The sequence below is a fragment of the Paenibacillus lignilyticus genome (genome assembly GCF_017942085.1).
Lineage (GTDB): Bacteria > Bacillota > Bacilli > Paenibacillales > Paenibacillaceae > Paenibacillus_Z > Paenibacillus_Z lignilyticus.
This window is the reverse complement of sequence record NZ_JAGKSP010000013.1, coordinates 1-115343: the sequence shown is the minus strand read 5'-3', so window position 1 is coordinate 115343 and position 115343 is coordinate 1. Positions and strand designations below refer to the sequence as shown.

Sequence of the window (115343 nt, the reverse complement as noted above, 5' to 3'; positions counted from 1 at the left end):
AGCGGCAAGACCGCTTAGCATGACGAACTTCTATTTGAAAGGCGAGCATTCGCCGGAGACTCTGTATCTGAACGATAAGAATGGGGACGTCATCGTCGGCATGTCCAATTGGGATATGAACAACAGCAAGCCGGCGGCTGTTTCATTCAAGGAGCTGCATCTCAGCGCGGACAAGGCGTACACGCTCTCCGAGCTGTACAGCCAGACGACGCTGGGTACGTATACCGGCAGTTATTCACGCACGTTAAGACCCGGCGAATCCGTTATGATTCGCATCTCGGGTAAAGGCTCGCGCAGCAACCCGGGAGCACCCGTCAACTTGGCGCTAGGTGCAGGGGTTACAGCTTCGGCATCCTCATCCTACGGGGCAGGCTACGAAGCCTCGAACGTCATTGACGGCAATCTTTCAACCCGTTGGAGCGCAGGCTGGCCAGCGAATAATGATTTTAGCAATCAGTGGCTCGAGATCAACTTCGGCGCTCCGACGAGCGTCAACCGCGTTGTTGTCAGCGAGTACGGTTACGGTAAGCAGGAATATGAAACATGGTCTTATGCGCTCCAGTATTGGGATGAGTCCACATCGCAGTACGTCGACTTGACCAAAGGGCTGACGCTCGGAGACCGGAGAGAACTGGATTTCAAGACGGTCACGACTTCGAAAATCAGGCTTGATATGAAGACCAGTCACTGGCTCGACTCCGTGAACGAAATCGAAGCGTACAACATTCCGGGGAATACCGGTTCCGTCATCGCGCAGGACAACAGCAACGGATCGTTCTGGAGCTATTCGGATATCCGCGGGCAAACGCAGAGAATGCAAACCTTCGCGCTAACGAGCGGATCTCTGCCGAAGATGGACGTGTATTACTACGAAAGCTACGTCAGCAAAGTGCCGGAAGACAATCTGTATATCGACATCGTGGAGCTCGATTCCGACATGAAGCCGGCGAAGAAGCTGTTTACCGCTGCCGTTCCGCCTTACAATCTCATGGGCTCCCCGCAGCCGTACTCGATTTACCCGAGACTGAGCGGACTCGATACGACGAAGAAGTTCGCATTTATCCTGCGGTCGCCGAATTCGCTGGATGACGGATCCACGGATAACAAATACGGCTTTGCCTATAGCGGCGACGTTTATGCCGGCGGGATCGCTCAGTATTCCGGCGACGGAGGGCAAACCTGGTCGCCTCAGACGGATACGGATCTGATTTTCACGATCTATCAATAAAATAAATTACACCTTAGAGGAGTGATCGCTGTGCCGATCGGCTATTTGGAAGAAGACCGTATTTTCGCCATCCGTACCGCACGGTCATCCTATCTGTTCGGCATCAACGACAGCGGAACCGTGCAGCATCTCTATTGGGGGTCTCCGGTGCATGCCGGGGATTGCGCCGACTTGCTTCGAACGAAGCATCACAGCTCCTTCGATGCGGCGGTAGACCGCGAATCGGAAGAGTACGGGGGATGGGGCGGCCTCTTGTACGCGGAGCCGGCATTGAAAGTTACGTTCGGCGACGGCGTGCGCGATCTGAAGCTTCGATATGAAGGCTACTCGATCGACAAGCCAGAGGAACTGATCGTTCATTTGGCAGACAACTACTACGACCTCCAAGTGAATCTGCATTACAACGTGTTTCCCGAATTCGATCTGGTCGAGCGACATATAACGGTAATAAACGGCGAGGCTTCGTCCGTTCGCATCGAGCAAGTGATGTCCGCCGTCTGGTCGCTGCTTGCCCTCCCCGCATGCCGTTTGACGCATGTCACGGGACGGTGGGCAGGCGAGTATCAATTGCGTACGAACGTGCTGTCCGAGGGAAAGAAAGTGCTGGAGTCCAGAAGAGGGTTTACGGGGCCTCACGCGAACCCTTGGTTTGCGATCGACGACGGGACAGCCGGCGAAACGAACGGCGATGTATGGTTCGGCGCGCTCGGCTGGAGCGGCAATTGGAAAATCGTCGCGGAAAAAACGACCTTCGGACACCTCAGGATAACCGGCGGAATCCATGATTTCGACGGCAGCTTCACGCTTGCGCCGGGCGAATCCTTTACGTCCCCCGTCTTTGCGGGCGGTTTCTCCGAGAATGGTTTCGGCGAGATGAGCCGCAAGCTTCACCGCTATCAGAAAGCAGCGATTCTACCTGGCTCGCGAGAACGCAAGGTGCTCTACAATTCGTGGGAAGCGACTGAATTCGCGGTCAACGTGCAGGATCAGAAAGCGTTGGCGCGCAAAGCGGCGACAGTCGGCGTCGAGCTGTTCGTCGTCGACGACGGCTGGTTCGGCGCACGGAGCAGCGACCGGGCAGGACTAGGCGATTGGCAGGTGAATCCGCAGAAGTTCCCGAACGGCTTGAATGAGTTGATCGACGAGGTCAAATCGCTCGGCATGGATTTCGGGATCTGGGTAGAGCCCGAATCGGTCAATCCGGACAGTGATTTGTACCGCGCTCATCCGGAATGGGTATACCAGTTCCCGACGCGTACCGGTTCTCAGCTTCGGAATCAATTGCTGCTGAACCTCGGGCTGCCGGAAGTCAAACAGTTCGTCCTCGATTTCATGACGGATTTACTCGATACCTACGATATCTCCTTCATTAAATGGGATATGAACCGAACGGTGACCGAGCCGGGAATCGCGCATGAGCGGCAGCAAAGGGAGCATTCGGACTGGATTCGCCATGTGAACAATCTGTATGATATATGGGGCGAGCTTCGCAGGCGGTTCCCGTACGTCGAGTTCGAGACATGCGCGGGCGGCGGCGCACGAATTGATCTTGGTATATTGCGTTATGCGGATCAAGCCTGGATCAGCGACAATACGGACGCGCTCGACCGGTTGCATATTCAGGAAGGCTTCACCTACGCGTACGACCCGTCCGTCATGATGTGCTGGGTAACGGAGTCTCCACACGGCATGAACGGAAGAAGGCTTCCGCTTTCCTTCCGGTTCCATAGCGCCATGATGGGCGGTCTCGGCATAGGCGCGAACATCGACCGCTGGTCGGAAGAAGAACTGGCCGAAGCGAAGGGCTATGTGGAGCAGTACAAACGCATCCGATCGATTACGATGCATGGCGAGTTATATCGCTTATCGTCATTGCGCCATTCGAACGTTGCGGCATGCCAGTACATAACCACAGACGGGCAAGAATCCGTGGTGTTTGCTTTCCAGAACGCGCAGCATTTTGGGGCATGGGAACGCCGGCTTGCTCTGCAGGGCCTTGATCCGGAAGCCATATATGAGGTCGATGCCGGAGACGACCGGACGGTTGCGCTTCATGGCAGCTTCCTGATGCGGATTGGCGTGGCATTAGGATTTAAGGGTGATTGCCAGAGCCAAATGATTCACTTAAAGCGAATTCAGCAGTGGAGATGATGACCGATGCCAATCCGTGGTGCGCAAATCTACGAAAGCAGCTATAGAGGATGCCTCTCGCTCGTAGCCGAAAATGAATCCGTTCGAGTTGAGACCATCCCTGAGCTCGGGGGGAAGATCGTCTCGCTCCTCTATAAACCAACGGGGAAGGAATGGCTGCTCGATGCGGGGGACCGACCTATGCAGAAGCTGGATTACGGATCGAATTTCTGCGATGGCGATATGAGCGGATGGGATGAATGTTTTCCGACCATAGATGCTTGCTCAGCGGGGGAGGACGGTAGTCTGAATCTTCCCGATCATGGCGAAGTATGGGCACTTCCATGGCAGGCGGAGGTGAGCGGGGATGCGCTGGGTTGCACTGTAGAGGGGAGACAGCTTCCTTACCGGCTGACGAGGACGCTGTCACTTCCCGGCGAGCGGCGACTAAGGCTGAATTATACCGTTCAGCATCTCGGCGGAGCGCCGTTTTCTTTTCTATGGGTTGCGCATCCCCAATTTGCCGTGGATGAACCGACGCGGATTCTTACGCCACCATCGGTGCGCGAGATGAATTGCATTTACGGCAAGGCGGACCGCGATTTTATGATCCCTGATGTCTGGGCTTATGGGCCGGAAACGACGGGCGAGGGCACCAAATTTTATTATAACGGGGCCGTTCCGGAGGGCTGGTCAGGACTGCTTGGCATGAATAGCCACGCCTATATGATCGTATCCGTTCCGAAGGATACCGTACCCCACTTCGGAGTCTGGATCGACCAAGGTAAATTCAACGATCGGACTACCATTGCATTGGAGCCCGGCATTGGCTATTACGACTCGTTGGAGCGGGCGGAGCGTAATGGCACGTCAGTCCGTTTGCGAGAAGGCGAAAGTTATAGCTGGTCCGTCGACATCCTCCTTGGACATGGGGATTGGCGGGAATGAGAAGATGAACGGCCCCGGATGATCATTCATCCGGGGCTTTCTTGCGCAGCTAGCCTTTAGGGATTTTTCGATATTCGGTAGGCGAGTAGCCCATGAGCTTCTTGAAGATGCGGGAGAAATAATAGGGGTCGGCAAGACCGACGGAGACGGCGATCTCCCGCACGGTTAAGTTGGTTAAATCGAGCATGCTCGCGGCATGCTGCATCTTCATGCGCAGGAAATAATCGATGGGCGAGAAACCGGTTTCCTTGTTGAAGAGGTGGATCAAATGCTGCGTCGAAATGCCGGCGGATCTGGCAAGCTCGGGGAGCCGCACGGTAGTCCCCACGTGTTCGTTCATATACCGCATCGCTTTCTCCAAATACTGGTCCCGCTTATGATCCTGGCTTGCATGCAGGAGTTCTTGGCCAACGCCGCTCAATATCCATCGCATGGTCTGCGAGACGTAAACGTGAGAGTGAATCGAATAGGGCCTGTCCGAGATGATCGCAAGCGACTGCTCGATGCTGGAGACGAAATCAGCAACAATCGAGTGAGGGAGTGAAATGGTCTTATGCTCGTCGAGCCCATACAGTCGGGTCAATTCTCGCGCGTGTTCTCCCTTCAAATGGAACCAATAAATACTCCAGGGTTCCTGTTCGGAAGCCCAGTAGCGGTGAGGCATGCCCGCCGGAATCGCGACAAGGCTGCCAGGCCCGATGCTGAGCGGCTCGCCGTCGTTTATTTCCACGATCCCATGACCGTCGATGCAATAGATGAAGATATGGGCGTCCGCGCCTTCCGTCCGCTCCCTGTAGTGGTGCTTGGCATGCGGAAAAAAACCGATATCGCTAACGAACAGTTGCCGGGTCAGCTCGGTTCCGGCAAGCTCGCGCTGCATATACTCCGGGAGGACGAAAAGACGCTGTTCTCGAAACCCTTCCATTTTTTTCATAGCGTGATAGGATCAAATCCCTTCGTTTCTCAAGGGTGTTATAACTGCTATTGTATACAGGGTCAATGTGGTATGCAATACCGATAAATCAGAATATAGTCCATCATAATCCGTTGATGTTCAATTGTTCTAATCAACGCCGTTCGTTAAAGTAGGTAGTAGATTTCAAACTTTAATAGGGAGTGACTGCAATTGACTCAGCAGATTGGACGTTCCCGCGTCTGGGAAGAGATCGTCGACATTCCTACGTATGCTGTAGGAAAACCCGACAAAAATCCAATGTTTCTGGAAAAGCGCGTGTATCAGGGCAGTTCCGGCAAAGTGTACCCCCATCCCGTTATCGATAAAATAGAGGACGAGAAAAAGCCGCATCCTTATCGCGTCGTCATCTTGGAAAACGATTATTTGCGCATCGAAATCATGCCGGAGCTCGGAGGCCGGATCTATCGCGCGGTCGATCGCACGAACAATTACGACTTCGTTTACTATAACCAGGTGATCAAGCCGGCGCTCGTCGGTTTGGCAGGACCGTGGATTTCGGGAGGCATCGAGTTCAATTGGCCGCAGCATCATCGTCCAAACACGTACGGCCCGGTTGAATGCCGTTTGGAGGAAAATGAAGACGGCAGCGCCACCGTATGGGTGAGCGAGATCGACCGCATGTACGGAACGAAAGTGACGGCGGGGTTCACGCTGTATCCGGACAAAGCGTATCTGGAAATCGCTGCACAGCTCTACAACCGTACGCCGGAACCGCAAACGTTCCTGTGGTGGGCAAACCCCGCGGTTGCGGTCAACGATCATACGCAATCGGTGTTTCCGCCGGACGTGAACGCCGTATACGACCATGGCAAACGCGACGTGTCCAAATTTCCAATCGCCACCGGCACGTATTACAAAATGGACTATTCCGAAGGCGTCGACATCTCCCGTTACAAGAACATTCCTGTCCCAACCTCTTACATGGCGTACAAATCCGACTACAACTTCGTTGGAGGCTACGATCACGCGCTGAAAGCGGGCTTGCTGCACGTCGCGAATCATCATATTTCGCCGGGCAAAAAACAATGGACATGGGGCAATGGGGAATTCGGGCAAGCGTGGGACCGCAATTTAACCGATGAAGACGGGCCGTACATCGAGCTGATGACCGGCGTTTACACGGACAACCAACCCGATTTTACGTGGCTGCAGCCATACGAAGAGAAGTCCTTTAAGCAATACTTCATGCCCTACAAAGATATCGGAGTCGTCAAAAACGCGACGACCGAAGCCGCGGTAAACTTGGAAGTCGACGAGAACCTTGCCTTGGCTGCTATCTACGTCTACACAACATCCCTAGTGGAAGGCGCAACTGTGGCGCTTTCGGGCAATGGCCAAACGTATTACTGCGAGAAATTGACACTCACTCCGCTGCAGGGCTTTCAAGCCGAAGTTCGTCTGGCTTCAGGCGTTAAGGCGCACGAGCTAACGTTGTCGGTGAAGGATGGGTCCGGTGTGCAGCTTGTGAGCTACACGCCTAAGAAACCGCAAATCGAAGAAATGCCCGAGGCGGCGAAGCCTTTGCCGGAGCCGCAGGAGCTGATGACTAACGAGCAGCTGTATTTGGCAGGGCTTCACCTGGAGCAATACCGGCATGCGACTTTCGAGCCGGAAGCCTATTACCTCGAAGGACTGAAGCGGGATCCTAGTGATATCCGAATCAACGTCGCATACGGAACGCTGCTGCTTCGCAAAGGACTGTTGGAAGAAAGCGAGCGTCACTTCCGCGTAGCGATTAAGAGTTTGACTTGGCGCAATCCGAATCCTTATGACGGCGAAGCTTACTATCAGTTGGGCGTTTCATTAAAGCTTCAAGGCAGGCAAGAAGAAGCGTTCGCGGCCTTTTACAAATCCGTATGGTCGGCAGCCTGGCAAGACAGCGGCTACTTTTCCTTAGCGCAAATCGCGACCGAGCAAGGACGGCTGTCCGAGGCATTGGAGCTGGTCGAACGTTCGCTCGTCCGTAACTCGCGTAATTACAAAGCAAGAAATGTGAAGGCTGCACTGCTTCGCAAGCTCGGTCGACAGGAGGAAGCGATTGCGTTCGGCAGCGAAACGCTCCGACTGGACATCGCTGACTTCGGTGCGTACAACGAACTGAGACTGGCCTTGGAAATGGCAGGGGATATCGAGAAAGCGGAATCGGTGTATGAGGAGTTCCTCTTCTTGTTGAGAGCGGACGCGCATAACCACTTGTCATTAGCTTCTGACTATGCCGACGCAGGGCTATATGCCGAGGCTATTGAAATATTGAATATGATAGCAGACAGCAGTTCGGACAGTACGTATCCCATGATCCATTACACGCTTGGCTATTTGTATGGCCGGATGGGTCAACCGGAGGTGTCGCTCAAGCATCTGCAAGCCGGAGGAGCGGCATCCCCGGACTATTGTTTCCCGAACACGTTGTTCGACCTAACGGTGTTAACATTCGCTGCGAGCAATGGGCAGCGAGATGCCAAAGCGCACTATTACTTGGGCAACTTGTACTACGACAAGAAAGTCGCGGACAAAGCGATTGCTCATTGGGAGACGTCTCTGTCGATCGACTCTTCCTTCCCGACCGTGAGCCGGAACTTGGCGCTTGCTTTCTACAATAAACTTGGCGACAAGGATAAGGCCCGCCAAGCATTGGAACGGGCTTTTGCTTGCAATCAAGATGATGCAAGGGTCTTCTATGAGCTGGATCAGTTGTATAGAAAAATCGGTATTTCTCCGGAAGACCGACTCGCTCGGTTATCCGCACACGTACATCTCGTGGAGCGCAGAGACGATCTCTACTTGGAGTATGTCACGCTTCACAATCGCCTTGGCCGCCACCGGCGCGCAGTTGAACTTCTCGCAGCGCGTCAGTTCCATCCGTGGGAAGGCGGGGAAGGGAAAGCGACAGGTCAATACGTGCTCGCTCACGTAGAAATGGCAAAAGCATGCTTGTCCGAAGAGAATTATGACGAAGCGATTGTTTGGCTGAAGAAAGCACTCTTCTATCCCGAAAATCTAGGCGAAGGCAAACTCACGGGAGCGCAAGAAAACAATGTTTACTATTATCTGGGCTGTGCTTATGCGGCATTAGGTCAAGCGGAAGAAGCCCGAGCTGCATTCCATGCCGCATCGGTCGGACTCGAGGAACCGGCAAGCGCGATGTTTTACAACGATCAGCCGCCGGATATGATCTATTATCAAGGCTTGGCTTGGCTGAAGCTCGGTAACGGCAAGGAAGCCAAAAGACGGTTCTACAAGCTGATCGATTATGCTGAGAAGCATGTGTTCGACGACGTCAAAATCGATTATTTCGCGATTTCGCTGCCGGATTTCCTCGTCTTCGAGGACGATTTGAACGTCAGGAACGAAATTCACTGCCGGTACATGCGAGGACTGGGCTTGACGGGACTCGGAAGCGCCAAAGAAGCAGCCGAAGAGCTTGCTGCAGTTCTGCGGCTTGACGTGAATCATCTCGGTGCCTACCTTCATTCCTTCCATGCTCAAACGATCGTATAAACCACATCACTACAAAAAGTCCTGATAATCAAGTAACCCTTGATTGATCAGGACTTTTTGTTGATTTCATCTCTTGCATGAATGATCTTATGATGTCTTTCAAGCTGCCGTCAAAATGTGAAATGCTCCCTTGCCATCAGCGCCGCGCCTGCTGCGACGGCATCTTCCTTCAACGCCCCCTTGGAGAAAACAGGCGTATATTCCGGATAATAGTACGTATTTGCGATCGCGGTTTCGATGGCGGTGGAGTAGAAGCTCTCATGCGAGCTGATCAAAACCCCGCCGAGAATAATGGTTTCGGGGTGAAACGAGTTAATGAGATTCGCTAATCCGATCCCGAGGTTTGTGGCTGCATCAAGAAATAGCTTCTGTACGACCGGATTATTTCGCGATAATTCCCTCAGCAGCGTATCATAGCTGGCTCCCCTTAGATTGTCGTGGGCCTGCGCTTGCTTCTCAAGCGCGAGGACGGAGACGAAAGCCTCTAAAGCGCCGTAGTTCCCTGTATCCTGCAAACGTGGGCCATCTTTCTGAATGATCATTTGACCGATGGACCCTTCCATGTCGACCGAACCGTGAATGATGCGTCCTTGGGACATCATGGCCGATCGCAGACTGACGCCCGCGTGCACGTAGAGCATATGCTGCGGCTGCTCTTGGCGCAGGGCCCAATGCTCCCCGATGAGCGCCGTATTGGCGCCGTTATCAAGGATAGCCGGAATTCCGCATGCCTCTTCGATCAGTTGGCAGATGGGGACATCAGACCAGCCTTGGGCACGAAAGTGAAGCGGCTTCAAGATCATGTTGCGTTCTCGGTCAAGCGGGCCGACCGCGCCGATGCCGATGCTGATGATCCGGTCTTGCGTGAGATCGTGGTCCTTCAACAGCGCCCGGATTTGTTGAGCGACATGCGAGACGAACCTGCCCGGAGTCATGTCTTCGTCCATGCGCCATCTTACCTGCGACTTGGCGTTCAGCTGCATATCGTATAGGCCGAGGGAGGAATAGAATCGCGATATTTCGAGTCCGATGATATAGCCATAATGAGGGTTGATTTCAAATAAGATCGGTTTCCTGCCACCCGTAGAAGAACCCCGTCCGGATTCTTGAATAAGCCCGTCCGCGAGAAGATCCTCCAGCAGTCGGTTCATCGTGCTGGTCGTGATCGTGAAAGAAGCAAGCAGATCGATCTTCGAGACGATGCCTTGATTGGCGATATGTTGATAAAGCTTTTTTTTGGTCTCCAGCTTGGCGTGCGGTGCTTCCATCTATTATCCCAACTTACCCTATTGAATTTAACCTTTATTAAAGCAATCTTAGCCCATGTGAATGAGAGATACAACTCACTTCCGGCAGAATGAGCGAGAATTGACGGGGCCATGGCATATAAGCAGAGCTGATGAATACGAATAGAATAACTTTATTCCAAAATGAAAAAAAGTGTGTATAATATAGAAAGTCGATACGGTTTCGGGAGGTTTCATGATGATAAAAGACAAATTGCTGCTCCTATTCCGGGTGTTCGGGGTGTTCTTCCAAATAGGTCCTTCCACGTTCGGCGGAGGATACGCCATGATACCGGTCATCGAGAAGGAAGTGATCACGAAGCGCGGCTGGCTGGCACAGTCCGAGATGGGGAGTGTCATTACGATTGCGGGATCAGCCCCGGGGGGCGTCGGTATCAATGCAGCGGCGTTTATCGGCTACCGCGTAGGAGGAATTCCCGGCGCTGTAGCGGCCGTTGCAGGCATTACGATGCCAACGTTCGTCATTGTCTGTGTGTTAAGCATGTGCTATTCGCTATTCGAGTATCAAGTGAAGGTGGCCGCGGCACTCAAGGGGATTCATGGGGCGGTCATCGCCTTAATTATGCTGGCAGCTTACAAGATGGCGAAGACCGCCTTGTTCGACCGCACGACGAAGCTGGTCTCAGCTGCGGCTCTGTTGCTGCTGTTGTTTACTTCGATCAACCAGATCGTTGTCATGCTGGGCGGAATCGTTGTCGGGATCGTCGTCGTGATGACCAAGCAGAAGCTGGGCTTTCAAGCAAACACGGAGAAGGATGAAGCGAAGACGACGCAAGGGCTTGCTTATCCGGAATACTATATTTAAGTGACGGAGGGGATTCGCAGATGGCATCCCTGCTGGAATTATTTTTCGTTTTTATGAAAATCGGGGTGGTTTCGTTCGGCGGCGGATATTCCGTCATCTCGTTTATGGAGAAAGAAACGAACGCACATGGCTGGCTCGCGGCGGGGCAGTTCCGGGAGCTTGTCTCCGTTGCAGGCACGGCGCCGGGACCGATCGCGACGAACGCGGCCACGCTGATCGGTTACGACGCGTTTGGCCTCCCCGGCGCGATCGCGGCTACCATCGGAATTGTGCTGCCATCACTGCTTATCATCGTGCTTATGGTCACGGTATGGTACCGGTTATTCGACAACAGTATTGTAAAATCGTCGCTCTATGGACTTCGCCCTGTCATTACGGGCATCATTGCGTATTCGGCTTTGCACTTCGGATTCATGTCGCACCAGACGTCCCTGCTGACTTGGCAGACGGCGGCTACGCTGATTATCTGCGCAGGCGCGCTGCTTGGCGTGATTCGTTACAAATGGCATCCCGTCACCGTGATATTGTCATCCGGGGTCGCGGGTATCATCTTGTTTTGACATCAAGGTCTTTGAAATAGTCGAGTACAAACTCACGAAACTTCTGAGCTGCAGAGGACAGATAATGCTTTCCGGACCAAGCAAGGCGCAGAGACAAGCTGCCACCGAGATCTGTTATTTTTATCCTGTTCGGTGTCAGGTCCATTCTTGTTCGCCAAGCCAGATCGGGAGCGAAAGCAATGCCATGTCCTTTTTTCAATAGCAGCAGCACCGCATCTACATCATCTACTTCAATCGTCGTCTTAGGCTTAAAGCCGGCAGCATTCATGCACAAGCGATCTGTTAGATTCCTGAACCAATATCCGGTATGTAATCCAATGAACGTTTCCTGTTTCAATTCATTTAACGAGACACTTTCACGTCCTATTAAAGGATGATGGTCCGGCACGAATAGATGGATTTCTTCCGTTCGGAGCAGTTCCTGCTCGATAGCAGCACCCTCAATCTGCGCAAACGTGAGACACATATCGATTGCTCCGTTTTCGAGCATTTGGTTCATGACGTCCGTTGGTTCTACAATTTGACGAAAACTCACATTCGGATGCAGCTGCAAAAATTCGCCAAGCATTTCCGGCAAGAGATTCGTAAGGGAAACTGCAAGCGTGATGATTCCCCGATCGACCCCGGACATGTCCCGGATTTCCCGCTCGGCTTCCTCCAGCTCCTGAAAGACATGTTCTACCCGCCTAAGCAGCACCTTTCCATAAGCATTTAATCGAATCGTGCGGCCTTGTCGGTCGAATAAAGGAACGCCGAAATGCTCCTCCAGCCTGGAAATGGTTCTGCTCAGTGAAGGCTGAGCAATTTGTAAAATCTCCGCCGCCTTGGTCATCTGTTCTAGTTTGGCTGTTGTCTTAAAGTATTGTAATTGTAGCAGCTCCAACTGTGATATCCTCCTACGATTGATCATCCTTCTGATACGTATCACATTGATTTGATAGCTTAAGATCTATGTCAGATAACAATTTAAGTATTATACATTATCTCTCATTATCGCTATATTTAGATCAAATTCGAGGCCAGATAGGAAGAAAAATAAATAACTATTTGGCTGCTACAGTAAAATCATTCATTTAGAAGGCACTGCCCCATTGTGGAAGTGCTTTTTTTGATATTTACGCAAGATTCGACATGTTCTGAATCAATTACTATGGATGAGGGAGGGAATTTCCATGAGATATAGAATGTTATTACCTTTGTCTAACTCCAGTACGTCCAACAATGCTACTACAATGAGTTCGGGGGATCAGCATGAGTATATTCAAAGCGCCGTTTAAAGCGGGTATTTTTACAAAGCTGCTGCTATCATTTCTAGTCGTAATCATTCCGATTTTTAGCATCAGCATCTTTATCATCCAATCCGCCGAGGAGAACATGCGAGAGGAATTGTCGCAATCCGTCCTAACGAATGTCCATTTCTATATGAGTTCGTTTGAAAGCGAAATGGCTCGTATTATCCAGATCAATAAAGAGCTTATTTTCAACGAGGATTTTCTCAAAATTCGAACGATCGCCGCGGATATGGACGATTACACAAGAGTTCAGACGATTCTTAAAGTGAAGGACAGGCTTAATTTACTGAAAACATCTAGTTTATACGTCGACAATGTCAAGGTGTACATTCCTTCCATGGAGAGAGGGATATTCTCTAACAGCTACGACAATCACATTCCGTCAGACGAGCTAAACGCTCTAAAAATGTCAGGGCGCACGGGATCGAAGATCACGTACTGGGAGAAGGGGCTTTTTCTGAGTGAAGTATATCCCGATCCGTTTCAAAAGCTGCCTTTGACGATTGCGCTTGGAGTCGATCTATCCACGAAGAAGATTCAGGAAACGCTTCGTCAAATCGTCGACATGGATGGGGCTGGCGCCTCCTTTATTAATGTTCAACAGAATTGGACATTTTCGGATGGGAAAAACGATCAAATCTCACCTGAGTTAAGGAAGTTCCTAAACAACCCGGCTATTAGCGGAAGACCGAGTGATCAAGGCAACATCAACATGAACGGCATGAATTACTTGATTACGTACGAATACTCGAAGCTTCTAGACACCTATTTAGTTGTATATATTCCTGCTGACGAAGTGTTGGGACCTCTGGATACTTACCGTAAGTTTTTATGGCTGTTGTCTATTCTATCCACCATTATTATCGTTGCCTTTTCTTACTGGATATTCCGCTTAATTCATCGGCCGCTCAAACGGCTCGTCACTTCTTTTCGCAGGGTGGAAAAGGGGGATTTACAGGTAGAGATCGACCATAACTACAGCGACGAATTCAAATACTTATACGGACAATTCAATGCCATGGTCAGCCAGTTGCATAAGCTGATCGGTGAGGTTTATGAGGAGCGGATTCGTTCCCAACAAGCGGAGCTTAAACAGCTGCAGTCTCAGATTAATCCGCATTTTCTATACAATAGCTTCTTTATGCTGCAGGGACTTGTTCGGATGCGCAATATTGAAACGGCGGAACAGCTTATTCAACACCTCGGAGACTATTTCAAATTCATTACTCGAACGGGAAATGAAACCGTCACGCTCGATCAAGAGGTGCACCACTCAAAGGCTTTTACCGAGATACAGACACTGCGTTTCTCCAGACAAATCAGAGTGGAATGGGAGGAGCTGCCGGAGGCGTTCCAGAAGGTGCCTGTTCCTAGACTTATTCTGCAGCCCGTTATTGAAAACGCCTATGTGCATGGTCTGGAAGACAAGGTTTCGAATGGCTTGCTTTCAATAAGGTTTGAAATAGAGGACGAGGACTTATTGATTAAAGTGGAGGACAATGGGGAGAACATTTCGGAAGCGGGTCTTGATGACTTGCGAAATCGGATACAATCACATGTTCTGGAGAAAGAATCCACCGGTATTCTGAACGTGCATCGGCGCCTAAAATTACGATATGGCGAGCAGTATGGACTTTCCGTGTCTCGAGGAGCAGAAGGTGGCGTTCGGGTGGAGATGAGATTATCTGCTAAGGGGGTTGAGAAGATTGTATAGATTACTCATTGTTGACAATGAACCATTTATCGTAGAAAGTGTTCTGGATTTGTTTGAAAGACAGGCCATTCCTGAATTGGAACTGCTTAGCGCCTACTCCTCTGCGGAAGCGCTCGGCTGTATGCGAACGGTTAAAATCGATATTGTCTTGTCGGATATTCGAATGCCGGGGATGAACGGCTTAGAGCTTCATCGCGAAATCATCAAATATTGGCCGCGATGTAAGGTGATTTTTCTAACGGGCTACAACGATTTTGATTATATCCATGAAGCGATGCGTAACGGAGGCGTCGATTACTTATTAAAGACTGAAGGAGAAGAGGCGATCGTCGCTTCCGTTCAGAAAGCACTGACGGCTCTATCAGAAGCGGTCGAGGCTGAAGCGTATATTGCCAAATCAAAGCAGCAGATGCAAGCGATGACACCATTACTGCAGAAAGAGCTGCTTATGGAGCTTGTACAAGGGGGTTCGCTTGCAAACGGCGCGCTCAGCCGAAGCTTTGAGGAAGCTGACATTGAACTTGATCCTACTAAACCTGTCGTTGCTATGATCGGCAGGATAGACAATTGGAAGGAAGACACGCGTCCTTTTGACAAATCGTTATATCTATTTGCCATTCAGAACATTGCGAAGGAATATCTGGCGGCGAAGGTGCAATTCATTTCGTTTGATTTTGAGAGAAAAACAAAGCTGTTATGGCTGATTCAGCCCGAAGAGCAGACGGGAACCCTGTCAGCCGCCGAGCTTGCCGAGCTGGAGCAGCGATGTCTTATTTTTCTTAAGGGAACGGCAGAGATGATGCAAGATTCTTGCAGTGTCTTGCTCAAGCTGAATCTATCCATTGCCATTGGCGCTTCGTTCAAAGCGTGGGAACGCATATCGGAGCAATTCGAGCATTTGCAGCAGCTCCTAAACCGGGGGCTTGGGCTAAGTCAGCAGCTGCTGCTTATAGAGCCAACGATAACCATTACCTCAGCCGATCAAATAGAGCATGATCAACGAAAGCAGCTCAAGAAGCTGAATTTATTGCATACCTTGCTGGAGAACGGGCAGAAGGAGCAATTTATGGCTGAATATGTTGGCATTATGACAGCGTTGACAGAGTGCGCGGCTGCTAAGAATGCAATAAAGACGGAAGTTTATTTTACGCTCGTCTCCATCTTCTTATCTTATATCAACCGCTGGGAAGTTCAGAGTGAGGTTGGAGGCCGAGTCAATTTGGGTAAAATGACCGCCCTTGATTGTCATGATAACTGGAAGGAAGTAGTGGATTATTTCTATAAGCTGGCGGAGGCGCTGTTTGAGCACAAACAGGCAGGCAAAGGAAATCAGGAGCACGATGTGATTCGGATGGTGCAGCGTTATGTTCAGCAGAACCTAGCAGGGGATTTGACGCTTAATCGCATTGGTGATGTGGTTGGACACAATCCTTCGTATCTATCCCGGTTGTACAAGCAAGTCACGAATGAAGGCTTATCCGACTATATTATGACGGCAAGGCTTGCGAAAACCAAAGAACTGCTGGAAGAAAATCGCTTGAAAATCCATGAAATTTCTACTTCTGTCGGTTTCTTATCGGAGCAATCGTTCTTTCGCTTCTTCCGGAAGGCCTTGCAGATGACGCCGCAGGAATATCGAGATAGTGTCGTGATGTCTAGAAATGCGAGTGCAAAGTAAAGAATGGCGAATAGCTGGCCGCCCCTTCGTCTACTTATAATCAACTTGTGAGCAAAACATTCAAACCTAGGGGGTTTACGAAATGGCAAGAAAGGAACGGATTACACTCTTCGCCGCTTGCTTACTAACAACTTCGCTAATGCTTTCGGCATGCGGGGGAAATAACAATGCGGGCAATGAAGCTTCGAAGCAGTCGACAGACAGCGAATCGACAACCGCAAATAACAGCGCAAATACAAACAAGACCTCGACCAACACGGACGCTGAAGGCACGGTTGACCCATTCGGTAAATACGATCCGCCTATTACCGTACATTCGGTTCGTATGGCCCTCCCGGCAGATCGCTTTGAGAATGGCGATACGAATGAGAATAATGTTTGGACTAGAGAATATGAAAGCGCTTTAGGCATTAAACTTGAGTACGACTGGCTGGGCGACCCGAGCGGCGATAGCAATAAATTGGATATTTCCATCGCTTCTAATGACATTCCGGATGTATTCGGCGTCACTACGAAGCAGATGAACCAGCTGGTAGAAGGCGAGCAAATTCAGGATTTAACAGAGGTATGGGAGAAGTACGCTTCGCCTGCGCTGAAGGAATTGGGAAATCAAGACGGAGGACTTGCGCTCAAAGCGGCTACCTTCGATGGAAAACTGATGGCGATTCCGAAATTCGGCGGAAACATCACAAGCGCAGATATTCTGTGGATTCGTACGGATTGGATGGAAAAATTGGGCATGCAGCCGCCTAAGACGATGGATGAGCTGCTCAAAATTTCCGAGGCGTTCATGACCAAGGATCCGGACGGCAATGGCAAGGATGACACATTCGGCTTGGCGATCAGCAAAGAGCTTAGTGGGTTAACAGGCTTCTACAACGGTTTCCACGCTTATCCCGGCATTTGGGTGAAAGACGCAACAGGTAAGCTGACGAACGGAAATATCGCTCCCGAAATGAAAACGGCTTTAGCGGAGCTTCAGAAGCTGTATAAAGCAGGCTTCTTGGATAAAGAGTTTGCCGTGAAAGATGGAGGTAAAGTGATTGAATCCATCTCTCAAAACAAAGTAGGGATCTATTTCGGTGCAAACTGGTATTCCTACTGGCCGTTTAACGATGCCAGAAAACAAAATCCAGGCATGGAATGGAAGCCGTTCCCGATCGTTTCCGCAGATGATAAGCCGGCAATTGCTGGCGTAGGCTTCCCGGTCTATGAATATTATGTGGCCAAAGATGGCTTCGAGCATCCTGAAGTGATCGTGAAGATGCTTAACCTATGGTTGGAACGCGCTTATGGCCAGACGGCGGATTGGACGAAGTACTCCGTATCCGCTAAAGGAACAGAGCTCTTCCAATACCCGGTATTCCAAGTATTCGCTCCTAATAAGGACGTTCCGGATAACTACCTTGCGGTTAAAGGGGCAGTGGAATCCAAAGATACGTCTGCGTTGAATCCGGAGCAGAAGTCGCTGTACGAGAAAATTACGGCGTTTATGAACGGCGACCAAGAACAGTGGGCTACTTATCGCCAAGCAGGTCCGACGGAATCTTCATTCGAGGTATTGGCTGGTTATAAAGATACCTTGCTTACGACGGGTTACCTAGGCGCCAATACGCCGACGATGGTTGAGAAACAAGGCGTGCTGGACAAATTGCAAAATGAAACCTTTACCAAAATCATTATGGGCGCTGCCCCTATCGAGGAATTCGATAAGTTCGTCGAGCAATGGAAGAAGCTGGGCGGCGATCAAATTACATCTGAAGTGAATGATTGGGCAGCGAAGCAGTAATAAGAAGTGAATAGAAAGAGAGAGGAGAGTCCCTCACTCCTCTCTCTTTACTTTTATAGGGAAACTGGGAGGTGCCTCTGTGTATAGAAGATTGAGAAAGGAACTTCCGCTGCATGCCATGATTTTTCCCAGCTTTATTTTTGCTCTAATTTTCAGTTACTTCCCTATGGTTGGGATCGTGCTCGCCTTTCAAAAGTTTATTCGCCTTAAAGGCAAGGGGTTAATGGGCTTTTTCCACTCCAAGTGGGTAGGGTTCGATAACTTTGAATATATTTTCATGATGCCGGATACGATGCTGGCGATCCGGAACACGCTCATCATTGCCTCTATTAAAATCGTTGTCGGTCTGATTGTTCCGATTACGATCGCGCTGCTGCTCAATGAAGTTCGTAACGCGTTGATTAAGCGCGGCATTCAGACGCTGATCTATTTGCCGCACTTTCTGTCCTGGATTATCTTGGGCGGGATATTAATTGACATTTTGTCTCCCGAGTCAGGTATTGTTAACCAAGTTATTAAGAGTCTGGGTTTTGAACCGATCTTCTTCTTGGGCAGCAATGATTGGTTCCGGCCTGTTCTGATTATTTCGGATGTGTGGAAGGAGTTCGGCTTCAGTACGATCGTCTATCTGGCGGCGATTACAAGCGTGAACCCGTCCTTATATGAAGCGGCTGTCATCGATGGCGCTACACGCTGGCAGCAAACCAGGCATATTACGGTTCCGTCCATTTTCCCAATTGTGATCCTGATGATGACGTTAAGCTTAGGCAATGTGCTTAATGCCGGATTCGATCAAATTTTCACCCTGTATAATGCGACCGTATACGAAACAGGCGATATATTGGATACGCTCGTCTATCGTACCGGTATCGTCAACGCGCAATACAGTGTTGCAACGGCGATGGGACTGTTCAAATCCATCGTGTCCTTACTGCTGATCAGCATTTCGTATTGGCTCGCGTACCGACTATCCAACTATCGCATATTTTAGGGGGACAAACCTATGTTTCATCGTCCGTCATTTAAATACCGTACGTTCAGCGTATTTAATCATGTTTTTCTTATTTTATTATCGCTCTTATGTCTGGCTCCTATGGTGCATGTACTTGCGATTTCTTTCAGCACCAGCACTGCCGCGTCCGCCGGGCTAGTCAAGCTATGGCCGGTAGATGCGACGGTGGCGTCATACTCGTTTATTTTTTCGAACTCTCAGTTTGTGAAGTCGTTCCTTATTTCGATAGAGCGCTGCGTTCTTGGCGTATCGATCAGTATGTTCTTTACGATTCTGCTGGCTTATCCTCTATCCAAGGAGATGAAGGATTTCAGGTTCCGGACCTTGTATGCGTGGTACTTCATGTTTACGGTTCTGTTCGGCGGAGGACTTATTCCTTGGTATATGACGATTAAGATGTTCTCGCTCGACAATTCGATATGGGGATTAGTGCTGCCCGGAGCGGTTCAAGTGTTTAATGCCGTTCTCATGCTGAATTTCTTCCGCGGCTTGCCGAAGGAACTGGAGGAGTCGGCATTCATTGACGGGGCTTCGCATTGGACGACTTTGTGGCGAATTCTTGTGCCGATTTCGATGCCATCGATTGCGACCATTCTGTTGTTTGCCTTTGTCGGTCAATGGAACTCCTGGTTTGACGGGCTGATTCTGATGAAGTCACCGGATAAATATCCGCTTGCTACCTATTTGCAGACGATCATTATCAAACCCGATTTCAACAAAATCAGCATGCTGCAGGCGAAGCACATGTCCGAAATTTCCGACCGTACGACGAAGGCCGCTCAAATTATCGTTGGCTCATTGCCGATCTTGCTTGTGTATCCGTTCCTGCAAAGGTTCTTCGTGAAAGGAATCGTTGTGGGAAGCGTTAAAGAGTAGCTAGTACAGAGAAAATCATTCATTAGTGGAGAGGACTGTATTTTAGGATGCAAATGGAAAAGTTGGGGCGCAAATGGCGTATATTCGTCATTCATCATTCTCATACCGATATCGGCTATACAAGAAGACAAGAAAGAATTGAGCAATTCCATGTCGATTTCATTCGGCAAGCCCTGCAAATTACGAAGCAAATCGAGCAAGGGCAGAAAGCGGAGTGGAAAGGGTTCAAGTGGACGTGTGAAACCTTCTGGGCTGTGGAGAAGTTTCTGGAGGAAGCGAGCGAAGAGGAGAAACGTGACTTCGCGGAAGCTGTTCGCAGCGGCGATATCGAGCTGTCCGGGACCTATCTCAATATGACAGAGCTCGCCGATTACGATTTACTGCAAGCGATTCATTCCAAGGCTGCGGAATACGGAAGAAGCGTTGGCCGGCACGTGGATTCGGCCATGACGGCTGACATTAACGGCTACAGCTGGGGCTATGGACAAAGCTTGTTGGATTCCGGTGTGCAGCATTTATTCTCCTGTATCCATACGCATCACGGCATGTTCGCTCTGGGAAAGAAACAGACGCCTTTCTGGTGGGAGACGCCAAAAGGAGAGAAATTGCTTGTCTGGAACGGGGATCATTATTTCTTAGGCAACGAGCTGGGCATGTGTCCGGATGCCGTAGGCAGCTACATCATTCGCGATGAGTTCCATACGCCGGCGATTGTCAGCAACCACGATGAAATTATGGATACACGGATTGACCGCTATTTAAGCTTGCTTGAACAAGAGAACTATCCGTATGATTTCGTGCCGGTAACGGTCTCGGGCCTTGCGACGGACAACGGGGCGCCGAACGGAGCGATAATGGACATCATCAACAGGTGGAATGCTCGTCATGGGGAACAGGTACAGATTCAAATGGCGACCTTAAGCGAGTTTTTCCGGCATGTGAAGAGTCAGCCGGTCGATATTCCTATCCATGCCGGGGATTGGCCGGATTGGTGGACGGATGGTGCGGGCTCGACTCCGATGCATACGCAAATCTTCAAGGATGGTCAACGCGTGCTTCGCAAGGTAAAGCGCCTTGATCCGGAGCAGCGTATTGTAAGCCGCCGGGAGCTTGACGAAATTGAGCGTCAGCTCGTCATGTACGCGGAGCATACATGGGGATTCCACACCTCCGTTCATCAGCCATGGCACTTTAATGTCCAAATGCTTGAGGTGCGTAAGCTTGCTTATGCCGCGAATGGAAGCCGTCTGGCTCATTCGGCGTTAGATAAAGTGCGAAATGCGAAAGGCGGCACACTGCTTCACACCGGCCGCGCATTCCGTTATCTTGTAGCGAATACGGAGCTGCAGCATTCCAGGCAGCTTGCGGAATTGGAATGGGACGGGTTCGAGAATGAAATCTTCAAGAACGGCATTGAAATCATCGATGAAAGCACGGGCCTTGTCGTTCCTCATCAGCCCGGTTATCAACGTGTAACGATCGAAGCTAGTCTGAAGCCGGGTGAGCAGAAGGCGTATAGGCTTCGTCAGGCCAATGTGTCGAAGGCGAAAACAACGAATAATTACCGGCTGCTTGCCACAGATGGCGTTGATGACGTCGATGACATGTTCCCAAGCGGTCGAACGGAGAGCACCGTTATCGCGAACCAGTTTTCGATTGAGTCTCCATTTGTTCGTATTTGCTGGACGGAAGAGGAAGGCATTATTTCCTGGATCAACAAAGAGACCGGGGAAGAACAGATTCGCGAAGACAGGAAGCACGGGGCGTTCACACCTGTTTATGAAGTGACACCGGGCGTTTCGGCTCGCGGTTCGATGGGACGCAATCGGAAAGGGATGAACGTTCGCCGTTCGGCCGGGCGCCTCGTAAAAGTGAAACTATTGGAAAACGGACCGATGTTCGGTTCCGTAGAGCTGCAGTTTGAGCTTCCGGGCGTAAGCTATTATTCATTGTTCTTAAAGGTGTTTGCGACAGTTAATCGTGTCGACGTTGCGGTTCGGCTTCATAAAGACTCCGTGTGGGAACCGGAAAATGTTTATTTCTCCTTGCCGTTTACATCCGGATCGGATAGCGAAGAGACGCTCTGGATCGAGAAAGCGGGCGCGCTGGTTCGTCCATGGGTAGACCAAATACCAGGCTCGCTCCTTGATTTTACTTGCATCCAAGAAGGGCTTGCTTATGTGAGTGATAAAGGCTCTCTTATTCTGGCAACGCCGGATACACCGCTTCTGCAGCTGGGCACGCTGGAGTATGGCAAACGTCTGCTGCATACGCAGCAAGCGAAAGATATGAAGCCTATGCTTTACATTTGGGCGATGACGAATTACTGGGAAACGAATTTCAAAGCGACACTAGGCGGCTTCTATGAGTTCCGCTACAGCTTGGCATGGAGTGAGAATGTCAAATCGGCTGCCGAAGCAATCGGGCATTGCCATACCATGGGCGCAGGACTGACCGTTTGGCGCATTGGAGAGGACGAGTAGGATGAACGCGATTAAGAGAGTCCACGTTATTTTCAAAACGCATTTGGATATCGGGTTTACCCATATGGCGCAAGATGTATTCGATCGTTATATGAACAGCTTTATCCCGCAAGCGTTGGAGCTATCCGAGAAGCTCGCGCAAGAGGATGGACCCGTGAAGTTCGTATGGACGACAGGCTCTTGGTTAATTAAGCAGTATTTGCAAAACGCGTCCGAGCCCATGCGCGCTCGAATGGAGGAAGGTATTCGAGAAGGCCGCATCGTGTGGCATGGCCTGCCGTTTACGACCCATACGGAGATCATGGATGAGCGTTTGTTTGACTATGGGCTTTCCATTGCGCAGGAGCTGGATGAGAAGTACGGACGTACAACCATTGCTTCCAAAATGACGGATGTTCCCGGCCATACGATCGCCATTGTCCCGATGATGGCGGATCGAGGCATACAATATCTACACCTTGGCGTGAACCCTGTAAGTAAAAATCCGTCGGTTCCCAAGCTGTTCGTATGGCGGGCAGCGGATGGATCCGAAATCATTGTGAATTATGCCGACGCTTACGGCAGGCCGTTCTATCTGGATGGGATGGAGGACGCGCTGTACTTCGCGCATACAGGTGATAACGATGGTCCACCTACAATAGAAGAAGTACGCGCGTTATATGAGAAGCTTCTGCACGAATATCCAGGCGCTGACATTGTAGCGTCGACAATGGATGCTTACGCCGAGAAGCTGCAGGCCGTCAAGCATCTCTTGCCGGTCGTTACGGAGGAGATCGGAGACTCCTGGATTCACGGCATTTCCTCTGATCCGTGGAAAATCGCCCGTTACCGTGAGTTGCTTCGTTTGCGTGATCAGTGGGTAAGTTCTGGCGCGCTGGATCCGCAAGGCGAAGTTTACGCTCGGTTTTGTGATGATTTAATGCTTATTCCCGAGCATACGTGGGGATTGAATGAGTCCGTGTATCTTGTAGACTTTAGCAGCTATTCGCCATCATCTCTGGCTGCCGCGAGAGAGCGGGATGTGATCGATGACACGAAGTGGAAGAAGTTCGACTATCTCCGTCAATTAGCGAATCCTACCCGCCGCTTCAGCGAAGTGGAACGTTCATGGCAAGAACAGCGCGACTACTTATCCCGGGCTATTGCCGCTCTGCCGGAAGCATTGGCGAGAGAAGCGGTGAGTGCGCTTGATCGGTTATATCCTACTTCGGAACGCCAACTATCCGATACTGCCGAGCCTATGCGAATCGGTGAATCCTATGAGCTGGGAACATTCCGCGTTGCTTTCTCTTCCGAGGGCTCCATCTGCTCTTTGATCGATGGAGCAGGGAAGGTATGGGCGGATGATGAACATCAGCTGGGCAGCTTCATTTATGAAACGTTCAGCAAGGAGAGCTATGACCAATATTTTAAAGAATATGTAACCAACTTGCCGCTCCATCACAGCTGGGCTGAAGCGGATTTAGGAAAGCCGGGCATTGAGTTTGTTGATCCTAAGCCGGAGCATAGACAGTTCAAGGCAAGAGTCGAGAAGATCGAGCTGCACAGAAAACCGGAATGCGAAGTTGTTAGCGTCGAACTAAAGCTGCCGGACTATGTGTGCGAGCATCACGGAGCTCCGCAACGGGTGAACGTTCTGTATACCTTCCAGTGCAACGCGCCTACTCTTGAGGCCCAGTTGGAATGGCAAGGGAAACAAGCAAGCCGTCTGCCGGAGGCGAGTTGGTTCTCATTCTCGCCGATTGTGGACAATCCGAATATTTGGGAAATGGATAAGCTGGGAACTCGCATTTCGCCGTTGTCCGTAGTCAAGAACGGCAATAGAAATATGCATGGGATTCAGTCCGGATTATTCTATGCAGGCGCGGACGGCACAGCGGTCATCGAAACGTTGGATACGCCTATTGTTTGTCCGGGAGAGAAGAGAATCCTTCAGTTTGACAACAACTTCGCCCCGCTTGACGGAGGGTTTCACTTTAATCTGCATAACAACGTATGGGGCACAAATTTCGTCATGTGGTTCGAGGAAGATATGAAGTACCGATTCCGTCTTACGCTGAAGTCAAACGAATAATACAAACAAGGGGCGAAAATTGGACAAACAATTTTCGCCCTTTTTGAGAGGAGTAGAATTCATGATGTGCGCTCAGTTTAATGCGGGTTCATTATCTTTTTGTATAGATAAAGCGGGTAATATCACGCGCCTTACGGATACGGCTCATGGCGGAACTTATGACGCGGCTGATCAAGGTTCGCCACTGCTTCGAATTGTAATTAACGAAGAGATCGAAAGGCCAAGCAGTGCTGTATACGACGATGAAGAGGGCAAGCTATCGCTTTTCTTTGAAAGCAGCGGTGTACAGGTGGATGTTAACGTTGTTTCGAAGGGGCTTTACACGTCATTTGAGGTTGCACGCATAATAGAAGCAATTGAGAAACATGCAATTGACGCGGTAATATGGGGGCCGTTCGAAACCACAGTTAGTGGTTCCATTGGAGAATCGGTTGGGATTGTTCATAATCCTATATTTGCGATAGGTCTCCTTTCATTAAATGCTAAAACGATAGGCGGATGGCCTTCAGAACTGAAGGCGCTGGCCTTTGCTGACGGACTCTATGAGGACGGGAAGTTCGAATATAGGCTGAGCACGGCGTGGCCAACGAAGGAAGGCAGTCTGCTGCAGGCGTATGCTAGAAACCGTACTAAGGGCGGGACAAGACCGGTATGGGGCATCAACGATATTGAAGTAGCTCCGTTAGAGAACGAAGACGCCGCAATCGTCGGCTCTAAAGTGGCGTTGTTCGGATGCGGTGTTGAGCATGTTCTGGAGACGATCGAGGAGATTGAGCTAAGCGAAAATTTGCCGCATCCAACGATTGAAGGCGTGTGGGGGAAAGTGTCGCCCGCTGCGACCCAGTCGTATTTAATCATAAATTTCACTGAGGAGACGACCGCAGAAGCAATTAGGTACACAAAGCAGGCGGGATTAAAGTACATGTACCATCCTGATCCGTTCGCTACATGGGGACATTTTGTTCTAAAGCCGGAGAGCTTTCCGAACGGAGATGAAGGACTTAGAGCGAGCGTGGCAGCGGCTGAATCTGCAGGCGTGCATGTCGGTGTACATACCCTTTCGAATTTCACGACACTTAATGATTCCTACGTAACACCGGAACCGGATAAGAGATTGCAAACCGTTGGCACGGCCCGTTTAATCGAAGCTGTGAGCGAAGCCGAAACCGCCGAACTAATCATAGACAACCCAAAGCCATTTTTGGTAAACCTTTATCGCACAACGGCAATCATCGGCAATGAGCTCATCGAATACGGCTCCATATCGGAAAGCGCTCCATGGAAGCTTCTCGACGTTAAGAGAGGCGTAAACGGGACAATCGTTGCCGAGCATGAAGCAGGTGCTGAAATTTGTCGCTTATGGGATCATCCGTATAATGTATTTTTCCCGAATGTTGAACTGCAGGACGAATACAGCGATCGAATTGGCGAGCTGTTCCGTAACTCAGGCTTGAAGCAAATTTCCTTTGATGGACTGGAAGGCTGTTACGCAACCGGTCAAGACGATTATGGCGTAAACCGTTTCGTTAAACGGTGCTATGACGGCTGGAACAAGGAGGTCATTAACGACGCGAGCATTGTCGTGTCCAATTACGCATGGCACATCTTTACCAGATTTAATTGGGGCGAACCATGGGGAGTGGCAACACGCGAAGGACAATTGGAATGGCGGCTTAGCAACCAGCGTTATTTCGAAAGAAACTTTATCCCTCCGATGCTGGGATGGTTTCTAATTCGCTCAGCATCCAATCGGTTTGAAGCTACAACATCGGACGAGATCGAATGGGTATTGTCGAAGGCGGCTGGTTTTAACGCGGGTTTCGCGTTGTCTGCTGAAATGGCGGTGCTGAGACGAAATGGTAATAGCGACAAACTGCTTGAGAACGTAAGCAGCTGGGAGAGAGCGCGGCAGATCGGTGCATTCTCTCCGGATCAGCGGGAAAGGATGAAGGATCCGACAAGCGACTGGCATCTTGAGAAGCTTGAAGAGGATCGCTGGAGCTTGTATTTGATCAGCCTATCTGCACCGCTCGTATGCAGTCCGGAAGAGCTGCAGCCAGGTCAGCCAGGCGGCGCTGATTGGCCGTTCTTCAACATGCATGAAGCGCAGCCGTTAAGGTTCAGCATGCGCGTGCTCTCAGCGTACGGTAATGAGGAAGGATACATTAAGCGTCCGACGATCTGCATGAATGGCCAATACATGACGTTTGAAACAGAAGTGCGCGCCGGTGAATATTTGGTGTGTGACGGAGACCGAGTTGGACAGATTATGGACAGGAACTGGAATGTACTGCGAACCGCACAGGCCTCGTCAGAGCCGCCGATCGTTCGCGCAGGCAGTCAAACCATTTCGTTCAGTTGTAAATTCGAAGGTGAGCCGAAGCCTTCCGTAAGTGTTAAGGTTTCCACCCGAAGTGCTCCTGAGTCGGTAAATACAGATTGGAAGCTTGATGATTTAGATAGATTGAGATCTATTTAATATGATGGTATAGGTATTTTACAGGAATAATTATCCTCACTATAATGAAGCAAGTAAACGGACTCCATGCGAGACCACCTCCTCGCGGAGGTGGTCTTTGCTTGTTTCATAGCACAATAACGACGACTGCCGCTTCCGTTTATGCATCGGCATCTAGCCGATCAACGATCGTTATTCACGTTTTTCAATCTGTATTCGGTAAGCGAGACGCCGAAATATTTTTTGAAGCTGGTGTAGAAGTAGTTCGATTTCTCTACGCCGCATCTCTCCAAAATTTCGTTGATCGGTACCTTCCTGCTTTCGAGGTACTCTTTGATTTTCTCCATTCGGACCATCGTAATGTATTCGGCCACGGATCTGCCGGTTGCGTTCTTGAACAGTTTCCCGAGATAGACGGACGATAAGGAAAGCGATTCGGCGCAGCTGTTCAAAGAGAGATTCTTGTCTGCAAAGGCGGCGTGTATGTGGTCGATGGCGGCATTCACGATGTCGTTTTTCTTCCTGTCCTTCGCGCCGTCCTTCAGCACGATAATCTCGTCGATTAATTCGAAGAACGTGCGCTCGATTTCTTCGAGTGTTTCGAACCCGGATACTTTGTTGAAGAAGCTGATCGAAATCGAGTTGAATTTGGATTCCGAGCCTTCGACGATCCGGTTAAGAGAGTTGTAAATCGAGAAAAACAAATAAATGACCGACGTTAAGATATTGTCGTAGGAAGAATGCTCAATCGCCTTAATGATTTCCCGATAGTTATCCTTGGCAGCTTCGCCGCTTCCCAGCTTCAGGGAATCGATAAGCTGCTTCTCTTTGGACACGGGGAAGATGAAGGAGCCCGTATCCGTTCCCTTCAGCGTCTCCTGTGAAATGATGCTGCCGTGACCCGTCTTGATGCGATACATAGACAGGTTGAACGCTTCGTCGTAGGCGCCTTTAATGCGATCCGGTGACTCGATGACGAAGCCGAGCGTTCCGGTCAGCGAGAGGTTTAGAAGCTCCATAACACTCGCTTGGATTTTGCCGACGAGGCCGCGAAATATTTCCGTTAGCTGTGACAGCTGCTCCGGGGCTCTGCCGATGTCCGCCAGAACGGCGAACTGATCGTGCGCCGTCTCGACGACTTCATTTCTGAAGCGCTCCCCCGTAATTTCCCGCGCAATATTCGTGATTGCGTATTGGTAGAGGGAACGGTCTTTATCGCTGTGCCGGTCTACGTAGTCTTTATAGAAGTCGATTTTCAGAATAAACAAGTAAAGGCGATTTTGAAAATCCAAATCGATCTGAAGCTCTTGCTGCTTGGCGATCAGTTTGTCGGACGGCAAGTAGGCGCGGCCGGTTACGACGTTTTTCAAAAATTCGTTTTTTATGACGGGCGTCGTGTTCCTCTTCATATTTTCCAGTACTTGCGTTTTATCGATCATTCCCGTGAACGCCGTGGATAAGTAGCCCATTTCGTCCATGTTTTTGGAGGGGGCGCTTTCCGGTCCCAGCTTCTGGATGATGCCCTTCGTTAGCGCTCCGATCGGCCTGTATAGCTTCTTGGAAGCGAGTACGGCGAACAATAAGCCAAGCAGCAAGACGATCAAGCAAAAGATAACGGTGATGATGCCGTTCTTCTTGGCGGCGGAGAATGCGGTGTTATATGGCGTCAGGCTAATGAATTTCCATTTCAGAACGTCGGAAGAAACATAGGAGATGACGTGTTTCTCCCGATTCATCCGATCGATGTACGTTCCCGTCTGCGCGGAGGCGGTAAGCACTTCTTGCAGGTAGCCCTCGTTCGAAACGTTTCTCATGAACATATCGGAAGAAGAGTGGCTGACGATATCTCCTTGATCATCCAAAACGATAATTTCATTGCCGAGCTTGTTCAGGGAGGAGATGGTCAGCCTGAGCCATTCGGCATCCACGTTTAACACGATGGCGCTGTCGAAATTCCCTTTGTAATCGTTGTTATCGAACAAAATATACGTGTACACGTTGGCGGTTCTCGTATCGGACCCGCGCGGCACCGGAATTATTCTCGGGATCGGATTCAGGCTAAGCGGCGCAACCGTCCCGGCGTCGTTAATGAGTCGAATGATTTCCTTGTCATAGAAATTCGAAGCGTTATAGAAGGAGCTTGAATCGATAACGGTATCGATTTGGCGGTTATACACGTAGGTCGAGTGGATGTAGGTGTTCGGGATCGTGAATTCCTTCAACGTGCGAATGGCACCCAAGATATTTAAGAAGTCTTCGTCTTGATTGTCGTTACTATAAGCGAAAGCCTTTATGGCATTGTTCAGCATCAGCGATTGGCAAAACTTCTTCGAAATCGTGTCCATGTAGACGGAGCTGTAGCTGATATTCGATAAGAGGTTTTCATTCATTCCTTTTACGGTGCTTACGATAGAAGAATTGTAGTTGTAATAGAGCAAGGAGGATAGCACCAAGATCAGCGACGTGATGCTGGCAACGAAGGTGAGAAGTAATTTTTTGTACATGCAGTCAGGGCCACCTTTGCCTAAAGTAAACGCTTTCTAAATTGTATCAAAATCGGATTGGCCGAAACAGGTTTACGCTTGGATTTCCCTCCGTTTCTTGTTTATTTAGAGAAAAACCCATTTTTCGTAGTTCGGACGGTCGGCATTTGACGGGGTGGACGAAGCGGTTTTCGTTGACCGCCCCTTTTTTCTGTGCGGCTCATATCGAAAAATCGTTGATTTGATCATTATTCATTGTTTTCAATAGCGGCCACGAGAATTATGATCGGGTTACGAAATGGAAACGGAGGAGAAATGGCGATGGAAAGAGTGGTGAAGGCCCTGCAGCCGCCAAAAACAAAAACCAATAGAATAAGTCTGAATCGATGGCCGGTCATTGGTGAACTCGTCAAAAACAAAACGATTTACGCCATGATGCTTCCGGGGTTACTGTTTATCCTTCTATTCTTCTACCTCCCGATGTTCGGAGCCGTGATCGCGTTTAAAGAATTCGATCCGATCAAAGGAATATGGGGCAGCAAGTGGGTCGGGCTAAGCAATTTCAAGTTCTTCTTTCAATCGGAGGCGTTCTTTCAAGTAACGTTTAACACGCTCTTCTATAATGGAATATTCCTCGTAACGGGGATCGGCCTCGGGTTGGTGGCCGCGATTCTGCTTAACGAAATCGGCAATCGGCATTTTGCCGGCGCGTACAAAAGCGCGATCTTGCTGCCCTTCTTCTTATCCTGGGTAGTCGGCAGCTATTTACTGTATGCGTTTCTGAGCACGGATAACGGAATCCTTAATAAAATGATCGTTTACTTTCATGGGGAACCGATCGATTGGTACTTTGAACCGTCATATTGGAGGTTTATCTTGCCGGCCGCTTATATTTGGAAAAACGTGGGGTATTTCGCGGTTTTCTTCGCAGCCGGCATTACGACGATCTCGCCGGAGTATTATGAGGCCGCGAAGATCGATGGCGCGAGCAGATTTCAGCAAGCCCTTAAGATTACGGTACCGATGCTGACTCCGATAACGATTATTTTGGTGCTCCTGCAGGCGGGAAAAATCTTCTATGCGGCTTTTGGGGATTGGGGAATGTTTTATACCCTTCCGAAGGACCAGGGGATCTTGTTCAGCGCGACCAATGTCATCGACACTTACGTCTATCGTGCTTTGCGAGGGATGAACGACTTCGGCATGTCCTCCGCGATCGGATTCTATCAGAATTGCGTCGGATTCGTGCTCATTATCGTGTCGAACTGGATCATTCGAAAATACGACCGCGACAGCGCTTTGTTCTAGGAGGCTAAAGATGAAACAGCCCATTCTATTTAAATTATCCGTGAACGCGATTTTTCTGATCTACTCCGCCTTGTGCGTCATTCCGCTGCTTGTCGTTCTTTCCATCTCGTTGTCTGATGAAGAGTCCATCTTTAGGACCGGCTATCACATTCTTCCGGTGGATTTCAGCTTCCAAGCTTATGAATATATCCTATTCGGATCGTCGCCCATCTTGCAGGCGTATGGGGTCACGACGATCGCCACTTTGGCGGGAACGATTCTGCATCTGATCCTCTCGTCCATGCTTGCTTACGGACTCTCGAGAAAAGAAGTCAAGTATCGGCATATCGTCGCTTTTCTTGTGGTGTTCTGCATGCTGTTTAGCGGCGGACTTGTGCCCTGGTACATCCTAATCACGAAATACCTTCATCTGAAAAACACGTTGTTCGTGCTATTCGTCCCGTATCTCGTCTCTTCGATAAACGTGCTCATCATGCGAAATTTCTTCATCGGTATTCCGGATTCCATCATAGAGTCAGCTAGGATTGACGGGTCGGGCGAGTTTAACACGTTTATCAAGATGGTTGTTCCCCTATCGACGCCTGTATTCGCTACGATTGGGCTAATGACTGCGGTGTTTTTCTGGAATGATTGGTTTACGAGCGCCCTCTTCATTGAGGATGGCAGGCTGTATTCGCTCCAGTACCTCCTTCAGTCCATCATGAATAATATCGCTTATTTGCAAGGAACCGCGTTCGGAGAGAAAATGGCAGTCACGATACCGAGCGAGACGGCCAGAATGGCCACCTGCATCATGGCAGTAGGACCTATCGTGGTGGCATACCCCTTATTGCAGAGATATTTCGTCAAAGGGTTGACGCTGGGCGCCGTTAAAGCCTAAAGCATGGCTATGCCGGGCAATGCGCCCGTTTAGCATACACATAAAAAAATGGAGGTCAGATCAGCAATGACGATTAAGAAGAAAGTGGCAGGAACAGTTCTAACATCGCTTCTATCACTCGCTATTGTACTTACCGGATGCGGCAGCAACGGCGGCAATTCGACGAACCAAGGCGCTAGCACGAACACAAGCGAAAATGCTGCGGCGCCGGCAGCTTCGGATTCCGCGTCGACTTCCGAGAACACAACGACTTCCGAGAACACAACGACGGAACCGGCGAAAGAGCTGGAGCCTGTTGAGCTGACTTATTATTTCCCTAATACACCTCAGAAGGATATCCAATTGGTAGAAGATGAACTGAATCGCCTCGTTAAGCCAAAGATTAACGCAACGATCCGTCTTAAACTTATCGATTGGGCGGCGTACGACGAGAAAATGAACGTCATGATGGCTTCCGGCGAACCGTACGACCTTGCCTTTACCGCCACATGGAGCAACAATTACTTCCAGAACGTCGCCAAAAACGCGTTCGTTCCGATGAACGATCTCATCGATCAATATGCGCCTGATCTTAGAACGATCGTCCCGGATATTTTCTGGAAAGCGGTCACCGTCAAAGGCGAAGTGTACGCTGTGCCGAACTTCCAACAAGCAACCGCCGGATACGGTTACCAAATTAAAAAATCGCTTGCGGACAAGTATAACCTCGATTGGAAGTCCGTTAAGAGCTTATCTGATCTGACTCCGTTTCTAGACACCATCAAGAAAAACGAACCCGATCAAATTCCGTGGAGCTGGCAAGACGCCTTCTTGATGGGACCGCCGATCTTCGGGATGGAAGCGCTCGGCGATGCGAAAACGCCAGGTTACATTTATTTGAACGATGGCAGCATGAAGGTTGTCAACCAGTACGATACGCCGGAGTTCAAAGCGTACGTCACGTTGATGCGCGATTGGTTTAAGAAGGGCTATATCATGAAAGACGCGGCGACAAGGGACGCGAACGCGGACCTTAAGGCCGGCAAAGTCGCCTTGCAGATCGGTCAGATCGATCTGGATTCAATCGATTTCCAAGACGCTTACGGATCCATGCCTGCGGGAAGGATGTCTATACAGAATCCGGCAGCCGAATCTTACGATTTCAAATTCGTGCAACCGTTGCTTACGACGGATAAAGCAGCTGCAACCAATACGGCCATTTCCGTGACGTCCAAAAACAAAGAAAGAGCGATGATGTTCATCAATCTTCTGAACACCGACAAAGAAATCTATAACGTCATGGACTGGGGCGTCGAAGGCAAGCACTACACGAAAATCGGCGACAACCAAATTGAATTGGCCAAAGACAGCGGCTACCTCCTGTGGGCCGGTTGGGAGTTCGGTTATATGGGCAACGCCTATTACCTGTCGACCGATAAGCCTGAAGCCGTTAAAGACGACAAAGGCAATCAATTATGGATTAATCTGAATAAAAACGCGACTCCTTCCAATGCTTTGGGCTTCGTGTTCGACTTTACCCCGGTCAAGTCTGAGAAAGCGAACGTCGACGCGGTCATCGAAGAAATGTACAAAGCCTTGTCTTCGGGCTCCGTCGATCCGGACAAATATTTGCCTAAATTCATCGACAAGCTTAAAGGCGCCGGGGCGGATAAAATCATTGCCGAGAAGCAGAAACAGTTGGATGAATGGAAAGCGGCTAATAAGTAAGTGAAATAAGACGGAGAAAGGGAACTTCTGCTCGGGAGGTTCCCTTTTTTACTACGAAAACGATGATGGCAATGTCAGCATGGAGGAGAGAACTTTTTAATGAAACCAATTACAGCGGCCTTGATCGGAGCCGGACAAAGAGGAGCGGGAGCATACGCTCCCTACGCACTGAGCCATTCAGAGGAAATTAATTTCGTTGCCGTCGCGGACGCGGATTCCGGACGCCGGGAGCGTTTCCGGCAGGAGCATAACCTTCCGGAACAAAGCTGTTATTCGAGCTGGGAAGAGCTGCTCGCGGGACCTCGACTCGCGGACGCCATTCTGATTTGCACGCAAGACAAAATGCACTTCGAGCCTACGCTTCAGGCTCTTGAGAAGGGATACCACGTCCTGCTGGAAAAGCCGATGTCGCCGGACCCGCTGGAGTGCTTCATCATGGGCGAATATGCCGAGCGGTTTAACCGGGTGCTTTCGATCTGCCATGTGCTCCGGTATACGGACTTTTTCGCAGAGATCAAGAAGCTCATTTCAGATGGCCGGATTGGCAAGCTCGTCTCGATTCAGCATACCGAAAACGTCGAGCACCGGCACCAAGCGCACAGCTTCGTTAGAGGTAATTGGAGAAACGCCGAAGAATCCAGCCCGATGATTCTCGCGAAAAGCTGCCACGATATGGACATCCTGCAATGGTTGGTCGACGAGGAATGCGCCAAAGTGTCTTCCTTCGGCTCGTTAACCTATTTCCGCGAAGAGAATGCGCCTGAAGGCGCGCCGCTGCGCTGCTTGGACGGTTGCCCCGTACAAGATTCCTGCCCCTATTACGCACCTAAAATGTACATTGAAAGGGATGACTGGGCCGCCGCAATTCTGCGATCTATCGTCAGCAACGATACGAGTGACGAAGGCGTACTAGAAGCTTTAAAGGATGGTCCTTACGGCCGCTGCGTCTTCCATTGCGATAATAATGTGGTCGACCATCAAGTCGTAAATCTGGAGTTTGCCGGCGGCGTAACCGTTGCATTTACCATGAGCGCGTTCACGTTCGAAGGAGGCCGTTCAGTGAAGTTGATGGGGACGCACGGCCAAATTCGGGCGGACATGGAGAAGAACGTCATCGAGGTGACGAGCTTTGTAACCCGGGAGACGGAAACCGTTCACCTCGACACCGAAATCACGGGGCATGGCGGGGGAGACACGAATATTATGCGCGATTTCGTCCGACTCGTTCAAAGCGATGGCAAGGAGAAAGGGCGAACAGGTGCGAAGGAATCCGTGCAAAGCCATCTGATCGCCTTCGCCGCGGAGAAATCGAGGGTGGAAGGCCGTACGATATCGATGCGCGATTATATCGCGGAGTTGAGAACGTTGGCATTAACAAAAGCATGACGCGTGCCGTGGATATGCCTTCGGAACTGCTATTGCGTCCAAGGGGAACAAGAGGGGGCAGCCAATGGAAAGAATGGCCATCGGTGTCGATATCGGCGGAACCAATTTGAAGATGGGGCTTGTAAGCAGCCGAGGACAAATCATTGCCGATTATTCGATTCCCTTGCCTCTAGGAGAGGATAATAAGGCAGATCTTGCTTTCATTAGCCAACAGGTCGCTAATTTTATCTTGACGCTGGGGACGGAAAAGGATCGATTGGCAGGTGTGGGAATCGCTTCTCCAGGAATCGTGGATTCGGGCCGAGGCATCGTGAATGATGCCGTGAATCTGGGCTGGCATCAGGTTCCGCTCGCGGCAATTATGCAGCTTTTCGGTGTAGGAAACGTCATCATCGGTGGAGGTTTCAGCCAAGCGGACCGGATACTGCTCGATCCGGTGCGAAAGACAGTCATGGAACGAATACCGTCCTCGAATATGCTGAATGTTCATATCGCGCAAGCTGCGTTTCCTACAACTGCCGGTATTATAGGCGCTGCTGCGCTGCTGCTGAGTTTTGAAAACGAGGTGAACTGAGATATTACTGGATCAATATATCCGAGTCGTACAAGAACAACTCGATTACATTCTCGAAACGCAACGAGGGAAGATAACGGAAATCGCAGGTAAAATCGCGGAATCGATCGCAGCGGGCGGAATCATGCACGTGTTTGGGAGCGGACACTCCCATATGATCGCGGAGGATGTCTTTCATCGTGCCGGGGGTCTCGCCTGTGTGAATGCGATGCTGGAGCCATCCCTAATGGAGCTGAATATCGGAAGAGCTACTTTATTGGAAAGGCTGCCGGGCTACGCCGAGGTGCTGCTGACCGGTTATGATCTACGCCCTGGTGAAGTCATCGTCGTCGTATCCAATTCCGGCATAAACGCTGTTCCGATTGAAGTGGCTCTTGCTTGCAAGCAGCGAGGCCTGTACGTCGTCGCGTTGACCAACATGGACCATTCGATGAAGACGACATCACGCCATGAGAGCGGCATGAAACTACATGAAGTCGCCGACATCGTGCTTGACAATTGCGGCGTATACGGGGATGCCGTATTGTCATACGATGACGGCGGGCAAAAGATGGGAGCGACATCGACGATCGGCGGCATAGCGCTCATCCAAGCGCTTACCGTGGCCATTGTTGAGGTGCTGCAAACGAGCGGATATAAGCCGCCGGTATTAATAAGTGCCAACCGGGATGGGGGAGATGGGCACAACCAGAAGCTCATTGATCGCTATCGGAGTCGGATACGTTATCTTTAATGTGCCGTGCTTATTGGAAATTACAAGCCTTTTCGGGAGCCACATTTTGAGGGCTCCTTGCTTTTAAATCAATCGACTTTGCTTCCGATAATCAGTTGGAGAAATGCCGACAGTTTGGCGGAACAGCTTGGTGAAGGCGTGAACGGAAGAAAAACCGTATCGTTCGGCGATCACAGTGACGGAATCGTTCGTACCGCTAAGATCGTTCCGGGCTTTATCGATGCGCCGCCGGTTCCAATACCGCTTCGGCGTAAAGCCGGTATGGGTGCTGAATAACGCATGGAAGTGGCCGCGGCTCAGACCGAGCGTCTCTGCCCACAGGTCGATATCGCCGTATTCTCCCCCGGCATTCATGTCCATGTATGCCTTAATCTTTGCGATACGCGGATCGGTTGCATCGTTCTTGCGCCGTGCGAGCTGATAGAGCTGATGAAGCAGCAATTGAAAATGGCCGTTAATGGCGAGACTCTCCGGGTAATTCTCGTGATGGAGTACGTTGTAATCGGTGGATACGGCTTCAAACAGTCCTTTCCAGTAGCCGTGCGCGTCCACTGTGAGACATTCGGGAATGCCCGTGTCCAACGGCTCATCAAGCATCTCGGGATCGTGTTTCTCAGCACTCAGGCACAGAAGGTCTCCGGTAACCTTCGCCATCGGCTTTGGCCGATACGACCATTCGAAGAACACGCACAGGAACGCAAAAGGAGGGCTGTCCGGATCGACTTCCCACGTATGCGAAATACCCGGCTTTAATGAGAACAGCGTGCCGGCCGGCAGCCGGATAAATGCGCCATCCTCGTACAGCACGCGGGCACTGCCGGATTCGATAAAATAAAGAGAAGGGACGTAACAGATCCGGTAAGCAAACCTAGTTTCCGGCCGTATCGGTACCCGAATGGAGAATCGTACAAAAGGATAAATAGATGCCATTTCATTCATCCTGTTCAACTTTTATTTGTTATAAATCGTACAAACGGATCAATATCATACTTCTAGCTAAAGACGGAAAGTCCTCTTTCAGACATAATGAATCCAAGGAAGCGATTTCAATTCTAGGAGGGCAAATAAGAATGCCGGATACGAATTTCATCCCATCGCAGAAAGATGTAGATTTCTTCAAGACAAATGGATATTGGATCTCGCCGAAGATCATCGATGATGAGCGATTGGAGAGGCTGCGCGACAGAATGGAGCGGGTGTATCAAGGGGAATTCGAAACCGGAACTGCGCCGGATGCCGTCTGGCGCCGCGAGACAAGTCGTCCCAACTCCCTTCGCAAGACCGACAATGCAAACTTGGCCGACTTGACGATCCGCGCGCTGGCCCATGACTCGCAAATCGGACAGATTGCCGCAGCTCTGAAAGAAACGAATACGATTCGTTTCTGGGAGGATCAGTTGCTGCTTAAACCGGCGCAATCCAGCGGAAATGCGGCGAATGTCGGCTGGCATCAGGATTATCATTATTGGGGCTGTTTTCAAAACCCGGAAACGATGATCACCGCATGGGTAGCTTACGATGATGTTGACGAGGAGAACGGCTGCATGCAAATGGTGCCGGGCAGCCACTATTGGGGGATTTTGAACGGAAACGATTTTTACGAGCAAAACATGCAAAAGCAGCTGCAGGATATGGCACCGGAAGGGCAAATCGCTCGAACCGTACCTATTATCATGAAAGCAGGTCAAATAAGCTTCCATCATAGTTTAACGATTCATGGAAGCGGGCCTAATGTATCCGACCGAGTACGCCGTTCGTCGGCACTTCATTATCTTACGGCAGAGACGCGCTATCGGGCGGGATTTGCCGATGAATACTCGGAAATCAAGAAATTCATCGCTGCCGGCGGAGTAGACGGAGACATCGTGCAAGGGGAGATGTTCCCGGTCGTATATAGGAAATAGGAAGCGGAAAAAAGGTCGTAGGGGAGAAAAAATTCTCCTCTTTTTGAATTGGATCGATAATTCTATATCCTATAGCCTTGAAATAATACGCTGATAGCTTTGAATCTATATCACATGACGGTTTATGTATTATACATTAATGCTCTTAATTACTATAATAATTTAAATCTGAGACTGTAATTTACTGTTGGAGTTTGTATTTGTGAGAGTGCTCACGATAACCAGGTGGAGGAGTAAGCAAAATTGAAAACGTTCTCATTATTTTCCGAGCGAATCTATCTCAGGCGTATCTTGCTTAGCGTTACGCTGCTATCGGTCCTTTTCGTCGTAGTATCCTCCGGTGCCGTTTATTATAACTCCCAGAAGACGATGCTGTCCGTTCAAAATGAAGCGAATTTAAAGGTTTTGAATCAAATCCAATATAACGTCGACTATATGAAGCTGGTTATGAAGCAAATCGCCAGTAACGCTTTTTTCGATTCCGAGACCGTCTATTTGGCCAATACGAACAGCATCAATTGGCTCGAACTGTCCGAGAAGTTGAGGAAACTAAATCAAATCTTGACTTCATCTCCGGTCTTGGAGTCGCTGACCGTCTACAATCCGAACCTTGACTGTTATTTTTCCACGAACTATACGAACAACTGTAAAAACGACGGATCGGGGGGAGTTATCTCCGCTTATTTGGCGGGGCATGCTTTCCTACCTCCGAAATCGAAGATGATCCCGATAAAGTCCGGAGATGAATCGAACGGCAGAATTGAACGCTTCTTGTATTTCTTGTATGAGACGCTGCCCGGTCACAATAAGCCGAGCATTCTAATCCTGAGCATCAAGCCGGAATGGCTGACGGATAACTTGAACAATATACACCAGGTCGATTCGAATTACACGAGCAATTTGATCGTTTTCGATGAAAAGGGGATTATCGAACAGAGCTCTAAAAGACTATCGGCGGACAGCTCCAAGCTGTTGAAAAATATTGAACGATTCGGCAAGGATAAGGAGCTTAAAAACGACTATTTTATTGAGAACATCGGAGATAAGAAGTCGATCGTCACCTTCGTCAATTCCCAATCCAACGATTGGTATATTGCTAGCGTACAGGACTACGATACAGTTTACCGAGGCACAACGAAGCTGAAATTTATATTTTTCGCTTTTTTGCTGTTTTTTATAGGTTTGTCGATCTTCGTGTCCGTCTGGGTTGCACGCCGATTGTACAAGCCCGTCGAATCCATGCTGAAGGACTTGTCCGGCAATGATCCGGCGCAGATCCAATCCAAAGACGAATTCGCAATCATTCGTCACCGTTATTCGGCGACTTTGCATAGTTTGAAGCAGCTGCGCAGCGCACAGGAAAGCCAGGAACACAACATGAAAGCCTTCTATCTGCGTAAATGGCTTTTGGACAGTGTCGGCATGAAGCACGAGGAGCTAGCCTGCCTGTTCAAGTCTTCCTCTCTTGAATCGGATGAACGTTATGCAGTTGCCGTGCTCAAAATTGACGATCTCCGAATATTTAAGTCGAACGCGGAGCAAAGCCTGCTGCTGTTCGCCGCCTGCAATATTGCCCAAGAAATCGCGGGAGACTTTTTCGCGACCGCCGTTGCCGAGATGCGCGGCGAACAGATCGTCATTGTCGTCCGCGTGAACGGGGACGATTGGTACGAGAACCTGCAGCAAAGGTTGCGCGAAATACAAGGCGTGATGATGCGGTATTATCGTCTCTCCTTGACGGCTGGTTTAGATCGAGAAGCCGTCATGCCGGACAAAGTGACGGCTTCCTATACGTTGGCGCAGGATTATGCGAATTATCGCTTCGTATACGGCAAAGGTACATTGATTACGCACGGGATGATTGCCGACCGCCTGGAAACTGTGCACCTCGAGCCTTTGACCGAACTGGAGAAGAAGCTGGCGGACAGCCTGAAAGTGAATGACACGAATGGTATTGAACACTATTTGACGGAAATCGAATGCGAAATTTTGAGAATGCCTTACCATCATATCGTCCATGCCATCCTCCATGTCGTATCCGTCGTCGTGAACACGATCCATGAGATCAACACAAACAGCGTCACGCAAATCTCACTTGATGCGAAACGGTTCTATGACGTTGTGCTTGAGCAAGAAACGCTTATGGAAACGATTCGCGTGCTCAGCAGCCTATTGAATGAGACGAGCGCAATGCGGCAGCAGGACAAGCAGTCCCAGACGAATGCCCTCTTGGCGGATACGATCATCGAAATCGTCTTCAACCAGCTCGCAGACCAGAACCTGAGCATCACTTACGTCGCGGATATCCTTCGCCTCTCGGTCGCACAGACAAACAAGATATTTAAGGAGAAAACCGGACTAGCCTTCCATGAATACGTACACGAAATGAGATTGGAGAAAGCTAAAAAGCTCCTTGAAATCGACGACCGTTCCGTTAACGAAATCATGCTGACAGTCGGCTTCGGGAATCAAAGCTACTTCTTCCGGTTATTTAAGAGGAAATATGGGGTAACGCCAAGGGAATACCGCATAAAGACGTTGCTCGGAGACAGACCAAATCAAGATCAGGACTCCTCGAGATGATGAGGGGTCTTCTTTTTTGGGGTAAAATCGCGAGAAACGAGCTGAAATTGGAGAGATTACAGTGTTTTCGATATTGTACAGTACCCGATTACAGTACTTTGCAGATCGTACAATCGTCAAAAACCAGAGGCGATGGTAAGTTGAATTCACGAAGGGAACAAAGCTTAGGACGGAAGGTGAACACATGGATGCAACGGTTACAACAGAAGAAAAAACATACGCAAGCACGGATCAAACTAAAAAAGATCAGCGAAAATGGAAGACCTTCAAGAAAAATTTGCCTTTGCTGAGCATGTCGCTGCCCGGCGTTTTGTTTAAACTCATCTTTTCTTATTTACCTCTGCTCGGTCTAATTGTCGCCTTTAAACAATTTCGAATTGACAAAGGGATATGGGGCAGCGATTGGTCAGGCTTCAAAAACTTTGAGTTTTTCTTCCGTTCAGATAATGCTTGGAGAATTACTCGCAATACCATCCTGTATAACGGAGCCTTCATTATTCTGACGATGGTCATTGCCATTCTTCTCGCCGTTCTATTGAACGAGCTGACGGGCCGCTGGGTGAAGGTGCATCAAACGATTCTCTTTCTTCCTTATTTTATATCCTGGGTCGTCATCGGCTATATTGTCCTAGGGTTACTCGACCATAAGAACGGATTTGTGAATCACGCGCTTATCTCCATAGGTAAAGAGCCGATCAAGTGGTATATGGAAGCCCAATATTGGCCTTTCATCTTGATCGCCGCGCAATTATGGAAAACGGTCGGGTTCTCTACCTTGGTGTATTACGCAGGGATTATCGGAATCGATCCTTCCTATTACGAAGCCGCCAGGATCGACGGTGCTTCCCGCCGACAGATGCTGACTCGCATTACGCTGCCCTTGCTTACTCCGCTTATTGTGATTTTGGTCATTGTCGGTATCGGGAATATTTTCAGGGCGGATTTCGGATTGTTCTATTTCGTGCCGAATGACTCCAGCTTTCTCTATCCGGTTACGGACGTTATCGACACTTACGTGTATAAGTCTTTAAGAGTTATGGGAGATATCGGTACATCGACCGCAATCGGCTTGTATCAATCGGTGGTTGGATTTGTCCTCGTTATTACAGCCAACTCCATCATACGCAAAATTAATCGCGACAATTCGCTTTGGTAGGAGGAAGTGGGATGAAGCAGCAAAATTCCCGCAAGAAAATCGGACTATTCGATACCATCGTTCACGGAGCATTTATCCTCATTTCATTAAGTATTGTGATCCCATTGTTACTTTTAGTATCCATATCGATCAGCAACGAGAAGTCGCTGCTTACGGATGGATATCGATTTATTCCCAAACAATTCAGCTTCCAGGCGTACAAACTCATCTTTCACGCTCCGAAGCAGCTAGTTAACGCTTACGGGGTAACGATTACCGTCACGGTTGTCGGGGCGGTAATCGCGTTACTGATGACGAGCCTGCTTGCCTATACGATGTCCCGACGAGATTATGCCTATCGTGGCTTCACCACGAGATACGTCGTAGTCACCATGTTGTTCAGCGGTGGACTCGTCCCCTTCTATATTCTGATGACGCAATATCTGCATCTGAAGGATATGATTTGGGCGCTCATTGTTCCTTATTTAGTCAGCCCGTTCTACACGCTCGTCATGAAAGGATTTCTGGATCAGATTCCAATGGAAATTATCGAATCCGCCAAAATCGACGGTTCCGGCGAATGGCGAACCTTCTTCGGAATCGTATTGCCTTTGGCGAAACCCGCACTGGCTACGGTAGGTTTGTTTATCTGTTTCGTGTACTGGAATGACTGGTGGCTGGGTCTCTTGTTCATCGATAATCCCAATTTAGTGCCGCTGCAGCTTCTGCTGTATCGGGTTCTAAATACAATCGAGTTTCTTACCAATGGCATGATGCAATCGAGCGTCAATATCGACTTGACGGAATTCCCGAGTCTTTCAACAAGGATGGCGCTGACGATTCTAGTCGCAGGACCAATGTTGATCGTCTTCCCCTTCTTCCAGAAATATTTCGTTAAAGGGCTCACGATTGGCTCTGTGAAAGGGTAACGGATAGACCGAACCGGTGGCAGCTCCGCGGTTCGATTATCATAAGCATTACCTACAAATATTGGGAGGTCATGTACAGATGAAAAAGCAAGTTGCAAAGCTTAGTGTGGTACTAATGACATCGGCTATCTTCTTGGCAGCATGTGGAAGTAACAACGGCAACGAGAACGCCAACTCGGGAACCACTAACGCTGCGGCGAACTCGTCAACCTCAACCACAGACACGAACGCAGATGCAAGCACGAACGCGAACACAACAGCAGCCGATCCGGCTCAAGATGAGCTGAAGCCGGTAGATTTGACTTGGTATTATCCGCTTCCGGCTATTCCTGCAGACCTGAAGACGATTGAAGAAGCCGTTAACAAAATCACACAAGAGAAGATCAACGCAACGATTCATATGAAGCCTCAAGCGTTCGGCGACTACGCCGCCAAAATGAACGTCGTCGTATCGTCCGGAGAAGAGTCCGATATTATCTGGACATCCAACTGGCTCTTCCCTTACGGGGACAACGTAGCGAAAGGCGCATTCATTCCGCTTGATGATCTGATTGCTAAATATCCCGACCTTCAACAGAGCATGCCTGGATTCGTATGGGACGCAACGAAAGTTGGAGGTAAAGTCTATGGTGTTCCGAACTACCAGACGGTCACGAACCGCGACGGCTTCAAGGTCGTGAAGTCCATTGCCGATAAATATAAGTTCGATCCAAACACGATCAAGAATTTTGAAGATATGGAACCGTTCCTGGAAACCGTTAAGAAAGGCGAGCCTGGTAAAATACCGTTTGCCATCGATCTGCGCGGTTTTGCATCCGGCTACCTGCATAACGCCGGTAATTATGAATTCTGGGGTGCACTCGGCGCGATCAAGCTGGATGGCACGAACAAAGTCGTCAATTTATATGATACGCCGGAATATAAAGCCTATCTGGACCTCGCACACAGATGGTATACGAAAGGCATCATCAGTGAAGACGCGGCTACGGTTAAGAACTCGGCCGACGTAGTCAAAACCGGCAATGCCGTATCGCAATTTCACAACGTACTGAGCGCGGATGTATATGCTGCCGAGAAAGCACCGGGAAGACTGGGCGATGTCGTCTTGGCTTATACGTCGAATACCTACGCATCGACGGGAACAATCATTACGACGATGCAAGCGATCAGCAAGACATCGAAAAATCCGGAACGCGCCATGATGTTCATCAACCTGATTAACACGGACAAAGATCTCTACAACCTTCTGGTCAATGGCATTAAAGACAAGAACTACACACTTGGCGCGGACAATGTCGCAACGCCAATCGCAGATTCCGGTTACAGTGCTCCTGGCTGGGTGCTGGGTAACACGTTCAACGCCTATCTGACGCCGGGTAAAACGACGGCAATTCTCGATCAAGTTAAGAAAGACAATGAAACGGCAACACCGTCGCCGCTAATGGGCTTTAACTTCGATCCGCAAGCTGTTTCTGCGGAAACCGCAGCCGTTACTGCAGTCGTCGGAGAATACGGTCCCGGCCTGAACACGGGCACGATTGATCCGAGCACGAAATTGGCGGAATTCCAAGCCAAGCTGAAAGAAGCAGGCGCTGATAAAATCGTTGCCGAAGTTCAAAAACAACTCGATGCTTGGTTAGCATCGAAATAACACGGTCTTTGCAAAACGGGGTCCGAGCAGGCATACTGCTCGGTCCTTCTGCATAAATGACGGCTAAAGGCCGAAGTCTTGGTCGACGGCAATTCAAACAAGGGAGCTGAGTCTATGCTAAGCACGTTAACGTTTCGCCAATTGAAGCTTGCATTGGAGCAATCTAGGGAGGAGAACAACTCGCTGTTCGAAGAAGCGGCTTCTCCTGATCGCTGGCTGCAAATTCGCGATGACAAGCATTACGCGACCTTCTGGGAAGGGCTGGAGGAGCAGGCTGCACAGCTGTTGGAAAACCCGGCTGCGTCGCCCCCGTTTTCCGATTTCATCTTATTCGGCGATACCGGAGACAGAAGCAAGTATCAAGATCAGCGGAGCAGAGTGTTCGCGGGACTTCATGTATTCGGGTTGCTTGCCATGACGGATGATCGGCCGGAATGGACCAAAGGGCTTGAGAACGCGATATGGTCCATCTGCAATGAATATACGTGGGTGCTGCCGGCGCATGTCGGGCTGTACGTCAATGAATATCCGCACGGTATCTGGGATCAACCGGCACCTCCGCGCGAAACCGTCGATCTGGATTCGGCGACGGCCGGGCTCGCACTGGCAGAAGTCATTCACCGTTTGGGCGACCGTTTGCATCCTTGGGTCGTCGTCCGCGCGAAGGCGGAAATCGAGCGCCGTATTTTTCAGGTTTATTTCAATGACCCGGTTCCGCAAAACTGGGAGCTGAAGACGAATAATTGGCCAGCCGTCTGCGCTTCCAGCATCGGTGCCGCGGCGATTTACATGATCGAGGACAGCGAAAAACTGGCCGGCATGCTGTGGCGGGTCATCGGCGTTTTGCGCCAATACCTCTCCGGATTCGATGAGCAGGGAGCGACACCGGAAGGTCCGGTTTATTGGCAGTTCGGCTTCTCTCATCTTGTCTATTTCGCTGAACTGCTCAGAGAACGTACCGCCGGACGAATTACACTGCTGGATGAACCGAAAATCGAGCGCGTTTCACAATTCCCGCAGTTTTGCCTATTCTCGAACGGCAAGGTTCTGAATTTCTCCGATGCCTTCGAAGACGTTCGCTTCCATACCGGACTGATTCATCGCTTGCGGCGGTATTTTCCATCCCTTAGTCTGCCTCCTGAGCAATATCGGATGAGCGATATTCAGGCGTTATGGACCGGTGCAGCGAGGCATATGCTTTGGTCCTTGGATCAGACCAACGGGGAAGACAGGATAGAACCCGATCTTCAAGATCGGGTTCAGGAGCGTATTTTCACCGGGAACCAATGGGTGATTTCGAAGGTTCGGCAGCCGGAAGGGCACTTTGCTGCGTTCGCCGCGAAGGGCGGCTATAACGAAGAACCGCACAACCATAACGACCTGGGACACTTTATCCTTCATGTCGATGGAACGACCGTACTGGCCGATATCGGGATCGGTGTATATACGAGGCAGTATTTTGAACCCGAACTTCGCTATCAAACCGTTCAAGCAGGCTCGCATGGACATTCCGTGCCAATCGTCGATGGTCGCACGCAAAGCTTCGGCAGAAAATACAAAGCGCAGTTGCTGAATAGCGAGGCGACGGAAGACGAAGTGTTGTTCGCGCTCGATCTTACGGAAGCGTACGAATGTCCTTCCTTGAAGCGTCTAACGCGCGAATTCGAGTGGCGCCGCCCGGCGAATCAAAGCCCTCAGCTCATCCTTACGGATAAAGCCGAGTTCCATGAAACGCCCGCGTCCTATCAAGAGATATTCATCTGCGGCGTGGAGCCGGAGCAGGCCGAATCCCGGATTACAATCGGCAGGGTGGAATTGGCTTACGATCCGAACGATTGGGATATGGAAGTGGAGGAGCAACTATCCGTTTCGCATTACGGAGACGTGAAGCGGTTTTATCGGTTGCTGCTGAACCGGAGAACATTAAGCGCAAGCTTCGAATGCAATTTCCGGTTCGAGATCAAATCCTAATGAGTAGGAAGTGTGAAGATTGTGGAGTATACGACATTTGGAAAAAGCAGCATTCGGGTCTCAAAGCTCGGTCTTGGAGGCGCTCCACTTGGAGGTGATTTTGGTCCAGTCACAGATAAGCAGGTGATCGAGCTGATCGACCGGGCACTGGAGCTCGGGATCAACTTTATAGATACTGCGCCGCTATATGGCAGGGGAGAGAGTGAACGGCGAATTGGCAAGGCGATGCAGGGGAGAAGGGAAAATGTTGTCCTCGCCACGAAAGCCGTCACGCGCGGAGTGCCGTATTCGTACGACAATGTGATTCGATCGGTTGAAGACAGTCTGAGACGGATCGGAACGGATTACGTCGATTTGATTCAGATGCATGAACTCGATCCTTCGAACATGGAAATCGGAATGACCGAAACGATTCCCGCTTTTCTCAAGTTGAAAGAGCAAGGCAAGGTTCGTGCGATCGGCGTCAACGCTCATAATCCTTCCTTACTGCTGCCTTTTATTCAGTCGGGTGCTATCGATTCCGTCCAAACATTTTCCCGTTACATGCTCATCGATTATACGGCCATGGATGAGCTACTGCCGGCTGCCCGCAAGCACGGGGTATCCGTTATCAACGGGAGCGTACTCGGTATGGGGCTTCTTGCAGATGCTCCCGCTCCATTTATGTTACACAGAGCGCAGCTCTTAGAAGCAGCTGAGCACAGGATTAGGGAGATTGCTTTTCTTCGGAAGACGGAGCACAAAGGGTTGATTGAGCCTGCCATGCGGTTTAGCCTGGCGAGTCCGGATATAGCGGTAACATTGACTGGGACCACCTCGCTTCGCTCGCTTGCCCTTAATGCAGGGTATTGCGATGGCGTTAATCTGCCTCCGGGGGATTTGGAGCGGCTGCTGGGATTGTTCCCGGGTCAACCACTAGCTTGGTAAAGGAGACAAACAAGAATGATAAATCAGTGGGCAGATGATGTATGGAATCAGATTGTTGACAAAGTCAGCCGTACAAGTAAGTCGATCGGAGCCGGATTTCCATATATCTCCTACAACGGCAAGTATAATCACGAGGAAGCGGACTGGTGGACGAACGGCTTCTGGCCGGGCCTGCTGTGGATGGTTTACCGCGAGACGAAGGATGAGTCATTGAAAGACATCGCCACCGAGATTGAAGCGAAATTGGATGCCGTTCTGCTGGACTTTTACCCGCTGCATCATGACGTGGGCTTTATGTGGAGTCTCTCGTCGGTTGCACAGTTCAAGCTTCTTGGCAGCGAGCTTTCCAAGAGGCGTGCCATGACTGCCGCAAGTCACCTGCTTGGACGGTATAACGCGAAAGGACAGTTTATCCGCGCATGGAACCAACCGGAGCGAGTTGGCTGGGCGATTATCGACTGTATGATGAACCTTCCGCTGCTGTATTGGGCAAGCGAAGAGTCGAACGATCCGCGTTTCCGGCATGCTGCCGCCCTACACGCGGATACAACACTGCGCGAGTTTCTTCGTCCTGACGGGTCGACGCATCATATCGTGTGTTTCGATAAGGAGACGGGAGAGCGGATTGAGGCGTTGGGCGGTCAAGGTCATTCGCCGGATTCGGCATGGTCGCGCGGTACAGCCTGGTCCTTATATGGGATGGCGCTGAGTGCTCGTTATACGGGTGATGAACGCTATATCGACGCGGCCAAACGCGCTGCGCATTTCTTTCTTGCGAATATGCCGGAAGACGGGTTGCCGCCATGGGATTTCCGGGCGCCTTGGGAAGCAGACATGGCGATGGATTCCAGCGCTGCGGCGTGTGCGGCCAGCGGTATGCTGGAGCTGAGCTTTCTTGTGCCGGAGACGGAGGCGAAACTGTACCGGAGCGCTGCCGAAAGGTTGATTCGCAAGTTGAATGACGGGTACACGGCATGGAACGACCCGAACGAAGAAGCGATTCTGAAGATGGGGACGGCCAATCGTCCGAAGAATACGCATGTGAACGTACCGATGATTTATGGAGACTATTTCTTCGCTGAAGCGGTCTGCAAGCTGCGAGGCGTACAAGGTACCTTCTGGTAAGAGGAGCGAGAACGATGACAGTCATGAAGGATTCGACAGCAATGACATGCGGCATTTATGCTCGCGATGCATGGACAGTGCCTGGTTGGGCATTGAAGGAACAACAATTGTTCCGTACTTTGAACGAGGCTGCAGTGGAATACGTGAAGCGTTATACAAGAGAGGATGGAACCTTGATTTGGCGCAGTGATTGGCCCGGGATGGACGGCTCCGACGATCCGTACGAAGCCTTTATGAATTTATCTCTTCTTTATGTGCTTGGCGGCAATGAAGAGATATTACGTTTGTCCCGCCTATTATTCGATGCGATCACATGGCAATGGACGGAATACGGTCAGATTCACGACGAATTTGATGCGTACTATGATTGGATGCATCATGGAGAAGGCTATCTGTATTTCTATTTCCTCGGGCTATCCGACCCGCATCTGCTGAAGAATCGCCAGCGTGCCGTAAAGTTCGCCGAGCTCTATATGGGCCGAAATTCGCGGACGCCGAATTACGATGCAGAGCGGAAGTTGATGCGCTCGCCGATCACCGGCAGCAAAGGGCCTCGCTTTGAAATGACGGAAGAGGACTGGGTTACGCATCGCGGCGTACTGGATGATTATTTGGCTCCATTCGAGGACATTCCGGGCGTCGACTTCGCGAGCGGGAAGTGCCGCTGGTCGGACGATGCGATATATCGCGAGATTATCAAACGAATGAATGAGCGCAAAGCCAAGGGCGACGTTCCGCTCAACTTGAATGCAACCGGTCTTATGACGAATGCTTATATGTACACAGGAGATTCGGATTATCGGGAATGGGTGCTCGATTACTTGGCGGCTTGGGAAGAGAGAGCACGCCGCAATGGTGGTTTGATTCCCGACAATGTCGGTCTGAGCGACATCATCGGGGAATATAACGATGGAAAATGGTGGGGCGGCTACTATGGCTACAGATGGCCGCACGGATTCATGTCCATCATTGAACCATTAACGAATGCGGGAATGAACGCCGTACTTCTAACTGGTGACATGAGCAAGCTGGACCTGGCTCGTTCGCAGCTTGATCGGAACTGGGAGCTCGGTAAAGAAGAGAATGGCAAATGGCTTGTGCCGCATAAGCATTTCGATGCAGGTTGGACGGATTACCGGATTCAAGTACCGACTTATCCGATCTACTTGTGGACGATTTCCATGGCGGAGGAAGATGCTGCGCGCGTCGACCGGGTTCCTTATGAGGACTATTTCCGCAACATCGATATGCCAACGATATCCGGGCGAAATCCGGTGACCCGCAAAGAAACCAAACATTATATCGCCAATACTGTACCTTGGTATTTATATATGCGCGGGCAGTTTGAGGACTATCCAGACCGCATCCTGGATCAGAATGTGGAGCTAATCGACACTCAATTAAAGAAGCTTCGATCGCCGAGCGGCGATCCGACGAGTTGGGATTGGGACCATCCATACAGCATTCATGAGTGGCAGGAGTTTTCTCCGGTTTACTTTGAAGGCCTGCTCCAAATGACGCTTGGTGCACCAATGCATATTTCCCATGGCGGGCTGCAGCATGCAAGAGTACGGTATTACGACGCGCAGCGGCAGCGCTGCGGACTTCCGGAAGATGTCGGCGCCTTGGTGGAAGCGCTGGGTGATGACTTTGTAACGCTGACGCTTGTTAATTTGTCAGCGTTCGAGGAGCGTGAGCTGATTGTTCAAGCAGGCAGTTTCGGCGAGCATCAGTTTACGAATACGGAAAGGTATAGCCAAAGCGGCGAGACGCTGGGCGAACAGCCATTCGATGGGAAGTGGCTGCCGGTGCGTTTGGCCCCGGGTGCCGGAATCAAGCTGAGGCTGTCCATGAAGAGATACGTTAATCAGCCAACTTACAAGACACCATGGAGCGATGAATGGGAATCTCTCTCTGCGGGTTTGATTCGTAGGCGAGTCCAGGACAAATAAAGGTTAAGGAGGGATCAACAGACGATGAATCAACGTCCGCAAGCAGGAAAACTGGCCAATTGGCTGCTGTCATGGGTTCAGCCCAGCGGTGCGATACATGGCTTTCATAATCATTCCGTATGGGGTTCTAATCCGTATCGTTGGGGAGATTTCACAAGCGGTCACAGTACGTGGAGCAGTCCGCTGTTGGCTGCTCTATCGATGCTGATCAAGGAGAAGCGTGACAGCGCCTTGGAAAATCAGCTGTTTCAGATGATTCGCTTCCAGACGTCTAGCTTCCAGGAAGATGGGCAGTATGCGCATATCGGCTTTCAAATTGGAGATACCGCTAAATTTGGATTAATCCATAACGGAATAACGAACGTTTCACTTGGTCTTACGCTGAAGTACGGGGAGAGCTATTTGAGCGAAGTGATAGTAGCTGAGATCCGCTCGGCCATGGAGCGCAATTTCGAAGCGATAGACAGCATCTATCCATTCGGAATCATGTATAAGCAGGGTAGAGCTATCAGTAATCAGGAATATGCTCGAATTTGGGGGAAGCTGCTGCATCTACAAGCATTCGGCGGAGATGAAGATAGGTGTGAAGCCCTTCGTAAGCAGCTGGACTACATGATTGGACAGTTTCACTTCCGCGGATTGCCGGATATGGAAAGCGAGGCATCCTACCGTTATGATAAAGACAAAACCAGCACGGAACCCGGCGAATATTACGGTTTATTAATCGGTCCGCTTGTATTGGCATACGAGTTGTTTGGGGACGAGCGATACTTAACGCATGCAGGTAATCTGTGCCGCCATGTTGCCAGAAGCGTTTGGTGTGACAACAAGGGACTACTGAGGATGCACCGGGTCTGGTACCATTCCGGCAGTCAGTGGATGAAGCTGAACGAGCCCATGCTGATTGCCGGAATGGGGATGACCTTATATGCTGTGGATCAATATATCCGCCATGTGCCGGATCCCGAGCTTAGTGAATACTTGGCAGGAAGCGACCGTACGTACGCCGCATACCAGAATCCTAGAGGCTTCTTCGCTTCCGCCACAGGGTGGAACAATGAAGCGGATGTTGCGCCATCGACGGCCTGGCATACGCATGATCTGTTATATCTTGTAGCGCGTAATGGAGCAGATGATCAATTCTGGAGCGAGTTCTCCAATAAAGATGCAGGCAGCCTTACATCCGTGCTGCTCGGTAATGGCTGTATGTGGATGGAGCGGGATCAGCAGTGGACCATTACCGATTATTTTGGGCGGGATGTCTATCAGCTTCTTGGGCGGAAGGATGAAGCTCGTTTCGGACGCGATATGAGCTGGGTTGGCGGGGAACGATCGCTGCGGGAGCATTTCGCATTTAGTCCGCGTCCCGCGTTCATGATTACAAATAAGGGCATATATTTGATGCCAGGCGGGTTTGAGGAAGATAATCTGCAGTTGTCCAGCGCAGCGGACATTCCCTATTTAGGGTTATGGAAGTAACGATGACTGGCGGTGGCGTATAAATGGTATTCCCCCGTCAATTCGGGGGTATTTTTAATAGCTTCGAATCTATATCATATGACGATTTATATATTATACAAGATCTCTCTTCATCCCTATAATTAGATCAATCTGAGAGTTGAACTAAGAGGGGATGAAACATGAGCAACACATTATCCCGAAATAGAGTATTTCATGTTCTAAAGCATGCTCGTATTTTATTCGTTGATGTTAACGAAATTAGTTATAAGAATGCTAGAACCATCCTAATGGAGATGGAAATGACGATTGATCTGGCGAAAAGTGGAGCTGAGGCCATGGAAATGGCTCTTCAGAAGCGCTATGATGCCATTCTGTTGAATACGGAAATGCCCGCCTTGGACGTGCAGTTGGCCGCACATCAACTACGAGAACTTGATAGTGGAAGACGAGTTCCTATTATCGCGATGACAACGAATCCAATAAGAGGAAAAGATAAACAGAAGGAGAATATGGAGATGGATGCTTATCTATCGAAACCGATCGAGCCCATTAGGCTATTATGTGTGCTGCGACGGGTGATCTTAAGCTCAAGTTATCATCAATCGTATCATTCGGACGGGATTTTTGATCTATAATTGCTCGAGCGATATGATTTGAATACTACTCATAAGGGCAGATGGTCAGGTTGCTTATTAACTGCTGTATCCATTTACAAACTGGGGATTTGTGCAAAGTGATTTCCGCCACTAACCACATTTACAACGGGGAGATCGCAGTATTTAAAGACGTGGAGTATTACTTTCAGTTGCCTTGCTATGTGTTTGAAAACGCTAAGTCGGACAAAATTATCGTTTCAAGTGAAGATGGTTTTGAAGTGTTGCCCTATAAAGGTAGTTTGCTGTTCTTGATTGACTTGGCATTGGATTTAAAAGATGAGAAATGGGTCGAGGAATTAGTTTATAAATTACACTACGAGTCACGGCTTTAGAGGCACTGTCCCATAGGGACGGTGCTTTTTTCAATGATGGACACCGATCGGTATAACGGACGAAAATACATACCTTCTAGGCTATATCATATAACGATTAAAGTATTATACAGGACTGAGCTTCATCACTATAATTAGGTAAAATCTTAAGACAGTCAGTCTCCATCACCTCAGAGAAGCACTAAACAGATAGAGGAGCGGATCACAATGCGCAGCTGGTTTAAGGCGGAAGATAAGGCATCCCGGTACAAGGTTGTATTTGACAAACCTCCACGGCAAGAACCGGATGACAATGTCGTTGACGGGCCGATCATCGGGAATGGAGATGTGCGCGTCGTTGTCAGCGGCGAGCCTGAGCGGCAGCGATATTGGATATCCCGAAACGATTTGTGGAAGCCCAAACGAATGCTCCCCGGCGGAAGTTCTTGTTTGTTTGGAGGTATGGATATCCTTATTCCTGCCCTGAAGGACAGCTCGTACTACTGCGAGCAGCAATTGTATGAAGGGGAAATGCTATCGATTTTCACTTCGAAATCGACCATTGTAACTATGCGTGCATGGGTGGCGGCTATGGACAACGTACTGATCGTAGAGCTCTCCTGCGAAGGTCAACCGGTTTCGGTTGGCACCGAGTTATGGGCGCAATCCTGTCATGGGTCGCACACGCAGCAAGGACTGGCAAACCGGGTCGACTGGATTTCCCGGCAATATTCGGGGTGGGATCCGGATTGTTCTACTCAAAGCAGTCTGGCGGTACATGCTTTGACGGATACAGGCAATGCATTCATGCTGCGGGAGAAGCGTCCTGCCATTATAGTCCTATCCGCGCTTACCAGTTCTGATACGGAGAATTGTCTGAACGGGGCGATTAGGAGTGTGGCAAGAGCAAGCCGTTCGTCTATCGCATCCCTTAGAGAAGTTCATAATCAATGGTGGAGCGCGTTTTGGGCACAATCCGCTATGGAAATCGAGGATATGCTGCTGGATCGGCTTTGGCATGGATCCCATTACACAACCGCTCAATTCGAGCATCTTCGTGCCGGCGGCGCGTTTCTTGTTTCCGGCGTGTAGGCCAATGGAGAAACGTTAGATTCTCGAAGAGCCGAAATCCTGCCCAATAAGGCCTCCACGATTCGTTAGAAACGAGAAGACCGACCCGAACGATCAGACCGACCCAAAATTCGGTCGACAATAGCTGCAATAGGACGTGGAGCGAGAAAGGGCAGCTTGAATAATGAAAATAAGTCTGCAGCTTTATCAGCCGCAGACTCGCTTGTGCTATCCCAGAACGCCGGTGTTCAGAATCTTAACCTTAATGTTCGGCTTAATGATGAGCTTCGGATACTGCGCTCGAAAATTCATCCCTTTATAAAGGATCGGATGATACGCTGCCAGCTCATGACTGATCTGTAAGTAATCGCAATTTGCCTTTTGCAACGTCGCGATAACGTTAGATGCCTTCGAATTGAGATCCGCTGCGATTGCCTTCTCCAAATCATTGAGCATCTTGTCCGTATGTTTCTTGTCGTTAAATCCATCCTCGACTAATTTGACATCGAGTTTGAGCGAGATATCAATTTCGCGAATGTTTGTCTCATCGTGAATCACATGCAGATCGTGCTTAACGCTCTGAACGAAAGCCGTATATACCTTACCTTCGATATGTCCGATGAGCGGTTGGTTTTTGCCTTTAGCTTCATGCATGAGGCAAGCCAATAGCGTATCCTCGTTATTGAGATTGACCCCGGTATACTTCCCTTCGCGAAACAGTGCGGTACCGGCAAGACGCGCCTCGTCCCCGCTGGGCTCAAACAGGTTCAGTGCGAAGTCGTTTAGGAACCCCTCTCCTCCCAGTATATAGTCAAGCAATTTGTTGGAAGGGATTCTGCCACGGTTCAGTTGACCGTCCAATAAACCAACCAAATATTCAGGTACGGTCTGCTGTTTGATTTTCTTCTTCGACAACAGCTTCGACAGGTCACCGTTATATACCGCCAGATAGGCATACAACGGATTCGTAATAAATTGGCCGGTGGCATTCAAATAGTTAAGCGGTTGATCTTTGGCGAATTTTGGCGTAATGAGATACAGCCTGGTCTCCTGTACGGTTAGGACACCTGGCATAGTGTGGTTGGTTTGAGTTACGGCATCGTAGAGGCTGTCGCCTGTTGCGCTGACATAGATTCCGGATGGTTTGCCCCCTCCAAGATTGGCCTCTTTTAGCGTGGCAATAATATAACTCACATTGAGTTTCTTACTATCCTGGGTGTAATCGACCCCGACAACATCGACGAAAAGCTGCCTCTTCAGCTGTACCTGATCCCAGCATCCCGTAAGCAGCAGGCAGATCATCAGCGCCGCAATCCCTTTCTTCATGTTTTGCTCCTCCCAACGCCCCGAAGCCCGGAAATAATGAGCAGAATGATCGGCAAAGCGACGATCATGAATACGGACAATAGGTCCTGTATCGTTGCGAGCCGGTTAATAGCGCTGCTTCTCTTCAAGAAGAAGCTGCCGATGAAACATGCGCCGGTTATAACCAAGACCCAGACCTTCTGCTTGCCGAGGCCGCGTCCCCGGAGATGCATAAACGCTTTCGCCGCCATGAAGAAATACACATAAACCGTATCCGAAACCATACACAAATAGAAGATCAGAAACAAGATATCTATGCTTTGCAGGATCTCAATGCGGTAGTTCTTCAGGATAAACACGATTGGCTCGGGAATAAGCGTGAGCTGCTTTAAGCTGAACATCGTGGAGCAGATGAGAGAGACGGCCACATAATAGATGATTGTGCAGGCGTTCGCGAGCGTCATCGCAAGCAGCAGCTTCTTCTTGCTCTTCGTCTTTACGTACGGGTAAGCGTAAAGCAGCAGATCGTAGCCGACATAGGCCGTGAATGCGGTGTACACGCCTTTCATAACCGGAGACCAGCCGTTCGGCAGGATGGGCAGCAAATTACGTGCGTCCATCCCGTAGAGCCCGCTAAAACCAATGAGCAGAAAACCAATGACAGGAAGAAGCATGAAAGATTGAGTGAGATTCGCGAGCTTCAGCAGTGAGGAAGTCGCCGCATATCCGGTGACGATCAGCAGCATCAAAATCAGCACCCATTTTGGTGTGAGTATAAACAGCCAGCGAGATAAAAGTTCGACATAAAGCATGATCAGCAAATACCCGGAAAGCGTGTAGTAGCATCCATATATCAAATTAATGCAAGCTCCAAGCGGTCTGCCGATTATGGAAGACGTATAGGCAAAGAAATTCCGCGCCGGATATCGGCTGCCAAGCCACCAAATCAGTATGATGCCGATCTGCGCAGTCAGTCCGGACAGCAATACGGCAATCCAAGAATCATGCCCTGCAATGCTTGCTTCCGCATGCGGCAAGGACAGTACTTCAAGCCCTATCTGGGCCATAAAGATGAGCGTGAACAACTGCCTTCCGCTGATGCCTTCTTCTTTGATCATCGTTTCCATCCCCTTGGATTTCGCAGCCTGATTCGGTTACCCGGCGCTGTATCTGCAGGCCTTCCACGTAAATTCCAAATCGGAGCTCGAATCAACGTGTCCTTCGCATCGCCGAATGAGAACGGAGGCGTATAGTAAGGATATCCCATCGTATCCAAATGGCAGAGGTGGATGCAAACCATGACGAAGAAGAAGGCGAGCCCAAATAAGCCGAACTGTGCGGATAACAGCAACGCCGGATAACTTAGCAGGCGCATCGCGCTGCTCATTTCGTAAGAAGGTACGATAAAGGAGGCCAAGCCCGTTAAAGCCGCGACGATGACCATCGTATTGGATACCAAATTGGATTGCACGACGACGGTCCCGATCACGATACCGCCAACGACGCCGATGGTTTGGCCGACGGGACTGGCCAGCCGGATCGTCGCCTCTCGTAATATTTCGAGCAAGAGCATCATGGCAAGCGCCTCGAATACCGGAGGGAATGCGACGTATTTCAGCGAGCTCTGCAGCGTGTTGACGAAATTAATGGGAAGCAGCTGCGAATTAAAGGCACTGACCGCGACATAAAGGCCGGGCAAACCAATGGTAATAAAGAAACAGCAAATGCGTAATAGTCGAAAGATGGAGCCCAATAACCAGCCAATTTGATAATCGTCCGCGCTTTGGAAGAACGACCAGAACGATACAGGTAAAATAAGGGTATCCGGCGACCCGGCTCCAGCGACGACGACCTTGCCTTCCATGAGATACGAACGCGCGCGGTCAGGCCGTTCCGTAATTAGCAGCTGAGGAAATAGGCTGTATTTCTTCTCCCGAATCAGCTCATCGAGAAAACCCGGTACCTCTACATAGTCAATATCAATGCTTTGAAGCCTTCTGTCCAGCTCTTCAACAATCGCCGGCGTTGCAATAGACTTGAGGTACATAACTGCCACTTTTGTCTGAGAGATCCGCCCGAGCGTATAGGTTTTGACGATAAAGTCCGTAGAGTTGATCAGCTTGCGCATCAGGTTCAGATTCGTATCTAAATTCTCAATAAACGCTTCGTTCGCGCCGCGAAGAACCCGCTCATTGGTCGGAATATTGATGGAGCGCTCCTTCTTGAGATCCGCGCCGAGCAGATAAAGCTTGTCCTCTCCATCGCGCTGCATCACGGTTTTGCCATATATGATCGCTTGAGCCGCATCCTCGAATTGATCGGTTTCGGCGTAGTCGAGAATGGAAACGACATCCTGAATCTTCGCCTCCGGACGTTGAAGAAGCGGTTTCAGAATGAATTCTTGAACGACGCCGGAATCAATCAGCGTATCGAAATAAAACAAACGAAACTCCGATTCCCCGATAAACAGCCGTTTCGATTGAAAGTCGCTTTGTTCGGCGAAGAGCTTCTTGAGATAGGACTCTGATTCTTCTACGGATGGGCTTAACTTCACAATTTCTCCCTCCTCACGCATCGTTTTTTCTATAATTTCACCTATAGATGGTAAAAGTATGCAATCGGGAGGCTCGAGACACGCCGTTTATTCACGTGAATTTTACTTACCTGCGAAAGGGTATTTCGCCTTGTTTATCGAATGAACAAGGGTAGGTAAATATTAACAATCGGCGCGAAGGTGAAATGGATATGGCAAACAGCATTCTGTTTAAAATATTGCTTCCGGTTCTGCTTGGGATTATTTCGTTGTCATCCATCTATTTAGAACGGACGGCTTATCCTATCTTCATGATTGCTGCGGGGATTGCCGTGTTTCTGTCCATTAACCTCATGCGGAATTCGACCAAGCAAATCTATATTCAAATTGCATGTTTAATTGTGTTTCATTGGCTGAGCGAACTGAATTGGTGCCTAACTCTCTATGTGATCGAACTCATCCGACTTCTGACGCGCAGTGAAACGATGAAACATAGTTACTACCACGCACTTCTGTTAATGGGGTTATACAGTCTGGTGCGGTATACGTATTCGGAAATAAATGATTACTCCGTATTAGTTACGTTATCTGACATTGCAAGCGGTTTAGTCCTTGTGGCCATGATTTGGATCATAAAGACCAAACAAAAGGAAAAAGAGGACCTGCAGAAAAAGAACGACGAGCTGTTGAAAAGGGATGTTCTTACCGGGCTGCTTAATTACCACGAATTCCGCAATGAATTAAACCGAATGCAAGAGCGCGGCGACTATTGCTTGATTATTATGAACTGCCAGGATTTGCGAGTCGTCAACATCCAGCATGGGTTTGAGAAAGCCAACAATGGGCTGAAGGAGATCGCCGGACAGTTAACCGTACATTTCGGCTCTTCGAGCGTATCCCGTTACGGCGGGAGCGAATTCGCAATTGCGATGGCGTTTACCGATCAACAAGCTGCAGAAGATTATGTGAAGCATGTCATCGAAACCATAATCGAACAGTCATCCCATTTAGATATCATCTATGATTATGCGTTTTCAAATGGACGCTCGACGAATGAAACGATAGAGGATGTTGAAGATCAGCTGTTTCTTCAAAAGAAAGAAGCTTGGTTGAAAAGAGACGAGCACTTCTTCCGTTCGGACAAGTTAAAGGTAATTGGCGAGCTGGCGGCGGGAATGGCCCACGAAATCCGCAACCCGTTGACAACGATAAAAGGGTTTCTGCAGCTGGCCTATCAGCACGGCTATAAGGATATCGACAAATACCACCCGATGATCATGGATGAAATTACGAGGGTTAGCGAGCTGACGTCCGAGTTTCTGCAATTCTCCAAACCCAATCTCACCCAAATGAAAACCGAATCGATCCGCTCCTGCATGGAAAGGGCGCTCTCCATCATGGGCACGGAAATCGAGAGAGAAGGGCATGACCTCAGTGTCGATTATCCCGAACCTCCCTTATATGTGTTGATAGACAAAGATAAAATCGTGCAGGTACTCGTTAATTTGTTCAAAAACGCAATTGACGCGATGGACGAGATCGGGAAGATCGGCGTTAAGATTTACGGAAGAGACAACGGCGTATTCATCGAGTTGTCCGACACGGGAAAAGGGATGTCCGCAGATACAAGAGCAAAGCTGTTTGAACCTTTCTATACGACAAAAGCCCACGGGACGGGGCTTGGTTTGTCCATATCGCATAAGATCGTCCAAGATCATGGCGGACGAATGGAAGTGGCGGAGACGAGCTCGGCGGGGACGGTATTTGCCATCCTGCTGCCTGCGGCAGCTTCAATAAAATCCGAATAATCGATCAAACCATTATGAAAGAGGAGATGTATCCTACTATGGCAATACCTGTTCCGTCAACGCGAGTGGCGAAGTTCGAGAACGGACCCCGTGTGTTTACGAACGTCACCGGCAGGGTTTCCGCGGTACGTTGGCTCGATAACGGTGAAGAGCTGGCTTTCACGCATGATGCGGCTTCCGGTTTGTTATGTTTCCATGCAACAGGGTATCCATATGGAGATAACTTTGTTGTGCGGGTAGCGGTTATTTCTGGATAAGCGTGAGCAGAACGCTCCATAACTTGTTCGTAACAATCCTTCCTAGGTTGCGACTAACTTCAATAAAATATGCACCGAATAAAGTTGGCCGCCTCCTGTAAAGGCGGCCTTTTTGCGTTCCGAAATCATGATTTGTTCGCGTTTAATTGTAACCACCAAAAATAATTTAAATAGTTACTTGCTATCCCTATTGGATCATGGTATAGTACGTCTTGTAACTTGTTAAACAAATTTAGGTGGTTACAAAAAACTCAATTAAAAGGAGATTATATAGATGACACAACAAGCTAAGAACGCCATTCGCCCGTTTCACGTGAACATCCCGGAAGAGGAACTTATCGATTTGCGCAATCGCATCAACGCGACAAGATGGCCTGAGAAGGAAACGGTCTCCGATCAATCGCAAGGCACGCCGCTCGCGACGATGCAAGAACTTGCTCGTTATTGGGCTAACGAATACGATTGGCGCAAAATCGAGTCGAAGTTAAACGCCGTCCCTAACTTCATTACCGAAATCGACGGTCTGGACATTCACTTCATTCATGTTCGTTCGAAGCATGAGAACGCGATGCCGATTATCATTGCGCACGGATGGCCGGGTTCGATCATCGAGCAAATGAAGCTTATCGAACCGCTTACTAACCCGACGGCGCATGGCGGTAACGCAGCAGATGCTTTCCATGTCGTGATACCATCGATGCCTGGCTATGGTTTCTCGGGCAAGCCGACCACGACCGGCTGGGATCCCAAACGTATCGCACGCGCTTACGGAGAGTTGATGACTCGCCTTGGATATGAGAAGTATGTCGCACAAGGCGGAGATTGGGGTGCGGTCGTCGTCGACATGATGGGCGTTCAGGAACCCAAAGGCTTAATGGCTCTGCACACCAACATGCCCGGCGTGATTCCTGCCGACGCGGACGCGGCCATCTGGACCGGTAATCCGCTGCCAGCCGGTCTCTCGGACGAAGAGAAGAGAACGATCGAGCAAGTTTGCGAAAATAAATTCTATTATGCCTTCATAATGGGAACCCGTCCGCAGACACTGACGGGACTTGCGGATTCGCCCGTCGGTTTGGCAGCCTTTATGCTTGATCACGACTGGAAGAGCCTTGCCTTAATCGCCAGATCGATCGACGGAATTCAAGAAGGCCTGACGCGTGACGACGTTCTCGACAACATCACGCTCTTCTGGCTGACGAACACCGCGATTTCTGCGGCTCGTCTCTATGCGGAGAACGGTAAAGCCGGTATCTCCTTCTTCGGTGTCAAAGGCGTCAACCTCCCGGTTGCCGTAAGCGTCTTTCCGGATGAGCTCTATGAAGCGCCGAAGAGTTGGACGGAGAAGGCATACCCGAATCTGATCCATTACAACAAAATGCCTAAAGGCGGGCACTTTGCGGCCTGGGAGCAGCCAGAGCTGTTCACTTCGGAGCTTCGCACGGCATTCAAGTCGCTGCGTTAATCGATCATTTGGAATTTCGAACAGACGAATACCGGAGGGATACGAATGAGTGATATGAGGATGGAAAATGATAATCGGAATAACCCTTTAGAAACCGAAATCGCAATTTTCGCAGGAGGTTGCTTCTGGCACATGGAGGAGGCTTTTCAGAAACTCGATGGTGTCTCTACGGTATACGCCGGATATACGGGTGGATTAATGAAAAATCCGACGTATCAACAAGTTGTTTCTCATGCAACGGATCATCTCGAAGCGATCGAGGTGCATTATGATCCAAATGAGATTACGTATAACGAGCTGCTGGAACATTTCTGGAAAAACGCCAACCCTGCGGAATCCGCCATTTTCTATACAAGCGATGAACAAAAGGAACTGGCTGAACGATCCCGAAAGTACATTGATAAACGCATTGGCAAAGTAACGAAAATTGCCGCTGCGACAACGTTCTACCAAGCGGAGGAAGAACATCAGGACTATTACCAAAAAAACGGTTTCGCTTGTTTAGTGAACAAAGTCTGGCGGTTGGGGAAATAACAAACAGCTCGGCCGCAATCGAGAAACAGCAGTCGTAAGTCGACTGCTGTTTTTTTTTGCGTCATGTCACACATGGAGGTCTTCAATCGTTATATCCGTGTAACACCGAGTAAGAAGGAGATCGAGCCTCATCTCGATCCCCTTTTCAATAGTAGAAGTTAACTAATAGGAGGAATTGGAATGAAAATTGTAGTTATTGGCGGAAGCGGACTTATTGGATCCAAAGTTGTGAAAAACCTTCGTGAGCTTGGTCATGATGTAGTGGCGGCATCGCCATCCTTAGGCGTCAACACGATTACAGGCGAAGGGCTGGCTGAGGCGTTGGTCGGCGCACAGGTTGTCGTCGACGTCTCGAACGCACCTTCATTTGACGACGAGCCCGTAATGGAATTCTTCCAAACGTCGAATAAGAATCTTCTTGCTGCTGAAGCAGCGGCAGGAGTAAGCCATCACGTGGCACTGTCGGTCGTAGGAACCGAGCGCCTTCTCCAAAGCGGGTATTTCCGCGCCAAAATGGCGCAAGAAGAGCTAATTAAAGCTTCTAACATTCCGTACACGATCGTCCGTGCGACGCAATTCTTCGAATTTATCGGCAGCATCGCCTATGTAGCTACCGAAGGAGATACCGTTCGTTTGCCTTCCGCCCTTACGCAGCCTATGATTTCGGATGATGTTGCAGCCGTAGTAACGGATTTCGCAGTGGGATCGCCTGTGAATGGCATTGTGGATACGGCCGGCCCGGATCAAATTCCGCTCGTCGAACTCGTTCGACAGTTCTTGAGCGCAACGGGAGACCCGCGTCAAGTGATCACAGATGAGAATGCGCGCTATTTCGGTACAATAGAGGTGAATGATCAATCTCTTGTTCCGATCGACGGCAACGCACGCATTACGGAGACTCGTTTCCGGGATTGGCTTAGCCGTACCACCTCTCAGGGCTAATTGAATCTGGTTTAATGTAAAGGAGCAGATGCCGCGGCAGCTGCTCCTTTATGTTTATTTGGAGAAATCAGGAAATAAAGGTTGACGGCGAAATGAACGCATGATAGTATAATCCACATAATAACAAAGTAATCTCATCGGAATAATTTAATATCAACCGGACAACCGGAGACCACGCTTTAACAAAGGCGCTGAGTCTCCTTTTTTGTTGGGAAAAACGACTGGATAACCAGAGGTTCAAGCCGCTAGCTTACTTGATTGATTGATGAGATGAATACGAGGTCGACCGTTCAACCGGAGACACAACATGTACCCTATGTTGTGTCTTTTATTTTACCGTAAGGGAGCATTCGTGGATGGAATACGTTGACAGCGAGGCCGCTCTGCAAGAGGCTAGAGTGCTGCCCCATAAGAAGCCCGTTAGGCGCAAATTAAAGCTAGTGAGGTATGTCTGGTTCAATCGTTACCTGTATTTGATGCTGGTGCCGGCACTCGTTTATTACTTGATCTTTCATTACATCCCGATGTACGGGGCAGTTGTTGCATTCAAGGATTTCAGCATTACGAAAGGAATACTGGGCAGCGATTGGGCCGGCATGAAGCATTTCGAGTACTTGTTCTCCCAGGATAAGTTCTGGCAGGTGATCAAAAACACGGTAATCATCTCGCTTTACCGGCTTACCTTCGGGTTTCCGGCACCTATTATCGCTGCCCTGCTATTGAACGAGGTCAGGGCGAAGGTGTTCAAGCAGACGATACAGACGATCATTTATCTGCCTCACTTTATTTCTTGGGTGATACTTGGCGGCATTCTCATTAATTTGCTTTCCACGGACAGCGGCATCGTTAACAACTTGATTAAGCTGTTCGGAGGTACGCCGATCGGATTTTTGAGCGATGAATCTTATTTCCGCAGCACGCTTGTGTTCTCGATGATTTGGAAAGAGTTCGGCTGGAACACGATCATCTACATGGCAGCCTTGGCCGGAATCAGCCCGCATCTATACGAAGCGGCGGTCATCGACGGGGCAAATCGATTCCAGCGGCTTGTGCATCTGACCATCCCGCTGATCCGGAGTACCATCGTGCTCATTCTCATTCTTCGGCTGGGCGGCATTATGGAAGCCGGCTTCGAGCAAATCTTCGTGCTCTACCATCCTGGTGTATACCGCGTATCGGATATTATCGACACGTATGTATACCGAATCGGCTTAACGGATGGCAGATTCAGCCTTGCGGCAGCGGTTGGTTTATTTAAATCCCTGATTAATTTCACTCTGCTCGTTCTGGCAAATTGGCTTTCCAGGAAGATGGGAGAACAGGGCGTTTACTGATACGGGAGGGAGAAATATGCAATACACCGGCAGGGCAGGGAAGCTTTTCAACTCGTTTAATGTGGTATTTCTGACTATCGTAGCCATCGTTACGGTGTATCCATTCTGGGATACGTTCGTTGTATCGATCATTCCGCTGGAGGAGTACCTCGGTTCCAGCATTCATCTTTTTCCCAAAGCCATCACATTCGAAGCGTATACCTACTTATTCTCAATGAATGAATTATGGAAGTCTTACGGGGTGACGCTGTTCATCACGGTTGTGGGAACGGCGCTTAATATGATCCTCACGGTGCTGGCGGCCTATGCCCTGTCGAGGCCCTCACTTAAGGGGCAGCGCGTTATCATGTTCCTGCTTGTATTTACGATGATGTTCAGCGGGGGTATTATTCCAACCTATCTGGTGGTCAAGGACCTAGGCATGATGAACTCGGTATGGGCGTTGATCATTCCGAGCGCTCTCAATACGTATAACCTGATTATTATGAAAAACTTCTTCTCTTCGATGCCGGATGGTTTGGTGGAAGCAGCCAAGATCGATGGCAGTAATGACCTGGGGATTCTGTTCAAGATTGTCATTCCTTTATCGATGCCGGCCATTTCCACGATTACGCTCTTCTATGCCGTAACGCGGTGGAATGATTTCTTCAACGCGATCTTCTTCATCAGCGACAAGGAGCTTTGGCCGTTGCAGCTGTTCTTGCGAAGCATGCTGTTCGAGAACGAATCGTCCTACTCGGGAGGCGGCGACAGCATGTTCCTCCTTGGGCCGTCCATCAAGATGGCGACGGTTATGGCGGCTTCCATTCCGGTCATGCTCATCTATCCTTTTTTCCAGAAGTATTTTATCAATGGCGTCTTGATTGGCGGGGTCAAGGAGTAATTCCTTCACTATAAAAAAATGATCAAACGGGAGGAAAGAGAAATGGTTGAGAGGAAAGGATTAACGATGAAAAAATGGGTGATCGGTCTGGCGGCGGCAGCGCTGATCGTAACGGCGGGCTGCTCCAATAAGCCGGACTCCAACGAAGCGAGTACGACCAACTCCGGTTCCGCTGCGGAAGAGCCGTATGAACTCGTGTATTTGACCACCGGGGATCAAGGAGCGAAGCCGTTGGTGCCGAACGATCGCATTATTGCGGAGATTAATAAGCGGCTGAACATCAAGCTGACGATCAAGATATCGCCGGAATTCTCGTACGACAAGATTAACGTGGCGATCGCGAGCGGGGATCTTCCTGACGTTGTGACCACGCAATATCCGTCCTCATCCGTTTCGCAATGGATCAAAGAAGGCATTGTGGTTCCGCTGAACGATTACTTTGACAAACTCCCCACAATCAAAGCCAAGCTCGACAATGGCTTACAATGGACGGCCGTCGACGGAAAATATTACGGATATCCCTTCGTAAGCGGCATGGAAAAGTCGAATTACACCGTTCAATTCCGCCAGGACTGGCTGGATAAGCTGAGCCTGCCGCATCCGAAAACGCTGGAGGAGTTTCACGATACGCTGAAAGCCATCGTGGAGAAGGACCCGGATGGCAATGGCAAAGCCGACACCTTCGGCTTTATCACGAACAAGCCGATTGCCGGGGACGCAATCACCGCATTCGATTTTGTTCTATATGCGTACGGACTGCCATACGCTGACTATGCCTTGAACGATAAAGGAGAAGTCATTCCGCGCTTCGAAGATCCTGCTTTCAAGAAAGGGATTGAGGAGCTGCGGAAATGGTACGGGGAGAAGCTGATCGACCCCGAATATATCATTTATGACCGGCCGACAAAGGAACAGAAGTTCTTCCAAAGCAAAGCCGGCGTAATGGATGGCCCATTATTCCGCCACGTGAGCCGCGTCGAAGGCAGCTTGCAGCAGGTCAATCCCGATGGGAAGCTCGGTTTCGCAGCGCCGCCGGCCGGACCGGACGGCAAACAAGGGATGGCTACGCGTCCGAAGACCGCTTTGTTCACAGCTGTTACCAATAAGGCCAAGAATCCCGAGAAGGCAGCGGAGTTCATCGAGTTCATGCTGTCCAAAGAAGGCCGCGAGCTGCTGCAGCTCGGCATTGAAGGGGTCCACTACACGAAACAAGGCGATCAAATTACTTATAACGAGGCGGAACGCGAGAAAGACGGGTTTGCTCCGAACGGCTGGAGTCATCCGCTTGCATGGGGGAACGTGACTTGGCCAATCGACGAGAATTACTTGCCGCAGACGGAGAAGAACATCGATCGCGCCATCGAATCGGTCAAAATCGCATCCCAATACTTTGTGCCCAATCTCATTACCCGCAGGACGGATTCTGAGATCGAGTATGGAAAAGCGGTTAATGAAGTGTACAACCAATATTTCGTAAACCTGTTAAACGGCAAGCTTGACGTGGATAAGGGGATCGAAGAGCTCGGCAAAGAATGGCGTCAGGCCGGCGGCGATGCCATCCTGACAGAGATTAACGAAGAATACAAGAATCAAGGCGCAGGTAAATAACCGCAAATAGCGAATAGTGAGGAGAATGTGCAATGGCTGAAACGATTACGACGAACGAACGCCCGCGTCAAATTCCGGACCGCGGTATTAAAGGAGGTCCCCGCATTATTAATCGGCTGCCGGTAGGAGCGGAAGAACAGCCGTACACGCTGTTTCGCGTAAAGCCTTACGGCCCGCTGATCGGAGCCGAAATCGAAGGCGTTGACCTGCGCAATCCCGTATCGCCGGAGCTGCAGAAGGAGCTGAACCGCGCCTTGCTGGAATGGAAAGTGATTTTCTTCCGGGATCAGGACATTACCAGCGAGCAGCAGCAAGCATTCGCCCGATTATGGGGAGAGCTGGAAACCCATCCGTTCCTGCCTCAAGGAAATTCGAATGAGGTCGTACGTTTCGCGAAGAACGATAAAAAGCCCGGGCATGAGAACAACTGGCATTCGGATGTGAGCTGGAGGCTGACGCCCGCGCTTGGGTCGGTGCTGCGTTTGACAGAGGTGCCGCCGCTGGGAGGAGACACGCTGTGGTCGGACCAAGCTGCCGCCTATGATAATTTACCGGAAGAAGTGAAACAGCGAATCGACGGACTCACGGCGATTCATGATTTCACCCACGTCTTCGGGGTAAATCTGGCTCCTGAAGAATTGCAGCGCCGGCAGGAGGAGTTCCCTGCGGCCGAGCATCCGGTCGTACGCACGCATCCGGAGACGGGAAGGAAAACGCTGTTCGTCAATCCGAACTTTACGGTGCGGATCGTCGGCCTGGAACAAGAGGAAAGCGAAGCGCTTCTCACCTATTTGTTCCGCCATTCCCAGCTGCCGGAGTTTCAAGTCCGCTTCCGCTGGGAAGCGAACTCCATCGCGTTCTGGGACAATCGCGCTACTCAGCATTACGCGAATTCGGATTATTTCCCGAACCGCCGCGTAGCGGAGAGGGTGGCGATAGTAGGCGATCGGCCTTATTAAAAATATAAGAAAGTATAAGTTTTACCTTATACCATGCTTATATTTCACCGGAATGAAACGCGCTTCTCCGCCGAAAGGACGGCGACAGCCGTTTCACCTTGGAAGAGAAGAGCCCGCGGGTGACGCGGGCTCTCTTCCATATCATCCGCTTAGGGGAGGAACAAAGGTGACTTATTCGAAGAAGAAACCAAATCTATTGTTTATCTTAATCGACGACATGGGCTGGATGGACCTCGGATGCTATGGCAGCATCTTCTATGAAACGCCGAACTTGGACCGGCTTGCCGCCGAGGGCGTTCGATTCACCGATGCTTATGCCGCAGCTCCGGTCTGTTCGCCCACTAGGGCCAGCTTGATGAGCGGCAAATATCCGGCGCATGTTGGCGTGACCAACTGGATCGGCGGCCATACGACCGGCAAACTGATCGATGCGCCGTACATCCGGCACCTTCCGCTGCAAGAGAAAAGCGTGGCGACCGCGTTGAAGGAACACGGCTATCGGACATGGCATGTGGGCAAATGGCATCTCGGCGGCCGTGAGCATTATCCGGACCGTCACGGCTTCGATGTCAATATCGGCGGCTGCAGCTGGGGGATGCCGATAAATGGCTACTTTAGCCCGTATGGCATTGAGACACTTGAAGATGGCCCAGAGGGAGAATATTTAACGGATCGGCTGACGGACGAAGCCGTAAAGCTGATTCGGCAAAATGACGGGGCGCCATTCTTTCTGAATTTGTGGCATTATGCCGTGCATATCCCGATAGAGGTCAGTGAGAAGCTCACCAAGCGTTTCGCGGAAAAGGCCAAAGCGCTTGGACTGGACCGGGTGGAAACGTTTGTCGAAGGAGAGTTCTTCCCGTGCGAACACAAGAAGCAGTTACGGGTACAGAGGCGCATCGTGCAGTCGGACCCTGCCTATGCGGCGATGATTAATAATCTCGATTGGAATATCGGTCGATTGATAGACGCCTTGGAAGAATCGGGTCAGCTCGATGATACGGTAATCGTGTTCACCTCCGACAACGGCGGTCTCGCAACGGCAGAAGGTTCGCCGACCTGCAACAGTCCGCTTCAGGAGGGGAAAGGCTGGATGTACGAGGGCGGCGTACGAGAGCCTCTCATCATCCGCTCCCCATTCGTTACGAAGCCGGGCAGCGTCTGCGAGGTTCCGGTGACAAGCCCCGATTTCTATCCTACCTTACTGGAGCTTGCAGGGCTTGAACTGCTGCCGGAGCAGCATACGGACGGCGTAAGTTTAGTTCCTTTACTTAAAGGGGAGGAGAGCCTGAGCCGGGAAGCCATCTTCTGGCATTACCCCCATTACGGCAATCAGGGGGGAACACCGGGATCGTCAGTGAGAGAGGGCGATTTCAAGCTCATCGAGTTTTTCGAAGATGGGCGTGTGGAGCTGTACAATCTAAGGACCGATCTATCGGAAGAGCATAATATTGCCGAGCAGCACCCTGAACGAACCGAACGGCTGCGCCGGAAGCTGCATCAATGGCGTGAGCAGGTTCAAGCCATCATCCCCGAAGGTAATCCTGAAGCAGGCGCCGCAGTATAGGGATAGTAGGCTACGCAGGACATATCAAAAACACGCCACCAATGATGGCGTGTTTTTGATGTGCGCTACTCCATGATCCCGTTTTTTTCGATGCTGACTTTAATGCGGGGTTCGATATCGATCTCGGGATAGATATCGTCCCACGTGATGGATTTCCAATAGCGGTAATGATGCGCCTTGATGTGAAGTCCGATGCCCAAGGCATCGCAATTGGCTCGCTGAAGCTGCTTGATGACTTCCTTCGCTTTATCGTTCAACAGTTTCTCCAGTTCTGATGCAACCTTCTTCAGCATCTCCTCATCCGTGTGAACCATTTTGGGGATTTCCACCAGATTGCACGTGAAATCGGCGTTGATGATAGCCTTGACGGTCCCTTTATCGGTCGTGACGGCAATATTGCGTTTATCTCGGGACATAAATAGGGATACATTGGCGCTTAACGCATCGATATATTCCGTGACGGTGAAGTAATCGGGATTGAATTTGGACAGCATGACGAAATTCGCGGATGCTTGGTCGTTCAACTCTCCTGTCATCCGCTTCCCATGCATGAGCGCGAGTCCCTCTAGTTTTACGCGGTCTTTTCCTAGTGGATTAATGATCGGAAGCACGGCGTCGGTACCGCTATTGGTGAACAAGGAAGAGATGAGATACGGCGAAACTTTTGGAATCAAGCCGTTCTCTTCGCTGCTCTGAAGCAAATCGTAGAGGTAATCGCTGATCATTAAGCGATCCGCGACTTTCATCTTCAAGACTTGCCCCGCGGAATCGTTCACGACAGCCATCTTGACATTGATCGGGCTGCGGGCTTCCCGGTAGTATGATTCCAGCGCAGGGTAGAAGCCTTTCTCGGCGAATCGCTTATTGATTAGAATCACGCGAGCTTTGCCAAAGTCTAACTCCTGCGAAACCGCCTTTTTCATTTCCAGGTAGGCTTCATTGACGGTTCTTCCATCCCCAGTAAAGCTTGGCGAGACGATGGAGGATTTGGATTGAACGGCGGACTTAATGGTTGGAATGGTGATCGTGAAGCGAATATTGCCGTTATCGAGTAAGTCGAAGGCTTCAGCCTGTTCGATTCGGATCTCCTTCAATTCGCGACTGTCCCAGCACCCGGTTAATAAGGGCAGGAGGAGGAGCAAGAGGCAGGTTCTTTCGGACTGCGGCTTCATGCTCGGGCCCCGTTCCTACCTGATAGCCATTTGTGTAGATAAACCATGATAAGCATCATCAATAACATCCCGATCGCCGCCGTCGGCACGTAAAGAGCAATGAAGTCTTGCAGTTTCGTTAACTGCGAGACATGCAGCTTCCACGCTCCAATGCTAATTAAGATAAGGGCAATCGCAAGCAGAGACGCAAGTCCGATTCCTTTCCGGGCATTGGCCAGCGCCGTCACCGCGGACTTGAATAGCAACAGATAGGTGGATAAGGAAGTCATGATAAACAGAATCCATATGGTCTGCACCATGAGATCCGTCCGTTCCATGATTTTGAACGAGACCGTTTTGAACTGAAATAGCAGCGGTTCGCGGATGAACCCGATCATCTCGGTACTGAATATGGCCGTGGTCGAAAATGCACTGAGCATATAGACGGCTGTGATCGCGATATTGGCCATTATGGCAATGCGAAGGACCGATTTGGACGGCATCTGAATATGAGGAGACAATACCATCAGGATACCGACGCCGGCATACGACATCATCCCATTCCAAGCTCCGAGGCTGATTTTTTCCAGTCCCGTCGAAAAAACCGGCAATATATAATCCAGATTTGCATCCTTGAGCGTGTAGCAGATTAGCGCGATGAACAGCGGGACGAACGCCATTGCGAATACGGCAAAGCGGGCGAAAACACGGACCGGATGCGCAACGAGAAAGGCGCATCCGCCAACCAGAAGCAGTGACAGCAACCAAGAGGGCGTATTTTCGTACGCCCAAAGATTCGAGATGAAGACCCAATTTGCAAGGGTTTCATAGCTCACGGTAATGGAATAGGCAGCAATCGCCAAGTTGAAAAATCCGCCTAACCAAGGGCCAAGCCGCCGTCGCAGCATCTGGAATACGGTTATGCTCCTGTTCTGTTCGCTGAGCTTCCAAATGACGAGCAATAGAACCAGATTGATTAAACCGCAGAATAGGCAGGCAATCCAACCGTCTTGTCCGGCATCGGCATCGACCGCATGCGGAAGAGATAAGACGCCTAGGCCGAACTGGGCTTGGAAGATCAGGCAGAACAGTTGAATGGGACCGATCGGGAGATTCGCGGTTTTCATCGCTCGAAGCTCCTAACCGGCAGACAATAAGGAACGCCGAAAGGTTCCAAGGCAAGGGCGTGGATCAGGATGCCGATAAACGCGAACGCGATGCCGTAAAAGCCCAGGACAGTTGCTCCGAAAATAAGGAAAAACTGCGCAATCGTCGTTGTCGATCGGAGGTCCATAGACGGAATGGTAAATTTACTAATGGTCGTCAGCGCAATCACCACGATTAGAATATTCGATACGAACCCGATTTGAACGAGCGACTCGCTGATGATGATACCGCCGACGATACCCGTCATTTGAGCGAGCGCTGAGGGTAGACGCAGCGTGGCTTCGGCAATGAGCTGGAAGATGAAAATCATTAGCATCGTTTCAAAGATCGGAGGGTAGGGAACGCTCTCCAGGGAACTTTTGATGCTGAACGCCATTTTGAACGGCAGGACTTCATAATTAAAGCCGACAATCGAGATGTACAGGCTGGGCAGAACGAGGCCGAACAACAAACCGACAACCCTGACCGTCCGCATGAGCATCGATGACCACGTGCCTTGGATCAGGTCGTCCACCGTCAGCATGAACGTATAGATAGAAACAGGAAGAATCAGGCAGGAACTGTTTTGATCGCAAAGCACGCCAATCCTTCCCCGCGCCAGCAGGGCTGAAGCAAAATCGACCCTTTCCGTATTGAAGATTTGCGGAAAGATGGAGAATTTGTTCTCTCGCAATTGCTTGCTAAGAAGTCCGGGATGCAAGTCGTGCGTGGATGTCAAGGCGGAAATACGTTTAGCGGCTTCATCGACCATGCTTTTGTCGGTGGTTCCATCAAGCCATACCAAAGCAACTTGCCGATTCGCATTCTTACCAAGCTTGAAATAACGCACGCTTAGCTCTCCGGTGGACAGATGCTTGCGAATCAAATTCAAATTGCTCTGCAGATGCTCCACGAAACCGTCCCGATTGCCGGTCAAGGATCGTTCATTCTCAGGCTCTGCGGGAGAGCGCCTGTAATGCTTGCTGACATCAAAACTGTAGCAGCGATTCGCTGCTTCCTCGCAGATCAGAGCACGGCCGTGAATAAGATCGTCAACAGCTTTCTGAATAGAGGGACAAAGATCTACTTTGGCTGAGGTAAGCAGTTCTTCTAGATCCGGAGAGGTGTTCCCATCTGCGGTTTCACGCCGCAGCTGTTTAAACAGGCTTAGTTCGATTTTGGCGGACTCGCACATCGTTTCCAGATAGATAAGCACGGCTTTGGCTTCGCCGATATTCAGCTCGCGCATCACTAAATCATCGGTATGGTTAAAAGCCTCTTGAATTGAAGCGATTGTAATGGTTGCCATTGGTCGCCACTCCTTCTCTAAGTTAGAGTGGCCAAATTTGGGAAATGAATGCGCCTGAAGGAGGCACCTGATTAAGCTATTGTTTAAGCAAAACATGGCATGCTATGATTGAAGATCATGCAGCAGATATTCCTTCATATAAAGGGTGATCCTCCAACATGCCATTCAAACGAATGATGAAGTCGAACAAATATTTAGTCCGGATTTCATTATGGGTAACATCAGTTATTGTGCTTTCCATATTAATCTTGTCGAGCATCGTCTATTACAATGTTCAACAGAAGGTGCTGCACAATGAATATAAGAACAGCCAGAAGCTTATCAACCAAACGAAATTCAATATGGAGTATTTGGATGAGATGTCGCGCAATCTCACGATGTCCATTTATTACAATAATGATGTTCGGGCACTTATGTATTTGAATGATGATGAGACGTATGATTACATGAACGCGGTCAACGAGCTGAACAGCTCCGTCATTCGCAATAATCCATTCGTTCATTCGGTATATATCTATAACAATAATAAGAACCGATACTACTCGACTTACGGCGAATTCTTTCACCATGATGCGGAATGGGATAAGCTCCTAGCCGCACAGAAGAAACTGCCGGTTTTAAAGCCGATTATCCGAGTTATGTCCCTTGATCCAACGGATCATAAAAAGGGCACCCAGTTGGTGATCAGTTATGTGATGTATGATATGCTCGATGATCAAGGCAATATGGACGGCGCTGTCGTAATCAACCTCAAGCTCGATTGGCTCATGAACAACATTCAGGCAATCAATACCGAGGATTCGAATCCGAACGATCAATTATATATTCTCGATGATAAGAATCATTTTATTCAAGCGGGCTCGACTGCAAGCGAAGAAGGACTAAATCTGCAAAATCAAATTAAAAGCACATACGCTGCGTTGAAGCCAGCGTCTGTTTCAATGCCGAAGAACAGTAACTTCTTTACAATCAAGCAGCAAGGAACGAAATACCTCGTCACTTATATTCCGGTGGAGAAGACGGGATGGGTGCTTTTCAAAACGGTTCCGTATGACGAGGCTTATGGATATGTCCACAATCTAGGGACAAGCATCATCGTCATTACAATTGTCGTACTGCTTGCGGCGCTGGTCGTCTCTTTGTCCATCTCCAGAGGGCTGTATAAACCAATCAAGAATCTCGTGGCGCAAACGAGATCCCATAATAACAGCGGCACTTCGGACGTGTCGGATGAATTTGCGTTCCTGCATGGCGTCTATCAGGATGCCGCAGCACAATTGAACAAGTTTAAAAGCGAAACCAATTCAAATATGCAGATTATGAAAGCCTATTTCCTGCGGAAGCTGCTGCTGGACAGCGATTCGGTTTCCTCCGGCGAGTTCAAACAGGCCATCGAGGAATACGCACTCGCATTCACCTTCGAACAGTCTTTTGCGGTAGCTGTCCTTAAGATAGACGACTACAAGTCATTTATTGAAAATCGGAGCATGGAAGAGAGGGAAGTGCTTCGTTTTGCGGTCTGCAACATCACCACTGAGCTGATCGGGCAGCGTTACAACGTGGAGTCCGTTGACATGAAGCGGGATCATGTTGTAATGATTGTCAGCGGAGATTTCACTACTGATGCTGCGATGGATGGCCTTCAGTACGTAATTAACGAGGCGCAGGTTTTCGTAAAATCCAGCTACAAGCTCTCGATCACAGCGGCAATTAGCGGACATGCAACTGATTATAGTAAAGTCGCAAAAGCCTACATGCAGGCGATTGATCTCTCTTCATATCGATACACGCATGGCCAAATGTCCATTCTCACGTCGGATGTCATTGTATCCGGTGTAAATTTGATTCCCATCGAAGATGTTATGCAGGCGGGAAATCAGTTCATCGAAACAATGAAGCGAGGTGACTTAGCGGGGACGGAAGAGAAGCTTGCCGTATTGTTCCAATTGGCTCGGAAGCTGGAGCACAGCGATATGATGCTTGCCCTGATGTATACCGTAAATCGCGTCAAGAATACGATCTTCGAGATCAACCATTCGCGTCTGAAGCCGGTCAATGTCAATGCTATGCTGCTCAACCGAGAGTTGTTCGAGCTGGAAACGATGGATGAGCTGTACCTGAAATTCATCGAGGTGATCCATGAAGCGATCGAAGGCATTAATGACGGCAGGGACAAACAGGAAAGCATGACGGCGGAAACCATCAAAGATATCATTGAGGCCAATTATGCGAATGTCGGTTTTGGCGGTGCGGAGATTGCAGCCATGCTTCGCATATCCCAGGTGAAAGCAGGCAAGCTGTTCAAAGAGCAAATGGGAATGTCCATCCTGGAATTCATCAATCATGTTCGACTTAGCAAATCGGTTGAATGGCTGGAAAACTCACGGCTTAGCATCAGCGAGATCATTCGAAAAGTGGGCATTGAGAATGAAAGCTACTTCTACAAGATCTTTAAACTGAAGTACGGCTCGACGCCGAGAGAATACATCGCCAAACGAGCCCAAAAGCAATTCTGAGGAAGAAGGCGTTGAATACAGGGGAAATCCCTTGTCATTCAACGTTTTTTTGTATGTTAACACCGGAAAAGTACAGTGAAACGAAAAAGTACAGTGCACAAAAACAGGTCTAACGTTTAGATGCAGCATCAAAAAGTACGCTCCTCGATGCGTCTCCGATCAAAATGAGCAGTATACAGTTTTTTCTCGAGGCAGGTATAGTGAGGTGGTCACATCAACCAAGACGTACTGTCATACTGTGAGGAGGATTGCGGTGGGTTTTATTAAACGGAGACTATGGCATTTTAAACGGAACCGGGCATTATTTTTCTTAAGTCTGCCCGCGCTATTATTTGTTTTCGCTTTCTCGTATTTACCGATGTTCGGACTGGTGATGGCCTTTCAGAATTATACGTATTCCGGTGGCATATTCGGCAGCGATTGGGCAGGCTTCAAGAACTTCGAGTTTTTCTTTAACTCCCAGGATGCGTTCCGAGTAACGCGCAACACGATATTGATGAATGCAGCCTGCATTATCTTAGGGCTGGCAGCATCTGTTGTATGCGGACTTTTATTAGCCGAGATGGGGAAACGTGCAGTTCGTTTCTTTCAAACCATTCTATTCTTCCCTTATTTCTTATCTTGGGTCGTTGTCGGTTATTTAACTTACATCTTATTGAATCCCTCATACGGCGTTATTAATCACGTCTTGGAGTCCTTTCATTTCACGGGGATCGACTGGTACTCCGATCCGAAGTATTGGCCGTACATTCTAATTCTGACGTATCTATGGAAAAATGTCGGGTACACGGCCATCATCTTCTTTACAGGGCTTATGTCTATCGATCCAAGTTATTATGAAGCGGCGCAAATTGACGGCGCATCTCGCTTCCAGCAAATCATGCGAATTTCCATCCCGCTGCTCATGCCGCTAATTCTGCTCTTGTTCATGTTAAACGTCGGCCGAATTTTCTTCTCGGATTTCGGAATGTTCTATTTCGTTCCGCAAAATGCCGGAGCGTTGTATTCCGTCACGGATGTCATCGATACCTATGTCTATCGATCGCTTCGTGTAGTCGGGGACATCGGGATGGCTACAGCGGTTGGCTTGTATCAATCGGTAGTAGGGTTCATTCTGGTGTTGTTCACGAATTACATCGTGAAGCGCGTGAATCCCGACAGCTCGATGTTCTAGTTGAATAGAAACGGATGCATGTTCTATCAAGGAGGTATACGGATGTCCGCAGTGTCATCAATCAAAACGAATCGTTTATTCCAAACCTTTAATATTACTTTCTTCTCCGTGATTTCTCTGGTGACGCTCGTCCCGCTGCTGTATGTTGTCGCGGTATCTTTCACAACGGATGCGGAGATTTCAGCTTCGGGCTATCAATTAATACCGAAACAATTCAGCGGACTCGCCTATTCGTATTTGCTCCAAACGCCAAAAGCCCTATTGAATGCTTATTTCATTACGATTTTGGTTACGATACTCGGGACATTGCTAAGCCTGCTCATGACCTCAACCGTTTCGTACGTCATGACGCGCCGGGATTATCGATACAGCAATGCAACTTCCTTCTATGTCTTCTTCACCATGTTGTTTAATGGCGGACTAGTCCCCACCTATCTGGTTGTAACGAAGGTGCTGCATATTCAAGATACGTTGTGGGTGCTGTTCTTACCTTACGCGGTCAGCCCGATGTTCGCCATGCTCATGAGGGGCTTCCTGAAAGAGATTCCATATGAGGTCATCGAATCGGGGAAGGTGGACGGTGCCGGTGAGTTCAGGATATTCGCTAGCATCGTGATGCCGCTTGCCAAACCGGCGCTTGCAACGGTTGGTTTGTTCTATGCCTTAGCCTATTGGAACGACTGGTGGCTCGCGATGCTCTATATTTCGAATGAAAAGTTGATTCCGCTCCAGTTCATGCTTCAACGGATCATGTCGAATTTGCAATATTTGACAAGCAATATGCAAGCCGGCTTGAATATCGACATGAGCCAAATTCCCGGCGAATCTTCACGGATGGCCATCGCATTGCTTGCCATTGGACCGATGATGTTCGCGTTCCCGCTGTTCCAAAGACATATTGTAAGAGGACTGACGCTGGGAGCCGTAAAAGGCTAAGTGAGAGGATGATTGTACCTACTTCGGTAGTGCAATAGCGTAACTACAAACTAAAGGGAGGCATTACGATGAAACAGAGAAAATGGAGAATGCTGACGCTCATGCTATCGACCCTGATTGTTCTTGGTTCGATTCTAAGCGCATGCGGTTCTTCCGAGAACAAGAATGACAACGCTTCGCAAACGAGCGACAAGGCAGCGTCAAACGGTGGTTCGACAGAAGCGAAATTGGATCCTTATGTGATCAAGTGGTATTTGCCGCAAGGCATATTCCCGGATGCTCCGCAAGTCATCGAAGAAATGAACAAAATTACGAAAGCCAAAATCAATGCGACCCTGGACGTGCAATTCGTAGACTGGGGCAACTATGACCAGAAGATGCAGACGGTGCTTGCGTCCGGCGAGCAGGTTGACTTGATGTTTACGTCGAACTGGACGAACGATTACGTGAGCAACGTGGCGAAAGGCGCTTATCTGGATATTTCGGATTTACTGCAGAAATACGGTCAGAATATTTTGAAACAAGTACCGGAGAAAGCATGGGACGCAGCAAAAATCAACGGTAAATTATACGCTATCATAAATACCCAAGTCGTTGCGCGCAAACCGGGCATGCTGGTGAATGGCGTGCTTCTGGACAAGTACGGCTTTAAAGAGGATCAATTCAAGAAATTGGAAGACTTTACGCCGTTTTTGGAAAAGGTCGTTCAAGGTGAACAGGGTAAATACGCGTTTCGCGTCAAAGGCAACGATGATCAACTTACTTATATCGGAACGGCGCTCGGCTTAGAGTATTTCGGTAACTCCAGTCCTGCGGCAATTCGTATAAACGATCCAGCTACGAAAGTGGTGAATTTGTACGAGACGCCGGAATATATCGGATTCTTGAAGCTCATGCGTGAATGGTACCAGAAAGGCATTATCCGTAAGGATGCTTCCACGATTACGGATACGACGGCGGACGAGCAAGCCGGTAAATACGTTTCGCGAATTGGCGTCATGAATCCGGATAACCCAGCGAATAATGCGAATGTATATGGCGAGGGCAAGGCAGAGAATGTCAAAATGGTGTCCTTCGGCCCGCCATACATGAGTACAGGTTCCATTATCGCAACGATGACCGCGATTCCCGCGACATCGAAGGATCCGGACAGAGCGATGATGCTCTACGACTTGATGTATGCCGATAAAGATCTTTTCAATTTGATGAACTTTGGTATCGAAGGCAAACATTATACGAAAGTAAAAGACGATCTCATTGCCTTGACTCCAAACAGCGGTTATGCCGTTAATTCCGGATGGGAGTTCGGTAACCTGTTCAACGCTTACCGCACGAATCCGGATCAACCGGCATGGATTCCGACAGGGCCTGATATGAACAATTCAGCCGTTTCATCGCCAATTCTCGGATTCAGCTTCGATCCGTCGAAGGTTAAGAGCGAGCTCTCTCAATGTGCTTCCGCAATCAGTGAGTTCTCCTCCGGTTTGGTGACCGGCGCAATCGATCCGGATGTTGCGCTGCCCAAGCTCAACGATAAGCTGAAAAAAGCCGGCATGGAAAAGCTGCTGGCTGAAATGCAATCGCAGATCGATGCGTGGAAAGCCGCAAACGGCAAATAAGTAGTCAAAGGAGCCGAATCTTAGCCGATGAAGGCTCCTGTTTTTGTGAATAAGTTAATTATTTTCCGGAAGGTGAAGACATCATGAATACAGTCAGAGCGGTATTATTCGGAGCGGGCCAGCGCGGCATGCATTCATACGCTACCTACGCGCTTGAGCATCCGGAGGAGCTCCAATTCGTCGGCATCTGCGAACCGAACGATAAGATCAGAGAGAATTTCCGTCTTCTTCACGGTATTGCTCCGGAGATGAGCTTCGAGACCTGGGAGCATTTCTTCGACAGAGGATATGACGCGGGCGTAGATGCCGTATTTATTTGCACGCAGGATGACATGCATTTCGAGCCGGCAGTGAAGGCATTGGAGTTAGGTTACCACGTGCAGCTGGAGAAGCCGATGTCGAATTCGCCGGACAAATGTTTTGTCCTAGGGGAAATCGCAAAGCAGCATAAAAAAGTATTTACCATTTGCCATGTTCTTCGGTATACCGATTTCTTCGGGACGATCAAAGGGTTGCTCGATGAGGGCAAAATCGGCCAATTGATCTCTATTCAGCACAATGAGAATGTCGCATATTGGCATCAGGCTCATAGTTATGTTCGAGGCAATTGGCGCAATTCCGAAATGTCCAGTCCGATGATTCTCGCGAAGAGCTCTCATGATCTCGACATTCTGTTGTGGCTTGCCGGCTCGGATTGCACGAAGCTATCCTCATTCGGCGGCTTGACCCATTTCAAGGCGGAGAATGCGCCTCCAGGTGCAACCAAGCGGTGCCTGGATGGGTGTGCAGTCGCGGATACCTGCCCCTATTTTGCACCTAAAATCTATATCGATTGGAAGGACAGCTGGCAAGGGTCCGTCTTACGGGCGGTTGTCTGCCGAGAAGACAGCGACGAAGCGGTTATGAAGGCACTGGAGACAGGACCGTACGGGCGCTGCGTCTACCATTGCGATAATAACGTCGTCGATCACCAGGTCGTAAATATGGAATTCGCCAATGAAGTAACGGCCAGCTTTACGATGTGCGCCTTTACAAAGAACGAGAGCCGCACGTTGAAGCTGATGGGAACCAAAGGCGAGCTACGTGCCAATATGGAGAAGAACGAGATCGAGCTGTCATGGTTCGGCGTAAACGAAACCGAGACGATTGTCATCGATGCGGCGGCTAAAGGGCATGGCGGTGGAGACCATGGTATCGTTCGCGACTTTGTCCGGCAGATCCGAGAAGGCTCGCAGCAACAAAGCCTAACCGCCGCGCATAACTCTGTGCAAAGTCATCTCATGGCATTCGCCGCCGAGCAATCGAGATTAACAAACAGCGTCGTAATCATGGAGGATTATCGGGAAAAATTGCGATCGGAGACAGTAAGGCAGCCGGTATAATAAATTAAAAAAATCCTGATCATCAATCTTCTTGATGGTCAGGATTTCTTATGTTGTTGAGGCGGGTTATTTGCCTGCAAGCTTGTTCTCTTTCGTTTCGAATATCTCCACTGCGCGGTCAGCGCCGTATAGTTCATTCAGATGCTGCACATGCGCCATTCCCCAATTGCCGATCGCTTGCAGCAAAGGCGTCATTTTAGCACCGTATTCGGTAATGGAATATTCGACTTTCGGCGGGATCTGGCGATAAACCTCGCGGTGAACGATATCATGATACTCCAGTTCCCGCAGCTGCGAGGTGAGCATTTTTTTGGAGATATCGGGCATGGCGCGCTGGAGCTCACTGAACCTCATCGTCCCGTTACCGAACAGATGGAAGAGAATAACGGGTTTCCATTTGCCAACTAAAATTTCTAACGCGGTTTCGATTTTACACCCACCGTCGTTCATCATCGTTCATTCCTCCAGTGTTTATCTATGGTTACTTTTTGGATACTAGGTTATTTGAATATGTCTACTTCCTAAAATCATGTCTAGATTATATTATAAGCCTATAACTATCTTCATTCAAGGTGACATTAGGAGGTTCATAATATGTTATCACCAGTATTTCTGGCGCATGGTTCGCCGTTTACGATTTTTGAGAAATCGGAATTTACGGCTTTCTTGAATCGCTTCGGCAAATCCGTCCGTCCCAAAGCGATCGTTATCTTCTCTGCGCATTTCGAGAGCCCCATCACAACAATCGCGGCCACGGATGACATTCATGAGATGGAATACGATTATTACGGTTTTCCGCCCGAATACTATCAGGTTCAATATCCGGCGAGAGGCTCGGCGATTGTCGCATCGATCGTGGAAGAGCGGCTGCGCAAGCATAACATTCCGGTTCAGCGTAAGTACCGGGGGCTGGATCACGGGGTATTTCCGATTATGCGGCATGCTTATCCGGAGGCCGATATCCCCATTGTCCCTGTTTCCGTGAATGCGTTCCTGCCGGCTAGGCAGCAGATCGCGATTGGGGAAGCGCTGCAGGGCCTTGAAAAGGACGGCATACTCGTGATCGGCAGCGGCTTCTTGACGCACAACTTCAATGAGTTCGATCGGAACATCGATGCACCGCCTCGTGCCTGGGCCGTGGAATTCACAGCTTGGATTACGGAGAAGGTTCTCGCCAGAGACATCGAGGCGCTTAGCAACTATGAAACGTTAGCGCCGCATGCGAAGAAGGCCGTACCTCGCGCCGAACATTTCGTCCCATTGCTCATCGCGCTGGGAAGCGGAACCCCGGGACATGAAGCTCGTGTTCTGTACGATGAGCCAATCAAGTACGGCTCCATGAGTAATCTCAGCTATCAGTTCTAGAGCCGTGCCCACTCGTTGATAAGACAGGCGGCACGGTTTGTTAGGAAACCCAACGTTATTTATTGCGTTGGGTTTCTTTTTCGTTGGACGCCTGTTGGTACCGAGTAAATAAACTTTAACGGTTGTCAGCGTGGCTATTTGGTGCAAAATGGTTGATTTCGATCGGAAAATGTCCGAATAAGCTCTATGGCAACCGTTAGAAAAATAAAACGAGCTTACATGGCCAAATAACCTCTGTCACAACTGTTACAGTCGGAAGATGGCTCATATGCCATTTTGAAACCGTGGGTTTCTTGACACTTTGGAATAGTGCCTACTCGTCAATAGGACAGGAGGGCACCCTTTAATAATTGATTGCCAGCTTAAACATTATAATGTTTGTTGACGCTAAATCGGTTTCCCTGTAGATTAAACATTATAACGTTATAATTTACATTTAATTGGCTAGTTGTTTAGCAATATAAAAGGTGGCTTATGATGACGGATCGTTTGGTTTTGAGCGGGGCAACACTCATAGACGGTCGGCAGGTTGATATTGTAGTCGATGCCGGCATCATAGCAGCAATAACTTCAGCGGGGGCAAACGGCGCCTCCGCTGTCGGCCGAGTGATCGATTGTTCCGGTTTGTATGTATCGAGCGGTTGGATCGACCTTCATGTTCATGCGTTTCCGGAGCTTGATCCCTATGGCGATGAAATGGACGAGATAGGCGTGAAGCAGGGCGTTGCGGTGATCGTGGACGCAGGCAGCTGCGGCGCGGATCGAATCGGCGAGTTGGCGGCAAGCCGCGAGAAAGCGATGACGACGATGTTCGCGCTGCTGAACGTATCGAAGATCGGTTTGCAGCGGATCGATGAATTGTCCGATCTGGCTTGGCTCGATAGAGATGCCGCATTGCAAGCGGTTCAAGCTTATCCGGACTTCATCGTCGGCTGGAAGGCCAGAATGAGCGGCAGCGTCGTTCGCGATAGCGGCATCCGACCTCTGCATATCGCGAAGGAGCTGTCTGAAGAAACCGGCTTGCCGTTGATGGTCCATATCGGGTCCGCTCCGCCGAGAATCGAAGACATACTTCCGCTGCTCGCGAGAAAGGATGTCGTCACGCACTATTTGAACGGGAAAAGCAATAATTTGTTCCGCGAGGAAGGCAGTCCGATTCCGGAGCTGGGTGAGGCTATCGCCAGAGGCGTTCATATGGATGTCGGACACGGTACGGCCAGCTTCTCCTTCAAGGTGGCAGAGGCGGCGAAGCGAAACGGCATTCGCTTCCATACAATCAGCTCGGACATTTATCGCGCGAATCGGCAGCACGGTCCCGTTTATAGCTTGGCGCATGTCATGTCAAAGTTTCTGTGTTTGGGTTATTCGCTAAGTGAAGTAATCGAAGCCGTGACGGCGAATGCGGCAGAATGGCTGGGAAAACCGGAGCTGGGCCGCATTCGAGCAGGCGACAGGGCGAATCTGACTTTGTTCTCGGTTAAAGAAGAGCGTGCCTTGTTCTTCGATTCCGAGGGAGAAACGCGCGAAGGCGAAAATCAAATTATAGCTAGGGGAGTTTGTGCGAATGGGCGATTCATTGAGTGCTAAATACGGGTTGAAACGCGTCATCAACGCCAGCGGACGAATGAGTATTCTCGGTGTGTCCGCGCCTTCCGACACGGTCATGGAAGCGATGAAGCTGGGCGGACAACGCTACGTGGAAATCGCCGATCTGGCGAATAAGGCAGGCGACCATATTGCCGATATGCTCGGCTCCGAAGCGGCGGTAGTCGTCAACTCGGCATCAAGCGGCATTGCATTGTCCGTTGCCGGTATCGTGACGCAAGGGAATCGGCGCCTGAGTGAACGGCTTCATCAAGAGCCGATCGCCAAGAACGAGATCATTATTCTCAAAGGACATAATGTCCAGTACGGTGCACCTGTCGAGACGATGGTATTTCTGGGCGGAGGCAAGCTCGTTGAAGTCGGTTATGCAAACGAAGGCAAAGCCGAGCATATCGAGGATGCCATCACCGAGCGCACAGCTGCGATCTTGTATGTGAAGTCCCATCATGCGGTTCAGAAGAACATGATTAGCGTGGAAGAAGCATGGGAAGTGGCGCAGCGCAATAGCGTTCCGCTAATTGTGGATGCGGCTGCGGAAGAGAATGTCCGCAAATTCGTGAAGTTCTCGGACCTCGCGATATATAGCGGCTCCAAGGCGATTGAAGGGCCGACCTCAGGTATCGTCGGAGGCAAACGGACTTACATTGAGATGGTTAAAGTACAGCTGCATGGGATTGGCCGCAGCATGAAGGTCGGCAAGGAAACGACATTCGGGCTGCTCCAAGCGCTTGAGGAATATATGGACAGGAAGGATAACAGTGAGCAGGAGAAGGAAGCGCTGCACAAGCTGATGCCGCTGAATGAACAGCCGGGTATTAAAGTGACGATCGTTCAAGATGAAGCGGGCCGCGCGATATTCCGGGCACGCATTCAGATTGATCCGGCGCTATCCGGCACGACGGCAAAAGCAGTCGTCGCGGGATTGCAAGGTGGCGACATCGCCGTCTATACACGTGATTATGGCGTGAAGCAAGGCTATTTCGATATCGATCCGCGTCCGCTGCTGGGGGACGACATGGATGTCATTGCGAGTAGAATACGTACGCTTACGGGAGGCAACTAACTTGTCCAACATGTCGAAACGATTGTATCAAGGACGCGCAGCCCTTAATGTGCTGGCGAACAGCGCAGAGAATGCGAAGGAAGTGTTCGATGCCGCGGAAGGCCATGTGCTTGTCGGTGTCCTCTCGAAGGACTACCCGACGGTTGAAGCAGCCGTTGCCGCGATGAAGCAATATGGGGAAGCGATCGATGACGCGGTCTCGATCGGACTCGGTGCCGGGGACAATCGGCAGGCAGCGGTTGTCGCGCAGATCGCAAAGCATTACCCGGGGACACATATTAATCAGGTTTTCCCGGCAGTTGGCGCTACAAGAGCGAATTTGGGAGAGCGAGACAGTTGGATCAACAGCCTTGTTTCGCCTACGGGCCAAGTCGGCTACGTGAATATTTCGACGGGTCCATTCAGCGCGTCAGAAGCTGAGCCGGCCATTGTACCCGTGAAGTCGGCGATCGCGCTCGTTCGTGATATGGGCGGCAATGCGCTTAAATATTTTCCGATGAATGGCTTGAAATGCGAGGATGAGCTGCGAGCTGTTGCCAAGGCTTGCGGAGATGAAGGGTTCGCTCTTGAACCGACCGGCGGCATCGATAAGGATAATTTCGAACCTATTCTGCGCATTGCATTAGAAGCAGGCGTACCGCAAGTCATTCCGCATGTCTATTCCTCGATCGTCGACAAAACAACCGGCAAGACTAATGCTGAGGACGTACGCAAGCTGCTCGAGATCATGAAGAGGTTGGTTGATCGCCATGGTTAATCGCTCGCGCGTCGCCGCTTTCGGAGAAGTCATGATGCGTCTGCAAGTGCCGGGGTATGAATTGTTAACCCAAGCGGACAGCCTGCGCTATTCATTCTCCGGTACAGGCGTGAACATTGCCTCGGCGCTCGCGCGTTTCGGGCATGAAGGCATCCTTATATCGCGGCTGCCGGACAACGCACTCGGAGAAGCGGCCGCGGCGAATCTGCGGAAGCTGGGCATCTCCATGGAATACGTTAGCCGCGGCGGTAATTACATAGGCATGTATTTCCTCGAGAACGGGTTCGGTGCGAGACCTGGCCGCGTCACGTATTCCAATCGGCAGGAGAGCAGCTTTAACACGGCCCCATCGGCTGCTTACGATTATGAAGCCATCGCCGCCGGAGTCGATCTCGTTCATTTCTGCGGGATTACGCTGGCTATGAGCGATGGCGTGAGGCAGCATATGTTTAAGCTTGCTGAAGCCATGAAGAGGAACGGCGGCATGGTCGTCTTCGACTGCAATTACAGACCGGCCCATTGGGGAGATGGCGGATACGCGAAAGCGAAACCCCATTACGAGCAGATGCTTCAGCTTTCGGACATCGTGATGATGAATGAGCGTGACATGATCCATATTCTCGGCATGTCGACGGATAAGACGGATCGACTGGAGCAGTTGACGGAGCTGCTGCCGCAGGTCGCTCAGCGATTCGCAGGCATATCCGTAATCGCGGGCACGCATCGTACCATTAATGGAGACAACACGCATTCTCTGCGCGGGTTTATGTATAAGAATGGTGCATTGTCGGTTGCTCCCGAGCCGCTCACTTTCGCAGTCTACGATCGGATTGGGGCGGGAGACGCATTCGCCGGCGGTATCATTCACGGCGAGCTCTCCGCCTTCGAACCGGAGCGAACGGTTCGCTTCGCGGCCGCTGCGGCGATGCTCGCTCACACGGTCGCTGGAGATACGCCGATGTCGACGGAGCGCGAGATTGAGCGTGCGATGGCGGAGCTTGCGAACGGAGACGTGATCCGCTAATGAAACTAACGCGAAGCAAGAAGCCGTTGTACGCACAAATTGCGAACATCGTAAAGGACCGGATAGTACACGGCGTCTATCCGGTTGGGACGAACATCCCATCGGAGCCTCAGCTTGAGCAAGAGTTCCAGGTCAGCAAAGTTACGGTTCGCAATGCGATTAAGGAGCTGGCGCAGGACGGTTACGTGGAGACGGGCAGCGGCAAAGGTACGAAAGTGATTCGCAATACGTCTGCTTCCAAGCTGTCCAAGTTGAAGCGGTTCACGGAGGTACTGGTCGAGGATGGACATCAGATTAGCAAACAGCTGCTCGGCGCTGAGCATGTCATCAACGACGAAGGGACGACCGCATACCAACTGTTCGGCGAGCGATGCTTGCGCGTTGAGCGCCTGTACCGGCTGGACGGGGAACCTTACATCCATTACACGCATTATCTGTCGTGCCGAGCCGCGAGCATGGAGCTGTCTGACCTCGGTGCACAGTCGCTATACGATTTGCTGGAAGAACAGAGCATTACAATCAGCAAGTACCGCGATGAATTTTCCGCAGCTGCGGCGGCACCTGCCTCCGTCTTGGCGGCGCTTCACATCGAGGCGGGAACGCCGTTGCTCAAACGGTCGCGTTATGCGTACGACGAGAGCGGACAATTGATCGAATACAGTGAAGGTTACTACCACACCGAACGACATCACTACGTCGTCAATTACGACGTGTAAACGTGAAAGTCCTGAACAATCCACTTGTTCAGGATTTTTTGCTATCTATTCGCAACGGGAACTTTTCGAAGTACTCGATAAACCGAGCAGCCGTTATGGATAGCGGCATGTTGCGCATAATCATGATCCCCACTTGGGATGGCGGCAGCTGCACGTCGAGCTTAATTTCGAAGAGGGAGCCTTCCTCGAGCTCCTTTTTCACAAATTCTCTTGTGACGTAAGAAATGCCAAGTCCGCGCTTCGCAAACTCGATCAGAAGATCCACGCTGCCAACTTCGATTTCAGGCTTAAGGGTGTAGCCGTAGTTTTGGAACAACTCCGTGATCGCCATTCGTGCCCGACTGTTGCGCGAGAACAGAATGAGATGATGCTGGAGCAGCATCTCCAATGAAAGAACGGTCTCCTTCAGTTCGGCATAACGAGCCCCCGCAACAAAACAATCCTGCAGCTGAATACTCTCCCGCACCTCAAGCTGAGGATCAACGATCGGCATCCGCACAACGCCCAAATCTATTTTGCCTTCTTTAAGAAAAGATATAACCTCAGGCGTCGTTCCATGGTTGAGATGAAGCCGGATACCGGAATGTTTGCGATTGAAGTCCTCCAAATACGGAAGCATATAGTGCTTAAACAGGGAATCACTGCCGCCAATGCGGAGTTCGCCGCTGTCAAGATTTTTAAGTGCGGCCATTTTCTCTTCAGCCAGTGAGATCAAGATATGGGACTGTTCGATATAGGAATAAAGCAAATTGCCTTCCTGCGTAAGCGCAACCCCTTTGGAATTTCTGTAAAACAGCGTGATCCCAAAGCTGTCTTCCAGCTGTTTGATGGCATGACTAACGCTAGGCTGGGTAATATAAAGTGCCTTAGCGGCCTGAGTTAAGCTGCCCGTCTTTGCTGCCCAATAGAAAACTTTATATAACTCATAATTGTTGGTCATAGACGTGGTCTATAGCTCCTCTGAAATATATGTATTACTTGTATAGATGCAATTCGTATTATAGTGGAAGTACAGAAGAGATACCAGCGTTTACTGGAAGGAGTATGGAAAAATGGAACCGACCACGTTTGTACTGTTTGGCGCAACAGGAGACCTAGCGAAACGAAAAATATATCCGGCTTTATATAACTTATTTATCGATGGGAAGCTGCCGGAGGCCTTCACATTAATTGGTCTTGGCCGAAGAGAGCTGACTAACGAAACTTTCCGTTCGAATGTCGAGCAGTCGCTTCGAACGTATTCAAGACGTGAAGTTCAAGATCCGGCTGGGCTGGAACGTTTTCTGCAGGCATTCCGCTACAATGTGCTGGATGTAGGCCGAATCGAGGATTACCTGAAGCTGCTGCAGGTGATTGAGCAGCGGGAACAGGAGCTTCGCATTACGAAACCGAATCGCATGTTTTATTTGTCGGTGGGACCTGAGCATTTCGAAACCATTGCCGCTAATATCCAGGCTAGCGGGCTTGGCTCTGCTCAGAAGCGTCTCGTGATCGAGAAGCCTTTCGGCTATGATTTGCAATCCGCACGGGATTTAAATCAGAAATTGAGCAAAGCTTTCTCCGAAGAAGAAATTTTCCGTATTGATCATTATCTCGGCAAGCCGATGGTGCAGAAGCTTGAAATTCTGCAGCAGTCGAACCCGGTTCTTCAGGCATTATGGACCAATCGCTACATTGCGAATGTGCAAATTACAGCCAATGAAACGGTCGGCGTGGAGGAAAGAGCAGGTTATTACGATCATGTAGGCGCTGTGCGCGACATGTTCCAGAACCATATGCTGCAGCTTCTGATGATGCTGGCAAGCCATCTTCCTAATCATAGCGACTCGGAAATGGTCCGTTTCAAGAAGAAGAAGGTCATGGAAGCACTCGAGCCGGTGCAGAAACAGGAAATCAGCGCGAGTATTATCCGCGGACAGTACAAAGCCGGAACGATTCAAGGGAAGCCTGTTGCCGGTTACCTAGATGAGCCTGGCATTGCCAGCACATCCATGAATGATACGTTCATTGCGGCTCGATTGCAGATCGATGATTACTTCTGGCGCGGCGTTCCTTTCTATATAAGAACAGGCAAACGAATGAAAGAGAAATCGACTCGGATTGTTATTGAGTTCAAGGAGCCGTTGAAGGAGACGTCCAAGGATGCCCAGGCGCAGGACCATACTCAAGCGCCGAATCTTCTGGTGTTTGAGATTAGTCCTGACGAAGGCATTATGCTGCAGCTAAACACAAGAGACCCGAAGCATAAAGGGGAGTTCAAGCCGATTCATATCGACTTTCATGAAAGCCATGAAGATACTCCGGAAGCCTATGAGAACTTGATCCATGATGCCTTGAACGGGGATCCTAAATTCTTCGCGCATTGGGACGAAGTAGAGCTGTCCTGGCAATGGGTGCAGCCGATCTTGGACGCGTTCCAAGCGAACACGGTTCCGCTTTATCCTTACGAAGCGGGCACTTACGGACCGGCCGCATCCGATGCGTTATTGGCAGAGGATGGGTACCACTGGTGGTTCGATGAACATGCAGAGAATGTGAAAGTGAATGAAACACAGGAAGAGGAAGGGGAACACTATGCTTACATCACAAACAATTGAACAACTCGCCATCGATACCATTCGTACCTTATCCATTGACGCGATCAACAGCGCCAATTCCGGTCATCCGGGATTGCCGATGGGCGCTGCTCCGATGGCCTATGCGCTATGGTCCAAATCGTTAAATCATAATCCAAGCCATGCCAAATGGTTTAACCGCGATCGTTTCGTATTATCTGCGGGCCACGGCTCCGCCTTGTTATATAGTCTGCTGCATCTGTCCGGCTATCAGGTTTCGATCGATGATCTCAAGCAGTTCCGCAAGCTGAACAGCAAGACGCCGGGGCATCCCGAATACGGCCATACAGATGGCGTTGATGCAACGACAGGACCGCTTGGACAAGGGATTTCGATGGCAGTCGGAATGGCGATGGCTGAAGCGCATCTGGCTTCCAAATATAATCAAGAGGGTTTCCCGGTTGTCGATCATCATACGTATGCACTGGTCGGCGACGGTGATTTAATGGAAGGAATTTCTTATGAGGCCATGTCGATGGCCGGACATATGAAACTGGGCAAGCTAGTCGTATTGTATGATTCCAACGACATTTCCTTGGATGGAGCGTTAAATCTTTCTTTTGGAGAGAATATTCAGAAGAGAGCAGAATCAGCTAATTGGCAGTATATCCGTGTCGAAGACGGCAATGATATTTCACGTATTACTGCGGCTATTGAAGCGGCGAAACAAAATGAAACACAGCCGACACTGATTGAGGTTCGGACCATAATTGGTTACGGCAGTAAAGCAGCGGGTACTAACAAAGTACATGGTAATCCGCTTGGTAAAGAAGAAGCGCAGGCTACGAAGAAAGTATATGGCTGGGAATATGAGGAAGAGTTTACGGTTCCCAAAGACGTTAAAGCTCATTTCGAGCAGCTGAAACGTAACGGTGAAGCCAAAGAAGAAGCATGGAACCAATTGCTTGCTACCTATAAAGCGAAGTTCCCGGCACAAGGACAAGAACTCGAGCAAGTGATTGACGGCTCGGTGCTGATCGATGCAGCAGATATCCTTACATTCGATTCCTCCAAAACGGTATCCACCCGTGTTGCGAGCGGAAACGCGATTAATCATTTTGTGAAAACCGTACCTGCGATCTTCGGCGGCAGTGCGGATCTATCGCATTCGACAATGACAGATATCAACGGAGAGCAAACCTTCGCAGTAGATTCGTACTCAGGACGCAATGTCTACTTTGGCGTACGTGAGCATGCGATGGGCGCAGCCGGCAACGGTATGGCCCTGCATGGCGGCGTGAAACCATTCGTCAGCACCTTCTTCGTCTTCAGCGATTATTTACGCCCGGCAATTCGTCTGGCAGCGCTGCAGAAGCTGCCGTTGACTTACGTATTTACGCATGATTCCATCGCGGTCGGCGAAGACGGCCCAACGCATGAGCCTGTTGAACATCTGGCCGCGCTGCGCACGATTCCGGGGCTGACCGTCATCAGACCGTCCGATGCCAATGAAACGGCAAGTGCATGGGCATACGCGCTTCAACAGCAGGAAGGTCCGGTTGCGCTCATCTTGAGCAGACAGAATCTTCCGATCTATGAAGCGACCAAAGGCAATGTCGATGCGGTTGCTAAAGGGGCTTATGTGCTGACGGAAACGAATGCTCAGCCGGATGTCATTCTGATTGCAACGGGGTCGGAGGTTTCGCTGGCCGTGAACGCCAAGGCGCGGCTTGAGCAAGATAACCTCTCCGTACGCGTAGTTGCCATGCCGAGCAGAGAGCTGTTCGATCGTCAGTCGGCAGACTATAAGGAAAGTATTCTTCCGGCTTCCGTAACGAAGCGGGTTTCCATCGAAGCCGGCATCTCGTTAGGCTGGGAGCGTTACACCGGACTTAGCGGCAAGAATATAGCGATTGATACCTTCGGTGCATCAGGTCCCGGAACGGAAGTGCTGGAGTACTTTGGTTTCTCGACGGATAACGTAGTACGCGTTACGAAAGAATTGCTGAAGTAAGCTGCCCAATTATCTATACAATAACGGAGGTCGTAAACCATGAAATTTTTTATCGATACTGCCAATGTAGAAGATATTAAGAAAGCCTATAAAATCGGCGTCTTGTCCGGTGTCACTACGAATCCTTCCCTGGTTGCCAAAGAAGGCGTGAAATTCGAGGATCGCATTGAAGAAATCCTGCGATTAGTGCCCGAGGTGGAATCCGTTTCGGCTGAAGTCACGCCCGACGCGCTTACGGCCGAGGAAATGATCGCCCAAGCGGACGAACTGATCAAGATCAACAATAACGACCCGAACATTACGATTAAGCTTCCGATGACGCTGGCCGGCTTAGAAGCTTGCCGTTACCTCTCGAAGAAAGGCGTCAAAACGAACGTCACGTTGATTTTCACGGTGAACCAAGCGCTTCTGGCCGCTCGTGCGGGCGCGACTTATGTGTCTCCGTTCCTTGGCCGCTTGGATGATATCTCGGAGGACGGCGTGCAATTGGTCGCGAAGGTCGCGGAGTTGTTCCGTATTCATAACCTGGATGCGCAAATTATCGCTGCATCCGTCCGCCATCCGGACCACGTTACTCGCGTAGCGATGGCAGGCGCTCACATTGCCACCATTCCATTCTCGGTCATCGAGCAAATTTCGAAGCATCCGCTGACGGATCAAGGCATGGAGAAATTCGCCGCCGATTGGAAGAAGACAGCACAGCTGTAATCGTTCGTGAGACCACTCCTCGGAGTGGTCTTTTTTTTCGAACTCATGGTATAGTTAATGCAAAATTAAGACAGGGGACATGGGGGTGACATGACGTGAAACGAAGCACAGCTTCCATAGCCAGGCTATGGCCCAAAACATTACGAAACCGGTTGTTCGTCATACTCGGCCTCAATGCGCTTATTCCGCTTCTGCTCGTCATTTTCATTTCCTATAAAAGCGTGTATCCGCTGCTGGACCAGCGAATCCGCACCGGCATACAGAGCAACCTCAACCTCTACCAGCTGTCGCTCGAGAACACGCTAGTCAGCTTGAATAATGTTTCGCAAATCCTTGCCTTCGATGGACGGATCGGAAAGAAGCTAAGTTTATTCCTCAGTGAGAAGGATCTCTATACGAAGACGCAAATAAACAACGATATTTTGCAGGATCTCAATATCATTTCGAGCACGAATCCAACGCTGGGCTTGTTTTTCTATTATTTTAAAGACAATCAGAACATCCTGTATCAGAACTTCTCCGTCAATAAGCAGTTCGCGCTGGAGAAGCTTCCGCGATTAGTTGAGTTAAACGGCATTACCTATTATGGGCCGCATCGAACCAATCGGGAGTTTAGTGATGTGCAAGTGCTGTCCGTGGCTCGCAAGATTGTCCTGCCCGATCGCGAGGATGTCTATGTTTATTTGGAAACAGGGTATAATATTTGGAACAAAATTTATCAAACCGGCCGCAAACAGAACATGAATGACTTTCATCTTATCGTCGACCAGCAAAACAGGATTACATACAGTGAAAATCCGGCGGATTTCCCGATTGGAACCGTTCTGAAGTACGACCCTACCGGCTCAAAAAAGGAATCGAACGGCTACTATGTGTTCGACACCCAAAGCAATCAAGGCTGGAAGGCGATTGATCTGATTTCCAAAGCCACCTACCATAAGGAAATTAAGAACTGGTTTGAGCAGCTCGTCGTTATTTTATTTTTATCTCTCCTGCTAGGGTCCTTGTTCGCTTGGCTGATCTGGCGAATGGTTTATGTACCGCTCAAGAAAGTAAACCGGGATATGCGGCTTATCGAGCACAGTGATTTCGACACGCCGCTATCGGAGTTTGCGATTGTAGAGTTTGACAGCATGATGAAGCACTTCGATGTGATGCGCCATAGGGTTAAGGAATTGCTGGAGGAAAATGCGGCGAAAGAAAAGCGCCGAGCCGATTTCGAGGTGGAGAAGCTGCTTTATCAAATTAACCCGCATTTCATTCACAATACGCTCGATACGATTCAGTGGCTGGCTCGGTTGAAAGGGCAAGAGGATATTGACACGGTCGCTACTTCGCTGAATAAATTGCTATATTACAACCTTGGCAAGAAAGGGCCTCATTCCACCATTGCCGAGGAATTGGAGGCGCTTCGCGATTACTTGGCGCTGCAGAAGATTCGATATGACTTTGACTTTAGCGTGAATATTCATGCCACCGAAGAGCTGCACTGCTGCCTTGTACCGCGCTTTATATTGCAGCCGCTCGTAGAGAACTCTTTATACCACGGTCATTTTGACGATAAGAATGGTTTAATTGACGTGACGGTGGAACCGGATGGTGCGGATTACATGATCATCCAAATTCGTGACAACGGCCGCGGCATGACGCCGGAGACCATTGCGCGGCTGCTGGAGAAGCAATCCGATGAACAGAACCGAATCGGATTGGGAATTGGCGTTTATTATGTGAAGCGGGTCTTCGACTCTCAGTACGATGGACATGCTGATTTCAGCATAACAAGCACGATCGGAGAGGGAACTTGCATTTCGCTTCGAATTCCCAGAACGTATGCGATGAAGGATGGTGACACACTGTGATGCGCGTACTTGTTGTCGACGACGATCGATTGGCGAGAACCGGATTAATAACCTTGTTACCATGGAGTCAGTTCGGATTAAAGGTTATCGGCGAGGCGAGCAATGGCGAGAAGGCGCTGGAGTTTCTTCAGGCCCATGAAGTCGATCTGCTTATCACCGATTTGGCGATGCCGGTTCTCTCGGGTATTGATCTCATGCGCAGCGTTCGTGAGCTCTATCCGAATATGTTCATCGTCGTCTTGTCCTACCATCAAGATTTCGAGCTGGTGCAGGAAGCGCTCCGCCTTGGCGCTATCGATTATATTGCCAAGATCCAATTGGAGAAGGTGAAGCTGGAGGAGGTATTGGAGCGCATTACGAAGCGGATTGCGTTCGAGCTGAAGCAAAGAATCACCCCTTCGACTTCGGCTGCCGGTTCGGAACAGTCAGCGGTGGAGCTCCCTATGGAGCAAGAGGAACAGGACAAGCTGACAAACGTCTTGCTTCATATCGAGTGGTTGAAGGAGGATGCCGCGTATCGAAAACTCTTGGAAGCGCTGAAGCCGAGCAGGGTAAAACTCGAACCTTTACTGGAGGCCAGAGCTAAACTGCAGGAGAAGCTGAAACCGATTCAGACGAACTCGGCAAATGGGTCAGCTTCCATTTCTACGCTTGACCAGCTGCTTCTGGAGATGGCCTCCTTACGCGAGTGGTTCCAAGGCGAACAGCGACTTGGGCAATATTCGATTGAGATGATTGAGGCCATACTGAAAGCCGCGCATTATATTCGGGAGCATTTAGGCGAGGATCTTCACTTGGACGAGGTGGCACGAGAGGTTGGCGTAAGCCGCAGTTATTTTAGCGAATGCTTCAAGGACATTACGACGACTTCCTTCCAATCGTACTTGCGGGATGTGCGAATGAGTTACGCCCTGAAGCTGCTTGAGGAGACGACACTGCCGATCTATGCGGTATCCCAAAAATCCGGTTATCCGAATGAGAAGTACTTCAGTAAGGTATTTCGGACTCTTTTTCACCTTCTTCCAAGTGAATATCGCGCAAAAGGTATAAAATCGTCCGATTTCGACAAAAAGGCATTGCAATCCTGAGGATAGAGCGCAAAAGTTCGAATCGAACTGCTACCTGGAAAGGACCGTTTTTGCTCTCGCAAAAGGTCCTTTTTGTTTTACGATGGGTTGTAAAAAGCCAACCGACAGTACAGGGGGATCAAGATGAAAGCACGATTGTATAAATCGGCTGTCGTGTTGACAGTATGTTTGGCAGTGACGGCAGGATGTTCATCGAATACTAACACCTCGAATGCACCCGGTAACACCGCGAATGAAACCAATAAAGCGGCTGCGCCGGCGGATCCGTTCGGTAAATATGCAGAGACGGTTACGATCAACATCGGCAAAGGGATCGATGCAGCTTCGGAGAAGACGCTGCCGGTCGGGGACACGGTGGAGAACAATCAATACACCCGATATACCAAGGACAAACTGAATATCAAGTTTAATCATGTGTGGCAATCCCGAAGCGACGCGAATCTCCAGAAGCTGAAGCTCGCGATCGCGAGCAACGACATTCCGGATGCGATGATCGTGCAATATCCGGATTTGGTGCAGCTGGTAGATGCGGGACTGATTGAGGATATGACGGATATCTATCGGCAATATGCTTCTCCGCAAATCAAGGACATGTATAAATCCGCGGATGAAATCGGGTTAAAGCAGGCAACCTTCGACGGCAAGCTCATGGCGCTTCCAAATTCGCAAACGTTGGCGGATTCGATCTATATGATGTGGATTCGTCAGGATTGGCTGGACAAGCTGGGCTTGCAGCCTCCGAAAACAGTGGATGAAATTGCCGCTGTCGCCAAAGCCTTCATCGATAAGGACGCAAGCGGCAAAGGTACAGTTGGCCTTACCGGAAGCAAGGCGCTATTCGAAATGGATAATGCAATAGGCGAGTTCGATCCCATCTTCGCGGCTTATCATTCTTACCCGCTAAACTGGGTGAAGGACGGCGCGGGCAACATTGTGTTTGGCGGTACTACGCCGGAGACGAAGGAAGCGCTTGGCAAGCTTCGCGAAATGTACGCAGCCGGCTTGATCGATCAAGAATTTGCGCTTCGCAGCGATAATTTGGAGCTGGTGAAGGGAGGCACTTCCGGGATCTTCTTCGCGCCTTGGTGGATGGGTTACGATCCGATCCCGGAATCGATGAGGAATGATCCGTCTGCGGTATGGAAGCCCTATATGGCGCCTCTGGATTCCGAGGGTCAATTCAATACGCATGTGCAATCGCCGACAAGCGCGTTCTTCGTCGTAAGGAAAGGCTTTAGCCACCCGGAAGCGTTGATGAAATATATTAACGTGCAGGTCGCGGCAGAAACCTATGCGGATCCGGATGCGCTGAAGCTCGATCCGGGCGTTGGCTTCCAGAACTGGCCGATGCGCAGTGCAACGACTTATGCGGATAATGTCGAACGGAATTCGAAGGCTCTGAGCGATGTGTTGAATGGAACAGCCGATGTTTCCACCTTGAACAGCAATCAGAAGCCGCTTTATGAGGATTGGCTCGCAACGAGAGACAACCCTGCGGCAGACTTCGGGAAATGGGGGCCGGCTTTCTCTTACGTCGTAGCCGGCCAGCAATTGTTGAAGCCGATGAACAAAGTTTTCAGCTTGTACTATGGACAAACGAAAACGATGGAAACCAAGTGGGACAGCTTGCTGAAGCTGGAAAATGAGGCGTTCACGAGGATTATCATGGGCAGCGCGGATTTGGATTCTTTTGACGAATTCGTAGATAACTTCAACGCCCAAGGCGGCGATGAAATTTCCAAGGAAGTTGCGGCGGCCATAAAAGAATAGCAATCAGGAGAGTAATTAGCGCTGGGGTTACCTGGCGCTATTGTTCTATCAATCGAGGATGGAGGAAGCTTTCATGGACAACTTGTTTGTGCTGCCGAATATGTACAGCGCGATTCGAATACCCGGTATGGAATACTCACGGAATCGGGCCGGGTGGTCCTATCCGAACCATCGCCATCCGTTCTTTGAATTTCTATGCTGCGTGAAGGGAGAAATTCGGCAGTGGGTGAATGGGCAGCAGTATCACCTGTATCCCGGGGATGCCATTCTCATCGGTTCGGACATGTACCATCGAACAGAGGCCGTGACGGATTGCATGTTTTTTGATTTCCACTTTGATGTTGAGCTGCCTGATGTGCATTCTATCTTTCAATCGTCTACCTATCAGTTGTTTCGTCATGCAGAGAATGAAGCTTTAATAAGCCGGATCCAGCTGTTTCTGAAGGAGTTTGGCGTGGATCTTCATCGCATGGGGCAAGAGAACGCGCGGGAGAAGGATGCGGTACAGCGGCCGGAGGCATTTAGGCTTCAGATGGAGAAATCGATTCGGACGCTGAGCATTCATGCCAGCTTGCTCGAGATTGTGGGCATGCTCGCGAATCGGCTTCTGCAGGAAAGCGATGGCGAATTCTCGGATACCGAGGTCACCCCGTCGCAAATCAGGCTTGCCCGCGAGGCAGCTTGCTATATCGAGGAGAATCTCCTTGAGGATATACGTGTGCACCATGTGGCCAAACAGCTGAATGTGCACCGTACGCATCTGCATACCTGCTTCAAGAACGTGTACGGCATTTCACCGAGCGTCTATATAATAAACGCTCGTATTCGGGAAGCGAAGAATCTGCTGATGACGATGAATTGGAGCATGGAAGAGATTGGACAGCATTTGAGGTTCTCCTCTTCGGCCCATTTCAGCCGGGCTTTCCGGGCGATTGTCGGCATGCCTCCGGTGCGGTTTCGGCAGCATGCCAGAGCGAAATAGAAAAAGATCAAAAATCCGGGAAAGGAAGCGCCCCCGGGCCTTTGATCTTTAACCTTTAGCCAAGCTCAGGGGATTCCTGCAGGGTTACCGTAGGTTCAACCATCCCGTGAAGCTCGAAGATGACCATTTCATTATCGCCTGCCCTAAGAAGAGGCGCGGGAACATAGAGCGTCATTTGCGGTCCAATGTCCCAGTAGCGTCCCAAATTAAAGCCATTGATGAACACGACGCCTTTGGTCCAGCCCTTCATGTTCAAGAAGGTATCGGCAAGCTCATCCACATGAAAGCTGCCTTTATAGAAGGTCGGTCCATTCTGCGGGGCTTCCTGCTCCAGCGGAGCATAAGTCAGCGCCGACAGATCATCGAGCGGCAGCGGATGGATCGTCCAATCATACAGAAATTGCCGCTCGAGGCGAACGCCTTCGGTAATGCCTTTCGGATCGTTCATTTTCCAGCCGTAATTGATCCGTCCCATATTCTCCACAAGCAGGCTCAATGACGCGCCTTCCTGCGGGATCTCTAGGGCAATATCGCCTTCCGCGATTTCAATCGTTAAGTCGTGCTTATTACGTTCAATAACGCCTTTGTATTCGTGGTCCAGGAAGACAAGTGCACGGTCGCGCACTTCTTGAACGACCACTTTGCTGAGCGGCCTTGGTCCGCTGACCCGAGTCGTGTAGAGAACAAACCCATAGTCTTGTCCGAGCTTCTCCATCGTTTCCGGATACACGCTCTTCACCGGATTCGATAAGACTTCAAGCACATCGAACAAGCGCGCTTGTTCCGTAAGCTGCACGGCGCCATAGCGTTTCGTAGGGATCGGCTCCGGAAGAAGCTCCGCCGGTATGTCGACGTACTTCGAGATGACATCCCGAATGGCCAGGTACTTATCGGTGATGGCACCGGATTCGCTAAGCATCGCGTTGTAGTCATAGCTGGTCACCGTAGGCTCGTAGGAGGTGAAGAAGTTCGCTCCGTTGTAGAAGCCGAAATTCGTACCGCCCTGGAACATATAGAAGTTTACGGAAGCGCCTGATTTCAGAATGCGGTCGAGCACGTCGGCGACATCATCATAGCCGCGGACATGATGCTCTTCGCCCCAGTGATCAAACCAGCCATTCCAGTATTCCATGCATACAAGCGGGTTGTCCGGCTCGTATTCGCTTAATTTATCGAAGGCTTCTTCCGGCCTTGAGCCAAAGTTTGCCGTCGCGAGCGTACCCGGCAGCGTACCGCCTTGAAGCATATGATCCTCAGGTCCATCGGAGGTAAAGAGCAGAACATCAATGCCGCGGCGAATCATACCTTCGCGCAGGTAGGCTAAATAAGTTTTATCGTTGCCATAGCTGCCGTATTCATTCTCAACCTGCATGGCGAGAATCGGGCCGCCATTGGTATGCAGCAGCGGAACTAAGAGAGGCATTAGCACATCGTAGTAGGCATCGACCCGGTCCAAGTACGGCTGATAGCGGCAGCGAAGCTTCATGCCGTCTTCTGCGAGCAGCCACGATGGCAGGCCGCCGAATTCCCACTCTGCGCAAATATAAGGGCTGGGGCGAACGATGACATAGAGGCCGATTTCGGCTGCGATCTCAATGAATCGAACGACATCCGCTATACCGGCGAAGCAGAATTGCCCTTGTTTGGGCTCGTGCATATTCCAAGCGATATAAGTTTCAACGGTGTTGAAGCCGCATGCTCTAAGCTTCAGCAAGCGGTCCTTCCAATACTCGGGAACGACGCGGAAATAGTGAATAGCGCCGGAGATCATTTGAAAATTCTTGTTATCCACTACAAATTGGCGTCCATCAATAGCAAATCGGCTCACTGTGCAATACCCCCTGTTAGTTAGCTAATACGGTCCTTAAACGATTTCCCATCCACAAGCAGGTGTCCCATAAGTCGGTTACCGGCTGATTCGTGAAAGGAAGCGTATGCATGTATCCCGGCGGACCGTATTCAGGCGTGACCGGCGTGATCTCATATCCGCCGGCTTTACGGATTTCGAAGATAAGCTTCCACCAGTCCTCATGCGTCTTGAGCTCCAGTGCATACTCAGGCGCTGCGGGATGGGGAACTTGCGGACCTTGCGCATACCCTACGCGGGCATGAATATGGATGGTTCGTTCGCTGGCCAGCCGGATCGCTTTCCCTTGATCAGGAAGCAGCGATTCACAGACGCAGCACCAATGGCTGAAATCCGCCGTGATCCGAAGATCCGGGAATAATTCCAGCAGTTTGGCCGTGTTCCATGGTGTGTACATCGCACGGTGTCGATGGGTCTCGTGTCCGACGGAAACGCCGGCGGCCTTCTGTTCGTGAATCGCGGCGCGGAAGAAGTCGGATTGCTCTTCATCTGACATACAGTCCCTTGCGCTGTGCGATATGACAAGAAGCGGGTTTAGCGCGGCTGCCCGGTTAACCCCGTTCGCAAATGTTTCCTTATGCTGCTGCAAGGATTGGCCAGTGGAAGCAATCAATGCAATGTAAGCCAGCTTATATTCTTGCAGCAGTTCTATAAATTCACCTGCTTGCTCCGGCGATGGGACAGGTGCTTCAACGCCGTCATAGCCGGCAGCGGCAATTTGTCGGATGCTTTCCCGGTAGGTGAGGTGCTCCATCCCCCATAACGACTTAAACAATCGAAGACTCATAAGCGCAGTGCCCCTTTCTATTAATCAAGTTCTATCATAGCAACGAATGAAAGGGCTTGCTATTTCAGATCGTCTTGCCTTTTTGCATAAATGTATGGCGAAATATGCTGTCGATGGGAGCGTAATTGCGACTACATTTGTATAAAAAACGCATACCATTCGAAATGGTTCGAGCCGTAAACGGCATGTTACGATTTGCCTGTCAGTTCATTCATTCAATCTGGGGGTAACGCAAATGAAGATTCATATCGGACAAGCAGAGCTGGAAATGGGCAGTAAATATATGACGGAGCTGCGCAGTGCCAATGATATTTTGGATAACGCGGAAGCGCTTCGCGAACGTCTGGAAGAGGATGGTTATCTGCTTATTCGCGGCTTTCATAAGCGTGAGGATGTCATGAAAGCACGGGGCGGAATCCTGAATAAGCTGAACGGCATGGGCCGGCTTGATCCGGAATTCCCGATCGAAGACGGTGTCATTGCAGCCGGTTCCAAGGGCGTTATGTTCGGCGGCGCGGCGAATGATGAAGATCCAGATATGCAAGGCTTCTATAACCTTGTGAACAGCAGCAACGTTATGGGCTTCTTCGACCGTCTTCTTGGCGGCGAATCCATGACGTACGATTACAAATGGCCGCGCGCTGTAGGAAACGGAGACTTTACCGGCGCGCATTACGATATCGTTTATATGGGACGCGGAACGAAGCAGGTGTATACGATGTGGACGCCGCTTGGCGACGTACCTTACGAGCAAGGACCGCTGGCCATTTGCCTGGGCTCGCAGCACTTTGACAAGATGAGATCGACCTACGGGCAAATGGACGTGGATCGTGACAATATCGAGCTGGGCTGGATCTCCAAGGATCCCGTGGAGTGCGTGGAGAAATTCGGCGGACAATGGGCAACTACGCCGTTTGAAGCAGGCGATATGATTATCTTCGGCATGTTCTTGCTGCACGGCTCGGTTAATAACATGACGAATCGATATCGCTTAAGCTCGGATACCCGCTATCAGCTGAAATCAGAGCCTGTGGACGAGCGCTGGGTCGGCGTGAAGCCGAAAGGTCATTACGCTTGGGGCAAGGAAAAGTCGAAGTCGATCGAGGAAGCAAGAAAAGAATGGAATATCTAGTCGTACTAGAGTGAACGCAAAGTGCTCCCTGCATGGGGAGCACTTTGTTCTCGATTCTATAGCAGGCTAGGTTCATTCCGGGTGATCATTGCGTGGCGGATACGGTTACAGAGAGAGGGGTCACACATGAAATCAGCACTGCTCGCCCGAACCAACGGCATGAAGTTATCTACGATTCTTAGCATATTTGTCGTCTTCATCGTCATCATTCCAATTACGCTCAGCAGTATCTTTGTGCTGCGTATGTACAAAACCGATGTCATTAATCAGGCTACCGAGCGAACGCTTCAGTCTTCGCAAACCGTTGCATATGCGACGAAACAGGAAATTAACAAAATGATCAGCATCTTCGCGGCGATCAGCATGGATCCGGATGTGCTGACGACCGCTTCGGATATTCAAACGACCACCTCGGTGGATAGACAAACGAATATCAGCAAGCTGCATAAAATTCTCAATAAGCATACGTCATCCGTCATGTCGGATGTTCTCTCCGTTAAATTTTTCTTCAAGGAAAAAGGCAGCTATACCTATCTAAGCAATATGGAAGGGAATGAAGTGACGACTCGCAAGACGGATTGGTATCAGTTGGCGCTCAAGAAGCCCGACAAAATTCATTTTCTTGGGGAGCAGCCCCTAGTGGTTCATAGCGAGAAGCTGCTTACCAGCATCATGACGGCTTCCTTCTCACCGAGCGTCTTTAATATTTTATCAAATGTGGAAGTGATCTATTTTGCATTTAGCGGAGGCGAATTCGAAAACATTCTGCTGCAGGATACGAATCGATCATCGAAAGTATTTCTGGTAGACGGTGACGGATCCGTTGTGACCTCGAACCAACAGCTTGCACGGCAAGGGGAATCAATAGGGCCGATTCTTCAGAAGCTTACCGGGAAATGGGGGCATTTTCTGAAGACGATCGATGGGAAGAAGATGCTGGTTACGTATGCCAATGTCGGCGAAGCCGATTGGAAAATCGTGAATATAACGCCTTACAGCGAGTTAATCGTGAATTATGAGAACGTGAACAAAATCATTCTGCTTGCCGCGATGCTGGTCATTGTGTCGCTGGGAGCCGTAGCCATCTATTTTGTGCGTAATGTCACGAAGCCGATCAACCGGCTCATGCGTCAAATGTCGCGCGTCATGGATGGCGATTTGACAACTCATGTACATGCCTCCGGAAGTCTGGAGCTGCTGACCCTTGGCAATACGTTCAATCATATGATCGTGAAGATTCAACAGCTGATGAAGCAGCATGAAGAACAAGAACGAGCAAAACGGATGGCTGAATTCTCGGTGCTGCAATCGCAAATTAATCCGCATTTCTTAATCAACACGCTCAATGCGATTAAGCTGATGGCGCTGATTAGTAAAGCGGACAATATTCAGAACATGACGAACTCGCTGATGCGGTTGTTATCGTCGTCGTTTAACCGCGGCGGGCGCCTTGCGAGGCTCTCGGATGAAGTAGAGAACTTGAAGCACTATTTATCCATTATGGAAATTCGTTATGGGAATAAGTTTGAAACGGTGTGGGAGATCGAAGAATCCGTGCGGACCTTGTTTGTGCTGAAGCTGCTCTTGCAGCCGATCATTGAGAATAGTCTGATCCATGGATTAAACGGGCGGGATCACGGCGGCATCATCTACATCTCGGCGTGCTTGAAGAATAATGCTCTTCTGGTTTGCATCGAGGACAACGGAGTTGGTGTGACGGATCAAGCCTTGGAGAGTTATCGGAAACAAGCGGAAGAGCCTGTCAAAGATCGCAGCTACAGCGGAATGGGCATATTGAACGTTCATCAGCGCATTCAGCTTCATTACGGAAAAACGTACGGCCTTCAGATTGAGGCGAGCGAACGAGGAGGCACGCGCGTTAAGCTGCTTTTACCCCTCATAAGCAGTTCTGATGATGAGGAAGTCATGTCGGCGTAGAATGGTTCAAAAAAGATCATGTTTACCTCAATAACAATCATTTGGATGCGGTTACATTGGCGTTATTATGAAGAAGGTTGAAGAACAGCAACCACAGATGGTCACTATAAACGGAGGGTTGAATCAATGCGTAACAAGAAGCTTTTTAATGTATTGCTGGTGGTATGTATGTTTGCGGTAGCGATGTTGACAGGCTGCGGAAGCAGCAAAGAGAACAACACGAACACAAGTAACAATACCACGGCTGCTGAGACAAACACAGAAGCAGACACAGCTGCGAATACGACGGAAGCTGACACGGCTAAGCCTGTTAAGCTGAAACTCGGCATGTGGGAAGCCAAAACAGATATCGAGTTCTGGACAGAGAAAGTGAAAGAGTACACAAAGCTGAAACCAAACGTTTCCATCGAAGTTGAAACGATTCCGGATAACAGCGGTCAATATTTGAAAGTACGCCTTGCAGCAAACGACCTGCCGGATCTGATGTACTTGAAACCGGCTCACTTCCAAATTTATAAAGATTCCTTGCTTCCGCTCGATGAGCTGCCGGCTTCGAAAACAAACAAATTCCCAGGTGTTATCGACGGCCAAACACTGGGCCTGCCGCTGGTATCCTTCTCGGAGTATGTTTACTATCACCCTAGTATCTTCGAAGAGCTGAATCTGCAAATTCCGCAGACGATGGATGAGTTCATTGATGTGCTTGAGAAAATCAAAGCCAGCAATAAATATATCCCGCTTGCATTGGGCGGTAAGGATGATTGGACGTTCTATCCGTTCGCCGAATTTGGTCCTCACATTCTTTCCAAGGATGAGCAATACCAAGCGAACTTGGCTACTAATGCAGAACCGTTCGGTAAGGGTTCTACGTTCGAGACGGTTGCAAACATGATTAAGAAGATCGCTACGGACAAATTGGCAGGACCGGATGCGCTGGGTATTGGTTATGATCAAGCGACTCAATTGTTCCAAGCTAAGCAAGCGGCAATCGTAGCGTTAGGACAATGGTATTATGCAGATCATCTGGCGAAGGTAGGCAATGACGATGACCTTGCGGCGTTCCCGATGCCTTGGAGAACTTCCGCGAGCGATCCGCTTCCGAACATGACGCTTGCCGATCAATACGTTTCCATTAACAAAAATTCCGCGAATGTGGAAGAAGCGAAAGCATTCATGGAATGGATGTTTAGTCCTGAAGTTTACCAACCGTATATCAACACGTTGAAAAACACTTCTACTGTTGAAGGCGTAACTTCCGATCTTCCATTCTTTAATAAATCGAACGAGGTAGCTCCATTCGTTCCGTTTATCTACGATGCTACTAACGAGAGATATGCGAAAGTAAAAGCAGCTGCACAATATGATGAGAAGAAAACGGCAGCAGACATCTTCGCGGGTAAAAACGTGGAAGATGTGGAGAAAACGTTGAATGGCAACTGGAAGAAAGCCGTAGAATCGATTAAGTAATAACGGAATAGCTGTGAAGGAGGGTGCTGTGGGTCAAACCATGTACCCTCTCTTATTCAGCAAAGCGGCAGGAAGAGCAGGATAGAGAGATTCGGTTACCTTGCAGGAGGGATGAAAATGAATTACCAGGCGCAGCAAAAATGGGTTATCTTCGGCTTTTTATTCATCCCTGTTTCATTGCTGTTATTGTTTTTAGTGTATCCGACCTTACAACTGTTTCACTATAGCATTACGAACTGGGATGGATATAGCTCCTCTAAGAGCTACATTGGCTTTGAGAATTACAAGCAGGTGCTTTTCTCGATGCCGGATGCATGGAAATCGATTAGTAACAATGGCATTTATTTTATTGTGCACACGTTGTTTATTCCCTTGGAATTAATGGTAGCCGTTCTATTAAATCGGGCCATTCGCGGAAGCTCGTTATTCCGCTTCACTATACTTATGCCTTATGTCGTCAACGGCGTAGCGGTAGCTTATATGTTTAGTTATATTTACTTTCCGATTAACGGACCGCTTAACAGCTTGTTGACTTCCGTCGGGCTGGAGAGCTGGATTCATGGCTGGTTGAGCGATTTGAAGCTGGTGAATTACTCTCTGGTTGCCGTATCGTTGTGGCGTTTCTGCGGGGTGCACGTGATATTGTTCCTGGCAGGTCTTCAATCGATTCCGCAGGATTTATACGAAGCAGCATCGATCGATGGGGCGAACTTCTGGCAGAAGCAGCGTTATATTACGCTCCCGGGTATTCGCCGAGTCGTAGAGATTATTCTCTTCATGAATGTCACGGGAGCATTGCTGCAATTCGATATTCCATTTGTCATGACAGGCGGGGGACCCGGCGTTGCCAGCAGCACCTTTGGCTTATTCTCCTTATTCACGGCCTTCAAATTTAATAATTTCGGTTTAGCCTCGGCTATGGCCGTAGTATTGCTGATCCTGATTATCGTGTTCTCCTCGATACAGAATTGGATCATCAAGGACAGGAGTGGGAACTGATATGTCCAGGTGGAGACGAAGCTTACCGGGAAATGCGATCTATTATACAATGTTTGCGCTCATCTTCGTAATTGTGTTCGTTCCGATTGTCCTCGTAGTATTCGGCGCCTTCAAGACGAGAACGGAGCTGTTTCAAACCACGCCGCTTGCCCTGCCCAGCAGCTTCTTGAACTTCAGTAATTTCAAGCTGGCTTACACACAAGGCGATATGCTGAGAGGGCTGTGGAATACAACGATCATTGCATTTATTACGCTCTGCGGTAACGCCATATTAGGCACGATGACCGCTTATATCTTGAATCGGTTCCAGTTTAAATTAAAGAAGGTTGTTTACGGCCTGTTTCTGGTCGCAATGATTATTCCTGCGTATACGACCGAGATCGCTCGGTTCCAGATCATTCATTCCATTGGGATGTACGATGCATTGAGTGCTCCGATTCTGATCTACATTGGAACGGACATTATGCAGATCTATATTTACATGCAATTTCTGGAGAAGATTTCTAGCCAGCTTGATGAAAGCGCAATGCTGGATGGGGCAACGTACGTAAGGATTTTCCGCTCGATTATATTTCCTTTATTGCTGCCTGCAACTGCAACGCTGGCGATTCTGAAGAGCGTAACCGTCATGAACGATGTCTATATTCCTTTCCTGTATATGCCTTCGAAGGAACTGGTCACGATGTCGACGGCGCTGATGAAGTTTGTCGGTGCGCGGGGTTCCGATTTATCCGCGCTTTGCGCCGGTATTGTACTCGTGCTGATCCCAAGTGCGGCGGTATACATCGCATTTCAACGTTTTATCTTTAAAGGCCTTATGGACGGTGCAGTGAAGGGTTAACAGGCAGTCTTAATCAGAGATAAGGGGGAAACGCTGAAGATGATCAATCTGATGATAGTGGATGATGAACCGTTAGTCAGACTCGTGTTGCGACATATGATCACCTCTCAACATTCGGATATTCATATTGTCGGAGAAGCATCGGATGGTCAAGAAGCGATCCATTTCATTACGCAGCATCAAGATATTGATATCGTCTGTGTGGATATTCAGATGCCCAAGATGAACGGCTTGCAATTTCTTCAGCAGCTGGGTCGGCTCGAGCTGGCGAAGCCGGTCTATCCGATCGTTCTAAGTGCATTCAACGATTACGATTACGTAAGGGAAGCGTTTATTAACGGAGCCAAGGATTACATGCTCAAAGCCAACATGGATGAAGCATATCTTGCGCCTATTCTGTCTAAAGCCGTGAATGAAGTAATGAAGCATAGAGATGCGACTCCGGTGCAAGCAGCCGTTGCTGAAGCGGATATGCCGGCGCTTCCTGACAAGAATCTGGAACCCTTGCTTATCTCTCTGTTAAACCATGAACCATTAGAGGCCTCCGCTCGGAATGAGGCCTCTGCCGAGCTGAAGGCCGTACTTGGTGAAGTGAATCTCGTTGCGGCTTCCGTTAAACTCTCTCGGATCAGCCTCAATGAAAGCTCGGCGGGATTTATTAAACAAACGATCCGGACGGTCATTGATTCTCAAGCGATCCGAGCCGTCATTCTGGATAGGCTGCCTAAGGAGTACACCTTGCTGATGGCGTTTCCCCATCAACGCAGCGAGACTGCCGCGCGTGAGAACATCCACGGTGTGCTGACGACAATCAGCGTGCGTCTAAAGCAGTTTATAAATGCCTCTGTCGCCATCGGCGTCAGCGGCTGGGGCAGAAATTCATGCGAGTGGCTTGATTTGGCGGAGCAGTCATCCAATGCCGCAGAGCTTAGCTATTATCGAGGGTTTGATAAAATTTTTTTTCCTGAGGCGGTACCGGTATCCAAACATTCGCCAGAGAAGCCAGCCGGATCACAATCCTTCCTGGACCAACTGCGGAGGACCAGAACTGAAGTGGTGAAGAGCCTGAAGGAGTCGGATACCGTGCAATGGAAGATGCAATATACGCAATTTCGTATGCTGCTCATGCAGGCCGACAGTATCAAACCCGAAGTCATCAAATCGGAGTTTACCGAGATGGTGTGGGAAATTGGCGCTATCCTGTATCCGAGCGGTTTGCGTTGGCAGCAGCTCCAAGAGGGGTTTAGTAATCCGCTGGACTTTATCGAGCAATTTAACACGATGAGGGACAGCTTGCAGTGGATGGAAGACATGCTGGGCAAGATCCATGGCTTAATTCACGAGCATGAATGTAAGCAGCTGGAGAAATACTCCCTTCCTGTCGCGAAAGCAAAAACATTCTTAGACAAGCACTATTGCGAGGATATTACCCTCCCTTCAATCAGTCAGATGGTAGGCGTCAGCGGGAGCTATCTAAGTAAACAGTTTTCCAAGGAAGTCGGCAGCAGCTTCATTCAATATTTGACGAGGCTGAGAATCGAGGAAGCCAAACGATTAATGGGAATCGGGATGAAAGTATCCGAGGTGTCCGATCGGGTCGGGTATATGAATCCGGAGCATTTCAGCCGTATTTTCAAAAAAATAACGGGTCACAGTCCGAAGACGCATCGCAGCGCATCTTCGGTCATGTAAGCGATTATCGAACTCTAATTATTAGTTATTTCCTTATATTACAAAGGAAAACTAATAATTAGAGTTTTTTTATTCCTATTCACATTGTAAAGGTGCAAAATGTACCGATGTACATCACTTTCTGTCCGATTCTTTCGCTTAAGTGATATTTTTCAGCAATAATATGCGAGAATAAACGAAAAATAAATCATTTCTTTATCAAATATCATCATTTGAATGCGTTTTCATTATCGGTAAGATACATAGTATCGTAGGAAACTTATGGAAGAGGAGGGTTGTATTCAAGGGATTACGCATGTAGAGCAAGGAGTAGACAGCTGTTCACGCGATTCTCAGTGGGCCGCGAGGTAACTGACAACGGAGGTAATGAATGTGAGGTTATTGAAGAAGACGTTAAGTATGATTACAACGGCGACACTTGTGTTCTCATCCGGCATGATACCCATGCAAAGTTTTTCGACTGTACTGGGCAGTTCGGTTGTTCAAGCCGCGCAAATCGAGCAAACCTATCATTCCAACTTGAATGATGCCGGTACCTGGATCCAATCCCAAGCACCTGCAACGGCTGCGATTACGGCTGAAGCAGGTAAACTAACGATCAACGAGCCGACGAATAACGGTTCGTACAAAAACTTCATTATCGATTCGAATTCGCCTGCGGTTGCGGACGGAGATTACACGGCGACGCTGACTACGAAATCAGGTGCAGCTAACCGCTATGGTATCGTAGTTCGCTATATTGACGCCAATAACTGGGTTTACCTGGGGAATGAACCCGGCGTAGGCTGGTTTATGAATTGGAAAAGCAACGGAACGGAAGATTGGTATGGTTACTTCGGGGCGGCCTACCCGATCGCGACAGGTTCGCCCGCAGTAGGCGTGCCTCTTAAATTGAATATCAACTATTCGGGCAAAGATTTTGTCGTCTCCATTAACGATACGCAGGTATTGGACAGCGAAGCTACGCCTGCATTCGTGGCGAAATCTTCCACTATTCCTACTGCTGCGGGTAAAGAAGGGGTTCTCTCCTTTAAATGGACGCATAACTTTGAGGTTTCTTCTTCCACGTTGAACTATATGGAGGAATCGGCGACGGAGCCGCAGCTGCTTACGTATACGAATGATTTCGAAAGCGGAACGGAAGCGAATCTGGCTGACAATGGAGCCGTAAAGACCGATACGGCGATCAGCGGCGCTGCTTCCTACTCCGGCATGGACGGTAAGTTTCTGGCAGCGCAGCAAACCGGCAATAATGTCTTCTATTTCAGCGACATGCCTGACATTGCCAATGGTACCGTCGAGATGAAGTTCGGCATCGACGGCGGAGCAGCGGAGCAATTCTGTCCTGCTGTACGCGTAAAGGATGCCACTCATTATTCCTTGGTCTGCCGCGACCCTAACGGATGGATCTGGGACGGATTCAATGGTTCCGGAGAGGTGTGGGGTACATCCCTGAATAAAGCGGAAACACTTGTCCCCGGCAAAATCTACACCTTGAAAGAAACGTTTAATGGGGATACGTACGAGATTTATTTGGACGGCAGAATGATCTACTCTTCTACGACAGGCAATAAGCTGCCGACTGCAGCAGGCAAAATCGGTTTCCGCTCCTACTACGGAGCGAAATCGCTCAATATCGATAGTGTGAAAGTAACGGATACCAACAATACCGTGGTGTATGACCGTAACTTTGACAATGAAACGGCGCCTGTTGCCAATATCGGAACGGTGACGACGAACTCCACCTATTCTTTGAAGACACCTCTTCCGGGCTTTACCGGCAGATTGGCTAAAGTAGTGACAACGAATGGGGCAAGTCAAGTTGTAGACAGCAAATCGCCGATGATTAGCGACGGCACATACAGTGCGAAGCTTCAGCTTGGCAGCACGTATACGAATGCCGGACTGCTGTTCCGCTACCAGGATGAAAGCAACTGGAGTGCGGTAAGAACCGACAGTGAAGGAAATTGGAAGCTGGTCGGCATGAATGACGGCACGGATGTAAGCTATGATTTAACAACCACACCGGAGCCTCTTGGCACGACGCCTCATCAAGTGCAAATCGATTATCATGGCGATCACTATGCGCTTAGCGTAGATGGAACTGAGCTTTACGCCGGTACACATCCCGGATTGTTCAGCTCTTATGGCCGTGTGGGAATTTCGACAAACGCCTTGGCGCTAACTACATTATTGGATGAAATGAAAGTCGATTATGATCAGACCGATGTATATACACCGCTTAAACCTACTACATACATCAGAGATTATACGGATGGCGTAACAGGAACTTGGAAAAACAACGGGGATGGATCTGCTTATACGCCGGCACCGTCCATTACGAATAATAAGCTCGTGTTTAATAACTTTTTCGGCGAAATTTATGACTATGATTCTCTTGAAGTGCAAGATGGCACTTATACCGTGAAATTGACAACGAGCTCCGCCACCGGTCGGATCGGTTTCTATTTCCGATATACGTCGCCAAACCAGCCATACGCGATGATTTACTATAACGGTAGTAAAGAGTGGGGCTGGCAAACGGACTCGGGACATTATGGCGTGCTCACGACCAACGGCCCGACCCTGCTTGCTGACACGGAATATACGGTAAAAATCAAGTATATCGGACAAAGCGTCAAAGTATTTGTCAACGATGTACTCGCTGTAAGCGGATCAGCTGACTTCCCTGTCGTGGAAGGCAAAGTGGGTCTCAGAAGCTGGTTCGATGCGAAGAAAATTACGGTCAGCAAATTGTCGCAAGAGAAATATGCGCCGCCGGTGCCTCCAACGCCGGGTGCACTGACGCCTATCACAATCGCATCGAGCAAATTAAGCGTCGAGCTCGATAATCGCTTCCCGGCTGTTCGCAGCTACACATGGGTAGGCGATGAAGTAACAGACACGCTCCAAGGTCAGAGCGACTTCCTGTATAAAGTGAAAATAAACGGTAACGAGAGCTTCGCGACTGTGGTAAGCGCAACGAAAACAGCCGGCGATACGGTAGTTTATAAGCTCAATGTACCTGTAATCGACGATAATACGGAAGCCGTAATCGGCAATGTGGATATGGACGTCACCTTCAAGGTTACGAACGGATCCGTTCTTATGAATACGCATATTAATGCGGAGCCGGAAGGTTATAAGGTAGTCACAATGGAGTTCCCGGATCAGAAATTGGTGACCGTCTCCAGCGCTAACCCGAATGCGCAAGGCGCATCCGTATGGATTACCGGGGAATGGAATCAATTCTATGAAGAGTATTATACGAATGATGCGGCATTCGGAGAGAAGCTTGCCGATCAAGAAGCAGACAGCAAGAGCAGAACCTATGGTTTCGTCAGCGATGGTAAACTCGCTGCGACAATCATCAATAATGTTATCAACCAACCTGGGAAAGTGATTATGAATATCGCGGCTCAAAATGGCACTTCGAACAAGCTGCTCTCAATGTGGAACGGGCAGTGGAATGTAAGAGGCGACGTCATTGACGACGCGAAATTCCCTCCTAACTATGATCTATCGTCCGAGATCATCATCACGCCGGACCGAAACAGCGATAGTACGGCGGATTGGAAAGACGCAGCGATCGAATACAGAGACAAATGGTCTCAGAACCTCCATCCCGGAGCAGACGAGATCAACAATTATGTATCCTATATCGCGATGAACTTCAACAGCTTAACGCAGGCTCCATTCTTAAGAACATTGGATAATGCGAAGAAGCTTTACAATCTCTACGACGGCTTTGGTCAGTTAATCCTTGAAAAAGGCTATCAGGCTGAAGGACATGATGACAGCCATCCGGACGTTGCGGGACACTTCGGTATCCGCCCGGGCGGACTCAAGGATTTCAACACGCTTGTCGATGAAGGGTTGAAATATAACGTTAAAGTCGGCGTTCATACCAACATTGACGGTCAAGACCCGGATGCTTATTATGCAGATAAAGACAAATGGACGAGCTCGGGTTCCGCCTATGATTGGGTCGATCCGACCTATGGGCCGGACCGTGCACAGGATCTCTCGACAGGAGAACTGGAGAGGAGATACGCGCAGCTTAAACAAGAAGTTCCTAATCTGGCAATGGTCTATGATGATGTTTACAGCGGAGCTGGCTGGCATGCGGATCAGTTCGCGAACATCATCCAGAACAAGCTGGGCTTCTGGTTCGCAACCGAGTTCTCCGGACCAATGGAACAGAACGTCATCTGGACGCACTGGGGAACGGACCCTTATTACCCTAGTAAAACAGACGGCAGTATGATCGTTCGTTTCATGAAGAACCAATATCAAGATACGTTCCAAGCGCCAAGTCCTGCAACGAGCGTGCTCCTGAGAGGGATGCTGCAAGCGGGTGTAGGTTCATGGCAGGGCAGAACAGATATGCAGAACGGGATCGATTTGTTCTACAACAACAATCTACTGACGAAATACATGCAGCACTTCCCGATTATGAACCTTACCTATGACAGCACGGGTATGGATCAAAGCGTCGTATTCAGCAATGGCGTAACGACTGCTTTGGATGAGTATCATGCAAGCCCATCCAACGCGAATCTGATTCTCGGTACGGCGTCCCTCAAGAAAGACGGCAAGAAAATTGCAATTTATGATGTCGTGCTGAACAAAGGAGCGGGCGACACGGGAATCGGACAATTGGATGTTCAGAATCAGAAATCCCAATTGTTCCTGCCGTGGGATCCGCAAAACGAATCGAAAATTTACTATTGGAATCCTAAAGGCGGTTCAACGACTTGGGATATGCCAAACAGCTGGAACGGCTTATCCTCGGTTGAGATGTACAAGCTGACGGATACCGGCCGCGTCTGGGAGCGTACGCTTTCTGTCGTGGACGGTAAAGTGACGATCGACAATACAACGGTTGGCGTTCCTTATGTCATTTATAAGTCCAAAGCGGATGAGCAAGGTTCCGCCATTCAGAAAGCTGCCGAGTGGGGCGTTGGCGGACCGGTCAAAGATCCGGGCTTCGACAGCGGCACCTTCACGTCCTGGCAGAAGGCTTCGACCACTAACGGGGCTGCAAGCCATGTTACCGTTGAGCACGATTACAACATGAACAATTATGTGAGAATTAGCGGTGCGGACGATGCGGCACTATCACAATCCGTAACCGGCCTAACCCCTGGTAAAACCTATACAGCGTCTGTATGGGCGGATATCAATAACGGCTCAGGCGGCAACAAAGACGATCAAACTGCAAGCACCTCTAATAGAAACGTGTCCTTACAAGTTTCCAATTACGGAGGCCCGGCAGTATCGAATGCCATCGATGCTTCAACGATTCAAAACTTGGAGGAGCCTAGTAAATTTAAAGGCACGTACTTCCAACGATTAGAAGTCGATTTCACGGCAGACCAATCCGGCCAAGCGACCCTTACCTTGAAAGCAGATGCTGCAACTGCGGCTACTTCCAATGTGTGGTTCGATGATGTGAGACTGTGGGAGAATCCGGGGAAAACGGATTTTGGCTCACACTACTTCTATGAGGATTTCGAGAATGTATCGGAAGGACTTGGACCATTTGCATTCCGGGCGAACAGCGGCAATCAGACTCATCTTGCGGAGAAAGCAAGCGATGAGCTGAAAGCAGCGGATCCGAATGTGAAGCAGCCGATGACGTATGTTATTGACGGCTTGTTCTCCTTAAAGTCGAACGAACAAGATCTCATTAACCGCACAACTTCCGTGCAAGAGATTGCGGCTACATTGCCATCTACGCTGAAGCTTAAAGCGAATACGACTTATAAAGTCGGACTGAAATACGAAGCGAACAAAGCCGGTTTGTATCAAATTTCGGCGAAGTCACGCTCTGGCGGACCGAAACAAAGCGTATTGTTATCTGAAGCAACGGGGACTGGAAAGAGCAATATCCCAGATTGGACATTCCCTATTATTAAATCAACCGGTACAGCCAATGCTGAGCTGACATTTAATACGGGCGATTACAGCGATTACTACATTGCATTTGAAGTTGTCAGAGCACCCGGCGCTCCAACGTTGTCGGCAATTGATGTAGTCGTGGTACTGGATGATTTCTTCGTGGATGATCTGGATGCTGCTTCGGCTAATCATGCACCGGTTATCGGTACGATTGCTCCGATCTCCGTACAGGCAGGAGAGACCGTAAGCTTTACTGTTCCGGCTACGGATGAGGATGGGGACGACCTTGCATTCAGTTCTTCGAATTTACCGGCAGGCGCAACGCTTGATGCCGAGACAGGCGAGTTCCAATGGGCGAACGCAACAACGGGCGATTACGTTGTGACGGTGCAAGCAACGGACGGCACGGCTACCGTTACCCGTGATGTTGCCATTCACGTAGGCGATGAAGTCGTGCCTCCGGTGAACCATGCGCCGGTCATTGCGAACATCGCAGCGATCCATGTGAACGCAGGCCAAGCGGTAAGCTTCACGGCGACGGCAACGGATGAGGACGAAGATGTATTGACGTACAGCGCGGCAGACTTGCCGGCGGGCAGTTCCATGGATGCAAGCACAGGCGCATTTGCGTGGAGCAGTGCCGCAGCAGGCAATTACGTCATCACGGTAACGGCTACGGACGGCGAATTGTCGAGCAGTACGGAAGTTACGATCGAAGTAACGACGGGGAATGTTGACCCAACACCGCCTACGCCGCCTACGCCGACACCTCCAACGACAATCGTGACGGAGGGACATGTAGAGCTGAAAGCAACGCCGGATGCATCCGGTCAAGCAGCGGTGAAAGTAACGGGAGCAGAACTCCTTCAAGCGGGCGAAGGGAAAACCAAATCCGTCACGCTAACGGCAGCGGTGGATGCTGCCAAACCGATTACCGGCATTGTGTTCCAGCTGCCGGCGCAGCAGGTGAACCAATTGGCAGACGATAAGAAATCGCTGGTGCTGGATGCAGGTCTGGCAAAGGTATCGTTCGATGCAGGCATGTGGAACGCGATCATCGGCGATAGCGGCAAAGAAGTACAGCTATCGGTGAAACAGGTCGACGGAGCGACGCTGAACGAGCAAACCAGAGCGCAGATCGGCGATCACATCGTGTACGACTTTACGCTAACTGTAGACGGCACTAAAGTAAGTCAGTTCAAGAAGA

General features: G+C 49.7%; 83 protein-coding genes (1 of these 83 running past the window's edge). 68 read left to right on the top strand and 15 right to left on the bottom strand.

The genetic code is table 11. The features are described from left to right. The 3 genes in view from I8J30_RS34085 to I8J30_RS24545 are tightly spaced (at most 30 nt apart) and all read left to right on the top strand, a layout consistent with a single transcriptional unit that may run on beyond the window. A protein-coding gene (locus tag I8J30_RS34085; RefSeq protein WP_210662660.1) for a discoidin domain-containing protein crosses the window boundary here: on the top strand, nt 1-1228 show its end. 1526 nt of this gene lie to the left of the window's left edge; 1228 of the gene's 2754 nt are visible here — the last part of the coding sequence; the start codon falls outside the window, past its left edge; it ends in the stop codon at nt 1226-1228. A gap of 30 nt (nt 1229-1258) precedes the next feature. After that, nucleotides 1259-3379 carry an alpha-galactosidase gene (locus I8J30_RS24550; RefSeq protein ID WP_210662658.1) on the top strand — a complete coding sequence of 707 codons (2121 nt, stop codon included), beginning with the start codon at nt 1259-1261 and terminating at the stop codon, nt 3377-3379. A gap of 6 nt (nt 3380-3385) precedes the next feature. After that, the gene (locus tag I8J30_RS24545; protein WP_210662655.1) at nt 3386-4306 is read left to right on the top strand and encodes an aldose epimerase family protein; all 921 of its coding nucleotides are present in this window, start codon (nt 3386-3388) and stop codon (nt 4304-4306) included. 49 nt (nt 4307-4355) lie between these two features. On the opposite strand, the gene I8J30_RS24540 is transcribed toward I8J30_RS24545, so the two are convergent. Next, nucleotides 4356-5240, bottom strand: a complete 885-nt coding sequence (locus I8J30_RS24540) for an AraC family transcriptional regulator (protein WP_210662654.1) — start codon at nt 5238-5240, stop codon at nt 4356-4358. Nucleotides 5241-5432: 192 nt separating this feature from the next. Between I8J30_RS24540 and I8J30_RS24535 the strand changes: the two genes are divergently transcribed. Next, complete coding sequence (locus I8J30_RS24535; protein ID WP_240548347.1) at nt 5433-8780, top strand: DUF5107 domain-containing protein; 3348 nt, start codon at nt 5433-5435, stop codon at nt 8778-8780. Nucleotides 8781-8890: 110 nt separating this feature from the next. Here I8J30_RS24535 and I8J30_RS24530 read toward each other — a convergent pair whose 3' ends face one another. Continuing rightward, nucleotides 8891-10048 carry an ROK family protein gene (locus I8J30_RS24530; protein ID WP_210662652.1) on the bottom strand — a complete coding sequence of 386 codons (1158 nt, stop codon included), beginning with the start codon at nt 10046-10048 and terminating at the stop codon, nt 8891-8893. 214 nt (nt 10049-10262) lie between these two features. Between I8J30_RS24530 and I8J30_RS24525 the strand changes: the two genes are divergently transcribed. Further along, nucleotides 10263-10892 carry a chromate transporter gene (locus I8J30_RS24525; protein WP_210662650.1) on the top strand — a complete coding sequence of 210 codons (630 nt, stop codon included), beginning with the start codon at nt 10263-10265 and terminating at the stop codon, nt 10890-10892. A gap of 20 nt (nt 10893-10912) precedes the next feature. After that, entirely contained in the window at nt 10913-11452 is a 540-nt protein-coding gene (locus tag I8J30_RS24520) for a chromate transporter (protein WP_210662648.1), read from the top strand. On the opposite strand, the gene I8J30_RS24515 is transcribed toward I8J30_RS24520, so the two are convergent. After that, nucleotides 11439-12335 (bottom strand): LysR family transcriptional regulator, encoded by an 897-nt coding sequence (locus tag I8J30_RS24515; protein ID WP_210662646.1) that lies wholly within the window; start codon nt 12333-12335, stop codon nt 11439-11441. The two genes, I8J30_RS24520 and I8J30_RS24515, sit on opposite strands and share 14 nt — an antisense overlap. A 368-nt stretch (nt 12336-12703) precedes the next feature. On the opposite strand from I8J30_RS24515, the gene I8J30_RS24510 reads away from it, so the two are divergent. From I8J30_RS24510 to I8J30_RS24475, 8 genes are all read left to right on the top strand, one after another. Continuing rightward, nucleotides 12704-14458: a sensor histidine kinase gene (locus I8J30_RS24510; protein ID WP_210662645.1), complete on the top strand. Its 1755-nt coding sequence runs from the start codon at nt 12704-12706 to the stop codon at nt 14456-14458. Beyond that, nucleotides 14451-16136, top strand: a complete 1686-nt coding sequence (locus I8J30_RS24505) for a response regulator (protein ID WP_210662643.1) — start codon at nt 14451-14453, stop codon at nt 16134-16136. The genes I8J30_RS24510 and I8J30_RS24505 overlap by 8 nt, the downstream gene beginning before the upstream one ends. An 82-nt stretch (nt 16137-16218) precedes the next feature. Then, nucleotides 16219-17925, top strand: a complete 1707-nt coding sequence (locus I8J30_RS24500) for an extracellular solute-binding protein (protein WP_210662641.1) — start codon at nt 16219-16221, stop codon at nt 17923-17925. Between the two features lie 118 nt (nt 17926-18043). After that, nucleotides 18044-18916 (top strand): ABC transporter permease, encoded by an 873-nt coding sequence (locus I8J30_RS24495; RefSeq protein ID WP_210662728.1) that lies wholly within the window; start codon nt 18044-18046, stop codon nt 18914-18916. 12 nt (nt 18917-18928) lie between these two features. Then, nucleotides 18929-19813: a carbohydrate ABC transporter permease gene (locus I8J30_RS24490; RefSeq protein WP_091221767.1), complete on the top strand. Its 885-nt coding sequence runs from the start codon at nt 18929-18931 to the stop codon at nt 19811-19813. 62 nt (nt 19814-19875) lie between these two features. Then, nucleotides 19876-22296, top strand: a complete 2421-nt coding sequence (locus I8J30_RS24485) for a glycoside hydrolase family 38 N-terminal domain-containing protein (protein WP_240548346.1) — start codon at nt 19876-19878, stop codon at nt 22294-22296. A 1-nt stretch (nt 22297) separates the two neighbouring features. Then, complete coding sequence (locus I8J30_RS24480) at nt 22298-24370, top strand: DUF5054 domain-containing protein (RefSeq protein ID WP_210662637.1); 2073 nt, start codon at nt 22298-22300, stop codon at nt 24368-24370. 61 nt (nt 24371-24431) lie between these two features. Then, the gene (locus tag I8J30_RS24475; RefSeq protein WP_210662636.1) at nt 24432-26849 is read left to right on the top strand and encodes a hypothetical protein; all 2418 of its coding nucleotides are present in this window, start codon (nt 24432-24434) and stop codon (nt 26847-26849) included. Nucleotides 26850-27010: 161 nt separating this feature from the next. Here I8J30_RS24475 and I8J30_RS24470 read toward each other — a convergent pair whose 3' ends face one another. Further along, nucleotides 27011-29332, bottom strand: coding sequence for a helix-turn-helix domain-containing protein (locus I8J30_RS24470; RefSeq protein WP_210662634.1), 2322 nt, complete (start codon nt 29330-29332; stop codon nt 27011-27013). 300 nt (nt 29333-29632) lie between these two features. On the opposite strand from I8J30_RS24470, the gene I8J30_RS24465 reads away from it, so the two are divergent. The 6 genes from I8J30_RS24465 to I8J30_RS24440 all read left to right on the top strand — a co-directional run bounded on the left by I8J30_RS24465 (nt 29633) and on the right by I8J30_RS24440 (nt 35899). Next, nucleotides 29633-30619, top strand: a complete 987-nt coding sequence (locus I8J30_RS24465; RefSeq protein ID WP_210662632.1) for an ABC transporter permease — start codon at nt 29633-29635, stop codon at nt 30617-30619. Between the two features lie 10 nt (nt 30620-30629). Next, a complete protein-coding gene (locus I8J30_RS24460) occupies nt 30630-31499 on the top strand; it encodes a carbohydrate ABC transporter permease (protein WP_210662630.1) in 870 nt (289 codons plus the stop codon). A 66-nt stretch (nt 31500-31565) separates the two neighbouring features. Continuing rightward, entirely contained in the window at nt 31566-33206 is a 1641-nt protein-coding gene (locus I8J30_RS24455; RefSeq protein ID WP_210662628.1) for an ABC transporter substrate-binding protein, read from the top strand. A gap of 99 nt (nt 33207-33305) precedes the next feature. Then, on the top strand, nt 33306-34592 hold the full coding sequence (locus tag I8J30_RS24450) for a Gfo/Idh/MocA family protein (RefSeq protein WP_210662626.1): 1287 nt from the start codon (nt 33306-33308) through the stop codon (nt 34590-34592). A 64-nt stretch (nt 34593-34656) separates the two neighbouring features. Next, on the top strand, nt 34657-35166 hold the full coding sequence (locus I8J30_RS24445; RefSeq protein WP_210662624.1) for an ROK family protein: 510 nt from the start codon (nt 34657-34659) through the stop codon (nt 35164-35166). Nucleotide 35167: 1 nt separating this feature from the next. Beyond that, entirely contained in the window at nt 35168-35899 is a 732-nt protein-coding gene (locus I8J30_RS24440) for a sugar isomerase domain-containing protein (RefSeq protein ID WP_210662726.1), read from the top strand. A gap of 63 nt (nt 35900-35962) precedes the next feature. On the opposite strand, the gene I8J30_RS24435 is transcribed toward I8J30_RS24440, so the two are convergent. Continuing rightward, nucleotides 35963-36829 (bottom strand): AraC family transcriptional regulator, encoded by an 867-nt coding sequence (locus tag I8J30_RS24435; protein ID WP_210662623.1) that lies wholly within the window; start codon nt 36827-36829, stop codon nt 35963-35965. A 140-nt stretch (nt 36830-36969) separates the two neighbouring features. On the opposite strand from I8J30_RS24435, the gene I8J30_RS24430 reads away from it, so the two are divergent. The 13 genes from I8J30_RS24430 to I8J30_RS24370 all read left to right on the top strand — a co-directional run bounded on the left by I8J30_RS24430 (nt 36970) and on the right by I8J30_RS24370 (nt 53596). Then, nucleotides 36970-37803: a phytanoyl-CoA dioxygenase family protein gene (locus I8J30_RS24430; protein WP_210662611.1), complete on the top strand. Its 834-nt coding sequence runs from the start codon at nt 36970-36972 to the stop codon at nt 37801-37803. Between the two features lie 243 nt (nt 37804-38046). Further along, the gene (locus tag I8J30_RS24425; protein ID WP_210662609.1) at nt 38047-40386 is read left to right on the top strand and encodes a helix-turn-helix domain-containing protein; all 2340 of its coding nucleotides are present in this window, start codon (nt 38047-38049) and stop codon (nt 40384-40386) included. A 184-nt stretch (nt 40387-40570) separates the two neighbouring features. Then, a complete protein-coding gene (locus I8J30_RS24420; RefSeq protein ID WP_210662607.1) occupies nt 40571-41542 on the top strand; it encodes an ABC transporter permease in 972 nt (323 codons plus the stop codon). A gap of 11 nt (nt 41543-41553) precedes the next feature. Continuing rightward, the gene (locus I8J30_RS24415) at nt 41554-42450 is read left to right on the top strand and encodes a carbohydrate ABC transporter permease (RefSeq protein WP_210662605.1); all 897 of its coding nucleotides are present in this window, start codon (nt 41554-41556) and stop codon (nt 42448-42450) included. Between the two features lie 79 nt (nt 42451-42529). Beyond that, nucleotides 42530-44101, top strand: a complete 1572-nt coding sequence (locus tag I8J30_RS24410; RefSeq protein WP_210662604.1) for an ABC transporter substrate-binding protein — start codon at nt 42530-42532, stop codon at nt 44099-44101. 114 nt (nt 44102-44215) lie between these two features. Continuing rightward, nucleotides 44216-46072: a heparinase II/III family protein gene (locus tag I8J30_RS24405; RefSeq protein ID WP_210662602.1), complete on the top strand. Its 1857-nt coding sequence runs from the start codon at nt 44216-44218 to the stop codon at nt 46070-46072. A gap of 21 nt (nt 46073-46093) precedes the next feature. After that, a complete protein-coding gene (locus tag I8J30_RS24400) occupies nt 46094-46999 on the top strand; it encodes an aldo/keto reductase (protein WP_210662600.1) in 906 nt (301 codons plus the stop codon). A gap of 15 nt (nt 47000-47014) precedes the next feature. After that, the gene (locus tag I8J30_RS24395; protein WP_210662598.1) at nt 47015-48124 is read left to right on the top strand and encodes a glycoside hydrolase family 88 protein; all 1110 of its coding nucleotides are present in this window, start codon (nt 47015-47017) and stop codon (nt 48122-48124) included. Between the two features lie 14 nt (nt 48125-48138). Next, nucleotides 48139-50076, top strand: a complete 1938-nt coding sequence (locus tag I8J30_RS24390) for a DUF8034 domain-containing protein (RefSeq protein ID WP_210662596.1) — start codon at nt 48139-48141, stop codon at nt 50074-50076. A gap of 24 nt (nt 50077-50100) precedes the next feature. Then, on the top strand, nt 50101-51555 hold the full coding sequence (locus I8J30_RS24385) for a glycoside hydrolase family protein (RefSeq protein ID WP_210662594.1): 1455 nt from the start codon (nt 50101-50103) through the stop codon (nt 51553-51555). Nucleotides 51556-51716: 161 nt separating this feature from the next. Next, entirely contained in the window at nt 51717-52172 is a 456-nt protein-coding gene (locus I8J30_RS24380; protein WP_210662593.1) for a response regulator, read from the top strand. Nucleotides 52173-52270: 98 nt separating this feature from the next. Then, on the top strand, nt 52271-52525 hold the full coding sequence (locus I8J30_RS24375) for a hypothetical protein (RefSeq protein ID WP_210662591.1): 255 nt from the start codon (nt 52271-52273) through the stop codon (nt 52523-52525). Nucleotides 52526-52732: 207 nt separating this feature from the next. Beyond that, entirely contained in the window at nt 52733-53596 is an 864-nt protein-coding gene (locus tag I8J30_RS24370; RefSeq protein WP_210662589.1) for a hypothetical protein, read from the top strand. A 207-nt stretch (nt 53597-53803) separates the two neighbouring features. Here the strand turns inward: I8J30_RS24370 and I8J30_RS24365 are convergent, their stop codons facing one another. The 3 genes from I8J30_RS24365 to I8J30_RS24355 are packed head-to-tail and all read right to left on the bottom strand — an operon-like array spanning nt 53804 to nt 57434. Then, on the bottom strand, nt 53804-54901 hold the full coding sequence (locus I8J30_RS24365; protein WP_210662587.1) for a Ger(x)C family spore germination protein: 1098 nt from the start codon (nt 54899-54901) through the stop codon (nt 53804-53806). Next, a complete protein-coding gene (locus tag I8J30_RS24360; RefSeq protein ID WP_210662586.1) occupies nt 54898-55998 on the bottom strand; it encodes a GerAB/ArcD/ProY family transporter in 1101 nt (366 codons plus the stop codon). The genes I8J30_RS24365 and I8J30_RS24360 overlap by 4 nt, the downstream gene beginning before the upstream one ends. After that, nucleotides 55995-57434, bottom strand: a complete 1440-nt coding sequence (locus I8J30_RS24355; RefSeq protein ID WP_210662584.1) for a spore germination protein — start codon at nt 57432-57434, stop codon at nt 55995-55997. Before I8J30_RS24355 ends, I8J30_RS24360 begins: the two co-directional genes overlap by 4 nt. A gap of 191 nt (nt 57435-57625) precedes the next feature. Here I8J30_RS24355 and I8J30_RS24350 point away from each other — a divergent pair, with 191 nt between their 5' ends. The 10 genes from I8J30_RS24350 (at nt 57626) to I8J30_RS24305 (ending at nt 68770) form a co-directional block, all read left to right on the top strand. After that, the gene (locus I8J30_RS24350; RefSeq protein ID WP_210662582.1) at nt 57626-59221 is read left to right on the top strand and encodes an ATP-binding protein; all 1596 of its coding nucleotides are present in this window, start codon (nt 57626-57628) and stop codon (nt 59219-59221) included. A 38-nt stretch (nt 59222-59259) separates the two neighbouring features. After that, nucleotides 59260-59478, top strand: a complete 219-nt coding sequence (locus I8J30_RS24345; RefSeq protein ID WP_210662580.1) for a hypothetical protein — start codon at nt 59260-59262, stop codon at nt 59476-59478. Nucleotides 59479-59752: 274 nt separating this feature from the next. Next, nucleotides 59753-60943 (top strand): epoxide hydrolase family protein, encoded by a 1191-nt coding sequence (locus I8J30_RS24340; RefSeq protein WP_210662578.1) that lies wholly within the window; start codon nt 59753-59755, stop codon nt 60941-60943. 45 nt (nt 60944-60988) lie between these two features. Beyond that, nucleotides 60989-61477, top strand: coding sequence for a peptide-methionine (S)-S-oxide reductase MsrA (msrA, locus tag I8J30_RS24335; protein WP_210662576.1), 489 nt, complete (start codon nt 60989-60991; stop codon nt 61475-61477). Nucleotides 61478-61657: 180 nt separating this feature from the next. After that, nucleotides 61658-62419: an SDR family oxidoreductase gene (locus I8J30_RS24330; protein ID WP_210662575.1), complete on the top strand. Its 762-nt coding sequence runs from the start codon at nt 61658-61660 to the stop codon at nt 62417-62419. Nucleotides 62420-62775: 356 nt separating this feature from the next. Further along, nucleotides 62776-63753, top strand: a complete 978-nt coding sequence (locus I8J30_RS24325; RefSeq protein WP_210662573.1) for an ABC transporter permease — start codon at nt 62776-62778, stop codon at nt 63751-63753. A 16-nt stretch (nt 63754-63769) separates the two neighbouring features. After that, a complete protein-coding gene (locus tag I8J30_RS24320) occupies nt 63770-64636 on the top strand; it encodes a carbohydrate ABC transporter permease (RefSeq protein WP_210662571.1) in 867 nt (288 codons plus the stop codon). A gap of 42 nt (nt 64637-64678) precedes the next feature. Next, complete coding sequence (locus I8J30_RS24315; RefSeq protein ID WP_210662569.1) at nt 64679-66244, top strand: extracellular solute-binding protein; 1566 nt, start codon at nt 64679-64681, stop codon at nt 66242-66244. A 32-nt stretch (nt 66245-66276) separates the two neighbouring features. Further along, nucleotides 66277-67203 carry a TauD/TfdA dioxygenase family protein gene (locus I8J30_RS24310; RefSeq protein ID WP_210662567.1) on the top strand — a complete coding sequence of 309 codons (927 nt, stop codon included), beginning with the start codon at nt 66277-66279 and terminating at the stop codon, nt 67201-67203. Nucleotides 67204-67369: 166 nt separating this feature from the next. Then, nucleotides 67370-68770: a sulfatase gene (locus I8J30_RS24305; RefSeq protein ID WP_210662565.1), complete on the top strand. Its 1401-nt coding sequence runs from the start codon at nt 67370-67372 to the stop codon at nt 68768-68770. Between the two features lie 65 nt (nt 68771-68835). Here I8J30_RS24305 and I8J30_RS24300 read toward each other — a convergent pair whose 3' ends face one another. From I8J30_RS24300 to I8J30_RS24290, 3 genes are read right to left on the bottom strand one after another with little or no spacing between them, the layout of a single operon-like run. After that, a complete protein-coding gene (locus I8J30_RS24300) occupies nt 68836-69942 on the bottom strand; it encodes a Ger(x)C family spore germination protein (protein WP_210662563.1) in 1107 nt (368 codons plus the stop codon). Further along, nucleotides 69939-71048, bottom strand: coding sequence for a GerAB/ArcD/ProY family transporter (locus I8J30_RS24295; RefSeq protein ID WP_210662561.1), 1110 nt, complete (start codon nt 71046-71048; stop codon nt 69939-69941). Before I8J30_RS24295 ends, I8J30_RS24300 begins: the two co-directional genes overlap by 4 nt. Beyond that, nucleotides 71045-72376 carry a spore germination protein gene (locus tag I8J30_RS24290; protein WP_210662559.1) on the bottom strand — a complete coding sequence of 444 codons (1332 nt, stop codon included), beginning with the start codon at nt 72374-72376 and terminating at the stop codon, nt 71045-71047. The genes I8J30_RS24295 and I8J30_RS24290 overlap by 4 nt, the downstream gene beginning before the upstream one ends. 158 nt (nt 72377-72534) lie before the next feature. Here I8J30_RS24290 and I8J30_RS24285 point away from each other — a divergent pair, with 158 nt between their 5' ends. From I8J30_RS24285 to I8J30_RS24265, 5 genes are all read left to right on the top strand, one after another. Then, nucleotides 72535-74892: an AraC family transcriptional regulator gene (locus I8J30_RS24285; RefSeq protein WP_210662557.1), complete on the top strand. Its 2358-nt coding sequence runs from the start codon at nt 72535-72537 to the stop codon at nt 74890-74892. Between the two features lie 253 nt (nt 74893-75145). Beyond that, nucleotides 75146-76066 (top strand): ABC transporter permease, encoded by a 921-nt coding sequence (locus I8J30_RS24280; protein WP_338044932.1) that lies wholly within the window; start codon nt 75146-75148, stop codon nt 76064-76066. A gap of 42 nt (nt 76067-76108) precedes the next feature. Next, nucleotides 76109-77002, top strand: coding sequence for a carbohydrate ABC transporter permease (locus tag I8J30_RS24275; RefSeq protein ID WP_210662555.1), 894 nt, complete (start codon nt 76109-76111; stop codon nt 77000-77002). A 68-nt stretch (nt 77003-77070) separates the two neighbouring features. After that, the gene (locus I8J30_RS24270) at nt 77071-78621 is read left to right on the top strand and encodes an ABC transporter substrate-binding protein (RefSeq protein ID WP_210662553.1); all 1551 of its coding nucleotides are present in this window, start codon (nt 77071-77073) and stop codon (nt 78619-78621) included. A gap of 83 nt (nt 78622-78704) precedes the next feature. Further along, nucleotides 78705-80003, top strand: a complete 1299-nt coding sequence (locus I8J30_RS24265) for a Gfo/Idh/MocA family protein (protein ID WP_210662551.1) — start codon at nt 78705-78707, stop codon at nt 80001-80003. A 66-nt stretch (nt 80004-80069) separates the two neighbouring features. Here the strand turns inward: I8J30_RS24265 and I8J30_RS24260 are convergent, their stop codons facing one another. Next, nucleotides 80070-80453 carry a winged helix-turn-helix transcriptional regulator gene (locus I8J30_RS24260; RefSeq protein WP_276316182.1) on the bottom strand — a complete coding sequence of 128 codons (384 nt, stop codon included), beginning with the start codon at nt 80451-80453 and terminating at the stop codon, nt 80070-80072. A gap of 144 nt (nt 80454-80597) precedes the next feature. On the opposite strand from I8J30_RS24260, the gene I8J30_RS24255 reads away from it, so the two are divergent. From I8J30_RS24255 to I8J30_RS24230, 6 genes are all read left to right on the top strand, one after another. After that, a complete protein-coding gene (locus I8J30_RS24255) occupies nt 80598-81368 on the top strand; it encodes a DODA-type extradiol aromatic ring-opening family dioxygenase (RefSeq protein WP_210662547.1) in 771 nt (256 codons plus the stop codon). A 477-nt stretch (nt 81369-81845) separates the two neighbouring features. Then, the gene (locus I8J30_RS24250; RefSeq protein WP_210662546.1) at nt 81846-82955 is read left to right on the top strand and encodes an amidohydrolase/deacetylase family metallohydrolase; all 1110 of its coding nucleotides are present in this window, start codon (nt 81846-81848) and stop codon (nt 82953-82955) included. Beyond that, nucleotides 82933-84036, top strand: coding sequence for a DgaE family pyridoxal phosphate-dependent ammonia lyase (locus tag I8J30_RS24245; RefSeq protein WP_210662544.1), 1104 nt, complete (start codon nt 82933-82935; stop codon nt 84034-84036). The genes I8J30_RS24250 and I8J30_RS24245 overlap by 23 nt, the downstream gene beginning before the upstream one ends. A gap of 1 nt (nt 84037) precedes the next feature. After that, on the top strand, nt 84038-84793 hold the full coding sequence (dagF, locus tag I8J30_RS24240; RefSeq protein ID WP_210662542.1) for a 2-dehydro-3-deoxy-phosphogluconate aldolase: 756 nt from the start codon (nt 84038-84040) through the stop codon (nt 84791-84793). Next, entirely contained in the window at nt 84786-85817 is a 1032-nt protein-coding gene (locus tag I8J30_RS24235) for a sugar kinase (RefSeq protein WP_210662540.1), read from the top strand. The genes dagF and I8J30_RS24235 overlap by 8 nt, the downstream gene beginning before the upstream one ends. Then, on the top strand, nt 85817-86533 hold the full coding sequence (locus tag I8J30_RS24230; RefSeq protein ID WP_210662538.1) for a GntR family transcriptional regulator: 717 nt from the start codon (nt 85817-85819) through the stop codon (nt 86531-86533). The genes I8J30_RS24235 and I8J30_RS24230 overlap by 1 nt, the downstream gene beginning before the upstream one ends. A 28-nt stretch (nt 86534-86561) precedes the next feature. On the opposite strand, the gene I8J30_RS24225 is transcribed toward I8J30_RS24230, so the two are convergent. After that, nucleotides 86562-87473: a LysR family transcriptional regulator gene (locus tag I8J30_RS24225; RefSeq protein ID WP_210662536.1), complete on the bottom strand. Its 912-nt coding sequence runs from the start codon at nt 87471-87473 to the stop codon at nt 86562-86564. A 112-nt stretch (nt 87474-87585) separates the two neighbouring features. Here I8J30_RS24225 and zwf point away from each other — a divergent pair, with 112 nt between their 5' ends. The 7 genes from zwf (at nt 87586) to I8J30_RS24190 (ending at nt 97509) form a co-directional block, all read left to right on the top strand. Next, nucleotides 87586-89130: a glucose-6-phosphate dehydrogenase gene (gene zwf, locus I8J30_RS24220; RefSeq protein ID WP_210662534.1), complete on the top strand. Its 1545-nt coding sequence runs from the start codon at nt 87586-87588 to the stop codon at nt 89128-89130. Next, the gene (gene tkt / locus I8J30_RS24215; protein WP_210662532.1) at nt 89108-91102 is read left to right on the top strand and encodes a transketolase; all 1995 of its coding nucleotides are present in this window, start codon (nt 89108-89110) and stop codon (nt 91100-91102) included. The genes zwf and tkt overlap by 23 nt, the downstream gene beginning before the upstream one ends. Nucleotides 91103-91141: 39 nt before the next feature. After that, complete coding sequence (fsa, locus tag I8J30_RS24210; RefSeq protein WP_210662530.1) at nt 91142-91810, top strand: fructose-6-phosphate aldolase; 669 nt, start codon at nt 91142-91144, stop codon at nt 91808-91810. A gap of 95 nt (nt 91811-91905) precedes the next feature. Next, the gene (locus I8J30_RS34080) at nt 91906-93669 is read left to right on the top strand and encodes a sensor histidine kinase (RefSeq protein WP_210662527.1); all 1764 of its coding nucleotides are present in this window, start codon (nt 91906-91908) and stop codon (nt 93667-93669) included. Continuing rightward, nucleotides 93669-94757 carry a response regulator gene (locus I8J30_RS24200; protein WP_240548355.1) on the top strand — a complete coding sequence of 363 codons (1089 nt, stop codon included), beginning with the start codon at nt 93669-93671 and terminating at the stop codon, nt 94755-94757. Before I8J30_RS34080 ends, I8J30_RS24200 begins: the two co-directional genes overlap by 1 nt. A gap of 123 nt (nt 94758-94880) precedes the next feature. Then, nucleotides 94881-96527 (top strand): extracellular solute-binding protein, encoded by a 1647-nt coding sequence (locus I8J30_RS24195; protein ID WP_210662523.1) that lies wholly within the window; start codon nt 94881-94883, stop codon nt 96525-96527. A 73-nt stretch (nt 96528-96600) separates the two neighbouring features. Next, on the top strand, nt 96601-97509 hold the full coding sequence (locus tag I8J30_RS24190) for an AraC family transcriptional regulator (protein ID WP_210662521.1): 909 nt from the start codon (nt 96601-96603) through the stop codon (nt 97507-97509). Nucleotides 97510-97564: 55 nt separating this feature from the next. Here I8J30_RS24190 and I8J30_RS24185 read toward each other — a convergent pair whose 3' ends face one another. Further along, complete coding sequence (locus tag I8J30_RS24185) at nt 97565-99337, bottom strand: glycoside hydrolase family 35 protein (RefSeq protein ID WP_210662520.1); 1773 nt, start codon at nt 99335-99337, stop codon at nt 97565-97567. Between the two features lie 16 nt (nt 99338-99353). Beyond that, a complete protein-coding gene (locus tag I8J30_RS24180) occupies nt 99354-100163 on the bottom strand; it encodes a sugar phosphate isomerase/epimerase family protein (protein WP_210662517.1) in 810 nt (269 codons plus the stop codon). A 235-nt stretch (nt 100164-100398) separates the two neighbouring features. Here I8J30_RS24180 and I8J30_RS24175 point away from each other — a divergent pair, with 235 nt between their 5' ends. The 7 genes from I8J30_RS24175 to I8J30_RS24145 all read left to right on the top strand — a co-directional run. Beyond that, nucleotides 100399-101295 carry a phytanoyl-CoA dioxygenase family protein gene (locus I8J30_RS24175; protein ID WP_210662514.1) on the top strand — a complete coding sequence of 299 codons (897 nt, stop codon included), beginning with the start codon at nt 100399-100401 and terminating at the stop codon, nt 101293-101295. Nucleotides 101296-101421: 126 nt separating this feature from the next. Next, nucleotides 101422-103233 carry a cache domain-containing sensor histidine kinase gene (locus I8J30_RS24170; RefSeq protein WP_210662512.1) on the top strand — a complete coding sequence of 604 codons (1812 nt, stop codon included), beginning with the start codon at nt 101422-101424 and terminating at the stop codon, nt 103231-103233. 126 nt (nt 103234-103359) lie between these two features. Next, a complete protein-coding gene (locus I8J30_RS24165) occupies nt 103360-104700 on the top strand; it encodes an extracellular solute-binding protein (protein WP_210662510.1) in 1341 nt (446 codons plus the stop codon). A 117-nt stretch (nt 104701-104817) separates the two neighbouring features. After that, nucleotides 104818-105699 (top strand): carbohydrate ABC transporter permease, encoded by an 882-nt coding sequence (locus I8J30_RS24160; protein WP_210662508.1) that lies wholly within the window; start codon nt 104818-104820, stop codon nt 105697-105699. Nucleotide 105700: 1 nt separating this feature from the next. Further along, nucleotides 105701-106540, top strand: coding sequence for a carbohydrate ABC transporter permease (locus tag I8J30_RS24155; RefSeq protein WP_210662506.1), 840 nt, complete (start codon nt 105701-105703; stop codon nt 106538-106540). A 39-nt stretch (nt 106541-106579) separates the two neighbouring features. Beyond that, nucleotides 106580-108232, top strand: a complete 1653-nt coding sequence (locus tag I8J30_RS24150; RefSeq protein WP_210662504.1) for a response regulator transcription factor — start codon at nt 106580-106582, stop codon at nt 108230-108232. Nucleotides 108233-108604: 372 nt separating this feature from the next. Continuing rightward, nucleotides 108605-115343, top strand: a 6739-nt coding sequence (locus I8J30_RS24145) for an endo-alpha-N-acetylgalactosaminidase family protein (RefSeq protein WP_210662502.1), incomplete at its 3' end; no start/stop codon positions are given.

Excerpts from the sequence above, each read along its gene's own strand:
- I8J30_RS24300 (WP_210662563.1), bottom strand. The coding sequence starts at position 69,942 with ATGAAGCCGCAGTCCGAAAGAACCTGCCTCTTGCTCCTCCTCCTGCCC.
- I8J30_RS24330 (WP_210662575.1), top strand. The coding sequence starts at position 61,658 with ATGAAAATTGTAGTTATTGGCGGAAGCGGACTTATTGGATCCAAAGTT.
- I8J30_RS24360 (WP_210662586.1), bottom strand. The coding sequence starts at position 55,998 with ATGATCAAAGAAGAAGGCATCAGCGGAAGGCAGTTGTTCACGCTCATC.
- msrA (WP_210662576.1), top strand. The coding sequence starts at position 60,989 with ATGAGTGATATGAGGATGGAAAATGATAATCGGAATAACCCTTTAGAA.
- I8J30_RS24250 (WP_210662546.1), top strand. The coding sequence starts at position 81,846 with ATGACGGATCGTTTGGTTTTGAGCGGGGCAACACTCATAGACGGTCGG.
- I8J30_RS24410 (WP_210662604.1), top strand. The coding sequence starts at position 42,530 with ATGAAAAAGCAAGTTGCAAAGCTTAGTGTGGTACTAATGACATCGGCT.
- zwf (WP_210662534.1), top strand. The coding sequence starts at position 87,586 with ATGGAACCGACCACGTTTGTACTGTTTGGCGCAACAGGAGACCTAGCG.
- I8J30_RS24490 (WP_091221767.1), top strand. The coding sequence starts at position 18,929 with ATGTTTCATCGTCCGTCATTTAAATACCGTACGTTCAGCGTATTTAAT.
- I8J30_RS24395 (WP_210662598.1), top strand. The coding sequence starts at position 47,015 with ATGATAAATCAGTGGGCAGATGATGTATGGAATCAGATTGTTGACAAA.
- I8J30_RS24265 (WP_210662551.1), top strand. The coding sequence starts at position 78,705 with ATGAATACAGTCAGAGCGGTATTATTCGGAGCGGGCCAGCGCGGCATG.
- I8J30_RS24385 (WP_210662594.1), top strand. The coding sequence starts at position 50,101 with ATGAATCAACGTCCGCAAGCAGGAAAACTGGCCAATTGGCTGCTGTCA.
- I8J30_RS24295 (WP_210662561.1), bottom strand. The coding sequence starts at position 71,048 with ATGAAAACCGCGAATCTCCCGATCGGTCCCATTCAACTGTTCTGCCTG.
- I8J30_RS24260 (WP_276316182.1), bottom strand. The coding sequence starts at position 80,453 with ATGAACGACGGTGGGTGTAAAATCGAAACCGCGTTAGAAATTTTAGTT.
- I8J30_RS24540 (WP_210662654.1), bottom strand. The coding sequence starts at position 5,240 with ATGAAAAAAATGGAAGGGTTTCGAGAACAGCGTCTTTTCGTCCTCCCG.
- I8J30_RS24155 (WP_210662506.1), top strand. The coding sequence starts at position 105,701 with ATGTCCAGGTGGAGACGAAGCTTACCGGGAAATGCGATCTATTATACA.
- I8J30_RS24340 (WP_210662578.1), top strand. The coding sequence starts at position 59,753 with ATGACACAACAAGCTAAGAACGCCATTCGCCCGTTTCACGTGAACATC.
- I8J30_RS24245 (WP_210662544.1), top strand. The coding sequence starts at position 82,933 with ATGGGCGATTCATTGAGTGCTAAATACGGGTTGAAACGCGTCATCAAC.
- I8J30_RS24430 (WP_210662611.1), top strand. The coding sequence starts at position 36,970 with ATGCCGGATACGAATTTCATCCCATCGCAGAAAGATGTAGATTTCTTC.
- I8J30_RS24370 (WP_210662589.1), top strand. The coding sequence starts at position 52,733 with ATGCGCAGCTGGTTTAAGGCGGAAGATAAGGCATCCCGGTACAAGGTT.
- I8J30_RS24200 (WP_240548355.1), top strand. The coding sequence starts at position 93,669 with ATGCGCGTACTTGTTGTCGACGACGATCGATTGGCGAGAACCGGATTA.
- I8J30_RS24285 (WP_210662557.1), top strand. The coding sequence starts at position 72,535 with ATGCCATTCAAACGAATGATGAAGTCGAACAAATATTTAGTCCGGATT.
- I8J30_RS24415 (WP_210662605.1), top strand. The coding sequence starts at position 41,554 with ATGAAGCAGCAAAATTCCCGCAAGAAAATCGGACTATTCGATACCATC.
- I8J30_RS24235 (WP_210662540.1), top strand. The coding sequence starts at position 84,786 with ATGGTTAATCGCTCGCGCGTCGCCGCTTTCGGAGAAGTCATGATGCGT.
- I8J30_RS24435 (WP_210662623.1), bottom strand. The coding sequence starts at position 36,829 with ATGGCATCTATTTATCCTTTTGTACGATTCTCCATTCGGGTACCGATA.
- I8J30_RS24315 (WP_210662569.1), top strand. The coding sequence starts at position 64,679 with ATGGTTGAGAGGAAAGGATTAACGATGAAAAAATGGGTGATCGGTCTG.
- I8J30_RS24345 (WP_210662580.1), top strand. The coding sequence starts at position 59,260 with ATGGCAATACCTGTTCCGTCAACGCGAGTGGCGAAGTTCGAGAACGGA.
- I8J30_RS24270 (WP_210662553.1), top strand. The coding sequence starts at position 77,071 with ATGAAACAGAGAAAATGGAGAATGCTGACGCTCATGCTATCGACCCTG.
- I8J30_RS24495 (WP_210662728.1), top strand. The coding sequence starts at position 18,044 with ATGATTTTTCCCAGCTTTATTTTTGCTCTAATTTTCAGTTACTTCCCT.
- I8J30_RS24225 (WP_210662536.1), bottom strand. The coding sequence starts at position 87,473 with ATGACCAACAATTATGAGTTATATAAAGTTTTCTATTGGGCAGCAAAG.
- I8J30_RS24160 (WP_210662508.1), top strand. The coding sequence starts at position 104,818 with ATGAATTACCAGGCGCAGCAAAAATGGGTTATCTTCGGCTTTTTATTC.
- I8J30_RS24180 (WP_210662517.1), bottom strand. The coding sequence starts at position 100,163 with ATGAGTCTTCGATTGTTTAAGTCGTTATGGGGGATGGAGCACCTCACC.
- I8J30_RS24465 (WP_210662632.1), top strand. The coding sequence starts at position 29,633 with ATGGAAAGAGTGGTGAAGGCCCTGCAGCCGCCAAAAACAAAAACCAAT.
- I8J30_RS24500 (WP_210662641.1), top strand. The coding sequence starts at position 16,219 with ATGGCAAGAAAGGAACGGATTACACTCTTCGCCGCTTGCTTACTAACA.
- I8J30_RS24460 (WP_210662630.1), top strand. The coding sequence starts at position 30,630 with ATGAAACAGCCCATTCTATTTAAATTATCCGTGAACGCGATTTTTCTG.
- I8J30_RS24525 (WP_210662650.1), top strand. The coding sequence starts at position 10,263 with ATGATGATAAAAGACAAATTGCTGCTCCTATTCCGGGTGTTCGGGGTG.
- I8J30_RS24255 (WP_210662547.1), top strand. The coding sequence starts at position 80,598 with ATGTTATCACCAGTATTTCTGGCGCATGGTTCGCCGTTTACGATTTTT.
- I8J30_RS24175 (WP_210662514.1), top strand. The coding sequence starts at position 100,399 with ATGAAGATTCATATCGGACAAGCAGAGCTGGAAATGGGCAGTAAATAT.
- I8J30_RS24450 (WP_210662626.1), top strand. The coding sequence starts at position 33,306 with ATGAAACCAATTACAGCGGCCTTGATCGGAGCCGGACAAAGAGGAGCG.
- fsa (WP_210662530.1), top strand. The coding sequence starts at position 91,142 with ATGAAATTTTTTATCGATACTGCCAATGTAGAAGATATTAAGAAAGCC.
- I8J30_RS24275 (WP_210662555.1), top strand. The coding sequence starts at position 76,109 with ATGTCCGCAGTGTCATCAATCAAAACGAATCGTTTATTCCAAACCTTT.
- I8J30_RS24320 (WP_210662571.1), top strand. The coding sequence starts at position 63,770 with ATGCAATACACCGGCAGGGCAGGGAAGCTTTTCAACTCGTTTAATGTG.
- I8J30_RS24420 (WP_210662607.1), top strand. The coding sequence starts at position 40,571 with ATGGATGCAACGGTTACAACAGAAGAAAAAACATACGCAAGCACGGAT.
- I8J30_RS24445 (WP_210662624.1), top strand. The coding sequence starts at position 34,657 with ATGGAAAGAATGGCCATCGGTGTCGATATCGGCGGAACCAATTTGAAG.
- I8J30_RS24520 (WP_210662648.1), top strand. The coding sequence starts at position 10,913 with ATGGCATCCCTGCTGGAATTATTTTTCGTTTTTATGAAAATCGGGGTG.
- I8J30_RS24380 (WP_210662593.1), top strand. The coding sequence starts at position 51,717 with ATGAGCAACACATTATCCCGAAATAGAGTATTTCATGTTCTAAAGCAT.
- tkt (WP_210662532.1), top strand. The coding sequence starts at position 89,108 with ATGCTTACATCACAAACAATTGAACAACTCGCCATCGATACCATTCGT.
- I8J30_RS24365 (WP_210662587.1), bottom strand. The coding sequence starts at position 54,901 with ATGAAGAAAGGGATTGCGGCGCTGATGATCTGCCTGCTGCTTACGGGA.
- I8J30_RS24230 (WP_210662538.1), top strand. The coding sequence starts at position 85,817 with ATGAAACTAACGCGAAGCAAGAAGCCGTTGTACGCACAAATTGCGAAC.
- I8J30_RS24350 (WP_210662582.1), top strand. The coding sequence starts at position 57,626 with ATGGCAAACAGCATTCTGTTTAAAATATTGCTTCCGGTTCTGCTTGGG.
- I8J30_RS24510 (WP_210662645.1), top strand. The coding sequence starts at position 12,704 with ATGAGTATATTCAAAGCGCCGTTTAAAGCGGGTATTTTTACAAAGCTG.
- I8J30_RS24165 (WP_210662510.1), top strand. The coding sequence starts at position 103,360 with ATGCGTAACAAGAAGCTTTTTAATGTATTGCTGGTGGTATGTATGTTT.
- I8J30_RS24405 (WP_210662602.1), top strand. The coding sequence starts at position 44,216 with ATGCTAAGCACGTTAACGTTTCGCCAATTGAAGCTTGCATTGGAGCAA.
- I8J30_RS24290 (WP_210662559.1), bottom strand. The coding sequence starts at position 72,376 with ATGGCAACCATTACAATCGCTTCAATTCAAGAGGCTTTTAACCATACC.
- I8J30_RS24530 (WP_210662652.1), bottom strand. The coding sequence starts at position 10,048 with ATGGAAGCACCGCACGCCAAGCTGGAGACCAAAAAAAAGCTTTATCAA.
- I8J30_RS24455 (WP_210662628.1), top strand. The coding sequence starts at position 31,566 with ATGACGATTAAGAAGAAAGTGGCAGGAACAGTTCTAACATCGCTTCTA.
- I8J30_RS24545 (WP_210662655.1), top strand. The coding sequence starts at position 3,386 with ATGCCAATCCGTGGTGCGCAAATCTACGAAAGCAGCTATAGAGGATGC.
- I8J30_RS24195 (WP_210662523.1), top strand. The coding sequence starts at position 94,881 with ATGAAAGCACGATTGTATAAATCGGCTGTCGTGTTGACAGTATGTTTG.
- I8J30_RS24190 (WP_210662521.1), top strand. The coding sequence starts at position 96,601 with ATGGACAACTTGTTTGTGCTGCCGAATATGTACAGCGCGATTCGAATA.
- I8J30_RS24150 (WP_210662504.1), top strand. The coding sequence starts at position 106,580 with ATGATCAATCTGATGATAGTGGATGATGAACCGTTAGTCAGACTCGTG.
- I8J30_RS24170 (WP_210662512.1), top strand. The coding sequence starts at position 101,422 with ATGAAATCAGCACTGCTCGCCCGAACCAACGGCATGAAGTTATCTACG.
- I8J30_RS24480 (WP_210662637.1), top strand. The coding sequence starts at position 22,298 with ATGAACGCGATTAAGAGAGTCCACGTTATTTTCAAAACGCATTTGGAT.
- I8J30_RS24325 (WP_210662573.1), top strand. The coding sequence starts at position 62,776 with ATGGAATACGTTGACAGCGAGGCCGCTCTGCAAGAGGCTAGAGTGCTG.
- I8J30_RS24390 (WP_210662596.1), top strand. The coding sequence starts at position 48,139 with ATGACAGTCATGAAGGATTCGACAGCAATGACATGCGGCATTTATGCT.
- I8J30_RS24310 (WP_210662567.1), top strand. The coding sequence starts at position 66,277 with ATGGCTGAAACGATTACGACGAACGAACGCCCGCGTCAAATTCCGGAC.
- I8J30_RS24475 (WP_210662636.1), top strand. The coding sequence starts at position 24,432 with ATGATGTGCGCTCAGTTTAATGCGGGTTCATTATCTTTTTGTATAGAT.
- I8J30_RS24470 (WP_210662634.1), bottom strand. The coding sequence starts at position 29,332 with ATGTACAAAAAATTACTTCTCACCTTCGTTGCCAGCATCACGTCGCTG.